The organism is Enterococcus sp. DIV1767 (assembly GCF_050542585.1).
Lineage (GTDB): Bacteria > Bacillota > Bacilli > Lactobacillales > Enterococcaceae > Enterococcus_D > Enterococcus_D innesii.
Window position 1 is genome coordinate 3,142,501 of sequence record NZ_CP172936.1, and the last position, 115,343, is coordinate 3,257,843.

Below are 115,343 nucleotides of genomic sequence, written 5' to 3' on the forward strand. Positions count from 1 at the left end.
GTGTTATCCAAATTTCGCCTACGGGGTTTTTACCCTCTTTGACATACTTTCCCAAGTATTTCGACTATCTGAATAGACTACCATATCGGAGTCCTACAACCCCAACAAGCAAGCTTGTTGGTTTGGGCTTTTCCCGTTTCGCTCGCCGCTACTCAGGGAATCGAATTTTCTTTCTCTTCCTGCAGGTACTTAGATGTTTCAGTTCTCTGCGTCTACCTCGACTGCGCTATGTATTCACGCAGACGTAACATCCTATAAAAGATGCTGGGTTCCCCCATTCGGAAATCTCTGGATCATAGCTTACTTACAGCTCCCCAAAGCATATCGGTGTTAGTCCCGTCCTTCATCGGCTCCTAGTGCCAAGGCATCCACCGTGCGCCCTTATTCACTTAACCTTTGACCTTACGGTCGGTTTTGAGTACTTCTTCTAGCGATAGAAGGTTGCTCAAGAAAATAAGCGTTGAACTTATTAAAAAACTCTTTTAACATTTCAACTCGGTGTGTGTTACTTGTTTTGATTATTTCTTCGATATCCAGTTTTCAATGAACAAAGCTTAACGACCATTGTCGTTAATGGAGCCTAGCGGGATCGAACCGCTGACCTCCTGCGTGCAAAGCAGGCGCTCTCCCAGCTGAGCTAAGGCCCCGGGTATTTACTTGAGAGTAGACCTCTCAAAACTGAACAAAGGCAAACGATGTGTAGTCTTCCGAAATATTCCTTAGAAAGGAGGTGATCCAGCCGCACCTTCCGATACGGCTACCTTGTTACGACTTCACCCCAATCATCTATCCCACCTTAGGCGGCTGGCTCCAAAAGGTTACCTCACCGACTTCGGGTGTTACAAACTCTCGTGGTGTGACGGGCGGTGTGTACAAGGCCCGGGAACGTATTCACCGCGGCGTGCTGATCCGCGATTACTAGCGATTCCGGCTTCATGTAGGCGAGTTGCAGCCTACAATCCGAACTGAGAGAAGCTTTAAGAGATTAGCTTAGCCTCGCGACTTCGCAACTCGTTGTACTTCCCATTGTAGCACGTGTGTAGCCCAGGTCATAAGGGGCATGATGATTTGACGTCATCCCCACCTTCCTCCGGTTTGTCACCGGCAGTCTCGCTAGAGTGCCCAACTAAATGATGGCAACTAACAATAAGGGTTGCGCTCGTTGCGGGACTTAACCCAACATCTCACGACACGAGCTGACGACAACCATGCACCACCTGTCACTTTGCCCCCGAAGGGGAAGCTCTATCTCTAGAGTGGTCAAAGGATGTCAAGACCTGGTAAGGTTCTTCGCGTTGCTTCGAATTAAACCACATGCTCCACCGCTTGTGCGGGCCCCCGTCAATTCCTTTGAGTTTCAACCTTGCGGTCGTACTCCCCAGGCGGAGTGCTTAATGCGTTTGCTGCAGCACTGAAGGGCGGAAACCCTCCAACACTTAGCACTCATCGTTTACGGCGTGGACTACCAGGGTATCTAATCCTGTTCGCTCCCCACGCTTTCGAGCCTCAGCGTCAGTTACAGACCAGAGAGCCGCCTTCGCCACTGGTGTTCCTCCATATATCTACGCATTTCACCGCTACACATGGAATTCCACTCTCCTCTTCTGCACTCAAGTCTCCCAGTTTCCAATGACCCTCCCCGGTTGAGCCGGGGGCTTTCACATCAGACTTAAGAAACCGCCTGCGCTCGCTTTACGCCCAATAAATCCGGACAACGCTTGCCACCTACGTATTACCGCGGCTGCTGGCACGTAGTTAGCCGTGGCTTTCTGGTTAGATACCGTCAAGGGATGAACATTTCACTCTCATCCTTGTTCTTCTCTAACAACAGAGTTTTACGATCCGAAAACCTTCTTCACTCACGCGGCGTTGCTCGGTCAGACTTTCGTCCATTGCCGAAGATTCCCTACTGCTGCCTCCCGTAGGAGTCTGGGCCGTGTCTCAGTCCCAGTGTGGCCGATCACCCTCTCAGGTCGGCTATGCATCGTTGCCTTGGTGAGCCGTTACCTCACCAACTAGCTAATGCACCGCGGGTCCATCCATCAGTGACGCAAAAGCGCCTTTCAACTTTCTTCCATGCGGAAAATAGTGTTATACGGTATTAGCACCTGTTTCCAAGTGTTATCCCCTTCTGATGGGCAGGTTACCCACGTGTTACTCACCCGTTCGCCACTCTTTTTCTTTCGATGGAGCAAGCTCCGGTGAAAGAAAAAGCGTTCGACTTGCATGTATTAGGCACGCCGCCAGCGTTCGTCCTGAGCCAGGATCAAACTCTCATAATGATTTGTTTGAATGACCATACGGTCATTAAGCTCATAAAAATTAACTTTGCTAGCTATTGCTTGCATGTATTTGTTTCAATAAATTGAAACGTCCTACACATTGGTTCGTTTGCTTGCTTTGTTCAGTTTTCAAAGGTCTACCGTGCTGCGTTAGCAACTTTTATATCATATCAGAGCAACGTTTGATTGTCAACTCTTTTTTAAAAAGTTTTTTTCGCTCGTTGTTTTTCAACTTCGTAGCGGCTGTCTCAGCGACTTTATTAGAATAACAAATGATTTGTTATTTGTCAACAACTTTTTCAATTAATTTTGTTGATGTATCAACATCAATTAACTTTTTTAAAATTGCGACTTCGTTATAATATCATCTGTCGAGCTGTGCGTCAACTACTTTTTTCAATTCTTTTTAGGAATTCATTTAGTCATTTGGCACATGTAATAATATACCAACTAAATCCCTTGCGGTCAATCATTTTCTATGGCTTTTTTCAATTTTTACAAACCCGTCTAATCGCATTGGATCCAGCTTTTATCGTTCGCATTTAATCCGTTTTCTAGCATCTGCCCTAACGTATTTCCCTCTATTTCCTCGCAGTTTTTCTCTCTGGTTCAGTAGACAATAAAAACTCCACCCATCTCTTGCGAGTGGACGGAGTTTTTTTTATCTCATTGTTGGGAATAATAAAACGTCGCGAATCGATTGCGCATCGGTCAACAACATCACTAAGCGATCGATCCCGATCCCTAATCCACCAGTTGGCGGCATACCGTATTCAAGTGCTTCTAAGAAATCTTCATCCACCCCATGGGCTTCATCATTTCCTGCTTCGCGCTCTTTTTCTTGCCCTTCAAAACGTTCTCTTTGATCGATTGGGTCATTCAATTCCGTGAAGGCATTCGCAAATTCACGACCAACGATAAATAATTCAAAGCGGTCGGTAAAGCGTTCATCTTCTGGATTCTTTTTCGCTAATGGCGAAACTTCCACTGGATGACCAAAGACAAAAGTTGGCTGCTGTAACGTTTCTTCAACAAATGTCTCAAAGAATTCATTGATGATATGGCCAACAGTCATGGCATCAGTGATTTCAACATGATGTTCTTTCGCTAAGCTGCGGGCTTCTTCAACGGACATTGGTTGCCAGAAATCCACACCTGTTTGATTTTTGATTGCATCGACCATATGGATTCGTGCAAAGTCGCTAGCTAGATCGACTTCTTGTCCATCGTATTGGATCGTTGCTGTATGCAAGACTTTTTCAGCAGCATTACGGATAATGCCTTCGGTTAGATCCATCACATCTTTAAAATCTGTATATGCCGTATACGCTTCTAGCATCGTAAACTCAGGGTTATGGGTCGTATCGATTCCTTCATTTCGGAAAACGCGGCCGATCTCATAGACTTTTTCCATGCCGCCCACGATCAATCGTTTTAAGTGAAGCTCAAGAGCGATCCGCAAATACAGATCCATATCTAAAGCATTATGGTGGGTAATGAAGGGACGAGCCGCTGCACCACCTGCTTGATTATGCAATACTGGCGTTTCGACTTCGATATACCCATGACCGTCAAGGTAACGACGAATTTCGCTGATGATTTGGCTTCGTTTCATGAAACGATCAAAGCTTTCTTTATTACTGATCAAATCCAAGTATCGTTGACGGTAGCGTTGTTCTACGTTCGTCAAGCCATGGTATTTGTCAGGCAATGGACGCAATGCTTTTGATAAAATCACGATTTCTTTGGCTTTGATGGTCACTTCGCCGGTATCGGTCTTCATGATCTCGCCAGATACGCCGAAGAAATCACCTAAGTCTGCGTGTTTGAATACTTCGTAAGGTTCGTCCCCTACTTGGTCTTTACGTACATATATTTGAATACGGCCTTCGCGGTCTTGTAAATGCGCAAAACCAGCCTTTCCTTTTCCACGTTTTGTAACGATTCTTCCTGCAATGCTTGCTGAAAGATTCATTTCGGCTAATTCTTCTTTGGTTCTTTGATCAAATAACTCATGTAACTCGGCAGAATTATGGGTGCGTTCGAATCGCTTGCCAAAAGGATCAATGCCTTCTTCCCGTAGTTTTTCCATCTTTTCACGGCGAACCAACATTTGATCATTCAATTCTTCTTGTGTTTGTCGTTCCTCTGTCACGAGTTTTCCTCCATTCTTAACTTGGGTTTCCTTCTTATAATGCCAATGATGACGCAAAAAATCAAGCCGAACTTTCGAATCGACTTGATTTGTTTCTTATTCCTTAAGAGTTGCTACCGGCTGTTTTTCGGTCTTTTCCACAAATGCATCTAATAAATCAAAAATCGTCTGCTTATCTTCTGCTTGATTGATAGCTGCCTTCACTTTGGCTGCCCGCGAAATACCTTTTAAGTAGTACGCAGCATGTTGGCGGAATTCTCGCGAAGCGATTTTTTCCCCTTTTAGATCAGCCAACCGTTCTAAATGAAGTTTCGCTGTCGAAATTTTTTCTCGTGGTGTTGGTTCCGGCAATAACTCGCCTGTCTCTAAGTATTGCTTGGTGCGGTGGATCATCCACGGATTGCCTAAGGCTGCCCGTCCGATCATCACTGCATCGGCGCCGACTTCTTCCAACATTCGTTTCGCATCTTCAGGGGTTTTGACATCGCCGTTGCCCATAAAGGGAATCGTGATACTTTGCTTCACTTGTTTCAAAACGTCCCAATCAGCCGATCCTTCATACATCTGTACACGGGTTCTGCCATGCATACCGATTGCTGCGGCACCCGCTGCTTCTGCGGCCTGGGCATTCTCAACCGCAAAGACGTGCTGCTCATCCCAGCCGATCCGCATTTTGACGGTAACGGGCTTGTCGATCGCACTGGAAACAGCATGAACCATTTCATAAACCTTGTCGGGATCTAAGAGCCACTTCGCACCAGCTTCTGCTTTGATGATTTTGTTTACAGGACACCCCATATTGATATCAATGATATCGGCAGTTGTGTTCTCTGCGACAAATTGCGCTGCTTCTACTAAGGATGCTTTATTCCCACCAAAAATCTGAATACTAAGAGGATGCTCCGTCTCGTCAATAAACAGCATCTCAAGGGTCTTCTTGTTACGCAGTTGAATCCCTCGATCACTGATCATCTCACAGACGACTAAACCCGCACCAAATTCTTTGACTGTCACACGAAACGCAGAATTGGTGATCCCCGCCATTGGCGCAACGACGACGCGGTTAGGAATCTCAACCGAGCCGATCTGCCATGTCTGTCTATCTTTCACTTACGCTTCCGCCTCTTTCTTCAACGCCGCCAGTTCCGTTTCATCAAAATGATACTTGTTGCCACAAAACGAGCAGACTGCCTCTGCCCCGTGGTCTTCATCGATCATCGCTTGGATCTCGTCAGCCCCTAAGGTAATGATCGCTGTCGCAAATTTTTCTTTCGTGCAATCACAATGGAACTGAACTGGCATTTTTTCTAGTACTTCGATCGTCGTGTCTGGCAACAATGTCGCTAAGATCTCTTCTGGTGATTGGCCTTCATCGATCAAGGTTGATACTCGAGGCAATTCTCCCAAACGTTTTTCGATGGCATCAATGATCTCTTCACTGGCACCAGGCATGATCTGTAGCATAAAGCCACCGGCTGCCCGTATCGAATCATCGGTTTCTACTAATACACTCAGACCAACAGCAGAAGGAATCTGTTCTGACACTGCTAAATAATAAGTAAAGTCTTCCCCAAGCTCCCCCGAGACGATCGGTGTTTGTCCAGAGAAGGGTTCTTTTAGCCCTAAGTCTTTGATTACGGTAAAGATCCCTTGGTCACCCACTGCGCCCCGAACATCCAATTTCCCTTGAGGGTTCAACGGTAGACTGATCTGCGGATTTTTTATGTATCCTTTTACGTCCCCACGGCCATTGCTGTCTACGACGATTGCCCCAGCAGGACCATTTCCTTGAATTTTGACGGTCAATTTGTCTTCCCCTTTTAAGGTACTGCCTAATAACAAACTTCCCACCATCGCTCGCCCTAAAGCAGCGGATGCCGTATTCCATGTTTCATGGCGTCGTTGTGCTTCGGCGATCGTTTCTGTTGCCGATACTGCATATGCCCGGACGAAGCCGTCATATGCTAGTGCTTTTACTAAATAATCCTTCATCTTGATTCTCCTTTTTATTCATTAATGAATCATACTAGGAAGCGCCGCTTTTTTCAACTGAATGTGTTTGAATTTAAGGAAAGTCTTCTTAAATAGAAACAAAAAGGCACCGAGTTTCCTCGGCGCCTTGATATGTCTTGTTTTAGGCGTTATCATCTTTGTTTTCTTGATCAGTCGGTTGGCTTTCGCTATTGCGGCGAACGTCTTCCAATTGTTGATCAAAATCGTTTGATGGTGCATCTTCACTGTGTTTTTCTGCAGCTTGCTTCTCTGCATCTTTTTCTTCCAGCGCACGTTTCGCTTCTTCAAACGTTTGGGCTTTTTCACTAGGATACTCAGAGCTTTCGGTTCCTTCAGGCATTTTGCCTTCTTCAAACAAGGATTTGATTGCTTTGGCATCTAATGTTTCATGTTCAAGCAGTTTTTCAGCGATCAATTTGTGCTGTGCACGGTGTTCTTCAATGATTTCATGGGCTTTTTGATGGGCATCCATTAAAATCTTGCGAACTTCTTGATCGATTTCAAAGGCAACTTGTTCAGAGTACGCTTTTGTTTGACCATAATCACGACCGACAAAGACTTGATGGTTTCCTTCATATTGAACTGGACCTAATTTGTCGCTCATTCCATATTCTGTCACCATGCTTCTTGCAAGCGCAGTTGCTTGTTCAAAGTCATTAGAAGCACCCGTTGATTGTACACCGAAGATGATTTCTTCTGCCGTACGTCCACCAAGCAACCCAACGATTTGTTCAAACATATCTTCTTTGGTCATCAAAAATTGATCTTCTTTCGGTAAGGCGATCATGTAACCACCTGCACGTCCCCGAGGAATGATCGTTACTTTGTGTACCACACGGGCACGACTCAAGACTAACCCAACGATGGTATGTCCTGCTTCATGGTAAGCAACCATTTCACGTTCGCGTTTGTTGATGACCCGATCTTTCTTCGCTGGACCAGCGATCACGCGGTCTTCCGCTTCATCGATATCTGAAGCATCGATTTTTTTCTTGTTACGACGAGCAGCAACTAATGCCGCTTCGTTCAAGACGTTTTCCAGATCCGCACCGGCAAACCCTGGTGTTTGTTGGGCAACGACTTTCAAATCAACATCATCTGATAAAGGTTTGTTGCGGGCATGGACACGGAGGATCGCTTCGCGACCTTTCACGTCTGGACGACCAACTAAAATCTGACGGTCAAAACGACCTGGACGTAGCAACGCTGGATCTAGAACATCCGAACGGTTCGTTGCGGCAATGACGATCACGCCTTCGTTTCCATCAAAACCATCCATTTCAACCAATAACTGGTTCAATGTTTGTTCCCGCTCATCATGTCCGCCACCCATACCAGCACCACGTTGGCGACCGACAGCATCGATTTCATCGATAAAGATGATGGCTGGTGCATTTTTCTTCGCTGTTTCAAATAAGTCACGCACCCGGCTTGCACCGACACCGACAAACATTTCAACGAAATCTGAACCAGAGATCGAGTAAAATGGTACGCCAGCTTCACCAGCAACGGCCTTGGCTAGTAACGTTTTCCCGGTTCCCGGAGGTCCCTCAAGTAAGACACCTGCTGGGATACGAGCACCTAATTCAACGAAACGTCGAGGATCTTTCAAGAATTCCACGACTTCGACAAGCTCTTGTTTTTCTTCTTCTGCACCGGCTACGTCTGAAAAACGTACGCGGTTGGCTTTTTTGTCCGCTTCTTTGGCTTTTGATTTGCCAAAGTTCATTACACGGCCGCCACCGCCACCGCCGCCGCCTTGTTGGCTCATCATCATGTAGAAGAAGAAAATGATGATCACAAGTGGTAAGAAGCTAACCAAAAGCGATAACCAAATACCACTGTTGGATTCTTCTTCGATGGTAGTTTTGACCCCTTGTGCTGAGGCCAGACTGGTGACTTCGCTCAGCGTAGAATCATTTGGTAAAATGATCGTTGAAAAGCGGGTCGAACTTGCCTGTGTATTGCCTAAAACAGACAAGCTGTTGTCATTGCTGACAGTTTGTTCTTCATTGTATTCACCCACGATTCGATACACACCGTTAGCGGGTTGGACAGTAAATTGTTTGACCTTCCCGTCTTTCAGTTGTTCTGTAAACGTGGAGTACTCGATCGTTGGGGTCTGCTGATTGCCATTTCCAAAGATGAAATAAACGACCATGACCATTGCCAACAAGACAAGTACATAATATAAGGTATTTTTTACCATACCGTTATTTTTCTTATTCATGCGTACCTCCCTGGCTATTTTGTTTTATCAATCCTGACCATTTAATTGTATCACAATTGATTTAGAACAGTCACTAATTTGACTGATAAACACTAGGTTTTAAGACGCCAACGTAAGGTAAGTTTCGATATTGCTCTGCATAGTCCAGTCCATATCCAACAACAAACTCATTTGGCACATCGAAGCCGACGTAATCAGCATCGATCTCAACAACACGGCCTTCCGGCTTATCTAATAACGTCACGATTTTCACTGATTTCGCTTTACGGTATTTGAATAGATCTACCAGATAAGCCAACGTGCGACCGCTGTCAATGATGTCTTCAACGATCAAAAGATCGCGGCCCTCAACATTTGTATCTAAATCTTTGATGATTTTGACTTCTCCAGATGAAATCATGGCATTGCCATAACTCGAGACATCCATGAAGTCTAACTCCAAGTAACAATCCATCTCACGAACGATGTCTGCCATGAAAGGAACGGCACCTTTCAGTACACCTACGACTAGAGGATTTTTATCCGCATAAGCCGCCGTTAATTCTTGACCAAGTTCCACACAACGATTTTTGATTTCGTCACGGGAAATCAAAATTTTCTCAATATCTTTATCTAGCATAAAGTTCTCCTTCCAACTCTTACTTCTGATATTTATAAAGAAGTATGTAGTGTATTTTATCAGTTTCTGGCGCAATACTCAAATAGGAAAATGCATGAGGTAGTAAGGCAATCACCTGTTTATCAAGGTTTGTGACGACCCAACTTTTTTCTCGCTCTTCATTAGGAATTTTTGAATCGATAAAAAAACGACTGATCTTTTTGGTCAGGCCACGCGCCAAGCGGATTCGGTCTCCTGGCTGACGCTTACGTACGATCAGCTCAGAGGAATAGTTTAGCGGTAAATCTTGGGAAAACTCTGACCAATTTGTGATTTTTTTGGGAATATGCTGTTCATTTATCGGAAAATACCCAATCCATTCCTTTTCAGAAAGATAGATCCCCTCCCCTAAAACCAGACGCTGACTGACTTCTGTCAACGGCGTTGCAGGCTTTTGGGAAACAGCTACAGATTCCAATAATAATTGGTCATAACTGCGCCGCAACTGCCACTGTTTGTGCAATGCCAATTGCCATTGCCCTTTCTTTTCGTCTAGCAGACGCAATAACTGTGGCAGCTGTTTTTGATTGAGTGGCTGCTTTGTAAAAGCTTCTGCTTGCTGCAAAAACCCAGCATAGAAAAAATAGCGCTGCGCCGGCGAAAACGTCGGTAGCTGTTGCAGATCGATCACTAAGCGAGCAGCTTGCTGTTGAACGAACGCAGACAACCATTGCTGCTGCTCTTGCTGGATCAACTGATTGGCTAACTGCATTTCTACAGAAAGCTGTTGAAAATGTGGCAGCAGTTGCGGATTTTCCGCTTTTAATGCCGGCACTACTTGCTGGCGTAGTCGATTTCGCAAATACAACGGTTCGTGATTGCTTTCATCTTCAAAGTAGGGAATCTGCTGTGCTTGCGCATAGTCGTAAATCGCTGCCTTACTGACACTAAGCAGCGGCCGCAACAGGACTCCTGTGTGAAAAGGCTGCTGCTGCTGCATCCCGCCAGCCGATTGCAAGCGGCCTTCTCGCATCATCTTCATCAGCATCGTTTCTACTTGGTCATCACTGTGATGGGCAGTCAGCAAAACATCATAGCCTTCTTGGGACATGACATCGGCAAAAAACGTATAGCGAAAGTCGCGAGCGCTAGCTTCTACGCCGGTTTCTGGCGGATTTTCCCAACACCGCTCATAAAAAGGAATGCCGCGTTCCTGGCAGTACTGCCGTAAAAAAGCCGCTTCCTCAGCAGATGCTGGACGCAATTGATGGTTCACATGTGCCACGCCAAAACATGGCTCTTTTTGCATTTCGGGAAACAACTGACAAAAGACCTGCAACAAGACCATCGAGTCGACGCCCGTCGATACCGCCAGCAAAAAGCGGCGTTTTTTTTCCGGATCGATAGCAGCGATTTGCCCTCGAACGGTTTGAATGACCATCTTATGACCTCCTTTTCCTTCGGTAGACCCACAAGAAAGAAAGCTGAAACAAAACGAACCAACAGTTTTGTTCCAGCTTTTTCCAACTTGCTATTCATGTTTAGTTACGGCGTCCGCCGCGGCCACCGCGTTTTCCTTCTGTATTTCGACGTAATGACGAAAGACGATCATCACTATCTTTTAGAAAAGAACTCATCAATGAATCGAAGTCTTGTTTATTTACATTCGTAGTTTGATTGCGTGAAAAAGATTTTTTCGGATTTGGTCGATTGAATTCTTTTTTCGGGTATTCACGTTTTTCTTCCGGTTTATCTTCTGCTTTGCGGATCGATAGGCCGATTTTTCCATCGTTGCCGATTGCCGTAACAAGTACTGTCACTTCATCCCCAACAGACAACACGTCGTGAATGTCTTTGACGAATCCGTTTGATACTTCACTGATATGCACCAAACCAGTTTTCCCTTCACCAAGATCAATGAACGCACCAAAATTTGTAATACCAGACACTTTGCCCTTTAGTTTCGCTCCAACTTCGATTGACATATAAAAAATGTTCCTCCTAATTTTTACCCATTTAAAATAATTCAAACTACTGCGCTGAGTAGGTATGACATTGCTTAATCTTGTGACTCTGTGGATGATGATTCTTGCTCGCTTTGTGAAGAGCCTTCATTCGTGCTCTGAGAATCCGTTCCGTCCGGCAAGACCGGATAGATCTTTTCGCCATCTTTTGAATAGAAGAATCGGCTCCGGGCCAATTTCGCTACATATTCATCGTCTTTCAGTAAGGCAACATCCCGCTCCAACGAAGCCACTTTTTGTTCAGCTTCTTTTTGTTCAGCGACTGTTTCCGCCTTATATTCCTTTAGCTTTTGCAGGCGCATTTGATCGTTGAACATCTGAATGCCTACGATCGCAAATATCGCTAATGCCGCTACGAAAAACGCCACCAGCCGACGTCGACGAAACACGACTTGCCGCCGCTCTTTTTCAAACTTGGCAAATTGCTCTTTCGCATAATCGGTCTGCAATAGTTCTATTTTTTTATTTGATTCTTTTGCCACCTGAACTCGCTCCCGTCGCTGTCTTTGTTTTTTACATTATACCAACATCCGCAAAGCTTGTCTAACTGAAAATGCCGTAAAAATCAAGCATTTTCTGAGATTCTTTCCTCTGAAACGATCTCATACATTTTTGCAGCGTCTTCTTTTTTCGTCGATTCATGCAATTCATTAACTTTTACTTCCAAGACCTTATTCCCGAACTGAATGCGCATGGTATCGCCTACTTTGACGTCACTGCTTGACTTGGCTAATTTGCCGTTGATCTGAATACGTCCCTTGTCTGCCACTTCTTTGGCCACAGAGCGACGCTTGATGATGCGGGAGATTTTAAGAAATTTATCTAATCTCATGTTTTTCACCTCTTCTTAATAGTTTCTTTCCAAATGGAACTAACAGCCATTCGCGAATCGTTAACAATTTGATTTTGATCGCTGCCCCGATAAAGGCTGCGCCTCCCAGACCGACACCGCCTAGGCAAAAAAGCAGCGCCTGTAGTCGATGGGTCAAAGGACCGTTCAATAAGATCGCCACGAAGCTATAATATAAGAATAGCACGCTTGCCATGATCCCTAAACAAATAAATAATTTTTTTCCATAATTTCCTTCATACCAAAAGCGATTGATGCTACTTTGTGCTCGACGCTGTTCGGAAACCACAAAACAGCATAAGGTCGCGCCTAACCCCAACAGCGTACTGATACTTGCTCCTGCAGTCCCATAAGAAGCAGTCAGCGGCCACATTGATAGACATTTAACCAAAAGACCGATCCCCGCAGCAATCAAGCCGAAGGTATAGGTACTGCGGCTTTGTTGAATGCTTTGATAAGCTTGAATTGTCGCCATCAGAGCGATGGAAAAGACAAACAATACTAGCGCCGCATTGCCAGATCCGTCTTTGAATAAGGCAAAGTTGATATAAGGCAGCAAAATCGCTAAGCCTACGGCGGAAGCCGAAGCAATCCCGATTGTTAGGCGTAAATACATTTTTGCCGACTTTTCAAACAGCTGCTGATTTTTTACCGTCAAATACTTGGTCAATGTTGGCAAAAACGTCGAACTTAACGCCATCGCCACCACAAGACCTAGTTGGACGAGGGGTTGTCCTCGATCATAGATCCCTTTCGAAATCCGAGCTGCTTGTGCCGTCAACCCACCTGCTTCCAGTGCATTGGTCAACAAAAACGAATCCGCTAACTGGAACAAGATCAAATAGCCGCTATAAATCGTCAACAGACCGCCTTCTAAGAAGAACCGTTTTTTCAAAGAGGCTGATAAAACAGCAGTGTTTTCTCCTATACTAGTGACTGGTTTATGCCATAACGATAAGCGTTTGCCGTTGATTTGTCGGCTATAGTAACTTAAAATCCACCACGCCGCAAGCCCCCCGACTAAGGCACCCATCATGGCGACAGTCCCCGTTTGATAAACCGTCCAACCCAATTGCTGGAAAGCTGCCGCAGCACCTAAAATCACCCCGACTCTAAGGAGCTGCTCTACGACTTGGGAAACTGCGGTTGGCACCATTTGTAAATTCCCTTGAAACATTCCTCGATAAAAGGTCAAAGGTGGGACAAACAAGAAGGTAAAGGAAACGACTCGAATCAAGCCTGACAGTTGGTAGTCCCCCATCACTTGCGCGATTGGACCGGCAAATAAAAAGGTCATAGCCCATAAGCCGATCGCCGACCAAAGCACATAAGGCGTCAAAGCTTGTAGCCGTTCCTTGCTTTTCAAAGGATCGGGTTCTTCAGCGACAATGCGGGAGATAAACTGTGGCAAACCTGACAACGCCAAAGTCATTGCCAATCCATAAATCGGATAGACTTGTTGATACACATAAAACCCTTCGTCCCCTACCAGGTTCTGAAAAGGGACCCGATAAACGGCACTTAAGATTTTTGCGATAAAGGAAGCGATCGTTAAAATAAACGCCCCTTCCATCGTACGCTTCAATTGTGATTTCGGCATCCCTCTGGTTCCTTTCTAGCCTTGACTGGCGTATTTTTGTTCCCGTAATGCTTTGACAAAATCTTGGATTTCTAATAGCCAGGTGCTTTCTTTCATCACTGGCGGAATCTGTAATTTGATGGTCATTTGCTCATGATCGACACCCATCGTGGCTTTTAATTTAGTGGCTTTTAATGCCTCAAACAGCTGCTCCACCGAATAATTTTTCGTGCCGACTTTACTCAAAGTAAACGACACCGTCTGTTGCTGCTTGCGGATAGTTTCTAACAAGGCACGATCCCCGTTCATTTTGATCTCGCCCACCGTTAAGAGGTGCGCCACTTCAACAGGGTATTCTCCAAAACGGTCTAACAAATCATCTTGAAGTTCATCGACTGCTTCTTGTGATTCCAGCTCACGAATTCGTTTGTAGATCTCGATTTTTTGCCGTTCATCTTCAATATACGAAGTCGGCAAGTAGGCATCGATCCCCAGATCAATCTCAACGGTCGTTTTCTCTGTTTGGGTATTTTTCCCTTGCTTACGGGTAACTGCTTCCGACAGCATTTGCGAGTACATGTCAAACCCGACTGCATCGATAAAGCCGTGCTGTTGCGCCCCCAATAGATTTCCCGCTCCACGAATCGAAAGATCGCGCATCGCGATTTTGAATCCTGAACCTAACTCCGTAAAGTCCTTAATGGCTTGTAGTCGTTTTTCACTGACTTCGTTCAACACTTTTTGCTGTTCATACATGAAATACGCATAGGCGACTCGATTGCTCCGTCCGACACGGCCGCGCAACTGATACAACGTCGAAAGCCCCATGTAATCGGCATTTTCTACAAACAACGTATTGGCATTGGGAATATCCACACCGGTTTCAATGATCGTCGTTGTCACCAACACATCGTATTGGCCTTCAATAAAGTCAAACAACGTATTTTCCAATTGGATCTCAGTCATTTGCCCGTGGGCATAAGCGATTCGTGCATCAGGCACTAACGCCTGCAGTTCTTCGACTTTTCGCTCGATCGTATCGACACGATTATAGAGATAAAACACTTGGCCTCCCCGGGCCATCTCCCGTTGGATCGCTTCTCGCACCGCTCCTGGATTCATCTCCATCACATAGGTTTGGATCGGGTAACGATTTTCCGGTGGTGTTTCGATCACAGATAGGTCCCGCACCCCCAGCATCGACATATGCAACGTTCGTGGGATCGGCGTTGCCGTCAACGTCAACACATCGACTTGCGAACGCAGTTGTTTCAAGCGCTCTTTGTGTTTGACCCCAAACCGTTGTTCTTCATCGATCACCAACAAGCCCAAATCAGCAAACTCAACATCTTTTGACAATAATCGGTGGGTCCCCACCAAAATATCGACTTGCCCTTTGCGCACTTGCTCGATCGTTTCATTCTGCTGTTTTTTCGTCCGAAAACGACTCAGCACCCCAACATTGACGGGGAATCCTTCAAAACGATCGACCATCGTTTCATAGTGCTGCTGCGCCAAGATCGTTGTCGGCACTAAGAAAGCCACTTGTTTGCTTTCTTTGATCGCTTTAAAAGCAGCCCGCAGCGCCACTTCTGTTTTCCCAAAACCAACATCTCCGACTAACAAGCGGTCCATCGGTTTTTCTTTTTCCATATCCCGCTTGATCTCTGCCGTACTGCGCAGTTGATCATCGGTTTCCGAATACGGAAAAGCATCTTCAAATTCTTTTTGATAGGCATCGTCTGGTTGAAAGGCATAGCCTTTTTCCGATTCGCGTTTGGCATACAATAAAATCAAATCATCCGCGATGTCTTCAATTTTAGCCGTCACTTTGCGCTTGGTCTTCGCCCACTCACTGCCGCCTAATTTATTGATTTTCGGTGTTTTCGACTCGGAAGCCACATATTTCTGAATCAAATTCAATTGGGTGACTGGAATAAAGAGCTTGTCTTCGTTTTGGTACAAGATCGTCATGTAATCTTGGTGGACGCCATCGACTTCTAAGGTTTCCATGCCGATGTACTTCCCGATCCCATGATTCGCATGGACGACATAATCGCCGGCTTTTAACTCATTGTAGCTTTTGAGACGTTCCGCATTGGTGACATTTTGCCGGCGGGCTCTTTTTTTGTTCATCTTTTGGAAAATTTCTTTTTCCGTAACCACCACTAGCTTGTCTTGCGGCATTTCAAAGCCGCTTTGCAAACGTTCCACCACGATTTGGGTGCGTCCCGTAAACAGGCGGTCTTGTTGCGTCTGCACCGCATAGATATCATGATCTCGCAGATCTTGCTCTAACTTCTTAGCCCGTTCTTGGTCACTGACCAGAAAAATCACCGTTTGCTGTTGCTTCTCCCAGCGATCGATCTCAACTTTCAAGAGACCCATTTGGCTGAAAAACTGCTGCATCGGCCGGTATTGGAATTGATGGATCGCTTGGAAGCGAATGTTCCCCATTCCTTTTTGGAATAATGAAAAGAAGCTAGTCACAAAGGTTTCTTTTTGTAGTAGCTGATGGACATCGATCCCGAATTGCTGTTCAGAAAAGACCCGCAGTTCCGCTAATTTTTGGGTATGCCACTCCGCCTCTTCCCGTTCGATCTCACGATTGGTCTCCATGATCCGAGCGTAATCATCGATCATCAAAAAGGCATCTTCAGAAAAATAATCTAAGACACTTGTTTGCTGACGATACAGCAAATCCGTGTAATAACGGGCACTTTCACCAGGAATCCCCGCTTGCCATTGAGAAGCCAACTGGCCAAAATAATCTTCTAAAAAGGCACGATCGGTTGCTTCTTTGGTGACTGCCAACCGCTTGTTCAATAATTCTTGCAGCTGCTTTTGCCCCGCCGCTAAATCTTCCGCTGAGAAAACCAATTCGGTAGTGGGTAAAATAGCCACTTGTTGCAGCGTTTCCACTGAGCGTTGCGTTTCCACGTTGAAAGAACGCATCGAGTCGATTTCTACATCAAACAACTCGATCCGTACGGGGTATTCGGCATTTAATGGGTATATATCGAGGATGCTTCCACGAATACTGAATTCGCCGGGTTTGCCAATCATTGACTGCCGTTCGTAACCCATCAAGATCAATTGTTGCGGCAAACGCTCTAAATCGATCTCATCGCCAATCTGCCATTGAAATTGGTTGGCTAACCAGGTTTTCTTTTCAGGCAAATACTTTCGCAAAGCCGCCACCGGCAACACATAGATCCCGGTTTTCCCTTGAGAAACAGCATTCAGCGCTGCCACTCGTTCTTCTCGTGCTTCTGGTGAAGAAAAAGCCATTTCGGCTGACAACACTTCATCCACTGGAAAAACATAGACATCTTCCGTCACATTACGCAGATCTTCGGCTAGTTGATTTGTATAATAGAGATTTGGTGTCACCACGATCACTTGCTTTTGAAATGCCTGATACACACCGGTGATCGCTAATGTTTTTGCCGATCCAGCTAGACCGGTCAGTAATTGCCGGGGGGCCTGTTCACGTAAACCTGCATGCCAAGCCGCCACTGTCGGCACTTTATTTATTAATTCAATTAAATCCATCTCGGCCCTCCTTAGTTAAATCGATTCATTGTGGCAAGAAAGTCGCCGTTGGTCAAGTAATCACTACTTGCCTCGACCGCTTTATCAATACTTTGTAAAACGATCGGCAGATCGTCTTTTGCAAAAGGACTCAGTACATGATTGACCACGGTTTGTCCCGGACGCGGACGATCGATCCCGATTTTGATCCGGTCAAAGACTGTCGAATCCAAGTGAGCGATCAAACTCTTGATCCCATTGTGGCCACCTGCACTGCCTTTTTGGCGCAAGCGGATTTTCCCTAATGCTAAATCAAGGTCATCATAGACCACCACTAATTCTTCTTGGTAGATGCCAAAATAGGTCATCAACGGACCTACCGCACGACCCGATTCATTCATGAAGGTTTGCGGTTTGACCAAAAGGATTTTTTCACCCTTCAAGAAAAACTCTGCCACCTCTGCTTCAAAAGCCGACTTTTTAAAGGTTGCTTGGTACTTTTGTGCCAACGCATCCACTACCATAAAGCCAACATTATGTTTGGTTTTTTCATATTTTTTGCCGGGATTTCCCAAGCCTACAATCATTTTCATTTTTTAGTTACGCTCCATTATTTCTAGTTTCAAGCTGATTCTTCATCTATTTTATCGGTTTTCTTATCCAAACACAAAATACTGGGCACACAAATGCGCCCAGTTCTTTTGCTTAGGTAATTATAACACGAAATGGACTGTTATGGTGGCGTCCTCTTGCTCAGTTTTTATCTTTCTTAACTAATCTTAATAAAACGTTGGTATATCTTCTTTTTGAAGTAATAACAAAGAAAGCATTTACAACTGAAACAGTGATATTTTGTGTAATATTGTTGTGCAAATCACATGACAAATATACTTGAAAATGGTAGGATGATAGCGAGTAAAACAATTATGCGGAAGGAATGATACACAGATGACTGCAAAAACGAACAAAAAAGATCACCAAAAGGTAATTCTTGTTGGAGACGGTGCGGTTGGTTCTAGTTACGCGTTTGCGTTGGTGACCCAAAACATTGCGCAAGAAGTCGGAATCATTGATATAAATACAGCAAAAACAGAAGGCGACGCAATTGATTTGTCCCATGCCTTGGCCTTTACTTCCCCTAAGAAAATCTATGCCGCTTCTTATGAAGACGCACATGATGCTGATTTAGTTGTTATTACTGCTGGTGCGCCTCAAAAACCAGGCGAAACCCGCTTAGATTTGGTTCATAAAAACTTAAAAATCAACCGGGAAGTAGTTACCCAAATCGTTGATTCAGGGTTTAACGGAATCTTCTTGGTAGCAGCAAACCCAGTCGATATTTTGACTTATTCGACTTGGAAATTCTCAGGCTTCCCGAAAGAACGCGTCATCGGTTCAGGTACTTCATTAGATTCTGCCCGTTTCCGTCAAGCATTGGCTGAATTGGTCGATGTTGATGCCCGTAACGTCCATGCCTATATCTTAGGTGAACACGGGGATTCAGAATTCCCTGTTTGGTCTCATGCCAACGTAGCCGGCCTACAAATCTATGAATGGGTCAAAAATAACCCAGACATCGATGAAGAAGCCATGGTCAACATTTTCTTCAGCGTTCGTGATGCAGCCTACACCATCATCGAGAAAAAAGGTGCGACTTTCTATGGGATCGCAGTAGCTTTAGCACGGATCACTCGTGCGATCTTAGACGATGAAAATGCTGTTTTACCATTATCTGTGTACATGAACGGCGAATATGGTTTAAACGACTTGTACATCGGTGCGCCTGCAGTCATCAATGCCCAAGGGATCCAAAAAGTAATTGAGATTCCATTGACGGATGGGGAAAAAGACCGGATGGCCGCTTCTGCAAAACAATTAAAAGATATTCTTGATGAAGCTTTTGCGAAACTAGATGCAGAAGACAATCAATAATTTCTCTCACTTCGTTTAGCTAATCAACCATGCAATTGAACGAACCTTACAGCTTACTCTTTTTCAGAACAATTTGATCAAGATGACCTGCTGCCGGTTCGTTCAGTTTTTTTATGCAATGAAATGCTTTTCTACAGCTTAGCTAAAGATAGTTTAAGAATTTTCTATTTTTCATGGAAGTTTCATTTGCCATATTCGCTTTCCTGGGGGAATATGGTATGATTTAAGCGTTATTATCTATTATGCCATTAGAAAAAAGGAGTAGTTGAATGACTCGTTCAAACAAACATACTGACGCCAAGAACAATACCAAGAAAATTGTTCTGATCGTTGTGGCTGCTTTATTAGTAGTGATCGCTGGCGGCTATACCTACCGAAGTACATATTATGCGAACCGTTTTTTACCAAAGACTGAAATTGAGGGCATCGATATCAGCAACAAAACCGTCGCTGAGGCCAATGCCCTGCTGCATGACCGCTATTCGCAAGAAGATTTCACCATCAAAGAAGGCGATAGCGAATGGAAGACAATCAACCTTGCTCAATTTGGTTTACAGACGGATTTCACCGATGAGCTACAATCGTTAAAAGATGAACAGAACCAGTGGAGTTGGGGAATGGCTTACGTTTCTGCTGCAGAAGAAAAAACACTGGATAATCTCTCGGTAGATCAAGATACGCTAAACAGCGAAACAGACACGATTCAAAAGGAACTAGAAACTTTAAATGAGGATCGTACCAAGTCTGCCGATGCAACATTGGAAAAAGGCGAAGACGGTTTTTCTATCAAACCAGAAGTTGACGGCGATGCCATTGATGTGGACAAAGCAGTGGCTGACTTACAAGAAGCCATCGTCAGTGGCGAAAAGGAACTAAATCTCGGCGATTACATCACAAAACCAAGTGTGACCGCTGATGATCCTGATCTAACCAAAGAAATGGATTCGTTGAATAAAATCGCCAAAGTAACCGGCAATTATACGATCAACGGAAACACGTTTCAAATTCCAAGAGAATCGATCATGGATTGGCTCTCTTACAAAGATGGCAACACCACGATCGACGAAGACAAAGTAAGAAGCTATGTCGCTTCGATCGGTGAGCAATACAACACCAGCACCAATTCTTCGACCTTCAAGAGTACCAAACAAGGCGAAGTAACAGTTCCAGCCGGCACCCTCAGCTGGACGATCCAAACCGATGCGGAAACAGAAGCCTTGATCGAGGCGTTAAAAGCCGGCGAAGACTTCACCCGCACACCGATTGCTCAAGGAAGCACCGATGCTGGCAGCCCGTTATTTGGCAACACGTATATTGAAGTTGATTTGAAAAACCAACACATGTGGTATTACAAAGATGGCGAGCTGGTGCTAGATACGAAAATCATCTCTGGGAAACCAGCTACACCAACGCCAACTGGTGTCTTCTATGTCTGGAACAAAGAAGAAGATGCAACCTTGACCGGTGAAGATTATGCGTCCCCTGTTGATTACTGGATGCCGATTGATTGGACCGGTGTCGGAATCCATGATTCTGATTGGCAAACGGAATACGGTGGTGATCTTTGGAAAACCCGCGGCTCTCACGGCTGTATCAATACTCCGCCAGGCGTCATGAAAGAATTGTACAGCAAAGCCGAAGTCGGGACACCCGTGATCGTGATTTAACCGAAAAAAGAGTCAGACCTTTTTATAGATGAACCAAAAGCTGCAAAAGAAAATTCTTTTGCGGCTTTTTTGCTATCTCCCCCATGTTCCTATTTACAAAGCGTCATTTAATTAATATACTTAATTAACTATATTAATTAATAAGGAGAATCATTTTGGAAAAAGTCGTCTTCATCGATCGTTCTACTTTGGCTGGAAGTTTGATTAAAATTTTTGCCCGCAACATCCAAATGCTTTCTGAGGATCAAATCAGCGTGACGGTTCTGACACCGGAACGACTAGCAAGTTATCGTTTTTCGCAAGAAAAAATCGTTTTGGTCGACCCCTTGCTTTCTTTAACAGATCCAATGATCCAACAAGCTATCCCACCGCGCATCAAACGCCTGTCGTTTCCTGTCAATCATTACAGCGGCATGAATACTGAAGGCATTCTAGAATTGATCCAACAAGCATAACCTAAAAAGGCCGACGGAAACCAATGGTTTCTGCCGGCCTTTTCTCATGCCACTTGCCCTTTGCTAGACCATCGCTTCTTCTTGTTCTAACAAAGTAACTTGCTCTCCTTTGTCTTGCAGCGCGGCGACGTGCATCGTCCCCCACTGGCAAAGGGTATCCAATAAGCCGCCTAACGTTTCTCCATATTCACTCAAGGAATACTCAACTTTGGGTGGTACTTGATTATAGGACTTACGGGTAACGATATCAGACTCTTCTAATTCCCGCAATTGCTGCGTCAACATTTTTTGACTGATGCCAGGAATTTTCCGCCGTAAATCACTAGGACGCAATGCCCCATGGCGTAAATTACAAAGAATGATTGGTTTCCATTTCCCGCCGATGACATCCATTGTTGCTTCTACACCAATATTATAAATTTTTTCTTCCATTTTTTTCACCTCATCATGTTTGCTAACATACAAAAGTTACCAAAAGGTGTGTATCAAACAAAAAAGTACGTACTATACAACCTTACCTCCTCATTATATGATGATTACAGAAAAAAATAAAGGAGATGTTTTTATGATCGAAAAATTATCGGATACCGTTACACTGAACAATGGCAGTAAAATCCCCGGTTTGGGGTTAGGTGTCTTTCAAATCCCTGAAGCTGAAACAGCAGAGGTCGTGAAACAGGCCATCGTCAATGGGTATCGCCTGATTGATACGGCGGCTATTTACGGCAACGAAACAGGAACAGGGGAAGGAATCAAACAAGGCTTACAAGAAACGGGGTTGGCTCGTGAAGAACTCTTTGTCACTTCCAAACTTTGGAACGATCATTTAACTTATGATGAAACGATCCACGCCTTCAATGAGAGTTTGGCCCGCTTAAACCTCGAGTATCTCGACTTGTACTTGATCCATTGGCCGGGAAATCAGGCATTTCAAGAGTCATGGCGCGCATTGGAAGACTTGTATGCTGCAGGAAAAATCAAAGCAATCGGGGTCAGCAACTTCCAGATTCATCACTTGGAGCAATTATTGGCCGTTGCTAAGGTCGTTCCTGTCGTCAATCAGATCGAACTGCATCCCAAACTGACGCAGCAAGACCTGCGGGACTTTTGTGCTGAAAAGGGTATTGCGATCCAAGCCTGGTCACCTTTGATGCAAGGTAAACTGCTGACAGATGACACCGTCTTGGCAATCGCCGATGCACAGCAAAAATCAGCGGCACAAGTGCTTTTACGCTGGGCTATCCAACAAGGAATCTTAGTCAATGTCAAATCGACACACCCTGAGCGAATGATCGCCAATGCAGCGATTTTTGATTTCCGTTTATCAGAAGAGGAAATGGCCCGCTTGAACACATTAAATGAGGACCTGCGAGTGGGTCCAGATCCAGACACATTCGATTTTCATTAATCACACTATATACTAAACAAAACCTTAGGAGGAAGTAGAATGACAAACACAAACACAGGCTTTTCAATGGTGAACCACGTGGGAATCACCGTCAGCAATCTCGAACGTTCCATCCAATTTTATGAAGCATTAACTGGAAAGAAAATCGCCAATCAAGATACGATCGGTGGCAAACGAATGGCGCAAACGCAAGGTTTAGAGGATACATTGATCAAATACGCCAATCTTCATTTAGACAATCTCAACATCGACCTTTTAGAATACGTCGAACCAAAATCCAACAAAGCTAGCTATTCCAATGAGCAAATCAGTGCCATGCATCTTTGTTTTGAAGTCGAAAATATTGATGAAGCCGTTGCTCGTCTAAAAGCCATCGGGGTTGAACCTGACGGTACCCCAATCGTTTTTGAAGAACAAGATGGTTTAAAAAGCGGCTTCGGGACAGGAGTTGCCTACTTTACAGATCCAGACGGTACCAATCTTGAACTGATTGCACCAAAAGGCCCTTTTCAACGGGGATAATTGAAAAAGGGATGGCGACTTATAGCGCCCTCCCTTTTTATTTACGCAAAACTATCTATTTTTTCAATAGTTCCCCTTCATAGAACCCTTTACAGCGAGTACAATAAATAGATAATCCTCTTTATTCGCTGATTTTCCCAACAAATCGCACGTGAAAGGTAGTGATCTCGATCGATATTGGACTTTTTTTGTTGATTTTTACAGGTATTTTTTTCATCGTCTTCCGGTTCTTTTACCGAGAAGAACCCAATTATATCTTCGGCTTTCGCACCAAGCGCAGTACAGCCAGTATCAGCAATTGGCGTTTTTCCCAGCAGTGGTTCTCCCTGTTGGCGATGCTCTTTCTAGGTGGGGTCATTGTGCTGCAGCGCAACGAGCTGATTGAAGAGAAATTTTACCAGCTAGCCGTCCTTGGCAGCTACCTTCTAGCAGCACTGCTGGTAGAAATAGCGCTTTATCTCAAAGATTCACGCTCGAGCACCAAAAAGTAAGACAAAAAAGACATTCCGGGGAATGTCTTTTTTCTATTCTTTATTTTGACTGTGGATCGTGATTCCCAACACCAAGGCTAAAATTCCTGAAACCACCCAGATGGTCCGGTGGAATAAGAAAATTCCTAGCAAGCTGCTTAAGACTGCACCAAAAAAGAAGCCGCCGATGATCAAGGAAATAGAAATAATCTTGGGCGTCACTGATCGGTCCTTTTTAAACCAGCGCATGTACACATAATCAGCCAGTGAACGTAAGTTGCCGGTGGTCATCGTGGTGGCATAGGGCATCCCTGCCAAGCGACGATAGGCGGCATATTGAATCGCTGCAAAAAAAGATAACCCCGAATCGATCATGACATTGGGTAATGATCGAGCAAAAAAGCCCAGAACCAAAATACCGATCGCTTCAAAGATCAATGCGGCATTTTGCCAAACGATCCAGCCCCCTGTCGGAAAATGATGCTGCAGATAATTCGTCACTACGATCCCCACTAAAAACATGAAGATTGGTGGCAGATATCGAAAGGCTTGTTCAAACTGCCCCGTTGAAAGATTGATCCCTAACAAAATGACATTCCCCGACTGCATGCTCGCAAACACTTCACCGTGAAAGAGATAGGTATAGGCATCTAAAAAGCCGCCAGCCATCGCGAGAAGAACCCCCACCGGCAAACTTTCATGCACGAGAAACTCGGTTTTGCCTTTGACACTACTCAAACTTTTTTCCATTGGTTTCGCCTCTTGTTTTTTTATACTTTCTGACAGCTTAACGCTTAAAAACGCCGACAACTCGTTATGTTTTGCGGCGTTTAGGTGACTTTTTCGATAGCTGACAAATCAACCACCCCAAAAGAACGGCGGTCAGTGCTCCAGCTGAATCCAGCATGACATCTTGAAAAAGCGGCGTCCGTCCTCCCGTCAGCATTTGATGGTATTCATCGATCCCTGCATAGCCAGTGGCTGCCAACCAAGCAAAAAAAGCGGCTAGCCAATACGGCATACGGCGATAAACGAGCACGAAAAACAAACTGCCCCCTAGGACAAAATAGGTAAAGAAATGTGCGCCTTTACGGATGAAAAATTCCACAAAGGAGAAATAGCCTTTTTCCGCAATACTGATCTCCGAACCAGCATAGGAAAAAGAAATCTTCTCTAGCCACTCTTTCAATGGTTCATTTTTTAAGATTCGTGAAAGCAACCCAATTTGCGATTGCTGCTCATAGGTTTGTGAAGAACTGATAAAGAGGATAACCATGACCGCAACTGCGATACAAAAGTAAAAATTCGGTTCTTTCAGTAATTTTTTCATAATTTTCACTCCTCATTTTCCTATCTTACCATTTTCATTTGGTGATGCAACTGTTTTTCAAAAAGAGCGTTCTATTGATCTTTCAGCGTTTCGATGAAAAACGATCTTCCTTTAGAGTCTCTCTTTCAAAGCGATTCCTCAAAAAACATAAAAAAGTATCTGAAACAGCTTTTCATGCCATTCAGATACTTTTCTCATTTCTCAGACCATAACCTAGAAGGAAACGAATTATTCAAACCCAACGATTCGATGAGGAACATAAGGCTCCTCGAGATATGCAATATCAGCGGGATCCAAAGCAATGCCTGTCGCCTTAACTGCTGTTTCAACATGAGACATTTTCGTCGCGCCAATCACTGGTGCTGCCAGAGTTGGTTTGCTGAATAACCAAGCTAAAGAGATTTCTACTCGACTGACACCATAGCGACTAGCCAATTCTCCAACGCGGTCAATAATCAGTTGGTCTTTATCTGCGGTTTCGTCATATTTGGAGCGAGCAACCTCATCAGTCACTAACCGTTTTGATGACTCATTGTTGCTTCTGGCCAAACGACCAGAGGCTAATGGACTGTACGGTGTAAGAGCGATACCTTCTGATTCACAATAAGGAATCATTTCTCTTTCTTCTTCACGATAGATCAAGTTTAAATGATTCTGCATAGAAACGAATTTGGTCCAACCATTTTTCTCAGCAATATAATTGGCTTTTTGAAATTGGTAAGCATGCATCGCTGATGCGCCAATATAGCGAGCTTTTCCTGATTTGACCACATCATGTAAGGCTGCCATCGTTTCTTCGATCGGTGTGTTGTAATCCCATCGATGAATGATGTATAGATCAACATAGTCTGTTTGCAAACGTTTCAAGCTTTGATCTATTTGGGACATGATATGTTTCCGAGAAAGTCCACCGCCATTAGGGCCATCAAACATTTTCTGATGTACTTTTGTTGCCAGCACGATTTCATCCCGTTTAGCATAGTCTTTCAATGCTGCACCTAGAATCTCTTCACTACGCCCGATTGAATAAACATTCGCCGTATCAAAAAAATTGATTCCCAAGTCAAGTGCCCCTTTAATGATTGGACGGCTGTCAGCTTCTTCCAAAACCCATTTGTGTATCCAATTGACTGGGTCACCGAAACTCATCGCACCTAAACAGATTTTGGAAACATCCAAACCCGTATTGCCTAATTTGGTATACTCCATTTTACTGATCACTCCCCACTATTTTCTTTGTTAGCTGAATTTTAATTCAAACAAAAAGCGATGTCTATTGCTTAAAAAACGCCTTCCTATGCTTTTTAGGCATAGACTTTCTGGCGATTAGGTGATCACTTGATCTTTCCTAAGATAAGTGATGTATCCACTTAATAAATAGTCTGCTCAAAATTACGCAGCTAGAAACAATGCTTATCCATTTTTTAAGGGTTCAATATGGCTTTTGTGGTCACAAAAAAACAAGGCTTGTTCCCCTTGACTTCAAGTACACTCAAACAGCTACAATAGTAAAAAAGGAGTAATGATTATGAAGCGGTTATACTTAATGCGCCACGGAGAAACTCTTTTCAACAAACTTGGCAAAGTACAAGGATGGTGTGATTCTCCCCTAACGGAGACCGGCAAAGAGCAAGCCCATAAGGCAAAAGCTTACTTTGCAAGAAACCAACTAACTTTCGGCCATGCAGTAGCATCGACTCAAGAAAGGGCCTGTGACACACTAGAAATAATTTGCGGGACAACCGACTATGAGCGCCGAAAAGGATTGAAAGAAATGAATTTTGGTCTATTCGAGGGAGAAAGTACCCACTTGCAGCCGAAAGGACCAAAAGCTTACGAACATTTTTATCAATCCTTCGGCGGAGAATCTGCTGCTGAAGTTCGCCAACGAATGTTTGCCGAGCTTGTAGATATCATGACCACTACCAAAGCTGACAATACCTTAGTTGTCTCCCACAACGGAGCAATCTTTTATTTTTTCAAACACTTATTTCCAAATGAAGTTCCCCCTTTACGATTGGCTAATTGCGGTTTTATGGTCTTTACTTATGAAAATGGCCACTTTTTTTATCTCGAGACCGTTGATCCTACAAGATCAGTGACCAACTGATTCAATAATACCGTCTCCTTTCAGCACTCTCCCATAATAACCAACTGCTGTCGTGACCTTCCTGCTTAACCATGTTCTACCTATAAAAAAAGTGCGTCGAACCTATCTCTGTTCGACGCACGGATTTTTTCATCATTCACTAGTCAGTAAAAACAGCTTTGTTCATCCTTATAGAGCTGACATACTTCTTTTGAAACAACTTAAGCGACACATCGCTGCCTACCTGCAAGTTTTTGCTTATTTTCAGACCTGTGGTTCATCCTTGAAGAGGCTTGTACCCATCTCATAGCCCTCGACATAATGATTTAAGCGGCGAACGACGGCTTCAGCAGCAGATTTTGAAGGGGTAATGATCAATAGGATATCAAAACCTGCGATGGTACCGGCGATCTCCGGTAGCTCCATCTCATCTAGGTAGTTGGCGATGACATCTGCTCCATTTCCCGCAGTATGCACCACCACCATAAACTCGACTTGCGTGATCGCTTTTAAATATTCATACATAGAAAAAGCAATTTTGTCCTCCAAATTGCGCTCTTTTGATTCAAAAATCGAATAATAAGGACGACCATTTTTCGCATAGGTTTTGGCAATATTCATTTCTCGCATATCACGGGAAATCGTCGCTTGGGTTGCTGTAACGTTTTCTTGTTTTAATAAGTTCATCAATTCTTCTTGAGATTCGATACGGTGTTCCGCAAAAAGACGTTTGATGATCACTTGACGCTCTTTTTTCTTCATTTGTTCAATCAGCTCCTCTCAGATCTTATTAAATAAGCAGAACCTCTCACTCAGTGGGGGAGCAGCAAGACAGATTGCCTATCAAAGGAAGAGCATCGAGAAGATCAAGATCAGCAGATTCGAAACCCCAATCACAAGTAACGGTTTGCGCATAAAGCGGGTCCAAGTGGAATAGTTGACCCGAGCCAGCTCCAATCCCCCCATCACGACGCCAGAAGTTGGTGTGATCAAATTCACTAATCCGCAACCAGCAGTAAAGATCATTACCATGACGTTCGGATTGAGTCCGATGCTTTGCGCCAAGGCCCCCATGATTGGGATCGATACATACGCTAGTCCGGAAGTTGATGGAATCAAGAACGATAAGAGCAAATACAAAATGTAGGCGCCAATCACAAACAGGACAGGTGATAGACCTTCTAAAAGCTGGGAAGCCCGATCCAAAATAAACAGATCCAAGTACGTCGTTTGCATAATGTAGGAAGCACCCCGTGCCACAACGATGATCAAGACAACGGATAAAATGTCTTTGACCCCATCGATAAAGTTGGTCACGATTTCTTTTTCTGAGAATCCTTGAATCAACGCAATGATGATACTGATGTAGAAGAACCACATGGCCAAATCACCAAAATACCATTCACCGAAGCTATTGCCGGTCAAAAAGGCGGTCCAACCGTCAAACACATGGATATCAAAGTCGCCCCAAGGAATCAAGGAAACCACCATGATCACAAAGGATAAGCCAAAAATCGTCAAAATCAGGCGATGTTTTTGCGTAAACACCAAGGCTTCGTTCGTGTCTTTGACAAAATGTTCTTCCATTTCTTTTTGCTCTTGCAGCGATAAGATCGTCGACCCTTTGTCAGCTTTGACTTTTTTGGCATAAGACATCACTACAAAGATACAGTATGCGGTCGTGACTAACCAAAGCATTGCCCCGACTACTAAAATCGTGCCGTTGTTTGGGGCAATATCGATGCTTCGCAAGGCATCCATCGCAACGCCGGTCGCAAAGGGATTGACGGTGGAGCCAATCACGCCAGCACCCGCACCCAGCATAACGGTTCCTGCTGCGACGATCGTATCAAAACCTGATGCCACCATCGTGATTGCTAATAAGGAATAAAAAGGAATCGTTTCTTCCGCCATTCCATAAGTGGAGCCGCCGATCGAAAACAGGATCATTAAAATCGGAATCAAAATCAACTCATTGCCTTTGAGTTTTTTGACCAAATGTTGAATCCCGGCTTCCAAAGCGCCTGTTCGCGTGACGATATTCAAAAAACCACCTAAACAGAGAATAAACACACAGATCTCGATCGCATCACGAAATCCGTTAAAAGGCGCCATAAAGAAATCAGAAAACTTGGCACCTACCACTTGGCTGACCATCTCTTCTTGGCCTGCTGGTAAAGAAGGCGCAAAAGGCTGCCCTGCTAAAAGCCAGGAAGCGACCGTCAAGGCGATAATGATCAGAAATAAGATACTGAACGATGTCAGCGACTTTTTTTCTTTTTGCTTTTTTTTCATCTGTGTTCCCCCTTTATTGAATCAATCCTATTTGCTGCCTACATTAATTGACAACATGAGAAAAATAATCTTGGTCATAAATAATGAGTTCTTTGTAGCGATAATAAATCTTTCTTTTATGCACGAGCGCCTTGAGCGTTTGACTGACTGTCTCTCGCGTCGTTCCACTGTACTTGGCTATATCATTGATAAAAACGGGAAAAGGGATGCGAATCTGCTCACCTTGTGTCTGCCCATGCTCGATCATCAAAAGACCAATCGTATTGACGACTCTTGTTTGCGCACTGGAGGTGACACAATACTCGACACGGCGTCTTTGTTTTTCCAATTGACGGCTCATTTGCTGATTGAGCCACAGCAACTGACTTGTAGACGAAACAACTAGCGGTTCAAACAGCGACATCGCTGCAAACTGCACGACAATGTCTGTTGCAGCGAATGCCGATACATCATAGTTGTCTCTTTCAAACAAGCCAATCAAAGGAAATAACTGATCAGGCCCAACAAAATCTACATAACAATAGGAATCAGTTCCGTCGGTTTTTTCGATCCGCACAAGTCCTTCTATCACGAGGAATATCCGATCTCTTACGTCGCCTTCATAAAAAAGTACCTGGCCTTTTTTGTACGTACGGCAGTAAATATGCTCTTTCAAACGCTGCTGATTTTCTTCTTCCAGCCATTGAAAGCTGTTCACTCTTGTTGATGGATCTTTTATTTGGTGGTCGATCATTTTTCTCACTCCAATGTTTTGGGTCTTGCTTTGCTGCTTCGCTTATTTCCAGGTGATCTGCGTACCAGCGTCTTCGATGTCCGCCAGCTTGTCTAAAGAAGTAATCACTGCCTGTTTTTCCGCCCCCATTTTGACAAAATTCAAAGCGGCTTGCACTTTCGGCAACATACTGCCTGGTGAAAAATGGCCTTCATCGACATAGGTTTCCAATTCAGCGGCGGTCACATGATCCAACCACTGCTCATTTTCCTTGCCAAAGTTCAAAGCGATTTTTTCTACTCCCGTTAAAATGATCAGCTGATCCGCATCGACTAATCGAGCCAATTTTTCAGAAGCAAAATCTTTATCGATCACGGCTTCAACACCCAGGCCATTGTCTAACACGGGAATGCCGCCGCCGCCTGCACAAATGACGATCGTGTTTTGTTCAATCAGCGCTTTGATGCTGGCAACTTCTTGGATCGCTTGTGGTGCAGGACTGGCTACGACTTTCCGCCAACCACGACCAGCATCTTCACGATAGATGGCATCTGTTGCCGCCATGGCTTCTTTGGCAGCCGTTTCCGTTAAGAAAGGCCCGATTGGTTTTGTCGGATGGGCAAATGCTGGATCTTGGGCATCGACTGTAATTTCCGTGACCACAGTCACCACCGGCTTCGCTATTTGAGCTGCTTTCAACTGAGTTCTCAGCTCATTTTGCAACCAATAACCAATACTGCCTTGGGTCATAGCAACACAGGTATCTAAAGGCATCGCTGGATTTTTACTAGAATCGCTCGCTTGCTGCTGCAAAACCAGGTTTCCCACTTGGGGCCCATTCCCATGGGTAATGATCAAATGAACGTCTTTTTGGATCAGGGGAATTAAATACTCGACCGTCTGTTTAAGCCGCTCTTTTTGCCCTTTGGCACTGGCATCTTCTGCTAAGATGGCGTTGCCGCCAAGGGCGACAACGATCGTTGGTTTCTTTTCACTCATCTGCTCACTGCTCCTTCTTACACTCTAGGAATAAATAGATCGCCTAAGGTTACTGCCATGATCGCTTTGATTGAGTGCATCCGGTTTTCAGCCTCTTCAAATTGACGACCCCAGTGACTACGGAAAATATCGTCTGTGATCTCCATTTCAGAAATGCCGAATTTTTCTTCGATCATTTTTCCATACGTCGTATTCGTATCATGGAACGCTGGCAAGCAATGAAGCACGATCAAGCCATCGTCTTGTTTTCCGGTAGCCATCACCATTTCGCGGTTGATCTGGTAATCTTTCAACAGCTTCACCCGCTCTTCGAACTGATCTTCTTCCCCCATTGACACCCAAACATCGGTATACAAGACGTCTGCATCTTTGACGCCTTTTTGAATATCGTCTGTTACCATCAACTGACTGCCAGATTCTTTAGCAAATTCGTTGGCATAATCTGTCACTTCTTGCGCTGGGAAAAGTTCTTTTGGTGCACAGATACGAACGTTGACCCCTAAAATCGCCCCCGTCACTAACAAACTATTCGCCATATTGTTCCGACCGTCACCCACATAAACTAGCGTAATGTTTTCCAAGGTACCGAAGTTTTCTTTGATGGTCATAAAGTCAGCGATCATTTGGGTTGGGTGCCATTCATCGGTTAAGCCATTCCAAACAGGAACACCGGAGAATTTGGCTAAATCTTCAACGACTTGTTGGCTGAATCCACGAAACTCAATACCGTCAAACATGCTACCTAAAACTTTTGCTGTATCTTCGACGGATTCTTTTTTGCCTAGCTGAATATCATTCGCGCCTAAAAATTCTGGATGGGCACCAAGATCGATGGCAGCTGTCGTAAAGGCCGCCCGTGTCCGAGTCGACGTTTTTTCGAACAAAAGGGCAATGTTCTTGCCTTCCAAATAGCGATGAGAAATATTTTGTTTTTTCAACTGTTTCAAATAGATTGAAAAATCAATGAGGTATTCTAACTCGGCTTTCGTAAAATCTTTTTCTGCTAAAAAACTTCTTCCTTTAAATACTTGTTCCATCGATGATTCCTCCTCTGATTTAAATATCTTCTCTAACAAATGGCATGCTCATGCAACGAGGGCCACCACGACCGCGAACCAATTCACTGCCAGAGATTTTGTGCAATTTGATGCCGGCTTCTGCCAACTTCTGATTGGTGATGGTATTGCGGTCATATACGACGACTTCGCCAGGTGCGATCGTTAAAGTATTCGAACCGTCATTCCACTGTTCCCGAGCCGCTGCAATCAAATCGCTGCCGCCGCAACGAATCAATTCAACCGCATTTAGTTCTAGATAGCGACATAAAATATTTTCCAACGTGTCCTTTTCTTCTTTGATCGTCACCCCATCACCTGCTCGTGAGATTGAATAAACCGTCAGCTCTCCTTCAATTTCTGGATGGATCGTAAACTTGTCATGATCGACCATTGTAAATACCGTATCTAAATGCATGAATTTGCGCTCTTGACCAATGTCAAACGCTAGGACATATTCAAAGCTTGGCTCATTTTCGAACACTTTGCGGGCCAGCTGCTCAATCGAAGCGGCATCCGTTCGTTGCGAGATACCAATCGCCAGCACATGTTTTGACAGAACTAATTCGTCGCCACCTTCGATGCGGGTTGGTTGGGCGCGATCATAAAGCATATGAGGCGGATTTTGCTGAAACATTGGATGATGAGCAAAAATATATTTGCCGTATAACGTTTCGCGCCGTCTTGTTTCTGAATACATGCGATTCAACGAAACGCCGTTTCCAATCGTCGCAAAGGGATCGCGCGTAAAATACAAATTCGGCATTGGATCGATCAGAAATGGGTATTGATCATCCACGGTCCCAGCGAGGCTCTGGGTGTTTGGCAGCTCCAGTTCATTTTTGGCTAAACCAGCCATGGTTTTGTCGATCAGTTCCCGATCATTGTCGCAAGACAGAAAATAATCCGTGACTTCTTTGATGATCTCGGGACTTTGGATCGTTGTTTCCGCTAAATAATCCTTGAGAAATTGCTGTTTGATTTCTGGTGACGTGAGCGATTCAGCAGCTAAATCTTCTAGGTACAACACCTCCACATCATTTTGACGTAGGACTTCCGCAAACCGATCATGTTCTACTCTGGCTTGTTCCAAAAAAGGAATATCATCAAATAGCAGGCGGTTCAAATGATCAGGAACAAGGTTCTCCAATTCCCGACCAGGGCGGTGAAGCATGACTTGCTTCAAGCGTCCAATCTCTGAAAAAACATGAATAGCATTTGGCATTTTTCTTCCTCCTTCTTCTGTTTACGCCTCTATGCTACCTAATTGTATACGCTTTCGTAGTGGTATATTTCGTGTTCTTTTCGCAAAGGATTTGGCATTATGCATGAAAAAGCGAATATCGCTCTTCAGACGTTTTTTTACTCGCTGTTTTTTTTCATATGTAATATTTATCCATCGTTTTTTTTCTAAGAATTTGATGAGGATGTAATAGTTTTTTTATTTTTGACGTTTTTCCGCCCTATCAATAGATCAAGGAGATATACATTCCATTTTTTGCTTTTGATACAGTTTCATCAAAAACCCTTATTTCATAAGGATTCTGATGGTTGCGACCAAATTTCGTTATGCTATACTTAATAAGATCGAAGGAAAAGAAAGGGGTTTGATAGGAATGACCTATTCAATCAATTGGGATCTAGAAACAATCTTTCCGGGAGGCAGCGATTCTGTTCAATTAAAAGAACGCATGAGCCAACTGGAAGAACAAATTGCAAATTACCGAACAACAGTCGATGCATGGTCGCCCAACAGCGAAGACGATGCAGCAAAATTAGGAGAGTTACTTGATTTATCCGCAACTATCAGTCAAGGATTTTCACAATGTGGTAGCTTTATCAATGCCTTGCTTTCAGCCAATGTCAATGACAGCAAAGCCAAAATCCTGACGGGTGACCTCTATGCAAAATTGCCAGCACTGCAAGCAGCACAAACCGTTTTTTCAAAAAAATTGACAGAAATTTCTGAGGATGATTGGACAGCACTAGTTAAAGCAGAAAACTTAGCATCTGTCGCTTTTCGTTTAAGCGAGATTCGCCGCGACGGCAAAGAATTGTTATCCGAGGCAGAAGAAACCATCATCAACACTTTAAATTTAGATGGCTTGAATGCTTGGAGCCAACATTACGATACAATCGTTGCCTCAATCGAAATTCCTTTCCAGCAAGAAGACGGCACGACGATCAAGTTGTCAGCTGGTCAAGCCTTCAATAAAATGATGGGCGATCCTGATCCGGAAGTTCGTGCGCGTTTATTCGATACTTGGGAAAAGACGTGGGCAGAAAAAGAAGACCTCTTTGCGGATACCTTGAACCACTTAGACGGCTTCCGCCTCTCTACCTTCAAACTTCACGGTGTCACTGATTACTTGAAGGAACCATTAGAATACAATCGTCTGCAAAAAGCGACATTGGATGCTATGTGGGGCACGATCCAAAAAAACAAACAGCCGATCGTTGATTTCTTGACCCGCAAAGCCCAGCTTTTCGGCAAAGAAAAAATGGAATGGCAAGACCAAGATGCGCCAATCATTCTTGGGGACATGGAAGAAAGAACCTACACCTTTGATGAAGCAGCTGACTTTATTTTGACCAACTTCCGTAAGTTCAGTCCGAAAATGGCTGACTTTGCCCAAGTCGCTTTTGAAAAAAGCTGGATCGAAGCAGAAGATCGTCCAGGCAAACGTCCTGGCGGCTATTGCACCAGCTTGCCAGAAACCAAAGAGTCACGTATTTTCATGACCTACAGCAATTCAGTCAACGAAGTAGCGACGCTCGCCCATGAGCTCGGTCACGCGTTTCACAGCAGCGTTCTTTGGGAGCTGCCGGAATTAAATCGCAACTATGCCATGAACGTTGCCGAAACAGCAAGTACCTTTGCTGAATTGATCGTTGCGGATGCAACCCTTAAAGAAGCAACAACAAAAGAAGAAAAAATCAATCTATTGGATGCCAAAATGCAAAATGCGATCGCGATGTTCATGAACATCCACGCACGTTTTATTTTTGAAAACAGCTTCTATCAAGCTCGTCAAAAGGGCTTAGTTTCAGCGGAACAAATCACGGAAATGATGACAGCGGCGCAAAAAGAAAGCTATGCGGATGGGTTAGCGACTTATCACCCGCATTTCTGGGCAGCCAAATTGCACTTCTTTATTGACGATGTGCCGTTCTACAACTTCCCGTACACCTTTGGTTACCTCTTTAGTATGGGGATCTACGCGTATGCCAATGAAAAAGGGTCTAGCTTTGAAGAAGAATACATTGCTTTATTGCAAGATACTGCTTCAATGACCACCGAAGAATTGGCACAAAAACACCTTGGTGTTGATTTAACAAAACCAGACTTCTGGCAAGCAGGGATCGACATGGTCCTAAAAGATGTTGCCAGCTTTATGGAATTGACTGAAGACTATATCTAAAAGAAAAAACCCTCTTCCAACACGACGCTTGGAAGAGGGTTTTTCTATCAGGCATTCAATAAAGTTAAGCCAATCGTTAAGTAGCCTGCGTATAAACACCAAATCAAATAAGGAATAAACAAGTACATTGCTTTTTTGTCGATACGGGCAAAGAGGATCATACAGATAATTACTGATAACACTAACAAGACAATAATGATGGTTCCGGCCCAGTAAGCATTCCAGCCAAAGAAAACAATACTCCACAAGAAGTTTAATACTTGCTGAATCGCAAAAAAGATATAGGCATTTTTTTTAAGTGCTGGATTGACTTTGGCTACGATCAGTAGATACAACGCCGTTCCCATAAAAGCATACAAAATCGTCCAAACGATCCCAATGATCCCGCCAGGAGGGGCCAAAAAGGGTTTTTCCATTTGCGCATACGTTCCGGCAATGTCCCCTGCAAACAAACTCGAGATGATTCCTGTTGCTTCAATGCCGATCACACAGACCAGCCAAATTAAAAACTTCATGTTCTCCACTCCTTCTTTTTTTCATGACTCTCTCGTTTCATCGTACCATCGAATCGAAAAAAAGCAGAATAGAACGCTTAAAAAAAGAAACGCCCGTGTGGACGTTTTTTTCAAGGTAATTTTGATTATATTCAATGACAGCTACTTTGATTGTTCCTCTTCAAACTTCCGCCGTTCATTTTCTACATATTTGTATAACGAACCGTAGCGGCTGCGATAGCCTTTCTTCCACGGCTTCTCTTTGCCGCAAAAATGCAACAGAACGGTATGTTCGATGACCCAATCCAAACTCCATTCCCCTAGGCTGATCGTCTCATACGTACGGTTTTTCCGTACATCATAGTTATAGAGCTGATCAGGAATCGCCAGCACCCGATCACCATATAACCCATTCAAAATATCTTGATCCGGCAAAAAGAGGTTCAAATGATTTTTCTCAATGAAGGCTGCGATTTCTGTTTCTTTGACCTCTTGCCGTAGCTGGTGCACATTCATCAGCAAAACGCCTGAATTATAGTAGCCTTCCGACTCATAATTGCGTAACCGAACTTTATTGATGACTGTTGTCACTTCTGTCAGTTTAGAATGGCTGGCGGCGGCATACAGAAAATCCCCTAACGTCAGCTCATACAAGGGGCGCAAATCATTGATGCACAAAATATCCGCATCTAGATACAGGATTTTTTCCACCTGCTGCGGCAAGTAATTTTGTGCCAACAATCGATAGTAGATCGACTCTGGGTAGCGGTCACTAACTGGTGCCGTTTTAAAGATCGAACCAGAACCGATGACGACGGGATGATAGGTCATCGCCAATTTTTGACAAAAGACCTCTAGCTCTGCACCTTGTCTCAATTCTTTTTCTTGTAGGACATAGACATCGAAAGATGCTGCTGTCGTATGACGTTTGATTGAATATAACGTTGTTTTTAATTGTTCACTGAATCGATCATCAATCGCAAAAAGTAGATTCATGCTCTTGTTCACTCCTCTGTTACTGGTTGCGTGCTCGTTTTTGGAAAAATCGAACGCAGTTGCCCGCATCTTCTGCTCTTCTAGTATACCCGATTTTTAGTCATTCTTTCAGTGAAATAGCCTTTCCAGTGAAAACCATCCCTTGGAAACGCAAAAAAATGCTGTTCCATCCAATGAATGAAACAGCAAATGATCGATGATAAATGGTGACATCCTAAACAGATCAGCGAATCGTGGCAAAAGCCGTTGACCACAACAACAATTCATCTAGCATGTCATTGACACCTGCAGCCATGTGCGCACCTGGTTTGAAGGTACTGAAATTTTCAAAATCAGTGAAGAGATTGAAGGCTGGGTTAGTCCGCACGGTGGCTACTTTTTGTTCAGCTAATACGTTGCGCAATTGTTCAGCGGCCCGAATCCCACCGCCAGAACCATAACTGACGATCCCAGCTGCTTTATCAAACCATTCTTCCCGAGCAGAATCTACGGCGTTTTTTAAGGAAGCTGCAAAACCGTGGTTGTATTCTTGCACGATGAAGATATAGCCATCTAACTCAGCGATTTTTTTGTTCCATGCCATGTTTGGCTCAGCCGTTCCCATAAACGGTAAATCAAATGCCTTTACATCAACGATCTCAAACTGATGCTCTGACCGTTGATTAGCAATTTCTTGAATATATGCTCCGACTTGCGGACTTACGCGTCCTTCTCTTGTACTTCCTAAAATAATGCCAAATTTCATGATAGGTTCCTCCTAAGGTTGTCTTATTTTGTTTTCTTAACGATTGGCAAATGTGTCTGCCCAGTCCAGCAATTCCGTCAACATGTCGTTCATTCCTGCCGTCATATGTTCGCCAGGAGTAAAGGTGGCAAAGTTTTCAAAATCCGTGAACAAGTTGAAGGCCGGATTGGTGCGCACCGTGGCTACTTTTTGTTCCGCCAAAATCAAGCGAACTTGCTCAGCGGCCCGAATCCCTCCTGCTGAACCATAGCTGACGATTGCTGCTGCTTTGTTGAACCATTCCTCGCGGGCGCTGTCCAACGCATTTTTCAAGGAAGCCGAGACCCCATGATTGTATTCTTGCACGATGAAGATGTAGCCATCTAATTCAGCGATTTTTTCGTTCCACGCTTGGTTCGCTTCGCCTGTACCCATAAAGGGTAAGTCGTAGTCTTTGATATCAATGATTTCAAACGAGCGGTCGCTATGTGCTCGTGCTGTTTGTAACACGTAATTGGCTACTTGCGGACTCACGCGGCCTTCTCTCGTACTGCCAACGATGATTCCGATTTTTTGCGCTTTTTTCTTTTCCGGGGTGTGATACACCTCTTTAATCACTTCTTTTTCAATTATTTGTTCTTTTTTTCCAAATCCAAAGACCATTCTTTTGTACTCCTTTTATTGTGTTTTCTTAAACGATGGACTCAGCATACCAAACTTACTTTTAGTAAGTCAATCCTTTTGCTTACTTTTTGTTAGAAAAAAACAAACTATTTTCTCTTGACATTCGTTCGTCACCGAACTATAATCAATCCATCGATATCGTTAGGTACCGAACAATAATCCAAAAGGAGTGTTTTCAATGAGTACAATGACCGATCACTTAATGAAACAGCTTCGTTTTATCAGCGAAGCCAGCAATGCCTTTATGAGCCAAAACAACCAACGCCTTTCTGGACAGCAACGCGTCCTTGCCGTTTTAAACTTAGAAGATGGCTTGGTGCAAAATTACCTCGCAGAAGTTTTAGATTTACGGCCAAGTTCCTTGGCAGAACTATTGAAGAAAATGGAAAACAGTGGGGATATCCAGCGTAAAGAAGATGCAGCCGACAAACGGATCAAACGAATCTATCTGACAGAGACTGGACGAAAAAAAGCAGAAAAATTACTGGCACAAAAAGAAGCCACCAGCAGTCAAACGTTTTTTGCTGGGTTAACAGAGGAAGAACAAACCGAATTTGCCCGTCTGCTTGAAAACATTGCTGCTGGATGGGAGGCTGACTTTCAGCAACAGACGCAACGCTTTGTTGATCCCATGGATCGTTTGCAAGTCATGCAAGAGATTCGTGAAGAAATGATGAAGCAATGGGGCGGAAATTGGCAGGAAATGACGAATGACGAACGCCGAAAAATGAGGCAACAAATGAAAGATACTTGGCAAGACATGGGCACTAACGAGCGACGCCAAATGAAAAAACAAATCAAAGAAGCTATGCGGCAAATGCCGTTTCCTGGACATCGCGGCATGCCATTTGGTCGCCATCGCCAAGATGAGGGATGGCAAGCATGGGCACCAAAAGATTTCTTTGACCCTTTCAGCAGACAAGACCACAAACCAAACCCTACTTCAACTTCTAAAGACGAAACAGCCGAGGATGATTGGCAGGATTTCTAATAACACCTAATTAAAAAGAAAAAGCGGTAAGCCCTCTTGCTTGCTGCGGAGGAAAACGAATGGAAACAACGACACCAACAGTGAACAAAAACAAATTTAAAATGAAAGACTTTATCCACCTGATCGTCAGTGTCAATCCTAAGAAAGGCTTGTTTCTTTTAGGGATGCTCTTTAGCCTGATCACAAGTGCCGCCAGTTTGGTCGTGCCGCAGCTGACGAAAACGCTGGTCGATGCCAGTGGCACGCCCACGTTCAGCACCTCCATGCTGGTCGTTTTGATCCTAGCCTTTGTGCTGCAATTAGGCGTAGGGACTTTAGGCGGCTTTCTCTTGCGCTATGTGGGAGAAAGTGCCGTGAAAACATTGCGGGAACGTCTTTGGAAACATCTGCTGCATTTGCCAGTCAGCTATTTTGATGACCACAAGTCGGGGGAAAGCAGTTCGCGACTTGTCAACGATACTTCCGTGATCAAAGAACTAGTCACCTCGCAATTTCCCAGCTTTGTCACTGGCTTGATCCAATTGGTTGGTTCGATGATCATCTTGTTTTTGATGGATTGGCAGATGGCGGCGATCATGTTCAGTGCGGTGCCTTTGATCACCTTGATCATGTGGCCAATCGGCAAGATCATGTCGAAACTAGGACGCCAGCTGCAAGCAGCGACCGCCGATTTCAATGCGGATGCCAGCGAAAAGCTCTCAGAGATCCGTTTGATCAAAGCCAGCAATGGAGAAGCTAGTGAACAAGAAAACGGTCGGCGCAACATTGGGGCAATTTTTACCCTCGGGGTCAAGGATGCGAAAGTTAGTGCGATTTTGCAGCCAATCATGACGACGGCCATGCTGGGCTTACTCGTAGGAATCCTCGGTTATGGCGCGATCCGCGTCCAAGCCGGCACCTTGACGAGTGGTGCATTGATCGCTTTTCTACTGTATCTCTTTAATATTATTGCGCCTGTGACGACGTTTGCGATGTTCTTTTCGCAAGTTCAAAAAGCGATGGGTGCTACGGAACGGATCCAAGAAATTTTGGATACGCCGCTGGAGCCGATCCAGGCAGCACCCAAAGCCGCCATCGATGGCGCTGTCTTACGGGCAGAACAGATCGATTTCAGTTACGATCCCAAACGGCCGATTTTGCAAAACATTTCTTTTGAAGCCAAGCCCAACACCGTGATTGCTTTTGCGGGACCAAGCGGCGGTGGAAAATCCACGATTTTTGCTTTACTAGAACGCTTTTATGAACCCACTAACGGGCGCTTGCTGATTGGTGAACAGCCGATAGCTGACATTGATCTGCAGAACTGGCGGGCACAAATCGGCTATGTTTCCCAAGACAGTGCGGTCTTTGCCGGTACGATTCGGGAAAACTTGCAATACGGATTAAGTCGAACACTGTCAGAGGAGGAATTGTGGCAAGGACTGGCATTGGCTTATGCCGATCAGTTCGTCCAAGAGTTCCCCGAAAAACTAGAAACACAAATCGGCGAACGCGGCGTCAAACTATCTGGCGGGCAAAAACAACGGATCGCCATCGCACGAGCATTCTTGCGAGACCCCAAGCTGCTGATGCTGGATGAAGCGACCGCCAGCCTAGATTCTCAGTCGGAAGAAAAGGTCCAGCGGGCGTTGGATCATTTGATGGAAGGGCGCACGACATTAGTGATTGCTCATCGCTTATCGACCATCGTGGATGCCGATCAAATTTACTTTATAGAAAAAGGTACCATTACCGGTCAAGGTACCCATGCAGAATTGATCAGCAATCACCCACTTTATGCTGCCTATGTCAATGAACAAATGATCAATTAAAGAATAAAAACTGCTTATTGATGGATAAGCAGTTTTTTTCTATTAGTCAACGGCTGAATGTTGCTTCTCTTCACGCGTCCCAGGCACTTGATTTACTCGCTGCAATTCTTTCAGCACCTGATTTTCTGCCCGCAAAAAATCCCGTTCGCTTTGGGCAGTAGCAAGCTTTCCTTGATAGACCAAGACTTCTTCTTGGTAGGTTTTGGCGGTCTTTTGGACTTCTTCTTCTAACTGGTCGATTTTATGGGTCAATTCTTGATTGATCTGTTCATATTTCAGGTAAAGCTTTTGGGCATTTTCGATATTTGTTTGTTCCAAATTCGCTTTGCTGGATACTCGGGTAGCCAAATAAGTAAGTACACCGGTAATGAGTGACGGCAAGACAACTGTTACGATCGATGTATCCATGATCCTCCCCCATTCTTTTTGATACGATTCATATCATCTGTTTCCAGTATAAAAGATACGATTCGTATCGTCAACTGATGTGATATTTTTTATATCAAATAATACAAAAATAGATACAAATTATATCCAACGTGCTATACTACAAAAAAGGAGGCGATCACTCATGCTTGGCGAACGGCTAAGAACACTCAGACTACGAACCAATCAAACCCAACAGCAGATCGCAGATCAGCTGGGAATCACCCGCGCAGCGTATTCGCATTTCGAAAATGATCGTAACGAACCCGATGGCGAGACCATCGTCAAACTCGCGGAGATTTTTCAAGTATCCACCGATTTTTTATTAGGCAGACAAGTCCCGGCAGGCTTTACTCCGCCCTCTGCAAAAGTTCAAACCGTTGCGGCCCATATTGATGATGACGTCACCGATGAGCAGATGGAAGATATCCTCAGCTATATTGAATTTATAAAACAGCGGCACGCCCAAAAGGAATGATGGAAATGGATAAAGTAGAAGAACTGATGGCCGCCTACCCAGACTTGCACTTTATTTTCGATAAAAATATGCCTGATGGTCAGCAAGGATTGTACATCGATCACCATATTTACTTGAACCCTGACCAATCACAAGAAGACCTCTTGAGCACCATCGGTGAAGAAATCGGTCATTATTTGACCAGTGCTGGCGACATTACCGCCCAAGACACCAACGAAAAACGCAAACAAGAACGCAAAGCCCGCGACATTGGTTCTGCGATCGTGGTCACGCCCTATGATATCATCGCTTGTTTTGAAGAAGGCTGCAAAACATTGGCGGCATGCGCTGATTTTTTAGGGGTTCCCCCACAAACCTTCAAAGATGCGGTCACGTATTATGCTCGCCGCTTTGACGGTATCAAAACCGAAGAAAACTATACCTTGTTTTTCCATATCGACGGCACGATTGAAGTTGTCAAAACCTTTGGCAATCAAGGTTAAGCCTTTTTTACACAAAAACAGACGTTCCTTTTCTGCTGCTAAAGGCAGCGTTGACGGAACGTCTATTTTTTATCCTTGCATGTTGACCCGCATCAATACACGGTTCGGTCGATAGTTTTCTGAGGATTGATGAACCAGCGCACCTTCCTCAAAACGATACAAATTGTATCCATAGCGTTCTTCAAAACGGACCATCCCATCGCCTTCATCTTCACCGACAAACGACATACTTGCCACAGTATAGTAAGGAATCCCTGTGATCGTTCCCGTAAACGCATGATGGGTATGTCCACTGAGAATACAAGAGATTTGATACTGCTGCAATAATGCCACCAAACGATTGGCACCGGCCCATGCCGGCGTGCTTGCTTGGTCGGGCAACAAATGATGATGCGTCACAAAAACGATCTTTTTCTCTTTGAGCTGCGCCAGCGTGGCTTGCAGCCATTCAAACTGTCGCTCATCTACGATACCGTCGGCATAGCCATAGCAGGAATTATCGAAAGTCACGATCGCCAATGTCTCCGTTTCATAGACTTGATTAAAAGGTGTATCACTGGCGGTTTCTACTGACTTGCCTTGCCAGCCTTGGCGAAAATGCCGTTTGATATCATGATTACCTAGCGTTACTACGATGGGCACTGAGCCAAAGGCTTTTTCTAAATATTGCTTCAAAGAGGCATAATCGGCAGGCGCGCCATCTTCGGTCAAATCGCCGCTGATCACCACCAAATCGATCGCTGCTCGCGCCTTGGCATCTTGGATACACTCTTCCAGAGGAATCAAGGGATTTTGCATGGCTGCCAGCATTCCTTGATACCCTTCTTCACAAGGCAGGTAACTTTCTCGAAAATGGATATCTGATATATGCAATACATTCATAGGTTTATCTCAATTTCTTTCTGATGATTCCAGTCAACTGGTCTAATAAGAAGACGGTCACAACGACGCCCAACAAAATAATACTTACCTTGCTCCAGGTTCTGGTTTGAATAGCAAAAATCAATGGTGCACCGATCCCGCCAGCACCGACTAATCCTAATGTTGCCGCACTGCGGACCGCAATTTCAAAATGATTCAATGCAAAGGAACTATAGATGGGTGCTAAGTAAGGGACCCGCACGAAAAACATCGTCTGCCAAAAGTTGGCACCAACTGCTTGCATCTCTTCCGTCAAGCGCTCATCCATGGCTTCCATTTCTTCGGTAAACAACTTGCCCAGCATACCGATCTGGTGGACACCGATCGCCATAACCCCAGCGAAAGGTCCCGGACCTACCACACGGACAAAAATAATCGCATAAACTAGCTCTGGAAATGCCCGCAAGATATTGCAGATCATTTTGCCGACCTTCGCGACCCACGGCGCAGAAGCCCATAGGTTGGCGGCACTCAGCAAAGTCACCGGTATCGCACAGACCGTTGCGATCATCGTTCCTAGACAAGCGATGCCGATCGTCAGTAACAATAAGCTCCACAGATCCTCCCCGCTACCGTCGTAAAAGAAAGACCAGTCTGGCTGACTCAACCCTTGCAGGACATCTCTTCCCATCGCTAAGGAAAAAGTACTCAATCCGGAATAATCCAGCGTCGCTGCGGATAATACCAGTAAGATAGCAAAGAGTCCCCATAATAGCCAAGTCGTTTTCTTCACTTCTCTGATCATCATAGGAATGACCTCCTTACCCGCTCACTGAGAAAATCAACGATCGCTACCGTCAGCAAAATCGTCAAGATAATGATTGAGACCCGTTCATAATTCAATAATGCCAATGAGGCGTTCAGGATGACCCCGATCCCGCCGGCACCCACATATCCTAACACCGTCGAAGCTCGAACATTGACTTCAAAGGCATAAAAAGTATAGCTGGCAAACTGGCTGATGACTTGAGGTATGATCGCCCAAACAGTCACTTGAAATTTATTTGCCCCTACCGCCGCTGCTGCTTCGATTGGCGCAAAATCAATGGTTTCGATCGCTTGGAACATCAGCTGTGAAACCATACCAAAGGTAAAGACCGCGATGGTCAAAACACCAGTGGCTTCACCGATCCCAAAAATCGCTACGAACAATGCCGCCAACAATAGGTTGGGAATCGTCCGCACCAGCCCTAAGAGAAAACGCATCGGCACAGAGACCCAACGGCTTTCTGTCACGACTGTCGTCGCCAACAGACTCACCGGTATCGCTGCGACTACTCCTAAAACGGTACCTAAAAAGGACATCTGCAATGTCTTGATCAAGGGCATCATCAGTTGCGGTAAATAACTAAAATCCGGATGCAAAAACCGAGCCATGAAAGCCGTCATCTGGCTGCGATTCGACCACACTTGGGCAAAATCAGCCCCCGTGATCCAGGCACTGCTTTGAAAAAAGAGCAGCAATAAAAGAACCAGCAGCAGGTGCTTGTACCAATTAAAATGAACTGTTTCTTTCAGTTTCATCGATTTCTCCTGCCTTTTCTTCAAAAATTGCTTTGCCATAGATTTGTTCTAAACGCTGATCTGTCAAAGCGGCTGCGTTGCCGTCAAAAACGATCGCACCTGCTTTTAAGGCAATGATCCTTGTCGCATACTGACGAGCCAAGGGAATCGAATGCAGATTGATGACAATCGTTTTGCCCATTTCTTGATTGATCTTCTTCAGATCCTCCATCACTTTCTCTGTCGTGATGGGATCTAGTGATGCCACGGGTTCATCAGCTAAAATCACCGGCGCTTGTTGAACCAAGGCACGGGCGATGGATACTCGCTGCTGTTGACCACCACTCAACTGGTCGCTTCTCGTTTGCAGTTTGTCTGACAAGCCGACAGTCGCTAGCGCTTCTTTCGTTCTTTCGTAGTCTTCTTTCGTAAACAACCCTAAAATACTTTTCCATGTCCCGTAATACCCCAAACGACCAGATAGCACATTCTTTTGGACAGTACTACGTTTGACCAAATTGAAGCTTTGGGAGATCAATCCGATTTGTCGACGAATCAAGCGCAATTCTTTTTTATTGGCTTTCGTGACTGATTTGCCGTCTACCCGAATATCTCCTTCAGTGATTGGCACTAAGCGATTGATCGAGCGTAAAAAGGTACTCTTACCAGCACCACTCAAACCAATGATTGCCACAAATTCTCCTTGTTCAATCGTTACATCTATGTTCTGTAATCCTTTGACCCCATTTGGGTAGACTTTGGATACATTCTCAAAAGTTATCATCTGTTTTCTCCATTATGTAGGGACCGCGGCAAAGTTTCCCCAATCGGTCACGGTCTATCTCACTAAAAAATGCACTGATATTGCGTATTCCACCTATTCCCCTAGTAAATCGCTGCACATCTCCGTGTCCCGTTATCCTTCTACCGCAATCCCTGATTTTTTACTCTGCTGCTCGTTGTGTATAATCGCGAATGGTATCGTAAGCAGAATCTGCTGCTTCTTCATACCCTTGGTGTCCCCACAAGCTCATTGCTTCGGCGCCTTCTTCATCGTCTGCCATATTCAAGAACACTTCTTTGATCTGCTCTTTAAGTTCAGCATCCATCGTCGGTTGAACGGCAATGGCGTCATTTGGAATATCCCCTTCAGTCAAGTAAAGGACTTTTAGGTCTTTGAATAAATCGTTGTCTGGAAAGCTTGATGCAAAGACATTTCGTGCCCCTTGAAACACAAAGGCGGCATCCATCTGACCATTCAAGACTGCAGTGATCTCACTTGGAATATCGTTCACCGTCGTTAATGTAGCATCCGTCGTTGGATCAACTCCTGCATCTTTCAACTCGGCAACTGGGTAAATATAGCCGCTGGCAGAGTTCGGACTCAATGTGGCGATTTTTTTCCCTTTTAAGTCCGTCAATTCTGTCATGTCGCTATCCGCACGGACCAAGATTTCCCCTTTGAAGGTATTGGTTTTTTCCCCTTCTAATGGCAAGCCCGTCTCTGGATCATAAGCACCTAATTGAGAAGTCAAAATCGCTTCAGCTGCATCCATGTCTTTGGCTTGAACATAAGCGGCTGGCGGCATGATCCCTAAATCAACTTGTCCAGAAGCCATCGCTTCTACGATCGTCGAATAATCCGTTGCTAACGTTACTTCTACTTCACGGTCTAATTTTTTTGATAAATACTCAGCAAACGGTTTTGCTTTGGCTTGCATCGAGCCGTCATTATTGGTCGGTACGAATTGTACCACCAGCTTTTCTTTTTCGGCTGCGGCACTGCTGTCGCTGCTGCTGCTCCCATTCCCACAGCCGGTCAATGCTGCAACTAACGCAATTCCTAACATTCCTTTAACAATTCGTTTCAATGGCATTTTTTCTCCTCCTAATGGTTTGAAGCTTTCTTACATTCAAATCATACCAAGTATCCCTTCAAAATGAAGTGACACATGTCCTATTTTACCTTATTTTTACATACAATTTACATTAGATTTTATTTATCGTTCGTGTTGAGTCAAAAGGGGAACTAAGCTATACTTAAAGAAAACCATTCAGGAGTGGCTGATTTCCATGAAAAAAATCGATGATACCGCACGCCTCAGTAATTACATTGACACATACGATCTGCAATCTTATATGGACAATGATTTGTTAGCGATGGCCACTTTGCATTCCTTTGAAAAAGAAGAGCACCTGATTCGAACAGGCACGCCTTCTGAATACTTGTATTTTCTCGTAGAAGGAACCGTGATGGTCTATTCCTTCTCTTCGGATACCCAAACGATTTGTATTGATTACGCCAAGCCAGCTGCACCATTAGGAGAAGCTTCCTCTTTATGGGAACTCTTGCCGAAAAGCAGTGTCAAAGCCGCTTCTGCTTGCGTCTGTGTCTGTATCCCTTTGAATCGCTACCGCAACACCTTGCAACAAGACGTCCGCTTTTTGCAAACCATCTGTCAGTTGCTCAGTTCCCGCTTGAATTCGGGGATCAACTTAGCGAATTCATTGACGGAACCTGTAGAGACACGGTTGGCCAAATTTATTCTTGCGCATCAAGAAAATCAACACTTTTCCTTTCAGTTGACCACCTGTGCCGCAATCTTGAATGTCAGCTATCGCCACCTGCTGCGAACCTTTACCAGCTTTCGGGAAGACAAGCTGATCGAAAAACAAAAACAGGGCTATGCGATTCTCGATTTCCCCGCTTTAGAGTCGCTTGCCGAAAATTTAAGCCATGTGTAAGGAGCAGTCCCCAAGAATGTTCGGGTTTTCCCTGAGTAGGCGTTCCTGATGTTGGTCTTGCCCTTAACTCGCGCTGTGACAAGCGTTTGCTACCATGTCAGGCAAGCGAGAAGGGCAACTGCGCCTTATTTTCTTACAAAAAACCCGATCCTTGCTGATATTCAGTCGAGGATCGGGTTTCTTTTGCTTATTTTACGATGGCTAAGAAGTCTTCTCCTTGCAAGACATCGGTTTGGTTCATATCCATCACATCTAAATATTGCGGGGTGTTCGTCACAACGATCGGTGTGATCGTGGATAAGCCAGCTGCTTTGATCGTATCTAGATCAAACTTCACTAACAAATCGCCACGTTTGACTTGATCGTCTTGTTTAACAAAGACCTCAAAGCCTTTGCCATCTAGTTCCACGGTATCCATACCAATATGCATCAGAACTTCTGCTCCATCCGTGGTGGTCAAACCAACGGCATGGCCGGTAGGAAAGAGCGTCGTGATGGTGCCATCTGCCGGCGCATATAAAGCCCCGATGGTCGGTTCGATGGCGATGCCTTTTCCTAATGCACCAGAAGAAAAGACTTGGTCTTTGACTTCTGCTAAGGGAACCACTTTGCCTTCTAACGGACTGCTGAGGATCACTCGTTCTTTAGACGAACTCTCTGTGGGTGCTGCTGGCTCTTTTGCTGGTGCTGCACTGGCATCAGTTGCTGGCTGATCTTCAAAACGTAAGAAGAAGGTCAAGACAAACGCTGCCCCAAAAGCGATAGCCGTGCCGATGGAAGCTGCGATCAGACCACTTAGATCTTTCGTATCTTGTGGGATAAAGGACGGCAGACTTAGTAAGCTAACTAACCCAAAGGTATAGTTTTCGACTTGGCTGAAGCCGATGAAGGCTCCACCGATGGCACCACTGATACACGCGGCAATAAATGGTTTTTTCAATGGCAAGGTTACCCCATACACCGTCGGTTCTGTGATCCCAAAAATTGAGGTGATCGTTGAAGAAAGGGCCAAGCCTTTCAATTTCACATTTTTTGTCATAAAGAACACTGCTAGCGCTGCACCACCTTGAGAAAGGACAGCTGGCAACAGCATTGGCACCATGGTATCGACACCGGTTTGACTGAGATTCAACATCATGATCGGTACAAAGCCCCAGTGCATGCCAAACATCACAAAGACTTGCCATAAACCACCCATGACAGCGCCAGCGATCAGTGGGCTAAAGTGGTAAATGCTGTCGTAAGCACTACCTAACAAGTTTCCTAAAATCGTTCCTAGTGGACCGACGACAATAAAGGTCAATGGCGCCATGATCAAGAAGACCGCTAAAGGTACACAGATGATCTGTAAGAAGCTAGGAATGACTTTTTTAAAGAAACGCTCCACATAGCTTTGTAAAAAGACCGCTAAAATAATCGGAATGACGGAAGACGTATAAGCACTCGCACCAATAATGACCGGTAAGCCTAGGAAACTCAACGTTTGTCCAGCCAAAGCGGTAATATTTGGATGAACCAATGCCATCGCTAAGGAAACCGCTAGAAATTCATTGGTACGAAACTTCTTCGCTGCAGTAAAAGCCAACATCACTGGTAAATAGGTAAATAACCCATCGGCAATCGCATACAATACAGTGTAGACCCCAGAATCAGCTGCCAGCCAATTCAAGGTGACTGCCAGCGTCAAGAATCCTTTTAAGACCCCGGCACCTGCCATTGCGCCTAAAAACGGCGTGAAGATCGACGAAATAATATCCACCAGTTGATTCAACAGGTTGCCTTTGTCGCCTTTGCTGTCTGCTTCACCATCGAAGTTCGCTACTCCATTCAATTCACGGTAAACGTCGCTGACATGACTGCCGATCACCACTTGGTATTGTCCGCCGCTTTGAACGACTTGGATCACGTCGTCGTCTTGATTCAAGCGTGCCGTATCCGCTTTGTTCTCATCTTTTAATTTGAAACGCAAGCGGGTCGCACAATGCACCACGCTGTTGACATTTTCTTTGCCGCCCACTGCATCGAGGACGCGAACGGCAATTTCTTTATTTGAACTCATTTTTTCAACACTCCTTTTTTAATAAAAAAACCCAGATTGAAAAAACGACCGTCCAACGAGTCTTTTCCTCGCTGACTGTTGTCTTTTCAATCTGGGTATTGCCTGCCTGACAGTAACAATCCGTTAATGATTGAATGTTAATTGGTTTGATCATTGACGACACGTTCGATATGGATCGTTAAGTAGATCATTTCTGATTCACCGATCGATTTGTCGTAGGTTTTGATCAAGTACTCGTTGATCCGTTGGACCGTTTGAAACGCTTTAGGGTACTTCGATTGCACAAGGGCAAATAAAAACTCATCTTTTTCCCCTGAAAGTTCATCGCTTAAATAACGCTGCGCAAAATACTGCAAATGCGTGGTGATCCGTTGATAATTCAAGGAATCTGGGTTAAAGACTCGTCCATAAAAACGACTGATGATCGCCAGTACGTCACGTACGATCTCTACCGCTTGCATCGTGGTTTCCATCGTACCATTGGCTTGTTCGCTATTGACGATATGAAAGGCGATAAAGCCAATTTCCGATTCCGGCAATGAAATCCCGAAGACTTTTTCAAAATAAGCAACGGCATCTGCTGCAACCGCATACTCTTTCGGATAAAATTTGCGGGTCTCAAACAACAATGGATTCGGCAGCTCAATGCCTTCACGTGCCCGAACCAGCGCATAATGGATATGATCGGTCAGTGTCAAATAAATATTTGGCGACAGCTCGATCCCCAAGGATGCTTCCGCATCATCCACCACCTGCTTGACGGCTTCGACTTCTTCCACAGGAATGTCTGAAAACAATTGCTGAAACTGATTTGCGGTAAAGGTATCCTTTAACACAAATTCTTTTTCGACAAAGGCTTCATCCACTGGATCGCCGACCTTCTTCTTAAACGCAATGCCACGACCCATATAGATCACTTCCTGACCGGCATCATTGGTCGAGATGACGACATTATTATTTAAAATTTTCCCAATAACCATCGTTTTCCCTCACTCCAAAATAAAAAAACCTAGAATCTCCCCATTAGCGCGCTACGGTCAATTCTGGTTTTGCCTGCCGAACAGTAACAATCCTTGTAACTGAAAGAATAATAACACACCCCTGTGGCAGATGCAACCCTTTTCAATCAGAATTTCTGCAACGTGCTTTTCCTTTGTTATACCATTGAACAATTCTCCTTGCAACATCCTTCACTATCTAAATTGAGTTGTTTTTTAATCAAAAAAGGAACGGCCCAGCTGCAGCCATTCCTGATCTATCAGAGTTGCTTTCTTTGCTGTCCCATGCGCCGCTCTTTCATGGCCGTCCCTAACGAACCATAGGTGAAGACCGCGATCCCCAGCCAAATAAACGCAAAGGCGGAAAATTGGGCCAGTGAATAGGTTTCGTGAAACAAAAAGATGGCTAACAAAAGCATGATCGTCGGGTTGACGTATTGAATAAACCCAAGCGTAATGTAAGAAACATTTTTCGCTGCTTCCGCAAACAGCAACAACGGAATAGCCGTCACGATCCCGGCACCCATCAATAAGAGATTGGTTTGCAAGGGATAATTCATAAAGCCGACGGTTGAAAACCCTAAAATATACACGAGGGAAAAGGGAAAAATCACCATCGTCTCGATCGTTAACCCAGTAACCGAACTAATGGGGATCCTTTTTTTGATCAAGCCATACGTACTAAAGGAAAAGGCCATGATCAGTGAGGCATAAGGAATCGTTCCTGTTTGGATCGATAATAAGATTACCCCGATACTTGCCAGCAGACACGCCAGCATGCCAGTACGACTAAGACGTTCCTTCAAAAAAACGGTTGCTAACAAGACATTGACTAGCGGATTGATGTAATAGCCTAAGCTGGCTTGCATCACGTGGCCCGCACTCACCGCGAAGATAAAAGTGAACCAGTTGATGGAAATCAGCACAGACGCTAAAACGATCAGTCCAGCAAATGCTTTGTTCTTCCACAGCAGACGCGCTTCTTGTAAAAATTGCGTTTTCTTCCCGGAAAGCACGATAAACAACACCATAAAAACAAAGGACCACACGATTCGGTAGCACATCGTTGCTAACGGGGAAACCCCAACGATTATTTTCCAATATAGTGTGACCAAGCCCCACAAGACATAGGCAGACAACCCAAAATAAACGCCTTTATTCTTCATTTTCTCCCTGATTTTTTTCCATGAAAGCAAGTCTTTCCTGAAAAAAAATACTCCTCCTAAACCATAAGTTATCTTATTATATCGAATTTTTTGGTTTTTCATAGAGTTTCATGAAATAAATCAAGAAAAGCACCCTTCAAAGAAAGGTGCCCCTCTTTATTCCAGCGGTTCTTCCGCACCTTCCAGCCACACGGCTTCCGGTTTCTGATCACGAATCAAAAATAGCCCCGTTGCAAACAGCAGACCAGAAGCGATCGTCATCAATAAGAAAGAAACATTCATCCCATGAAGCAGTGCACTCGTCCCCGTTAAGGTCGTGCTGTTTTGCGCCACACTATTCATGATCCCGACAAATAATGCTGTTCCGATGGCGCCTGCCACCGTCCGCAAAGAAGTCAATAACGCTGTTCCATGCGCCGTCAGCTGCGGCGGAATATTTTTATTTCCCCACGTCACAAAGGGCATCAACAAACAGCCGGTGGCGGCACAGCGCAGCATGTTCAAAACCACTGCTACCCAAATCCCCGTGTGCATATGGATGAAATACATGCCGATGTTGCTCAAGACCAGTGAGCCGCCGCCGAAAATCGTCAACAGACGGATGCCGACTTTGTCATAGATTCGTCCAGCCACCGGACTTAAAAAAGCCGAGACCAAGGAACCTGGCAAAACGACTAACCCTGAGATCGTCGCTGTTTTGCCTAAAATCGACTGCACGTAAAGCGGCATCAGCATCGCCGAACCCATCAAGACCAAGTAAAGCATGATACTGCCAAAGACACTGATGGCATATTCTTTTGTTTTCAAGACCCGCAGATCCAAAAATGGGGTTTCCGCTCTTAACTGACGGAAGACAAAGAAGATCCCTGCTACCAAACCGATCCCTAAGGTTCCTAAAACTGGCAAGCTGAAAAAGCCATAGCTGCCGATATTGCCAAAGCCTAAAGTGATCCCACCAAAGGCGAAGGCACTCAAAACAAAAGAGGTCTGATCAAATTTGCTGTTGCTTACTGGTAACACATCATCAAAAACCTTTATGGCCCAAATCAACGAGATCAAAACGATCACGGCAACGATATAAAAAATCGCATGCCAGTTCAAGCGATCCACGATCAGCCCAGCGATCGTCGGTGCAATCACGGGTGCCGCGGTAATTGAGAGTCCATACCAGCCCATCACCACACCGATGCGATTGATCGGATAGATCGATAAGAGGATCACTTGCGCCATTGCGGTCAAGATTCCATTGCCTACGGCCTGCAAAATACGAGCAAGCATCATGACTAGAAAATTGGGCGCTGCAGCACAAAGCAGCAAGCCCACCAACGCAATTCCTAAGGCAGCTAGATAGAGCTTTTTGGTTGGTACACGATTCATAAGATATGCCGTCAAGGGCATAACGATCGCCATCGCCAAGGAATAACCGCTTGTCAGCCATTGTCCCGTAGTGACGGAAATCTGCAGGTCAGTGACGATGGCGGGTAAAGCCGTCGTCAAGGCGGTCGCCAACATGGATACGGCAATACATGTAATCATTAAATTAATAAAAATCAGCGTCCGCTGACGTTCCGTTCGTTGGACTGTTTCACTCAATCAACGTCCGCCTCCTTCTCAAGATAAAACTGTTCGATTTTTGCTAAGGCTTGACCAAAGGCTTGTTTTTCTTCTGCCGTCAAATAGGTCAGCATTTCTTGGTGCGCCTTGCTACGTTTTTCTTTCATTCGCTGTGCCTCTTCCTTGCCTGCTTCTGTCAACGAAATCAAATGGCTGCGTTTATCTTTCGGATCGACTTCTTTTTGGATCAGCCCTTTTTCAGCCAGTTTCTTTAGTAGTTCGCCAGTGGATGTCGAACGAATCGCTAAATACGCGGCGAGATCTTTTTGGGTCAACGTCCCTTTTTCGTCCAATACCAGTAGGCAATTGAACTGTCCCCGACCTGGCATAAAGCGCCCATATTTTTGTTCCGCATACCGCCGATTTAATTTATACACTTCAAACAATCGTTCCACGATTTCTTGTTCGGAAACCATCGACCTTCAGCTCCTTTCGCCTCTTCACTATTTAGATAGGTACCTAGTTAAAAGTCCGCTCTCCATTTTACATAGGTACCTATCTATTGTCAAGAAAGGATTGACAATGAGAGCGGGTACAGCAACCAAAAACAAAAAAGCATTGAAACTTACGCTTCAATACTTTCCTCGTGGTTCTTTTTCTCAGCAAACTCTGCCAGCAGTTGCCGAACTTCATCCGTTGATTTGGTATTCATCAATTTTGCCCGCAAATCACTGGCTCCTGGGAAGCCTTTGACATAGATTTTAAAGAAACGATGAAGTCCTGCGATCGAGCGTGGCACCATTTTGGCGTAATGGTCCTGCAAGTCTAATTGCAGCTGTAGCAAGCCTAATAGCTCTTCTGAGGTATGCTCTTTTGGTTCTTTTTCAAAGGCATAGGGATTCTTGAAAATACCACGACCGATCATGATTCCGTCTACGCCATATTTTTCTGCTAGCTCTAAACCTTTGGTACGATCAGGGATATCGCCGTTGATCGTCAGCTTCGTTTGTGGGGCGATTCTATCCCGCAAGGCAACCACTTCAGGAATCAATTCCCAATGGGCATCGACCTTGCTCATTTCTTTGCGGGTTCGCAAATGGATCGAAAGGTTGGCGATATCTTGTTGCAGGACATGGGTCAGCCAGGCTTCCATTTCCCCTAGTTCGGTATAGCCCAAACGCGTCTTGACACTGACCGGCAGACCGCCAGCTTTGGCTGCTTGGATCAGCTCAGCCGCAACGTCCGGTCGCAAGATCAAGCCGCTGCCTTTGCCTCGTCCGGCAACGTTTGGCACTGGGCAACCCATATTTAAGTCGATCCCTTTAAAGCCCATCTCCGCTAAGCCGATACTCATCTCACGGAAATACTCTGGCTTGTCACCCCAAATGTGTGCCACCATCGGCTGCTCATCTTCGGTGAAGACTAAACGTCCCCGCACACTGTCGCGTCCTTCTGGATGGCAGTAACTATCGGAGTTGGTGAATTCCGTAAAGAAAACATCTGGTGCGCCGGCAGCTTGAACGACATGCCGAAAAACGACATCGGTGACATCTTCCATTGGTGCTAGGATAAAAAAAGGCTTCGGCAATTCAGCCCAAAAATTTGTTGTCATGATTTACGCTCCATTTCTTTGTCCAAGGATCTTATTTTATGACCCCACTTGCAAAACAAACCCCATTATACTAAGAATGCGTCAAAGAAGCAAAAGAGCAAGACGACACCCGCCGGTGCTTCGTCTTACTCTTTTGCAACAGACGCTTAATACTGCCGAATAACTGGTGGTTCGTAGGCTTGAATAAAGGCTTCAAGCTCCTTCGTCGTTTGCGCAAAGCCGATTTTTTCGCGATCGGCCTGCGTCAAGAACTCATTTTCCACCATGTTGTCATACAAGGCTCTCGTTGCGCGGTAAAAGTTGTTCACATCATAAAAAGCACAAGGATTCGGGTTTTGACCGATTCTTGACCACGAGATCATCTCCGTGATTTCTTCCAGCGTCCCGGGACCACCTGGCAGTGCGACAAACGCCTGCGACAATTCGAACATTTTTCGTTTTCTTTCTGACATCGTCTCGACGACATGGAGTTCGGTCAATCCAGGATGTGCTAGTTCCCGATCCTTTAAAAAGGTTGGGATCACCCCGATCACCTGACCGCCATTTTCTAAGACAGCATCTGCCAGCACGCCCATCAAGCCGGCTTTTCCGCCGCCATAAACTAGCGTATTTTTTCTTGAAGCGATCCACTGCCCCAATTCTTGGGCGGCTGTTGCAAAACTAGGTTCATTACCGACACTGGCACCACAATAGACTGCAATTTTCATAAAACTCTTCATCATCCTTCTCAATCATTTTGAAATAGTATATCATGATTCTGATAAAGGTTCTGGGAAAGGATGAGAAAAAATTTATGAACATTGAGGAATATCAACGATTTATCAGTGACTTCTACAAAGCCCGCAACTGGTATCAGTACGATCCGTTTATTCGGGCGAATTTTTTAGCAGAGGAAGTCGGGGAAGTGAGCCGTGCCATTCGGACATTGGAGATCGGTCGTGACCGTCCCGATGAACAAGAAGGCTTGCCAGAAGAAAAACTGGCAAACCTGACGGAAGAATTGGGCGATGTACTGGATAACTTATTTATTCTCGCCGATAAATACGATATTTCTCTAGAGACGATCATGCAAAAACACAAAGAGAAGCTATTGTCTCGCTATCAAATGGACCACGTGACAGAAAAAAACAGCTAACCGGCTACTTGTTGCGGAACGGGCAGCGGCAAAGGTTGCTTTTCCCAAATACAAAAAACCAACGTTTCTGTGGTCGATCGGCCAGTGAAACGTTGGTTTTCTTCTATTAAATAAAAAGTTGGTTCTCCTTTTTATGCAACAGGAGGTGTTTATTGTGCCATTTGCTCTACCAGTTCTTCCAAACCAGTCAAGGCTTGGTAGCCGTAGCCAAAGAGATAATTGTAGTCCATGCTGTAGACTTGTTTGTTTTTGATGGCTTTCATGCTGGAGAGTTTGTCATTTTTGTACAAGCCTTCAATGATTTCTTGACCAGAAACACTGCCTTCGATTGTTGACCAGTCGCCGACGATCAAGACATCGGGATCCGTTTCGATCAAGGTTTCGACACTGACTTCTCCTGAATAGTCTTGAAACACATTGTTCAGTTTGATCATGTCAAAGTTGCTATTGAAAAAAGACTCGTCTTGAGCGGCATAGACACTGACCACACTTGGATCAGACATAAAGAGATGGGCAAAGGTTTGCTCTTCTTTGTCTGCTACTTTTTCTTCCAAGGCACTCTGGCGATCCTTTAATTCTTTTTCAAAAGCAGCGGCTGCCTCAGGGACATTGAAGAGCTTACCGAGGTTTTCAATGTCTTGATAAACGGAATCAAATGTTGCACCAGTGACAGAGGTTTCTTGGACGTAAGTCGGAATGCCCATCTCGTTCAAGGAATCAACGGTGCCGACGCCCCAATCTTGGTTATCGAAAAGTCCCCCGCGACCAAAAATCAAATCTGGATCCACACTTAGCGCCGTTTCTTTACTGATATAGTCACTGCCCAGGTCGTTGAGTTCTGCATAATCAGCAGCAACTTCCTCATCGGCGGCACCAAAGGTTGCACCGACACCCGCAATCTGATCCTTGAGGCCGAGATGCAGCAGCAATTCCGCTGCTGGTCGTGTGTTGGCTACGACTTTTTTCGGTGCCTCATTAAAGGTTTGGTCCTTGGCGGTCCATTGCGTACCGCCTTCTGCTTTGGTGTAGTTGCTGATGGTTAAGGGATACGTACTTTCTGCCTGTGAGGAAGAAGCCGAAGTTCCTTCATCCTTCGTATTGCCGCAAGCGCTTAATGTAAAAACTGCCAATCCTACCCCAATCATTTTTCCCCATTTATTCATCTGTTTGCTCCTTTTCAAAATAATAATGAAACCCTAATCCGCCTGTGATCGGATGATGGTAAATACTGCATTTCACGCCATAGATTTCTTCGATCAGTTCCTCTGTCAGCAGCGTTTCTGGTTCGCCATACCCTACGACCCGACCATCTTTTAAGGCATAGATGATGTCGCAATAGTTGGCTGCTTGTTCCAAATTATGCAGCGCCGCCAACAAGCCAATCTTCAGATGCTTGACGGTCTCTAAGATTTCCAGCTGGTAACGGATATCCAAATGATTGGTCGGCTCATCGAGAATCATAAATTTCGGTTCTTGGGTGATGGCACGAGCAAGGACGACCCGCTGTTTTTCGCCTCCTGATAATGAGAGGTAACTGCGTTTTCTATAGGCACTTAGCCCTGTTTTGGCTAAGGCTTCAGTGACCAGCTCATGATCGGCTTTGGTGTCTTGTTCCAATAGACCCTTGTGGGGCGTGCGGCCTAAAAGTACCATCTGTTCTACTGTTAAATCAAAGCTCAACTCATTGAACTGACTGACGACGCTGACTTGCTGGGCGACTTTTTTTTCGGAACTTTTCAAAATATTCATCTCACCCAAATAAATGTCGCCGCTGTCAGGTTTCAACGTTTTGTAGATAGCTTTTAACAATGTAGATTTGCCGCTGCCGTTGGACCCAATCAAGCCGACAAATTGCCCTTGTGCGGTTTGGACGGAGATATCTTTTAGTATCTGCTGATCCCCGATCGTCAGATTGAGCTTTTCAACTGCTAGTTTCATTCCGTCACCCCCCAAAATTGTATTGCCGTTTGACAATGATATAGATAAAGATCGGTGCGCCAATCAGCGCTGTAATGATCCCGATCGGCAGTTCGACTCCTTGCAGAGTCGAGCGGGCGATCACATCCGCCCAAATCAAAAACAACGCGCCTGTCAAAGCGGTCAAAGGCATCAACAGGCGATGATCCGACCCACTGACTCCACGTACGATATGAGGAATGATCAAGCCGACAAAGCCGATCATCCCAGAATTCGCAACGATGATACTGGTTAATAGTGCTGCTAGCAGCATGTAAAAACGACGATAGAAGGTCAGCTTGACCCCTAAGGTGGAGGCAACTTCATCTCCCAGCAAAAGCGTATTCAAAACACGGTATTGCGTCAGGAAGAACAGCGTGATCAAAGAAACCAGAACCACGATAAAGCCCAATTTGTTCCAAGAAGCCGAGGCTAGGCTGCCCATCGACCAAAACGCCACAGTCTTCATCCCTTCTGCATTGCTAGCCAGATAGATGATCAAGTTTGAAACAGAGCTACATAAGGCACTGACGATCGTCCCCGACAGCACAAGTTTTGTGGAAGTCATTTTCCCACCGATACTGGCAAGCAGCAGCACCAAAATGGTGGCAATCCCCGCTCCTGCAAAGGCACCAAACGATAAGCCCAGCTGCAAGACTAGCGCCGAGCCGCCAAACCCGACTAAGATGGCGAAGGTCGCCCCTAAGGATGCGCCAGAAGAGATTCCTAAGATATAGGGATCTGCCAGCGGATTTTGGACCACCGCCTGCATCACTGCCCCGCTGATCGCTAACCCCATCCCCACAAAAATAGAAAGCAAGACCCGCGGTGCCCGAACAAACCAGACGATATTGATGTTTGCGTCTGAAATGCCTGAAAGATCACCAACCAACCCATGGCTGATTTTATAGAAGAGAATTTGGTAAACTTCGCCAAGGGTGATATTGGCTTGGCCGTTTGCCAAAGCAACTCCTACAGATAAGAGAATGGCGACAACTAAAACACAGCAAATGATTGTCGAAACCATCCAACGATTTGATTTAATCAACCCTACCGACATGTGATTCTCCTTTATTCAGCACGATCCTCTCCTGATTTCACAGCAAAAACAACCTTGACTGTTGCCTCGCCGCCATCATAAAAGAAGCATCTGTGCGTTTTTTCGCTTATAACAGTTCTTCTCATGAAAAGCGCCAAAGCCATGTGCTGCTTTGACATCTATTTGCAAATGAGAATCACTCTCAATGAATAGAGTCATTATAAGGAACCTTTTGTGAAATGTAAATAATTTTCTGAAAATTTCCTTAAATAAGAGTTATTCTAATGTTCGTGATTGATGGGCGTTTTCCTCTCCATTGACCTATCGAAAACACGGTACCCGTGAAGAAGCGAATCCTTTGGCAAAATGATCCATTTTTTTTAATGATGAAAAAAAGACAGACTTCATTTTGTACGAAGTCTGTCTCCAGTCTAATGCCTATGCTTAGGCAGGCTTTTTCTTGCTAGCTTCCCTTTGTTCGAACGTGAAACCTATGCGTTGCCAAGGATTTGCTGATTCAACGAAATCATCTCCAAAAGACCTTGAGCGGCTTCACTGCCTTTGTTGCCGGCTTTGGTTCCCGCCCGTTCAATGGCTTGTTCGATCGTTTCAGTCGTCAACACACCAAACATGATCGGAATATCGGCATTCAGACCAATTTGGGCTACGCCTTTCGCCACTTCATTTGAGATCAATTCATAGTGGGTCGTTGCTCCGCGAATCAAGGCACCTAATGTCATGATCCCATCGTATTGTTTGTGGTCAACGATTTTTTTGGTAATATACGGAATCTCATAAGCACCTGGAACCCAATATACATCGATGTTTTCTGCTTTGACTCCATGACGCACCAAATTGTCTTTGGCGCCTTCCACTAACTTGGAAGTGATAAACTCGTTGAATCGTGAGACCACGATCCCTACTTTGACTGCCTCTCCCTGAAACGTTCCTTCAAATACTGTCATCGCTCATTCTCCTTTGGTTGATTAAATAGATAGGTAATGGTGAAACTTTTCTTTCTTCGTTTTCAAGTAGCTGCTGTTTTCTTTATGCGCGGGCATCTCCAGCGGAACCCGTTCTGCTACCTTGATCCCTAAGCTTTCTAATTCCTTCACTTTGTCAGGGTTATTGGTCATCAGTTGAATCTCCTGCACTTCTAAGGAACGTAAAACATCGGCAGCAAACGTGTAATGACGAGCATCTGCTGCAAAACCCAATGCAATATTTGCTTCATACGTATCCAATCCTTGTTCCTGCAACTGGTAGGCACGGAGCTTGTTCCGCAAGCCAATACCGCGGCCTTCTTGGCGTAGATACAAAATCGCACCACGGCCTTTTGCTTCGATCTGCCGCATCGCTTCTTGCAGCTGTTCGCCACAATCACAGCGATGAGAGCCGAAGACATCGCCTGTTAAACACTCTGAATGGATCCGTAGTAACAGCGGCTCGGTAGTATGTTGAATCTCGCCTTTGGCTAGTAAAAGGTGTTCATTGCCGAATTCATCTTCAAATAAGGTCAATTGGAACGCCCCATAAGCCGTTGGCAGATCCACCGTTATAGGTGCAGTTCCTCGTAGATATTCCGCCAACTCATCAATGGTCAAAAACGGCAGCTGCCATTTTTCTGCTAATTTTTTCAATTCTGGGACCCGAGCCATCGTGCCATCTTCATTTAAAATCTCACAAATGTAGGCTGCTTCCACGCTGCCAGCAAGCTTCGCTAAATCCACAGCCGCTTCTGTATGTCCTCTGCGTTCCAACACGCCGCCAGGTTGAGCGGTCAATGGGAAGATATGTCCAGGGCGATAAAAATCCGCAGCCTGTGACGCAGGATCAGCCAACTTTTCAATCGTCACTGCCCGGTCTTTCGCAGAAATTCCCGTACTCGTCATCACGTGATCGACACTGATGGTAAACGCGGTACCAAAGGCATCCGTATTATTGGCGGTCATCTCAGGCAATGCCAGCTTTTCAGCGATCGCTTGTGAGATGGGTGCACAGATCAAGCCGCGGCCATAAGTCGCCATAAAATTGACGGCTTCTGGCGTTGCGTATTCAGCGATCCCAATCAAATCTCCTTCTGATTCCCGATTTTCATCATCGGCGACAATCACTAAGCCGCCTTTTTTTAACCATTCCACTGCTTGTTCTACTTTATGCATCGTCTGCCTTCTTTCATTTTCGTTGGTATTTGACATATTTCCCAATCATATCCGTCTCGATATTGACCCACTCCCCTTGTTTCAACTGCCCCAGCGTCGTCTGGTCTTTGGAATGGGGGATCAAGCTAACGGAAAAGGCCTGTGCCGTCGTCTGGGTGACCGTCAAACTGACGCCATTGATCGCAATCGACCCTTGCGGAATGATTTCCCCTTGCACACTGGTGGGGTAAGCAAATGTCAAGATCAAGGCATTTTCCAACTGCTTTTTCTGGATCAAACGGGTCGTTACATCGATGTGGCCAGCGACAAAGTGGCCTTCAAAACGCTGCGTTGCTGCCATCGCTCGTTCCAAATTGACTTCGGCACCCACCGAGAGTTGTTTAAAGGTCGTACGTTGAAAGGTTTCTGGCATGATATCCACCGTAAACGTCGTCGCTTGTTTGGCGATCGCCGTCAAACACGTCCCGTTGATCGCCATACTGTCTCCGATCTGGTAATCCGCCAGTAATCCTTCGGACGCACTGCAGGTTAGCTGGATCGTGCGGCTTTGCTTGCGGATCTCTTTGATGCGGCCTTTTTCCTGAATCAATCCTGTGAACATTCCTCTAGTCTCCTTCCTCGGATGCAAACATCTTCCCCAACTGCCGTCACCATCACCTCTGTTAGCTGCTGCAGCTGTTTCGGGGTACGTTCGCTGGCAAAACTAGCGAGACTATTGCCCCCAAGAAACTTTGGTGCCACATAGGTAATGCTTTCTTGCCACAGTCCGCTGGCTAAAAAGGCATCATGGATCGCAGCGCCTCCTTCTACGTAAAGCGATTGGACCTGTCGTGTGGCAAGCTCCTTCAACAATGCAGCGATCGTCAACTCTTCCAGCTGGATCACTGACACATGCGCTGGCAAGTCGCTGACAACTGTCTGCTGCGTAAAAATCCACACAGGTGCCGAATCATCGGCAAACAATGCCAAATCGGGTTGCGACAGCGTTCGCCCCCGACGGTCTAACACGATGCGAATCGGCGGAAAGCTGGTTTCAACCGTGGTCAATAAGGTGGGATCATCCGTCAACACCGTCTGACTGCCCACTAAGATCCCTTGATAGTCCCCACGTTCTTGATGGACGTTTTGCCAAACCGCTGAACCAGTGATGGCAATGCGGGTTAACGCATCATGAGCGATCCGACCATCTAAAGTGATCGCTTGCTTCAATGCCACGTATGGTCGCTGATGCTGATGGTAAAAATTATAGTGTGGATTCAAACGGCGCACCGCTGTTTCTTCGATGCCCACCAACACGTCGATGCCCCGTTCTTCTAAAAATTGCTTGCCTTGTCCAGCCACGATCGGGTTAGGGTCTAACTGGCCGACGACTACTTTTTTGATGCCGCTGTCAATGATCAGCTGGGTGCAAGGCGGCTGTTTTCCTTGATGGTTGCAAGGTTCTAATGTCACGTATAAAGTCGAATTGATTAGGTCTTCGGAGGAATGGCATTGTTCGATGGCGTTTCGTTCCGCATGGGGCTGCCCATAGACTAAGTGAGCCCCTTTGGCAATGACCCGTTGCTCTTTGACGATCACAGCGCCCACTAGCGGATTGGTAAAGGTTTGGTAACGCCCTTTTTTGGCTTCTGCGATCGCCAAACGCATGTATTCGTTATGCATCTTCCTTCCTCCTTTCAATAAAAAAATGCCTCGTGAGAATCTCACGAGGCATAGACAAACAAGACCGGCAAAAAATCAATTTTAGACGCACTGCGCCCCTTGAAATTTTGTGGTTTTTCTTCTCCCATCCAGACTTTCACTGTCGGTGCCAGATTCACACTGGCTCCACCGCATAGCTATGCGGGTCACGGACTTCAAGCATTGTACTTGTCACCGTCGGTCGGGAATTACACCCTGCCCCGAAGAATACTATTCAATTCATGTGCATTTTAGCCCGACCATTTTTGTTTGTCAATAGGCCTGATCACGAGCCGATAGGAATTCCTCTTGGCTTTTTCTTTTGGCAACTCCAAAACAACGACAGCAGAAATCCCTTGTCGTTCCGCCATTTTCCTAAGCTGCAGCAAGGTGATTTTGCCTGTAAAAAAATACGAGAAAACCTAGGTTAAATATTTTTTCTCGAACGAAGCCATTTATCGAACTCCGTCACGAGTAAGACGACCATCCCAGAAGCTGCTGAGATGACCCAGCCAATCAAGGACATGTCCTCAGTATGAAAGGCGCTTTGCATAAATGGAACATAGGTCAATAACAGTTGTAGAACCAGCATCACACCAATGATCACGAACGCTTTTGGATTGGTGAAGGAAGCTTTAGAAAATGCTGGTGCACTGGTACGGATGTTGAACAAATAGAAAATCTTACTCAAGACCACGATATTGACCATCATGGTACTGGCAACGGCTTCGCTGACGCCTTGCAGCAAGAGCCAGTCATGGGCGATCAAACTGATGACTGCCATCAAGATCGATACATACGCCATCTGCCAAATATCGTGGCGATTCAACAATTTATTGCCTGTCTTTCGCGGTTTGCGGTTCATGATCCCAGACTCTGCTGGTTCAAAGATAAACGCAAACTGGATCGTAATAGCAGAAACCATGTTGATCCACAGCAGTTGTGTCGCCTGCAGTGGCAATTCTTTTTGCATCATGATCGTAAAGGCAATGATCAGCCCTTCGGCAAAAGATGTCGGCAACAGAAACAGAATACTCTTTTTGATGTTGTCATAGATCCTGCGTCCTTCGCGAATCGCTAAGGACATTGTACCGAAATTGTCATCGGTCAAGATCATATCAGCAGAGTCTTTGGCTACATCCGTGCCGCTGATCCCCATCGCTACACCGATATCCGCCCGCTTCAACGCAGGGGCATCGTTGACCCCGTCCCCTGTCATCGCCGTGACTTTACCTTTGGCTTGTAGCGCTCTGATAATGTCCAATTTATTTTTCGGCGTGGTTCGTGCAAAGACTTGATTCGTCAAGGCAGCATCCTGAAATTCGGCTTCACTCATCTGATCCAACTCGGCACCAGTCACGACGTGAATCTCATCAGCTAAACCAAGCTTTTCCCCAATCGCTTTGGCAGTCAGAGGGTGATCCCCCGTGATCATTTTTACTTGAACACCGGCTTGGTTCATTTCCTTCAGGGAAGCGATCACTTCTTCTCGCGGCGGATCGATGATCCCGGCGATCCCTAGTAATTGCAGCCCTTGCTCAAAAATCGTTTCATCAATGTGATCAATCGAAACTTTCTGATAGCCCACCGCTACCACCCGTTTGCCTTCTGCCGACAAGCGGCGGACATGGCCTGTCCAATAGGCTTCATCAAAAGGCGCCGCTTGTTTTTGCACCATTTCAAACAATTTATCTGGGGAGCCTTTAACAAATAGCAAGCGTTCCCCCGCAGGGTTTACCACTAGTTTCGCCATGTAGCGGTTGTCCGAATCAAAGGGCAGCATATCCAGCTCTTGGTAAGCAGGTGCTTGCGGATAGGCAAATTGCTTATGATACAGCGTCAAAAAGGAGCCGTCTGTTGGTTCCCCATTGATCGTCCAGTGATTTCCTTCTGGGACCAGTACCGTATCGTTGGCTTCGTAACCAGCTTCCAAAAACAACTGCAAGATGTCTTGCGTGTAGACGCCCTCTTGCTTTGGACGAATCACGCCCACAGGCGCATAGCCGTCACCCGACACTTCGTATTCCTGCTCAGCCAATACGATGTCTTTAACTGTCATTTCATTTTTGGTCAGGGTACCGGTCTTATCCGTCGCGATCACATCCACTGAGCCTAGCGTTTCAACCGCCGGCAGTGTTTTGATGATGGTGTGCTTGTTTTTTGCCATATCACTGACACCCATCGCCAAAACCACCGAGGTCGTTGCGGGCAATCCTTCTGGGATCGAGCCGACGATCATGGTGACGACGGCTAAGGACAGGACAGAGATCGCATAGGTTTGCTGGAACAAACTGACGATAAACAGCGAGACCGCCACGCCCATGATCACATAGGTGATGCCTTTCCCCAGTCCATCGATCTCTTTCATTAACGGCGTTTTTCGTTCTTCTGTTTGATTGACTTCAGCTGAGATTTTCCCGATCTCAGTATTCGCGCCAGTAGCGATCACGATCCCTTTCCCACTTCCTGACGTCACGGACGTCGAAGCAAATGCCAAATTCCGTTGTTCCGCTAATGGGGTTGCTTCATCCACTAAGGCATCTGTTATTTTTTCCACCGAATCGGCTTCACCAGTCAAGGCGGATTCTTGGATACGCAAGTTGTCCGCTTCGATGATCCGCAGATCCGCAGGCACATTGTCGCCAGCTTCTAAAAATACGACATCCCCCGGAACGACTTCGGCAGCTGGAATATCTTGCCGAATCCCATTCCGGTAGACCGTGGCTTCTGCTGATAGCATCTCTTTAATCCGTTCTAACGCATCGGAAGCATTGGCTTCTTGGTAATAACCGATCAACGCATTGACCAGTACGACGATGCCAATGATCACGGCATCAGAGAAATGCCCCATCAGCAGCGTTAAGATGGCGGAGAAAATCAAAATGTAGATGATCGTGTTATGGAATTGCCGCAGCAGCAAACGCCACTTGGCGATTTTTTTGACCGCTAATTGATTCAATCCGTAGGTTTCTAACCGCTCGGTTACTTGCGCCTCATCTAATCCTTGTTCGATTGAGGGCACCTGATACTGTTCGATTGTTTCTGACACTGATAATTGAAACTCTTTTTTATTCATTTATTCTTCTTCCTTTTCTTTTTTCATTGATGGATAACACAAATAAGCCCCTTATTTAGAAACTGCTCCTAAATAACGCGCTGTTGTTGGTCTCCTATTCAATTAAAAAGTAAGGTAAGTCAAAATAGTGTTTCTGCTCACCGTCACTCGAGTCGCTTGACATTCGTTTACCACCCCCTCTAAAGTTAGCAATAAGCGTAACAAACTATTTTTCCAAAGTCAAGAGTCATCGCTTTCATAGCAATGAAGGGGCATCTCAAAGTTTTTACGAAAAAAAGCCGCACGACAACGATTCATTGCCGTACAGCTCCTTCAGTACATTCTCTTCAAGCTCCCAAAGGCTCGCCTTAAAGCTGATCCAGTGCCTCGCTGATCGGTGTTTCCCCAGCTTGGACTTTGATGACTTTTTGATAGGTTGCTGGACGTTCCAGCATTTCACCTAACAAGACGGCGACATCCTCGATCGGGATCGCACCAGAGGTCGTTTCACTGATCTCAATCAAACTAGATCCTGGAGTTTCTTTCAACGCACCCGGCTGCAAAATCGTATAGTCTAGTGCGGTGTTGTCGATCAGCCAGCGATCAGAGAAAAACTTGGCGATCGTGTAATCCATCAATGACGCCATGCCTTCCCTTTGCCACTGTTCAGGTTCTAAGGCATAGGCTGAGCTAAGGTGGATGTAGCGTTTGATTCCTTTTGATTCGGCGGCTTGCATAACTTTGACGGCACCATACAGATCGGATTGCAACAAGTCTTTGCCTCGGGAACCCGCCACGAAGTATACCGCTTCCGCATCTGCGAATTTGGCCGCCATCTCTGCCGGTTCCGTGTGTAAATCAAAGAACACGGGCTTGATCGTCTCCGTTTCTGTGATTTTCTCACTGCTGCGCGCACCAGCATAAACGATGTGTCCTTGTTTTTCTAGAAAGTCGATCAATTTTTGACCTACTCGTCCAGTAGCACCAACGACAAAAATTTTCATTTTCTTTGCTCCTCTCGATTCTTTTTCCAACTCTTGCTAGTATCATCGTAGGACAAAAACCAAAATCCAACAACTATTCTGTTCCTAAACGAAAGGGAAAAAGGCACAGCACAAACCAATTCTTGCTGTTTTTCCCCATAGAAACCCATGTTTTTAAAAAAACACCAAAAAAAATGAAAAAAATTTTCTCAAACGATTGACAAAGCCTTGACTCTTTTGTAGACTAGATAGAAATAATTTAAATATTTAGAAAATTCCAAATAAAGAAAAGGACGGTGGCGTATATGACCCGCACCAATGTTAGCAAACGAATTATTTTATTATTATAGTCGGGACTGTTTGATTTTATACATTCAAAGAGTCCCTATTCACATTGCATCCAAAAAGAAGAACAGCTTCTTGAGATGGAGTGTTTTTTTATACCCATTTTCAAGAAAGCGGCCTTTTGCAAGCTGACACATTGATGTCAGATAGATCCCAAACGCTCATTGAACAACTGCTGCCGATTCCCCGCGGTTATGCACTGCACTTATTCTAAAGACCCCTTCTGTTTGAACACTTGATTGGTCAAGCAGAAAAAGGAAGGATGATTTTTTCTTATGAAAACCGTCAACACGATCGCTGCTTTTGTAAACAAGTATTTGATCTATATCATGATTTTATTGATGATCGTCTCTTATTTCTTCCCGCAACCCTTCTTATGGATTCCGCCTCGTACAACGATTCTTCTGAGCATCATCATGTTTTGTATGGGGATGACTTTAAATGTTGCTGCTTTTAAAATGGTCGTCTTACAGCCCAAAGCATTCATCTTAGGAGTGCTTTTCCAGTTCACCATCAGTCCTTTGGTGGCTTACGGCTTAGCGCAGCTGTTTGGTCTTTCTTCCGGTTTGATCATCGGGTTTGTCCTACTAGGTTGCGTTTCTGGTGGAACCGCCAGCAATGTCATGACCTTTATCGGCAAAGGCGATGTCGCCCTCACCGTTTCTATGACCACGGTATCGACCTTGTTAGCGACCGTCGTTACCCCCTTTTTGGTTTACGTCTTGGCTGGTCAGTATACTGAGATCTCCTTCTGGGAAATGCTCTTGTCTGTCTTGCAGATGGTGCTTTTGCCGATCATTTTAGGGGTGATCGTCCACAAACTCATTGCCAAGCACATCGAGCGATTTCTGCAATCATTTGTGTTGATTTCTTCCGTTAGTATCTTATTGATCGTTGCCGGAACTGTCGCTCGCAACGGTGCCGTCATCGTCCAATCTGGCTTGATCGTGATTTTCTTAGTCTTGCTCCATAACTTGATTGGCTACGGTGCAGGCTATGGTCTGAGCCGTGTGATGGGCGTCAGTGCCACCCAAGCCAAATCCATCATGTTTCAATTAGGAATGAAAAATACCGGCCTAGCGATCTCGTTAGCCAATGCCCACTTTGCCGCCATTGCTGCAGCCGTTACCCCTGCCGCAGTCGGCATGGTGATCCATCAAATTACCGGACCAATTTTAGCCAATCTCGTGGCCAAGAAAGAAGGAAAACAGTATGAGTCAAAGTATCTTTTTGCCAAACTACACAATCGGGGCGGACGCCTACGAAAAAGTAAATGACATCGTAAAACCATACGGCACCAATGCCGTGATCATCGGCGGAAAAACCGCCCTTGAAAAAGCCGAAGACAAGATCAAAGCCGGTTTAACGTCAGAAGTCAAAGTGACGGATACCTTGTGGTACGGCGGCAACTCGACCTATGAAAACGTCGATCAGCTGTTAGCCAATCCAAGCGTCCAAGCCGCCGATGTTCTATTCGCCGTTGGCGGCGGCCGCGTTTGCGATACCGTCAAAGTGGTTGGAGAAAAAGCAGGCAAACCAGTCTTCACCTTTCCAACGATCGGCTCCAACTGCTCACCAGTCACCGCGGTCTGTGTCATCTATAAAGAAAACGGCGAGATGCAAGGGCTGTTTTTCCCTTCGCAACCGCCGACCCATGCCTTTATCGACAGTGAGATCATCGCCCAGGCCCCCGATAAGTACTTATGGGCAGGAATCGGCGATGCCCTCTCCAAAGAGATCGAATCGACGTTTTCAGCGCGGGGCGATCAGTTAGACTACACCGATGGGTTAGGCATCCAAATCGGCAAAATGTGCACGGAACGCTTATTGCAATACGGCACACAAGCCTTGAAGGACAGTGCCGCCAATCAGCCATCTTATGCCATTGAGCAAGTCGTCTTGGATATCATCGTGACTACCGGCTTAGTTTCCGTCTTAGTCATCAATGATTACAACTCCGCCCTTGCCCATTCCTTTTACTACGGAACGACCGTTTTGGAAAAAATGGAAGACTATTTACATGGTGCTTCCGTTAGTTACGGCGTTTTGGCCTTGTTGCAGCTCGATCAGCAAGAAGCCCTCTTCCAGCGCATCTACGCCTTTATGAAGGAAAACAAACTGCCGGTTTGCTTAGCTGATATGGGTCTTAACACCACCAGCGACCTTGAGGCAATCTTAGACAAAGCAATGACCACCAATGACATCGTCCACGTGCCTTATGAGATCACGCGAGAAATGTTCAAACAAGCAATCTTAGACGTGGAAGCCTATCATGCCAAACAAAACCAAGCAGCATTGGCAGCTGCCAATTAAATGAAACCCTCCAGCAATTCGTTGCTGGAGGGTTTTTGTATGGCCTTTTTTTCGCTTCTTCGTACTTGTCCTCCTTCTTCTTTCTTACATGTTAAAAAACATGCAATCGTTTACTTTGATTTATTTTTAAAAACTTATTACTATTTTAGTATAACAAAGGAGGAGATTGGTTTGGAATTGGTTTATTTATCTGGGTTGTTTTTGGTCATTTTCTTGTTGTATTTCCTGGCAAAGAAAAATAATCGCATCAAACAGCTGTTTTCGAAGATCACGATTGCTTTTCTGCTTATTTACTTGGTTTGGCGTTTATTTTTCACGATCCCGATTGATAGTTCTGCTTCACTAGTATTTGGGATCATTCTCTATATTGCGGAAGTCATTGGTTTATTTGTCTATGGCTTTTTTGTTTACCTTTTTTCCAATAAGCTCTCAAAAGAATACCGCTACGAGGGGGATGAAGCAGAAGAATTCTTGCCAAGTGTCGCCGCTTTTATCTGCACTTACAATGAAGACATCAAGCTGGTGATCGCCACAGCATTAGCTGTCAAAGCCTTGAAATACCCCAATAAAAAAATCTATATCTGCGATGATGGCCATCGAGAGGAACTAAAAGAAATGGCCGAGCGAATGAATCTCGGCTATTTGACCCGCGAAGGAAATGCCAATGCCAAAGCTGGGAATATCAACTATGCCTTGTCCCAAACCAGCAGTGACTTGATTTTGCTTCTGGATGCTGACTTTATCGTCAAAAAGAACATTATTTTTGAAGCTGTCGACTATTTCCGCAATCCTAAAGTCGCATTGGTGCAATATCCACAAACATTTTATAACAAAGATCCCTTTCAATTACTGCGCAAATCCATGTACAACGAACAGGAATTATTCATGCGCTTTCTAGAACCAGCACTTTCTCGTGAGAATGCTTTGATCCATATCGGTACCAATGCCATCATTCGTCGCAGTGCCCTTGAAGAGATCGGCGGCGTTCCTACCAGCAGTATCACCGAAGATATGGCGACCGGGATGCTTTTACAAGACGCCGGCTATGAAACGATTTTTATCAATAAAGCCTATGCCTTGGGGATCACTCCTTACACTGCCAAAGAGCTGACCTCACAACGGACTCGGTGGGCGCAAGGAACGAAACAAATTTTTGACCACTTCAAACCGCGCCGGTTAAAAGGGTTGTCTTTTATGCAAAAACTTTGTTATTACAACTCCTATTTGTATTGGTTTACCTCTTTCCAAAAAATCATCTTTTTATTGGCACCAACCTTATTTATGGTTTTTGATATCTTTATCGTCAGAAGCAACAATCACCAATTACTGTTGTTCTTTTTACCGCCTTTCATTATGATTTCCCTGTCGTTTCGGCTGTATGTCCCTAAGATCAGGAACCTGACAAGTTCCCACATCTATGATTGCTTTGTCGCTCCTATCCACACTGGGGCATTGATCAAAGAATTTATGAAATCACAGAAAAAATTCAACGTGACCAAAAAAGAGATCGTCGGCAGCAACGCCTTTGATTGGCGAACCGTCTTGCCCCACATCATCCTCTTTACTTGGATTTCCTTTGCCTGTCTGGTAGCTGGGTATCGTTTGTACCGAGGAGAAGGCTATGAATTCGGCTATATCGTGACCTTGATTTGGTCGATCTATAACCTCTATGGCTTGTTTTATGCCATTTTGATCGGGAAAAACCGTTTTATCGAAAGTGATAGTGAAGCCTTGAGTATCGCCATCAATCGTCAGCTTTCTTATGATGCCAAGACGTTCGAAATGTATCAAATGAGTTTCAATGGCTTCCGTGTCCGGACTCATCCCGAGCAAATCTTCGTACCAGGTGAAAGTTACGTCTTTTACGATGATAAGCGTCGCTTCACTATCAATTCGATTTGTCTAGAGGATCATGGCTCCTATGTGACTTTTGCCTTCAACAATCTAACACCGCAATCTGCTGAAGAGCTTGCCAGCTACTATAGCGACCAGCTCAATGCTGCCAAACAGTTAGAATTTGATATGGAGGAAGAAGTCGCAGAAATGAATAGTTAGCCCCGCCCCCTTTGTCGCAAGAGACAAGGGGGCTTTATTGATTCCAGAAAGCTCCTCGAAGGGTTGTTCCCCATCTTATGATGCTTGTCTTCCTTTAGATAACACTCTGGCATTTGCTACACTCTTTTCCAATGATCATTGATTGAAAGAGCCAGAACAGAATCTAGACGATTTCTCGATAGCAATACTTTTAAAGCCTTTAGAAAATATTAAAAAGTCTGCTTTCCCTATGACCTGATTGAGCTGATGCGGTTGCCACTGCTCACACATTTGTGAATAAAAGCGCATGAAAAAGCAATCCTTGTTATACTTATAAATAACATGAAGTCCATAGTAAAAAGGAGGAATCCTCATGATCCGTTACAAACGATTTCGCTTTGCTCGTTTAGGCGCTCTTTTGGTGTTGGGCTTACTCCTCACTGGCTGCAGTGCGGATACGACACCGATTGAAGAACAACCGACTACCGACACGGTCACTCCTTTTGAACCAGCGGTTTCCTATGAAACTTTTCCATTGCCGCAACCGATCTTAGACGGGGAAAACAGCGTGGCAGAAGCTCTCTTCAATCGGCGCTCGCAACGGGATTTTCAAGACACTGAGCTAACACAAGAACAGCTGGCACAGCTTTTATGGGCCGCTGCCGGTGTCACTACAGAAGATGGTCGCCGGACAGCGCCTTCGGCTGGTGCCTTGTATCCCTTAGATCTCTATGTCGTGGTCACACAGGTAACGGGGCTTGAGCCAGGGCTTTATCTGTATCAACCTGAGCAACATACCTTAGCAAAAGTTCTTGCCGGCGATTTTCGGACCGCATTGGCGGAAGGATCGTTGGATCAGCAAGCGATCCAACAGGCACCTGCCACATTGCTTTATACAGTGGTTTATGAACGACTGATCGAGCGCTATGGGGACCGAGGAATCGAACGCTATGCCTATATCGAAGTCGGTCATTCCGCCCAAAACGTCCTTTTGCAAGCCCAAGCGTTAGGCTTAGGTGCTGTGCCGATCGGCGCCTTCACGGATCATGAACTCAAAGAATTATTACAACTGCCGACGGAAAATGAACCTCGCTATTTGATTCCAGTGGGGGTTATTGAGTAGCGCTACTGAATAACAGAGCCCATTTTCGTGGATTGTCAGTCTTTCATTAGAGAATGGCAACTGGCAAGGTTGATTTTCCCAGCAAAACTAGTACAATCGAAAAACCACCTGCAAAAACAGCAGGTGGTTTTTCTCTTTGCTTACAGTTTGTATGCCCGGACTTCTTTTGGTATTTCTTCTAGCGGTAGCTCTTTTACTACCGCTTCGGTGCCTGCTGCCATCGCTGTATCGTAGTACCAGCATTTGTATTTGATCGTATTCATGGTTTCTTGCAAGGCTGCCATTTGCTTTGTGACTTCTTCCAGACGTTCATGAAACAGCTGCTGCCGTTTCTGCAAAGACGCATCGCCTTCCTCGCCCCAATCCAAGAAATTCTTGATGTCTTTGATGGGCATGCCAGTATTCTTCAAACAATCGATCACTTTGATCGTCGCTACTTCTTTTTCGGAAAACACCCGAATGCCGCCATTACTGCGGGCCAGCTTCGGAAACATCCCTTCTCGATCGTAATAACGCAGAGTCGAGATGGGGATATTAGTCGTTTGTGATACTTCGCCAATCGAGTAACTCACTTGCATCGCTCCTAAAAAATTTAGTTTCTCCCTTGACCTAAACCTAACTTCAGGTTCTACAATTAAAATACACCGCAAGCACTGTACTGTCAATCACCTATCGTGTCACAGGTTTGGCATTGGCAGTAGCAGGATTCGATGAAAAAAATCATTCACTGGAGGAAATACAAATGTCAGAAATCAAAGAGAAAGTTATCGTAATTATGGGAGCCTCTTCAGGAATTGGGGAAGCAACCGCCGTTAAACTAGCCGAGCAAGGGGCAAAAGTAGTAATCGCCGCCCGCCGTGAAGAGCGCATCAAAGCACTGGCTGAAAAACTAGGAGAAAATGTCTTGTATCAAACAGCCGATGTCACCAATCGCGGACAAGTCCAACAAGTCATCGATTTAGCTATGACCTCCTTTGGTCGGATTGATGTCCTTTTCAATAATGCTGGCATCATGCCTCAAGGAAACTTGGCAGAGTTGAACTATGACAGCTGGCAACAAATGCTGGATATCAATATCATGGGGGTATTGAACGGGATCGGCACTGTGCTGCCCATCATGCAAAAACAACAAGACGGCTTGATCATCGCCACTGACTCAGTTGCCGGACATGTCATTTACCCAGGTTCTGCCGTGTACAACGGGACAAAGTTTGCAGTTCGTGCAATTATGGAAGGCTTGCGCCAAGAAGAACGTGAACATGGCATTCGCTCCACCATCGTCTCTCCAGGAATGGTCTCCACGGAATTGTTTGAAACCGTCGGCAATGCTCAACTAGAAGCAGCCTTGAAAGAAACCTCTCGCGTAGAAGGCAACAGCCTAACGCCAGAAGACGTAGCAAATGCAGTGGTTTATGCCATTCAGCAGCCCCAACATGTGGCGATCAGCGAAGTCTTGCTGCGCCCAGCAAAACAAACCGTTTAAGTTATTTCTACTAGCCCATGAAACCTGCTTCCGCTTGATGCGGCCGCAGGTTTTTTTGTCGTCAAATCCGCCGTTTCTCTGGAAAAAATTGCTTGGTTTTCTTGTGACACCCACTTGTCCGAGTAATGTAAACCAATCGTTGCTTTATGTAAACGACTAGGTTCTGTTACTACGGGGGAAATTTTTTTATACTTAGTACAAAGCTTCCGTATAAAACGACCAATCAGAAACGAACCTGCCGTTTTTCTCTTTTTATGAATAGCCGAGCATGATTGATATCCTGCCTTCACCGTTGACTTGCAAGTATTATTAGCTGTCCTCTTTTAGTACTTGCTTTTTATATAAGAATGGAGTGAGTGTATGAATGTGAAACAGCTGCTCGTCATTGCCGAGCAACGAAGAAACATTACGAATCAAAAATTGACCTATGCAGAAAACTTCTTGGCGGCCGGCTACTCCGCGGCCGAATTGCTGGCAGACGAAACCTTTCTCGAATTAGAGCGAAGGGAAACCCAACTAATTGCAGAACGCAACGCTATTTTTTACGAAGAAGTCACCCAAAATTAATCCCCCATTCCCCGATCCAATTCCGGGTGACAAAAAGCGAAGGCCCAGTTGGGCCTTCGCTTTTTCTGTAAAAAAATGAATTTTCGATTATCTTAATTAACTCCTTCACCATTTGATTGAATCACTTTTTTGTACCAATAAAAGGACTTTTTCTTATAGCGAGCCAACGAGCCAGTCCCATTGTCGTGCTTGTCTACATAAATAAACCCATAGCGTTTTGCCATTTGTCCAGTTCCTGCTGAAACAAGGTCGATGGGCCCCCAAGAAGTATATCCGATAAGATCGACGCCATCTGCAATAGCATCAGCCATTGCCTTAATATGTCTTCGTAAATAGTCGATACGATAATCATCCTCGACTGTATATTCACCATTTTTTTCAATGAGGGTATCTATTGCACCTAACCCATTTTCGACCACCATCAAGGGAATTTCATAGCGTTCATAAATTTGATTTAACGCGATGCGCAATCCTAATGGATCGATTTCCCAGCCCCATTCACTCGCTGTAAGATGCGGATTTTTAACTCCATTGAAAAAATTCCCCGTTTGCTTTTCGGCTTGATCATTTACTTTAGTCACAGTAGAAGATTGGTAGTAAGAAAACGTATAGAAATCAACAGTGCCCTCTTTCAGTACTTCTAAATCTCCTGCTTCGATAGTAAGATCGATCCCTCTATCTTGCCAAAACTTTTTAGCAAAATATGGATAGCGACCTTTCACTTGAACATCACCACAGTAAAAATTACTGATATTAGTCATCTCTTGTGCGAAACGAATATCCTCTGGATGAGAAGACAACGGATAAATCATTCGATAGGCAATCATACAGCCCATGTGCAAATTTTTGTGTAGACTTTTTGCGTACTTGATCACTCGGGCACTTGCAACGAATTGGTGGTGGAGCGCCTGAAACCGCTGTTGGCTGTTATCGATATTTTTAGTATTCAAAAAATCATCAATATCCTTTGGATACATTCCTCCTCCTAAATACGTACCCACCCCTACATCTCTGGATAAAATATTGATTTCATTGAACGTCAGCCAATATCTCACATCATCTTGATAGCGATCAATGACCGTCTTGGCGAATCTTTCATATGCTTCAATCATTTCTCTGCTTTCCCAGCCATTAAACTGCTTTGTCATTTCTATCGGTGATTCATAATGAGACAATGAGACCATCGGTTCTATCTCGTACTTCTTTAGTTCTGCGATAAGACCATCGTAAAACTTTAACCCTTCTTCATTTGGTACTTTCTCTAAACCGGTCGGAAAAATACGAGTCCATGCGATAGAAAAGCGATACAGCTTAAATCCCATTTCTGCAAATAAAGCAATATCCTCTTTGTATCGATGAAAATGATCAATCGCCTCATGACTTGGATAAAAAGCACCTTCTTCAATTTCTGTGGTGATTCGCCGAGGCGTGTTCACATCGCCTCCCAGAAGCAGATCACTGATTGACATTCCTTTGCCGTCCGCTTGATACGCTCCTTCTAATTGATTGGCAGCTGTCGCCCCACCCCAATAAAATCCATCTGGAAATTTTGCTTTCATTTTTTCCTCTTCTTTCTTCTAAATAATTGTTACTAATTTATTCGAGTAATCAATCAATTCATCGTGCTCAAAAAATACCGGTTCATTCTGATTGTTCATAAAAATCAAAACAGAAGTTGGATCGTAGCCTTTAGACTTGATAAAATCAATATCAACACGGGCTAGCAAATCACCCGCCTTTACTCGCTGACCTTCCTCAATAAAAAGTTCAAATCCCTCTCCATCCAGTTTCACTGTATCTAATCCAATATGCAGTAACATTTCTAATCCATTATCATGTCGCAACCCGATGGCATGTTTTGTTGGAAAGACAGTTGTTATCGTGCCTTCAATCGGTGAATGGAATTCTCCTGACACAGGATCGATCGCTAGCCCTGGTCCCATTTGTTCGGTGGCAAAAACCTCGTCAGCTACTTCACTCAGCGGCAAAATGCTGCCACGGACGAAGCCTTGAATCAATGCTTCTTCAGCCGCTGTTCGTTTTTCTGAAGCAATCGGTGAAGGCTTCTCCAACGCTTTCATATCTTCTTCAATACTCTCTTCAAAACCAAAAATGACTGTCAAAACAAATGATATCGAAAAAGCTAACGCCAATGTTATGGCTGCTTTTACAATATTAGAGGCATCCTCTCCGAAAAATACCGGCAAGGTCAAAAGCCCTGGCGATCCGAATGAATAGCGGACTAGTCCGCTGATACCCGCATAAAAACCAGCAATTCCACCTGAGATCATCACATAAATCAGTGGTTTTTTCAGTTTCAAGTTAACCCCGTACAGCGCAGGTTCCGTGATACCAGACAGCGCCGTGATGCCGCTGGAAAAAGCAATTTGTTTCATCTGTTTATCTTTGGTTTTAACAAATACCCCAAAGGCGGCACCCGCTTGCGAAATGTTGCTTGCTAACATACCTGGTCCTTGGACGATTTCAAAGCCTACGGTTGAAAAGGAGACTTGCGCAATCGGAGTCAAAGCCGTGTGCATACCAACCATTACTAATAAAGGCGTGAAGATGCCCATCAGTGTCGGCACGAGCCATGGAACAGTCACTCGCAGATAATCCACAACAAAGAACAATCCATCTCCAAAAATCGCGCCGATGGGTCCTAAGATCATCAGTGCGAGCGGAGCCATGATGATCACGATAAAAAGCGGCTTCAACATGGTTTTTAAAACACTTGGAATGATCTTTTCAGATAAACGATCAACATAACTCATAACCCAGACTATCAAGATGATTGGGATAACCGTTCCTGAATAAGCGGCTTCACGTATCGGAAGCCCAAACAGCTGCATAGAAACATCCGAGGCAACCAGACTCTGAAATGTTGGATGTAATAAGACGCCTGTGATCCCCAATGCTAAATAAAGATTGGTTTTAAATTGCCGTGCCGCACTAGCCGCAATTAAAAAAGGTAAAAAGTAAAAGGCGGCGTCTCCAATCATATTGATGATTTGATAATTTAAACTTTCTCTACTCAATCCCAAAAGGACCAGTAAAGCTAAAACCGCCCGAATTAAACCAAATCCGATCAATGCTGTAATGATTGGCGCCATTACACCAACAATATTTTCGACGATTCGTTTCACAAGTCCGTTTTTAGGTGTATCTACAGCTTCATCACTGTTTTTTTCCGTGATTTTATACTGATTGATTACAGTCGAATAGTAATTTCCTACTTCTCCGCCAATCACAAATTGTACTTCATCTCCAGTCAATTTGGTCCCTAGTACTCCTGGAATTTCCTTTGCCTGTGCTTGATTGAATTGCGTGGTATCTTTTAACTGGAAGCGAAGGCGAGTTGCACAATGATAGACCGCGTTAATATTTTTCTCTCCACCGATCGATTGAATGATTTTGTCTACTGATTCTTTCTTTTTATCAATCATTTGGTTCACTCCTCATTTTGTGATAGTAATAGTCTATTAATATGAATAGCTAAATATGCAATTTCTTCTTCAGTGATTGGTTTCTCATAGATTTCTTCTAAAGTCCGTTTTATTCGCTGACTATAGGCCATCGGTTCTTGATACAGCGTAGAGACTGTCTTTATTAAAACTGCATCATTGTTTAACATCGTGTTCGTTAAATAGCGTTCTGCAAAAAATTTGGCATGTGTAACCAGACGCTCATAGTGCAGACTGTGGCTATCCAATTTTTTCTTCACCAACATTTGTACAGATTTTAAAATATTTGTCACGATTTTTGTGATTTGGATAGCATTGGCATGAATTGCTGAGCGACTATTTCCGTTAATGATATGGAAAGTAATGTTCGCTGCTTCTTGTTCATTCAAAGAAACACCAAGTGCTTTTTCAATAATGGCAACACCTTTTTGAGCAGCCTGAAATTCTTCAGGATAAAATCGTTTGAACTCCCAATACATTGAAGAAGTCATAATGACATTGTCTCTGATCCTCTCGACAGTAAAATAAATATGATCGGTCAGTGAAAAGAGTGTATTAGCAGATAACTCCGTATCTAGATATTTCTCCGCTTCTTGGATGACTTCATACGCTAGCTCGATATACTTTACAGGTACATTGTTCATAAAAGTGATCAAGGACTCCATTCGATTATCTTCAATCGGAAGATAAAATTTAGAGATTTTCTCTTCCGAAATCAATTGACCTTTCTTTTGCTGATAACCGATACCCTTGCCAAAAGCAATAACATCTTTATTGTCTTTCTCAACAATAATAACGTTTACATTCAAAACCTTCTTAATCAAATACATGTATTCTTCTCCTTCCTCCTTTCTGAGCGTAAAAAAAGGCATAATAAAATCAAATCTGCGAACCTTCGCAAAATTGATTTTATTATGCCTTGCCTGCCGTACAGTCACATACACATAAAAAAAATCACTATTTATTTCTTAAATTAATCATAGCATCCAAAAAAAGAAAACGCAATCATTTTTTTTGTACAAAAAACCGCAAAATAGGTATTTACCTTCTTTTGCGGTCAGCTTCGAATCTTATATCTAGATGACAAACAGACTCTTTCAAACGAAATTAAATCGTAACACTGTCAAAAATTCCGTTATTTCTTCACGATCAGCTGAACGGCTTGATCGATTTTCTGCTTTTGGGTTTCCGTGTCGCTGTCTGGATTTTCCAAACAATTTTTCAAATTTTCAGCGACAATGATCCCCATAATACGGTTGACGCTGGAACTGACGGCGGACAATTGCGTGATGACATCGACGCATTCTTTCTCGTCTTCGATCATTTTTTGAATCCCCCGCAACTGGCCTTCGGTTCGTTTTAACCGATTCAAAATATCTTTGTTGCATGCGGTCATCGTTTGATTTCTCCTCTCCATGCTGACATGCCACCGAGGACATTGGTCACTTGAAACCCTTGCTGGTTCAAAAACTCAGACGCCATTTGCGAACGAGCCCCTGAATGACAGATGACATAGTAATTTTTATCCTTCTCTAAGTCGCTGATTTGTTCCGTAAGCTCGCTCAACGGTAGGTTTTGTGCTGTTTTGATGTGTCCTTGTGCAAACTCATCAACTTCTCTGACATCAAGGATCTCAAGCGCCTCACGTTTTTCTTTTTGGGTAAATTCGTCCATAGATATGGCTTTAATCATGAATAATCATCTCCGGCTTAATAGTATTATACAACGAAAAGGCACCATCGAGGTTTTGACAATTGATGCCCGCTTGTTTTAAGATGCGTTCGGCAATGTAGCTTCTCAATCCGCTATGACACGTAACGACATACGAAACGCTTGGATCCAATTCAGACAACCGATCCCTCAATTCATCTAACGGAATGTGGAGCGCTTGTTGAAAACGTCCATTATTGGCTAATTCCATTTCTGAACGAACATCCAACAACTGCTTACCGTTTTCTAAGGCCTCCGTCAATTCGTGCCATTGGATATTCGCACTGATTCCTTCCGCCAGATTGATCGCTGCATAGCCAATCATATTCACTGGATCTTTGGCTGAGCCAAAAGGCGGTGCATAGGTAAATTCCAGTTCAGGCAAGTCAAAGATCGTTAAGCCGCCTTTGATCGCTGTTGCTAAAATATCGATCCGTTTATCGACCCCTTTGGCACCGATGCCTTGCGCACCGTAGATTTTTCCAGTATCAGCATCAAAAATCAATTTCAAATAAATATCCGTCGCATCAGGATAATACCCAGCATGGTCTTTGCCTGAAAGATGAACCACCTGGGGATTTAGCCCCGCCAGTTTGGCGCTGCGCTCACTCAACCCAGTAGACGCTGCGGCAAGATCGAATACGCGCACGATCGCCGTCCCAATACTGCCTTTGTTTTTGCGAGTCAGTCCTCCCAATACATCCGCAACTTGCCGACCTTGGCGATTGGCTGGTGACGCCAAGGAGATCAGCGTGTCTTCGTTAGTGATTTGTTGTTTCACAACGATGGCATCTCCCACCGCGTAAATGTCTTTCTTGCTGGTTTGGTATTGCTCATCTACCAGGATACCCCCCCGGTGTCCCAATTCAATACCAGCACGTTTCGCCAAATTCGTTTCTGGTTGGATACCTACCGAAAGAATCGTGACGTCTGAAGCTAGGACCGTGCCATCCTCCAGAACGATTTCTTGCCCTGCTTTTTCAAAAGCGGTCGCTGACTGCGAGGTCAAAACTTTGACTCCTTGCTTGATCAATTCATTTTTGATATACGCAGCCATTTCTTCGTCCAAAGGTGGCAATACGTGGGGTGCTTTTTCTACGATCGTAACTTCGAGGCCTTTTTTATGTAAATTTTCAGCGACTTCTAACCCAATAAACCCAGCGCCAATGATCGTCGCTTTTTGAGGCTTTTTGTCTTCAAGATGCGCCATGATTTGGTCTAAGTCAGGAACATTGCGCAAAGAAAAGGCGTTGGTTGCTTCTTCTAGCCCTTTGATCGCTGGTACTAGCGGTTTTGCCCCCGGTGATAAAATCAACGCATCATAAGATTCCGTGAAGACCTGTTCGCCATGTTTGACCGTCACCGTTTTCTCCTGCGGATCGATCGCCAGTACCTCATGAAGAGGCCGCACATCTAGGTTAAACCGTTTTTTTAATGCCTCAGGTGTTTGGACCAATAAGGCGTCTCGCTCTTTGATCTCACCAGAAATAGCATACGGCAGCCCACAATTCGCAAAAGAGACAAAAGGACCTTTTTCAAAAACAATGATCTCCGCTGCTTCTTTAAGCCGACGTAAGCGCGTGGCTGCCGACATTCCCCCTGCTACCCCACCGACAATAACTATTTTTTCCATCATTACTTTCCTCCTTTGGTTGTTCCGCGCCATTGATTCATGCCACCACGAACGTTGACCACGTCAAAACCTTTTTTACTTAGGATTTTGGCTGCTTGTTTGCTTCGCATCCCTGATTGGCAAATGACTGCCAGTTTCTTGTCACCTTTTTGAGTAAATCCCGCAATCTTGTTTAACGGTACATTTTTCGCATAGGCAATATGCCCACTGCGGTACTCCGCCGGCGTGCGTACATCCAGAACCGTCCATTCTTTGGCTCCTTCTTTTTGTAAATCAGCTGTTGACATACTTGGTATGCGCTTAAATAGTGAAAACATTTCTTGCTCCTTTCGTATACCCCTCGGGGTATATTAAACAAGATGTTTCCCTATTTGTCAACTAAGTGAATTTCTTTAAGAAAAGAACCTTGCTGTTGCGTTGCTCCCCACTCGATAAACTGTCATGTATCGGACATGTACCAATCAAGCAAGAGGAAAAAAAGCCACATATTTCCTTCCCCTCAGCCTCAGTGCTATAATAAACAAAAAGATATGCAGTAAAAAATAACACACTACAAGATCACTTCGTCAAAGACGTTTTTCACGACCTCAGAATAAAAACGATGCTCCTCTCAAAAAAACAGCAGATAAAAAACGACGCAAGCACCACTTTCCCTTGATTTATCAAGAAGCAAGCCCTGCTTTCTTGGAATCAGCGTGGGTTTCGACTATGCTTAAGTCACATCAGCGAAAGGAAAAAAAGATGGAATTTGGCGAAAAAATCAAAGAAGTACGCACAAGAAATAACTTGACCCAAGAACAATTTGCCACTCAACTACACGTGACAAGACAAGCCGTTTCGAACTGGGAAAACAATCGCAATCTACCAGATTTAGAAATGTTGATTGCCATCGCCACAATTTTTCAACTCTCGCTTGATGAATTGATTTTAGGAGGAACTCAAGTGAACAAGATCACTGAAAAACTAATCAAAGACGGCAGCGAGACTCGACGCGCCAAACTCAATTTGATCACGACCTTGATCGGAACATTTTTACTACTATTCGGCTTTGCCTGCTTCTTCATCAAAGCAAGCGCCGTAGAATACATCGATCAATCCGGCATTTTACATGAAAATTTCTATCTAATCCCCGTAGGATTTTTGTTCCTATTGGCTAGTTTCGTAGTATTTGCAGGAACCGGGATCAATTATTTTCGAGCTGCTAGAAGAAAATAACGCAAAAAACTCGATTCCAGATGATGGAATCGAGTTTTTTCTTTTGTTCACTATCTTCCTTCAAAGAATCGGAACAAACAAGCCACTGATTTTTTCTTTTGTTTTCGTCAAAAGGCTTCTGGCTTGCCATTCTTCTTTTTCTACTAATTTTGCATGAGCTAAGTCTTCCATAAATTGCTGATTTAACTCTGTGATTATTTTAGACGGCCCATAGATGAACATCGATAACTCATGGTTAAGGTAAAAACTACGAATATCAAAATTTGTTGACCCGATCGTTGCAGCAAACTCATCGACGATCATATATTTACAGTGAATAAAAGCAGTCTCATCATAGGTGTAGACTTCGACGCCGGCAGATAATAGGTCATCAATAAACGAATTCGTGCCATGAAAAGAAATTCCTCGATCCCCTTTTCCCGGCACGATCAATTGCACGTTGATCCCGCACCGTGCTGCTCTTCTAAGCGCACCTAAACTTTCTTCATCAGGAATAAAGTAAGGCATGGCGATCTTAATCGAATCCGTTGCCTTTCCAATGAGATCATTAAAGGAATCCTTAATGATTCGCTCGCTATCATAGGGTCCGCCGTAGATTACCTGAACGATTTCCGAACCGCTTTGAACGTCGGTCTTCAACGGAAAATACGTAGCTGTCTGTGTCAAAAAATGAGTGACCGTTTCTTCCGTCTCATCAAGAAAGAGCCAATCATAAATAAAGCACTCTTGAACTTCTAGAACAGCAGGTCCTTCTATCCGGATGTTTGTGTCTCGCCAATAAGAAAACTTACTGCCTCGCCCACTATATTCATTTCCAATATTCATGCCTCCTGTATGTGCAATCCCCCCATCAATAACGACCATTTTACGGTGATTGCGCCAGTTCGCTTTATTACTTAGCCAAGGCGAGTTCAACAAATCATACGTGCGTACCTCTACCCCATTCTTTCGCATCATTAATAACAATTGATTAGGAAAGGCGATCGACCCCACGCTATCATACATAAACCGAACTTCCACCCCTTGTTTGGCCTTTTCGACCAAAATATTTGTCAGCTCCTCCCCTGTTTCATCCCCTTTAACGATATAAAAAAACACATGCACATGATGCTTGGCTTTTTTGATATCTTCTAACAAAGAAGCGAACGCCTCAGTGCCTTCGTTTAATAGGGTCAGATGATTATTAGTTGTGGGATACTTGCCCGAAAGATGAAAAATCTCATTGGAGAGATCATGTTTCTCATGAATGATCTCTGAATGTTCTTGCAGAATAGCCGAAACCGTTCGCTGTACTTCCCGTTCATTTTGTATCTGCTGTTTGGGCAATTTCCTTAATCGAGGTTCGCGGCCAATTAAATAATACAACATGACTCCTACAATCGGTAAAAACAATAAAGCTAAGATCCAAGCAATCTTCGAAGTTCCATCCCTTTGATCAAAAACCACTAAGTAGCCACAAAGAAGAATCGCCAAAATTTCAATGGCCTGCCAAGCATAAATCATTTGATTTAAAAAGAGAATTAATCCAACCGTCACAAGTATCAGTAAAATCGTTAAAATTTTATATTGCTGTAATTTGTTTTTGATCATCCTTCACTCCATCCAAATATGCGCTTATTAATAAATGCTAAAGCAAAAAGCCTCACTATATACTATGATTATATACGTTCTCGTTACGCAAATGTAACTCATTTCATCCCCTACTACTCATTTTTTACCTATTATTTATTAAGAAGAGACGATTTGCAGAAACGATACAGTAAATGACAAGCGCCTATTCAAATCGGCGCGCCAACTAAAGAAAAACCTGTAAGTCCCTCGACTTGTTGCAACAGCAGTTTTCTTTGCGTAATCGCCAAATTTGAATAAATCCCATCTTTCCATTACTATAAACGAAATCCGATCGTTTTTGCACGGTTATACTATCAAGGAGGTTTGTATGGCAATTCATGTGATGTGGTTTAGAAAGGATCTGCGCTTAGAGGACAACACGGCACTGACTGAGGCGCTTGCGTCTCTTCAAGCAAACGACCAATTGTTGTGTGTGTTTCATCTCAATGAAAAGCAGTTTCTCCCCGATGCACCAAGCCATGATTACTTTTTTAGCGCGGTTGCTCACTTTATCGAGGCTGCCAAAAAACAAAATCTGACGATCCACCTCTTGACGGGGACTTTGACAGAAGCCTTTGATCAGTTGTTCGCTTGCTATCCAGAATGGAGCCAACTGTACTTCAACTTTGATAACCGTGGATATGGTCGTAAACGCGACCTCTACATAAAAGAATTGGTCGAGAAAAAAGGCGTCACTGTCCATTCCTTTGAAGAACATCATCTGCACCAACCAACGGAAGTCACCAAAGAGGACGGGACGTATTACAAAAAATTTACGCCCTATTATAAGAAATGGATCCAGCTGCCCAAACCGGTCTATCAAAAGCAGGCCCTTGATTTTGAAAAAGCCGTTGATTTTGATGATGCATCTCACTTTAAAGCAGGGACAGCGTTGCTTGCTAAGCTGCTAAAAAATAGAAAGACCGATTTTTCAACGATCGTTGGGGAAGACTATGCGCATAAACAATTGCAGGCCTTTGTGCAAAAGCGTTTGGCCGCCTATGAAAAAGATCGAGATCTCCCTTCAATCAAAGGAACCAGCCGCCTGTCTCCTTTCTTGTCTTTTGGACAACTCTCTATTCGGAAGGTTTGGGCCGCTTGCCAAGGAATGCCACCCAGCACTGGCAAAGCGACCTTTTTAAAAGAACTGGCATGGCGAGATTTTTATCATATGATCTACTTCACTCATCCGGAGCAAAAAAACTATGAACTCATTGAGAAATATCGAAATATGGATTGGCAAAAGGATGAAGAGGCGCTAAACAAATGGCAAGCAGGGCAAACCGGCTATCCGATCATTGATGCCGCGATGCGGCAGCTGAATCAAACCGGTTGGATGCATAACCGTCTACGGATGATCGTCGCTTCCTTTCTAACCAAAGATCTACTGATCGATTGGCGGCAAGGAGAAGCCTATTTTGCTCGACAATTGATCGACTACGACGCTGCCAGCAATATCGGCGGCTGGCAGTGGGCAGCTTCGACTGGCACCGATGCGGTTCCTTACTTTCGAATTTTCAACCCCATCACTCAGGGGAAAAAATTCGACAAAGAGGGGACGTTTATCAAACAATTTGTTCCCGAACTCGCCCAGTTGCCGCTAAAATTCATCCACGAACCTTACCTGATGACTGACGAAGAACAAGCCGACCTAAAGGTAGTTTTAGGCACCAACTATCCGTTGCCTATAGTTGATCACAACGAAGCCAGAAAAAGAGCCCTCGATTTGTATAGTAAAATCGAGCCATAAAAAGCTGCCATGGACTGCTCTCAAGCATTTTCGGTAGAAAAAACCAGCAAAGACGGTCTCTTACGGAGCGCCTTTGCTGGTTTTTTATGAAACTGGTGCGCCCTCTTTCGCCTTTCTATAGTGAAAAAACAAACGGCACGTCTCATCAAATAGTCTGCTGGTGAGCATACAAAAAAGAAACATTTTCCATGCTGTGTTTTTTTATTAAGGTCTTTTCGCCTGATTCCGCACTTATTTCTAGTCACTCTAAGCAACAATCCCCTGACGATTTATAGATAGAACCCATTATTAGCGACGTTCCCCACCTTTCCTAGACTGGCTAGTAACGTTTCTCCTTGCAAAACTGTTCGTTTGATGAAAGGTCATCTATAGAACCATTCTGTTATAATAGCTCCATATTTGAGGATAAGGATGGTTTATATGAAAAAAATAATCGGATTCGTCTTAGTCGTACTTTTAGGGTTTGCCGGATACAAAGGCTATGAATATTATCAATCCACCTACTCAGGACAAACAGCTTACGCGTATGTCCCATCTGAGATTCCGCCTAAGGTAGAGCATGAAAGTAAAAGTGGCATCGGCGACCAGTCGCCTTGGTATTCTTACGATTACACGTTAAACTTTGTAAAAGAAGATGGTAGCACACAAACACTCGAGGTTTCATTATCAGAAGATAACGCAAAACCACTAACACCAAATTCATATGTAAAAGCGGTGATCAGTGAAAAGCGGACAATAAAAGGCCCGAATGGCGTTGAAAAAGACGCAATTCCCAAAAAGATTCTAGAAAAATTAGAAAATCAGAACTAATGAGCTTTTGTTAATAAGGACTAATGAGTTGCACAATATCAAATCTGGGTCAGAAAAAATCACATTCTGGCTCAGATTTTTTTGCTAATGACTTTCATCTTTTTTTGAGTCTACTGGACATGGATGGCACTTATCTAGCTGGTACAAAACCACTCGCAGATAGTTACTGGCAAGTGCAGCGAACCACAAGCCGAGTACAGTAATGACAAGGTGCAGGAAGTGGTGTCGCACAACTTTGAGTCTACGAACAGAAACTCAATTAAACGAAATAGCGGATAAGGTTGCTGAACCAACCAAAGTCCCAAAGTGAAACGTAAAACAAAAATAGCAAATCTTTTGAGATCCGCTATCGATCGAATGCATTTTCTATCTCTTTGTACAATTTTTCAACATTAAGCATCCCGTAATCTTTTTTTGAAATAGCTATGACTGGTGTTGTAGGAAAATTCTGTTCAATTTCGTTTTTCGCATACCCGAAAGATGGAGTCAGCAAAATAAGATCGGCTTCACCGCCATATTGATTTACCTGATTCGAATTATAGGTCTCAATTAAAACTTTATGTCCTCTTTTCTGCATAAGCATCTCCAGTTTCCTACTTAAAGCCTGCGTTTGTAAAAGCCCTTGGTCCGCAATGAAGCTAAAGACGATATCAAAAATAACAACTTTTTTCCACTTCTTTTCTTCTTCTGAATCTTTTGTTTTAATTAAATCTCCTGTTTTTTCCATGTTCTGGTATCCTTTCATTTTAGAAAAAAGAGTCTCAAAAAAAGTAGGTCTTTTCCTTCCTAAAATCTCGTCAACAGAAACATTGAAGTAGTTACTCAAAGATATAAGCGTCTGAATGTCTGGATTGCTCTCATTTCTTTCCCACTTTGATACAGCTTGTGGCGTAACGTTCAAAATTCTTGCTAAACTTTTTTGGGTCATTTTTTTCGATTGTCTTAATTCTTTGATATTTTTTCCTAAATCTAACATTAATATAATTCCCTTCAGATTATCTTTTCAATGAACGGATCGTTGAATAGAGGGAATGAGGACTAAACTATTGGTTGAGTTCTATCTCAGCGCTTATTAGAACGCTTTCATTAGTTCCTTAATAAAAAATTATCGTTCAGAATTTCTGTTAAGCTTTTTTGAGTCATCATTTTAGATTGCCTTAATTGTTTGATTTTTTCTTCTCTCGAACATTAATATAACTTCCTTGAGATTAACTTTTTGATGAACGGAGTGCGGAATAGAGAAAATCAGAACTAAACTATTAGTTGAATTCTATTTTATCACACTTCCGTTTTTGGAAAAATATAGCTAGTCGGTTTGTTGATATTGATAGAGCCAACTAACGACTGCAGACTCACATCATTATGTGGGTCTTTTTTTACATCTTTCCAAAATCAGTATTTTGAATCCCTTCTGTTATTTTCACGCTTGATGTCTTCTGCTCTGTTGCGATACGTTATACAAGGATACTGGACACATTTATCTAGCAGAAAGCTGCTTGACTGACTCTGTTTTCATCTCGGCATCAATGACAAGAGCAATTCAAGTGCCGTTTCCTTTCCCTACTTCGCAGATAATTGAAAAAGTAGCGAATCACCTATCCGTTGACTCGCTGCTTTTCAACTAAAAAATGACTGCTCACACCACAAAAGAATGATACTTAGAATAAGCAATTTGATCGACGATCGCAGAAACCTGATTGACGTCTAAATCGGCACCAATGGCGGTCACTTGATAAAATTGGTCATAATTGTTCCCTAATTGGGGGAGATTGGCATTGGAAATCAACAAATCAAACGTCTCGTCCGGAGTATAGGGTAAAACAACAACATTTTGCTTGCCTTTTAGTTCATTTTTTAACAAGTAAATCGAAGCATCCGCCAAAAGACTGGAGCACATATTTAAGACCCCGATCCGTACCCGATACTCTTCTTTAGGTGATAACATATAAATTAAAAAGACTAGGCGTTTCTTGAGATAGTTGAGTTTCGTGGGCGTAAACAAGTTGGTCGGTGCAATAATGTGTTCAAGAATGTCTGAGATCACTTGATCCCGCAAAGAATTGTGAAACATTTTGTGGTAATAATTTAGCGTGACTCGATCGATGGAATAATTCACTCCATGAAAGTAATAAACTTGTGCGATTAAGGAAAAGACATTGGCTTTGATATCGATCGTCGTATGCGAGGCATCAAGACGATAAATGGACTGGATTGCTGCCATGACTTCATCGGTGATCTCAAAGACGGGATTTTTATTAGTGTACAGTCCTAAGCGAAGTTCCTCGTAAGGAATCCCGCCCACCGTAATGAGGAAGAGACAGATAAAGAATGGCACGATCTTCGCTTCATCTACTGAGCAGATACATTTTTTAGAAGCATAGATCTGTCGAATAAAGTGACAGAGGGGCATCTCTTGGCAACGCTCGATTTTGGTTTGTTCTTCCGGACTTAAACTTCCCAAGGTCGTGTGAGACGTGACTTTTTTCATAATTACATACAACCAGATCTTCAGCTGCTTTTGTTGGGCAATCGATAAGGTTATTTTTTTCGCTAACTCCGCAACCAGGTCATCGATCAAAACAGAATCGATCGTTGTTGCACCCATTTTGAAAAAATTATAGTAAAAATAAATGCGTTGTGTCATCGTTCCAACTAGTTTTTTGTTTCTGATCTTTAATTCAAAATGCTGCAACAACTGATTGCACTCAGCGATCAATCGATTGAGGGTCCCCACACTTATGTTTAATTCATCAGCCAAGACGAAGGCATCATAGCCTGCATGTTGAAACAAATAATGGATGATTTGATATTTAGCAGATTTTTTCAATAGCGTGTCGGTCAAATCATCCAGTGAAACACTATCGGTTACTTGCAGTTCCAACGTATAACGGTTGATGATAAAAGAGACCTTCTCATTTTTTAGTTGCCGTTGAAGGCTCTCTGATAATTTCGTCAAGGTCGGCATCGTAATATCTAATTCCCGACACGCATCACTTTTTTTGATATGACCGGTCGATAAATACAAAAATTTGAGCAAGATATACTCTAATTTCAAGTCCTTATCCAGTAAGTCTTCTTTATACATGACTGTTTTTCCTCCAGTGTAAATCTATATTCATTCAGAATAGTTACAACCAATTTACAGAAAAAGATAGCAGTACGTTACTCATGAAACAAACAAGCGCAGTAAAAACAGGCCCTTTCTACACATACTTTCCCTTCACTTACTCCCCAACAAACCATGACTGACAAACAAAAACCCTCGATGCAAGACGAATTTTCCTAAGAATTCCCTCACGACAACGTTCTAAGATTTCCTTTTCGTTTATGTAAAACGTTCTTCTCTAAAAAAATATATTTAGACCATAATAATTAATACTATCACAAGTCAGAAATGTCAATAAATGAAATTATCAAGCACTGTTTTTTTACTTTCTCTTAAAAAACGACACTATCAAGTGCTTACCCGTTCTTACAAACAAAAAAATCAAAGGCAGTCGATGCAACCGCCTTTGATTTTTCTATAAACCAATGTTCATTCAGTCTTGCAAAAAACGTTTCATAAAGGGACTTTTTATTCATTGAAAAAAGCAATGAAAGGGTTTCTAGCGATACCGTTTCTTAATGTGAAAAGCCATAGGTTTGATCGGATGAAACATGACGGCTTGGTCGCTTGTTCAAGCGCTCGATTCCTTCTTTCATGTCTTGCACCAGATCCATTGCCATTTGCATACTTAAATCTGCCCGACAGACAAAGCGTTGGATATTGATATGTGATAGATTATCAGGTAATGGATAGGTAGGGACTTGCCAGCCTTTCATCGCAAATTCATCCGTCAAATCATACAGATTCCAAGAAATATCGGCATCTTCTTTTAATTTGTAGCAGACGATCGGCAACCGTGAACCATCATTATAAATATCGAAGTAACCCATGTTTTCAATCTCTTTTGCTAAATATTGGGCAACATCACTGGTCTTTTTGTGGATCAAGCGGTAGCCTTCAAACCCATTGCGGATAAAGGTGTAATATTGGCCGATGATTTGGCTGGCACTTCTTGAAAAGTTGATGGCCATCGTTGGCATTTCACCGCCAAGATAACTTACTTTAAAGACCAGCTCTTCTGGTAAGAAATCTTTTTCTTTCCAAAGCACCCAACCGATACCAGGATAGACTAACCCATATTTGTGTCCAGACGTACTGATGGAACGAACGTTTTTCAAACGGAAATCCCATTCAAGTTCTGGTTCCATAAATGGTGTGTACAATCCACCACTAGCCGCATCCACGTGGATGTAGACTTTGTAGTCGGTGTGTTTGTTGTATTCCTCTAATTTCTTATCTAGTGCTTTGATATCATCGTATCGTCCAGTGTAAGTGATCCCTAAAATACCGACGACTCCGATCGTATATTCATCTAAATAGTCCGTGACCTTTTCGACATTGATGCTGCCATGTTCTTCATCGATAGGGATCGTCCGCATTTCAATGTCCCAGTAGACACAGAATTTTTCCCAAACGACTTGATAGGCAGAAGAAATCACTAAGTTTGGTTTTTGTTTATTGATATCTAAGCCAAGTTTTTTTGCCCGATTGCGCCAAGCAAATTTTAAGGCCAATCCACCTAGCATACACGCTTCACTTGAGCCTACCGTTGATGTACCGATAAAATCTGATGCTTCTGGGGCATGCCATAAATCAGCGATCATGTTGACACAGCGGTTCTCAATTTCTGCTGTCCGTGGGTACTCGGTTTTATCGATGGCGTTTTTATCAAGGGTTTCACTCATGATTTTGACTGCTTCTGGTTCCATGTAGGTTTGACAAAACGTCGCCAAATTTTGTCTTGAGACCCCTTCATCGATCAATTGATCCTTGACTAATTCATAGGCATCCCGCGGTACCAAGGACTCTTTTGGTAATTTGTACATAGGGATCGCTTGATCCATTGCCTCATTCCCATAGATAGGCTCCAAATATTGGGCTTCTTTTCGATTTTTTTTACTAAATAACATGCAGCTCTCCTCCTCATAGGTTGTGCTTTTTATTTTTTATCGCTTGCTTTTTCACCTACATATTTATAGATGACAAACGGTATCACGACAATAATCAGCCAACTGATGATCAAGATGGCTAAATAGGTTCCGCCCTTTCCGGAGCCGATATCGCTCGGTGGAAAGAAGGAAATAAAGAAAGAAAAAATAGAAACAAGCAAACCAACCATCGCAACACCAATTTTCACATTTTTCCCACCAGGAATATGATACGTTCTTGTTAAGTCGTCTTTTTCTTTGACTAATTTAATATAGGAAAGAAACAAGAGGACATAAGCCACCAGATAGATGCAGACCGTCAAAGCCATCGCAACGAAGAAGGATAGATTGGCGCCTCCACCGCCTAATGTCAAGACAACCGCCCAAATGGAAACAATGATGCCTTGTACCAAAACGATATTGATTGGGACATTGTGTTGATTGACTTTGGCCATTTGTTTTGGCAGCAAGCCATTTTCAGCTGCTTCAAGCATCGCCGTCGATGGGCCGACTACCCAAGCAGCAATTTCTGCAATGACACCTAAACAGATGACCACGGCAATCAAACGAACCAGCCATTCTCCGCCGCCAAAATGATGGATCAAATAAGAATAGGCTTGAATCACGCCAGTATCAAGAGACAATTGATTTTGGGGAATCGTGGCAGCCACCGTTGCCCCACCTAACGTATCCAAAAGAATCGTTGCTACAACTAAAATCAAAATAGCTTTCGGGTAATGCTTTCCAGGATTGTCCATATCTTTTACGTGACTGGCAGAAGATTCAACCCCTGCATAGGCCAAAATAAAGGAAACAAAAACGACCAGCGTATTGATTTTCGTGAAATCAGGAATCCAAGCGCCTGATCCAAAAGAAACTTTGACGGGATTCCCTTGAGCAATGTAGACAATTCCTAAGATAAAAAGAATGATCCCTGTTGCGACGATCCCCACAAAGAACCCTACTTTGGCAATCTTCGCAGTATTTTTTGTTCCGCCAAATTGTGAGATCGTAATCAGCCAAAAGATCACTAAAGTGGCAATCAGCTTCAGCCAAACATTCGTATTAAGAGCCGGCCAATTTAGGGCATAGGAAAGCGCCCCGACAATAAAGTAAATCATCGTAATAAAGCCTACCGTGATTTGGAACCATTGGAAGAAAATGGCAGCAAAGCCCCATTTTCTCCCTAATGTTTTTGAGACCCAGGTATAGAGTCCCCCTTTTTCCCATCCCTTTACAGTAGCCATCTCCGCAGAGCAAAGGGCTACAGGGATAAACCAGAGGAAACCGCCGACGAGTAAATAAAAAACTAAATTCATCTTCGATGTCGCAAAGGTTGGATACTCATATACCGTCATCACCATTGAAGCAGTTATTGCAAAAAAACTCAACAATGATAGTTTTTTCTTGCTAGTATCCATTTTTTTTACCTCCTATCGTTAGATACTATTTTTCAGCAGCGGAAGATAGATCAATATGGTACGTATGTGTCAAATCTCCATCTGCTTTAAATTCGATTTCGACCGCTTTGATCGCTGGCAAACTTTGTTCTTGCGCCACTTTAAAATGAATAAAGCCATCTTTGTGTTTGTCATGGGTCAAAATCTCATCATCTAAGTAGTCCACAAACACTTCCGCTTCTACTTTTTTGCCATCATTCAACACCAAATAGGCTTTGTCAGGTTTGATTTTTTTGTCTTTCGAATCTTCATTAAACAATTGATATTTCAGTGAGAGCAATGTTTTGTATTCTTTGTCTTTGTCTTTGAATTCTTCTACATTCACGATTTTTACATGATTCACTAAAAAGCGAATGTGATCCCAACCAGCATTTTCATAATTCGTTTCATACCAAACGACGTCTTTGATTTTCGGATCGATTCCCTTAGTTACGATTTCTTCAAAATACCCGTCATCACTCAATTTTTCACTTCCCACAACTACTTCATCTGACGAATCGCTGATCAACGTTTCCGTTCCAGACCCAGAGACCACTTCCCCTGATTCTTCCACTGTTGAGCATGCACCTAGAGTAAACAAAACGCCTACACCTAAAACGAAACCTGCAACTAATGATGTTTTCTTCATTGTAAATCCTGTCCTTTCTTTTATTATTTTTATTCCATCTCAGGTATACCATTTAACCCAAAAAAGCGAATACCTAATTTTTTATTTTAAAAACAAAAAAACGCGAAAAATAATTCGCGTTTCGGTGCTATCATGAAGTGCAGATAAGAACAATGACCATTGAAAAGAAAGGACTGAGTTTTTTTGAGAGCGCTTGTGGTCGTCCTAACTGCCGTTTTGTTAAGTATCAGCCCTCTTTCAGCTGACTTTTATCTGGAAAGGACGGACAGACATACTTCTAACGCAATGTTTTCTCGGATAGAAGTTGCCCAAAATGAGTGGGCGCCTACTAGGTCACAAAGATTCGTCGGAACGCTGATGCTTCCTGATGCAAAAGACAGCTTGCTTACAGCTGACGGGCATTTTCTGAGAAGACCTTCCAAGCTTGCGACGAATAGGCGAGGAGCAATAGCAGCTTGTAGGGTTCAAAAAACACCCAAAACCGCACGGGGCAGTCATCTTTCTCAGCGCTGTAGCTCTTTAGCCCCTACGACTTTGCGGTTAGAAAAAGCATGTCAGGCACAGGCAATCAAACGTCTTTAGCTCTCATCCGAGTATCTGGTGTCGTACATGACGCCTTCATCCACAGGGTTTCCGCAGTGATGGCACATAGGTAAGTCAAAAACAAATGATCCTCAAAACGTTTATCCTCACGTGTATCCTAGACAAATCTACTTCCCCATCCTGAACACAAAAAATAGCCACTACCTACTTTCCACTTACTTGTGCCATCCTCTGCTTGATAAAATGATCAAAATTTTTTGATTGAAAAGAAAAAATTGCCTATTCTGTTTTGATCATTTTTTAGTGATCGATCATTACTTAGCTAGCTAAGCCCCCAAACCCAAAGCAGCCTCCGAAACTGTTTTTCGGGGGGCTGCTTTGGGTTTACACCTTGTTTGACTCCTTATAATTTTTAGTACAGCAGCTAAGTCTCTCTTTGAATATCATTGAACTCTATTAATGATCTATCAAATTACCTATATAAATCCATTTCAACTAAATATTCTCATGCTCCTTCATTCGTTTCCCTCAAAATCTAAATTTTGCTTTTTGTTTTATAAGGTTCAATAGTGACTATTACATGCGTCAATACATTGCAAAAAAGAGCTTAAATACCTTTAAAATTGTATCTTTCTCTCATTTTTAGTAGCCGTACCATCCACAAATTATTAATTATACATTTTTTTAATTTGTGATATAGTTTTTACATAGGAGGGAGAGAATGAAAAAAATATTAAAAAGAAACCAACCACTTTTCTTTTTGCATGTGATTTTATGCGCAATTGCAGCGCTCATTCAAGTTGGGGTTGCTTTGGTGTATAGACAAATCACTGAGGTTGCTATGTCAGGAGATGTAAAAAGACTTTTATTTATTGGTATATTCGCCTTCTTTTACATCTTATTGAACACGATGAGCGATTTTATTCCAAGAAGAAGTAAATCCGTCTTAGTTCAATCAATAATGAATCAACTGAGAGAGAGTCTCTCGCAGAAAATCGTTCGAATGAATCCGGTACTATTTCTTAAAAATGAGAAAAACGAGTATCTCTCAAAGTTGGCAAATGAAATGAAAGTCGTTGAATTAGAATTTTTAAAGCCCGGATTTGGACTGATTTTAAGCATTTTTACCTTTCTATTCTCTCTTTTATTCACACTAAAATTAAACACTTCTTTTTCATTGATTATGCTGCTCTTAGCTTTTAGTCCTTTGCTAGCCCCTTATTTCGCTAAGCGAATCCTTAGTGATCGTCGCAAGTCCGTTGTTCTGGAGCAAGATCGTACTCTTAGTTTATTTGACCAACTTCTCTCAGGATACATGACCTTACGTGTCGGCAAAGGTTTTCCAACATATACGAAAATTTTTACTAACAGTAGTGAACGATTAAAAAAGGAAAGTATCACTTTTGAAACCTTACAAGGACTGACTTATGCAATTTCTTTTGGACTTGGGGATCTTGCTTATTCAGGGACATGGATCGTTGGTGGCTTCTTTGTTGCTGCCAAAATAATCACCATTCCCGATCTTATTGCGATGACTACACTAATGAGTACGATTGCCGGTCCGTTAGAGTATTTCAGTACTTCAGTTACAGATATTTTAGCGAGCAAGAAGGTCGCGGACGATCTTATAGCTTTCATTGATGGCACCGATGATGATGAGCCCAATCGCTCACTTGAACTTGCAGAACCAATAACTACTTTATCGATTGAAAATCTGCATTTCCATCATGGAAATCGCTTGATTTTTAATGGTTTTACTCAAACATTTGAGCGTGGAAAAAAATATGCTATCACTGGCGCAAGCGGTAGTGGGAAGTCGACACTATTGAATATTTTAGCGGGAATTTACCCTATCGACGATCGTCAAGTATTGGTTGACCAGCAAGAGATGAATCAGCTATCTAGAGACTCCCTTTATGAGAAAGTCGCACTTGTCCAACAAAAAACTGCTATCTTCCAGACGAGTATTGCTTACAACGTTTCTATTTTTAGTGAATACGAACTTGAAAAAATCGTTGATGTTTTAAAACGAAGTGGATTAGATGATCGTTTTGATAACAATGATTTAACCGATACGCAAGATAATACATGGATAAACTTTCTTTCTGGCGGCGAGCTTAGACGGCTTGAGATTGCTCGGGCAATCTTTAAAGATTCCGATGTTATTCTTTTTGACGAACCAACATCTGGTCTAGACAGTATAAACGAGATGATTATCAGTGACTTAATCTGCTCACTTACAGATAAAATAGTCATTGTCGTTACTCACTCAACAAATCAGGAATTTCTAGGTTCATTTGATGAGCTAATTCAGTTAAATAGATCATGAATTTAGATGATATAGGCCTACCTTATGTCATCTGGAAATATAAAAGAAAGGAGAGGTATACAATGAAAGTAATCTCTGAAGCTTCAAAAGAACAAATCATCACCATGTGTGGAAGTAATCAGCATTCCCATCATCCACCAATCATCTTACCTGAAGAGACTGATACACCATTTTCAAATCAGAAAAAAGAAGAGATAAAAAAAGAAGAGAAAGCTAGTTAAGAGAAAATCATTTGATCCTTACTTTACTTATTAATAAGAATAATAGCAATCAAAGAAGGGGTCGTGACTAGCTATATATGTCTCGACCCCTTCTTACATATTTCCCGCAAACGCAAATAATTTTTTTAACAGCTATTTGTTATCAACTTTCTTCATATACAGAATTGGATAAGGGTTTCCTTGTTCGTCTAACTCGCTTCTTCTGTATACCTCAAATCCCATATGCTCATAAAATCCTTTCGCCTGAGGATTCTGTTCATTTACTCCCAGTTCATTTACAGCATAGTTTTCCATCCCGTATGCCAAGAGTTTCTTTCCTAGGCCCTTGTCTCTTTGTTCATTTGCTATAAACAGCATTTCAAGATTTCGATCCGAGATCCCCATGAAACCAGCTGGCTCTCCATGCTCACTTTCTACGACAATCAAATGCGGCACATGATGCAATGCCTCTGGAATGTATTGCTTAATGGCTTGGATTTCAGACTCTGACAAAAAGGTGTGCGTCGCCTTAACAGAACTCTCCCAAACTTCAATTAATTGTTGCTCTAACTTTTGATTCATATTATTTACTTCTTTTATATTCATGGATAGTCACACTCTCATCAGCTTTTTTTCGTTTTTCATAACAAGAACCGATTATTTCCTTGATCCAAGTTAAGAATTTTCATCATCATCATACCATGAGATGGATTTATTTAAAATCTATGGATAAAAAATGCCTCGCTCAAATAGATAACGAAACAATCAATTCTAAGAGAGTATGACTTGCTTTGAAACACACTAAAAAAGGAGCTTTCAATATTGATAATTTCTCAAATCATTCTGTTGAAATAAAAATACTTGTAGCTTTTTCTTCCCGAATAGTCGCCATAACGAACAAAATATATTCTTTTAAACAAACGATTTTAAACCACTTGCCCTAGAGTCCACTTTAGGGTTTATGATTACTTATAGAAAAAGATAAGGAGAACCAACGATGAATATAAAAAAAGCAGCGGAAATGTTTGATTTGAGCGTAGACACATTGCGCTATTATGAACGAGTCGGTGTGATTCCACCTGTCCAACGCAATGAGAGTGGCTATCGGGTGTACACAACAAATGATCTAAACTGGATCTATTTAGCAAAACATTTACGAAATGCAGGACTGTCCATCGAATCGCTAATTGAATTTGCTCAATTGGCACAAGTGCGTGAAAGTCAAAATGTCGAAAAAGCTCAGAAACAGATTTTAGCCGATCAACTCGAAGAATTAGAGAAAAAGTTAGCAGAAATGCAGGAAGTGCGAGACCTGCTTATTTATAAGATAGAAACGTATGATGAGCATATCGCAAAATTCAAAGCAGGAAATATGACCCCTGATAAAGTGGAAAAATTATGGGAACGAAAAAAGTAACATCTTTTACTTGCTATGGACTTAACTCCAAGGTTTAGGATAGAACATGCAATGAAAATTAGAGGAGGAAACATTATGCAAACAATCACACTCAATAATGGTGTCACCATGCCGCAACTAGGATTTGGGGTTTATCAAATTCCTTTGGAAGAAACAGCAGAAGCTGTTTACCAAGCAATCAAAGCTGGGTATCGACTGATCGACACCGCTTCTATTTATGGAAATGAAGCAGAAACAGGCGAGGGAATCAAGCGCGCCATCACTGAAGGTCTAGTCACTCGAGAAGAACTTTTTGTTACTTCTAAATTATTTATTCTCCAAACTTCCGAAGATAAAGCGAAAGAAACGATTGAACTTTCGCTTGAAACAATGGGATTAACTTACCTCGATCTTTACCTTATTCACCAACCATATGGAGATATTTATGGTGCTTGGCGCTCCATGGTTGCTGCTCAAAAAACAGGGAAATTACGTGCAATTGGCGTTTCAAATTTCAAATCAGCTAAGATGATCGAGTTTGTCGGCTTGAATGAGGTGAAACCTCAAATCAATCAAATCGAAGTGAACCCTTGGAATCAACGAGTGGAAGATCAGGAATGGCATGATAAATATGACGTCCAAGTTGAAGCTTGGGCACCTTTTGCAGAAGGACGCCATGACCTATTTACCAATCCGACATTAGCAGAAATTGGCAAGCAATATGGCAAAACGGTTGGCCAAGTTGTTCTTCGCTGGTTGATGCAAAGAGGGATTGTCGCTTTAGCAAAAACAGTTCGTCCAGAACGGATGGCTGAAAACATTGCTATTTTTGACTTTGAGCTTTCCCAGGAAGACATTGAAAAAATAGCCGCTTTAGATAAAAAAGAGTCCGCATTCTTTGACCACGATGCTCCCCAACAAGTGGAATGGTTTATGAATCGGATGTTAGATACTGAAAGCTAATAAGGAAAACACTATAAGTCCGCTCCCCTTGCAAAAGGAGGCGGACTTATAGTGTTTCTTACTGAATGGTAGGTCGTCACTTTTCTTTGTAAAAATGAAACTGTTTTTGAAACTCCGGCTAGTGAATCTGCACGGATCAAATAACTGGCTTTCATACTTAATCGTGGGTCCTAAATGATGACCTACAAAGTGACGAAGGACGTACATTCGTAGAACTGTGCAAAGCAACAAGCCTAAGACGCTTATCTGGCCTCTCAAATTTCCTTTCACCAAATATGTTTTAGAGATTCTATACGTACCTATAGATAAATTGCCCCCAATTCTTCTACTCTTAAGGGGAAACAATAAAAGAAATCTTTAAATCAAGATAGCTGCTGCCATCACAACGAAATTATAGAAGCTATGTGCAAAAATGGATTCCAAAATATTTCCCCTACGTAAATAGGTGATCGTCAAATAAAACCCTATGACAAAGTAGGGAAAAAGAGCAAAAAGATTCCCGTTCGCATTTACAATATGACTCTGAGTAAAAAGCAAGAGGCTTCCGACAGCAGTGATGATTCTCAGCCATCGTTTTTCTCCAACATAAATCAGTGTGTAGCGATAAAGTATTTCCTCAAAAACAGGTGCTAGCAAAAGGGCATCAAATACAAAGGGAAGGGTTCTTTGATCTGAGGGATAAACAAAAATCAACGCATTGAGATCACGAAATAAAAGAACATTAATTAAACCGATAGTGAGGATAATACTCGTAGGTACGATGAGACCGATTTTTATTAGCGCAATTTTATTTAGCTTTTGATAACTCTCTACTAAATAATTACGAAAGAGTATAGTACCGAATAAAATGAATAGTAATTTTATTCCAATATAATTATAACTCATCAAATATCTTGCATAAGAAGAAGGAATGCCACGTATTGCTAGCCCCTTCCATATGACATAAAACAATAAAAATAACCCTCTTTTCAACTTATCCCTCCTATTGAACGAAAGCTGTATACTCCAGATAGTTTTACTCTTCTTTCAGTTCTTCCTATCTCTAAAATAACAATAAACCAAATAACCACTCGAGCATACTAACAAAGGAAGTCCGACATAGAGCATACCAATTCCTAACGGATAATTAATAGCAAGGTCAAGTTGGATATCCTTAAGTTCTTCTTGACTGATTGTGTCAAAATCTTGAATAGGGATCAAAATCGTTTGTAAAAAAAAGCCAACGACCGTGATAAAAAGACTGAAACAAAAAACGCCGAATGCAAATTTTTTCATAAGAGACCTCTTTTCAGCATACACTTTATTGCTTTATGATCTTATTATACACACCATTCATCAAAAAAAGAATCTTAAAATATTTTTACACATTATACTTGCAACAATTAACAAGGAAATCATCCTATAGAAGTCATTCCTTAGCTGGATAAAGGAGTCTCCTCACTAATAATCCTTCCATCAAACAACATAGGAAGTGTTTAATTTCCTTCATTCGACTTACTTGAAATCTGCCTCTATGAAGACTAGAAACACGTATCCAAATCACCGCTATCCACCGTATTTAGAGTATCGATGTGCTTTTTTAAGACAGTGCCGAAATGGCAGACCTTTTCTCCGAAAAAATCAGAGGGGATGCTAACAAAAATACCGCTAGCAGTAAACGAATCATCGTCCTTACCAACGGCATTTTATGAAAGATTCTGTCCTAGCTTCTCTAAAAATTCCACTTCATATTTTTAGTCAGGCACTGTTTTTATTGCAAAAAAATTTTCTTTTCTTTAGCTTAGCAAAGGTGGATTGCCATTCTTTTCTAGGACATGTTTTGTGGTCCGTAGTAAAAAGATTCAGTACTTTTTAAACGGTTCTTTGTCTCGTAAATGAAGATTCTCATGATTGTCTTCGATCATTTCAATCACTCTTGGTTCACTCGTAGCGTATGCTTCCTTCAACGCAGCGTCTAAAGCTTCTTTGGAACGTACACGGACTGCTTTAATACCGTAGCTTTCAGCCATTTCTTTATACCCAATATAATCGATATCGACCCCTTCTTTTTGTCCGTTATAGTCTAGTTCTTGTTGGAATTCAACCATGTTGTATTCTTTATCCACCCAGATTACTTGCACAATATTCAAATTGTAATGGACTACTGTAGCTAATTCTTGTGAGGAAAACATAAAGCTGCCATCCCCACCTGAAGACAAAATCTTTTCCTCAGGACGCAACAATGCTGCTGAAATCGCCCAAGGAAGACCGACGCCTAAGGTTTGTTCCCCATCAGACATTAAGAAATGTTTTGGCCGATACACCTTTAGGTACGAACCCAACCACACTTCATGACTTCCTCCATCCATAACAACGGTCGTATTTGGATGAGCATCAATTATTTTTTGCAAAGAATCAACAATTTCCAATGGATGTAGTGCATCCTCAGTTGTTTGGCTGGGTACTTTTTTCTTCGCTGTCAATTTTTCTTGCAAGTCATGGACAACCATTTTCCACTCATCCGTAATGGCTTGATCCGTTATGCTATTGGTAATATTTTTTAGATTTTTTGCGATATTGCCTAAGAGTATGGTGTCAGGGAGATAAGTTTCATCTAAATGATCCACTACAGTATCAATATCAATAATGCGCTTGTTATCGCTATTCCAAACAGAAGCCCAGTATTCAACCAAATTTAATCCCAATGTAATCACTAAATCACTGTTAAAAACTAGTTCATCCCCAGGCAGGTTATTAAACAGCCCCACTCGACCCACATAGTTTTGAGAAAACTCGTCCGTCAATAGACCTGTAGCTTCGAACGTCTCCACGACCGGAATTCCCGTTTTTTTAACGAACGCTTGAATGGCAGCCGCCGCATTATCGTCGGCTGCCCGAGCACCAACGATAATAACTGGGCGTTTGGCCGCTTTGATTTTTTCAACTGCACTAAGAATGGCAGTTTCGTCACTGATCGTATTGTCCAATTGATTCACTAAGGTCGAAAAAGCCAAACCAGATTTAGTGGTCTCTGCTAACAGAATATTACCTGGAATATCCATAAAAACGGCCCCGGGATTGCCATTGATACTTGAGACATACGCATTCGCTACTTCATCTGCAAGAGCATCGGTATGCTGAATTTCCTTGGCATATTTAGTAATCGTTGAATCATTCATTACGCCAGAAATATTAGGATTTTGAGGATACGGTGTTACTAACTTCGCTTGTGGAACTTGTCCGGCAATAGCCAATACCGGGTCACCATCAGAAGTCGCCGTAGCTAAAGGTGTGACCAAATTCAAAGCCCCCGGTCCTGACGTAGTCATCACTACACCAGGTTTACCAGTCATGCGCCCAATTCCTTGTGCCATGAAACCCGCATTTTGTTCATGTCTTACCGTAACAACTTTAATCTCTTCACGTTTCTTCAAAGCCATTAATAGCGGACCCAACTTGCCGCCTGGCAATTGAAAGACATATTCCACGCCATTTTTAATCAATGTATCTATAATCAAGTCTGCACCGTTCTTATTCATAATAAATCTCTCCTAAATGTTTTTTGCAAGTTGTTTATTAGGATTACTTGAGATAGCTGTAAAGGTAATAAATTTGCTTACTCGTGTACTATAGATTCAAAAGAAAGAATTGTACATTAGGGAATTTTTTTATACGTCTATTTCTTATTGCCTTCTTACGATTAGGAGATGAATTGTTTTACAAATAGTAAGTAAATCCTTATGATACTCTCAGACATACGGAAAAGGAGACAACGGAAGATGACAAGAAAAATATACAATTGCGAAAATGGCTGCGCGGTCGAATCGACTTTACAAATGATTTCAGGTCGTTGGAAAAGCGTTATCTTATATCATTTGATGTTTGATGGGTCGCTTCGCTATAACGAACTACAAAAGCTGATTCCCGGCATCACTAGAAGAATGGTCTCTTTGCAGTTGAAAGATTTAGAAAAGGATGGATTGATCTATCGTAAGGTCGTTCAGGAAAAACCATTACAGGTTGTGTATGGAATGACCGATTATGGCTACTCTTTAAAAGAGATCATTGAATTATTGTATCGCTGGGGCGAAGATTTTAATCACAAAAACGCGGGATTACTTGAAGAAGAATGTTTAACTTGCAATTGATCGCGACTGCTAGTAAAAATGAGGTTTTTAACGTGAAAAAGATTGAAAATATTGAAGAATTATATGAAGCATTAAGCACATCAATGGAACATTCAACGTGGTGGGATACAGAAAATCCATGGGAAATCGTTGTCGGATCAATTTTGGTTCAAAATACCAATTGGAAAAATGCGGCCTATTCCTTAGCAAACATCAGAAGAGAGATTGGATTTTCTCCGAAAAGATTGGCAGAAATTGATCAGTTCCTTCTTCAGGATCTGATTCGGCCCAGTGGTTTCTACAAAAATAAATCCCGCGCGATAAAAGAAATCTTTTCTTGGTTTCAGCGCTACAACTATGATATCGGTATTATACAGAAAAAAGAACAGGCTGAGTTACGAAAAGAGTTGCTAGCTATCTATGGTGTTGGCTATGAAACGGCAGATGTACTAATGGTTTTTGTGTTTAATAAGGTCGTGTTTATCGCTGATAAATACGCACAACGAATTTTTAGTCGCTTAGGCCTAAATGAGCCGCTTACTTACCTCACTCTTCAAAATATGATCGAATTACCGGATACATTTACCAATGAACAAGCACAAAATTTTCATGGTTGGCTAGTTGATTACGGTCAAGTCCATTTGAGATCGGATAAAGACTGGCAAGCAGGCTTCTTAAGTCAGTTTACACTCGTTCACCTCTAATTGTGGTATAAAAAAATTCCCTAATTTACATTTCATTGACCGAGGATTACGCTGTCCTTGTTACAAAAACACGTTTCAAGGAGGAGATAGTATGAACGATCCATTTTTAGGATTACAAGACGTGCCAGCGTTTCACGTGACCAGTAAGGACATTGTTGACGGGAAACTTATGGATAAGAAATTTATGTCTGGCGATTTTGGGATTGAGGATGGACAAGACATTTCACCAGAGCTTCATTGGACCGGTGCACCAAGCAATACGAAAAGCTATGCGGTTACCTTATACGACCCTGATGCACCAACTGGATCCGGATTCTGGCATTGGGCAGTCATGAATATCCCCGCTTCTGTAGAGGAATTATCACAAGGAGCCGGCAGTAGCGATAACGCAAAGCTGCCACAAGGAGCCGTTCAATTACCAAATGATGCCCGCATGAAAAAATATATTGGTGCTGCACCGCCCAAAGGTCATGGTGTTCATCACTACTTCTTAACGGTTTGGGCATTGGCTATTGAGAAAGTTGAAATTCCTGAGGATTCTACCCCAGCCTTTTTCATTTTTAATACCTTTGGACATGTCCTAGCTCGTGGTGTTGTGAACTTTGAAGTCGAAGTGAAATAGGGAAAGCTCAGAGAGGAAGATACGTAATGAATGCTGCAAAAGAAAACTATTTTGGCAAACTAGAACAAGTCCATGAATTTTATGATGCGATGCCTACCGGTGTTAGCTTATCGGAAACCGGGAGAATCTTTATTAATTTTCCTGAATGGGGAGACCAAGTAACCGCGACAGTCGTTGAACGAGTAGACGGCAAATTAATTCCTTATCCTAGCCAAGAAGCGAATACATTTGATCCTCAAAATCCGGAAAACGGATTTCTAAGTGTACAAAGTATCGTTGCTGATGGTGCTGGTACTTTGTGGGTATTGGATACCGCTGCACCCAAATTCACCGTTCCTGTTAAGGGTGGTGCAAAACTGGTTGCTGTGGATTTAAGTACCAATCAAATTCGCAAAGTCTATACTTTTTCATCAGATGTCGTCCTAGACTCTACGTATTTGAATGATGTTCGAATTGATTTACGCCGCGGTTCTGAAGGGGTAGCCTATATAACCGATTCTTCTATTACCGGTCCTGGTGCGTTGATCGTACTCGATTTAGGTACTGGCGATGCGTTCCGTATTTTAGATGGCGCCCCCTCCACCGCGGTTGATCCAGCCTTCATTCCTAAAGTTGAAGGCGAGATTTTGTTAAATCGCTCGGCTGATGGAACAACTTCGCCTTGGCAAGTGGCAGCTGACGGCCTAGCGATTTCTCCCGATGGAAAAACCTTGTTTTTTAGTCCTTTATCCAGTCGACATTTATACTCAATTGAAACTGATAAAATTTTCAACAAAGAAATTGACGATCATGCGTTAGAAGCACATGTTAAAGATTGGGGCGAAAAAGGCGCCTCCGATGGCATGATTACGGCAGAAGATGGAACGATCTATGCTGGCGACTATGAAAACAACAGCATTCGTGTGATTCACACGGATGGTACAATGGAGACTTTGGCTCACGATCCGCGTATTTTATGGCCAGATACTTTATCTATTGGACCAGATCAATACTTATATTTTAACGCCAACCAGCTGCAACGGCAGGCTAGTTTTCACAAAGGAGAAGACCTGAGAGAGAAGCCTTACAGTCTGTTCCGCATTTTTATCGGAAAAAATCCTGCGAAAGCAAACTAACCGGTCTTGATCCAAATGGAGGGCAATACGTAAAAGAACTAATGCGATTTTCTATCCAGAAAAGGAGGAATTAAGATGTCAGAACAGAAAACGATGAATGTAATAGGCTTTTTCGAAGGCCTGCCAATTGAAGCTACGCATAGTTTTATTGACCAAAAAGAAGGAATCCCTGTTCCAGGTCCTCGTGATTTATTAGTAAAAATCAAAGCCGTTTCGGTCAATCCAGTCGACACCAAATTACGGCAAACGACTCGCAAGCGAAATGCCCTGCGTATCTTAGGTTTTGATGCGGTCGGAGAAGTGGTCGCTGTCGGAAAAGATGTCATAAAATTTACTGTTGGTGATCGGGTCTTTTATGCAGGAACCACCACTCGATCAGGAAGCAATCAAGAATATCAAGCAGTCGATGAACGGATCGTTGCCCTAGCCCCTAAAAATTTAACAGATGAAGAGGCTGCTGCATTCCCATTGACTGCATTAACCGCTTATGAATTGCTGTTTGAAAAATTCGGCTTGACTCCTAAAGAAAACGCCAATCAAGGGAAAAGTATTCTCGTTATCAATGGTGCGGGTGGCGTCGGATCGATACTGAATCAGTTGGCTCATTGGGCAGGTCTAGAAGTGTATGCTACCGCTAGTTCAAAAAATTTTGACTGGCTTAAAAAAACCGGGGTTGACCACCCTTTAGACTACCATCACGACCTAAGGGACAGCTTTCGAGAATTAGGCGTTCCGAATGTCGATTATATCGCTGTCTTGTTTGACATCACCCAATACTTTGATCAAATCAGCCATTTGGTAAAACCTTATGGTCATGTGGGCACGATCGTTGGCATTCACGAGCCCCTTGATTTAAGTGTATGGAAAAACCTTTCTGTTAGCTTTGATTGGGAGTATATGTTTGCTAAAACAGACCACGACTATCAAATCGAGACACAAGGACAAGCGCTAAAAGTGATTGCTGATTTAGCAAATGAAGGGACACTAAAAACAACCTTAAGCAAAGTCTATTCGGATGGAATCAACGCGGTAAATTTGAAGCGTGCAACGAGAGATGTCGAAAGTGGCCATATGTTGGGAAAAGTCGTCGTAAGTGGTCCTTTTAATGGAAACCTTACAGGGAATTAATCGCCCGAGCCATTTAATGAATGCTCCCTTCAACAGAATTCATCATATATTCTAATACACTATCACTGATTTTTCGTAACAGCCGGATTCTCAAAGAATGATTTGTAGATGAAAAAAGCATTCAGAAAACAATGGGTATCTGGATGCTTCATTCATCAATATAATAATCTAATGGATAACATAGTTAAAACTGAAATCAAGGTAAATCCATATTCGTTTTTCATAAAATCATCATCCATTCATAACTTAAAAAATAGTCATTCTTAGTAAGTGTTTATTTTCAAGAAAATTCATTCTCTTTACTTAGTAAGATAGAAAAAGACAACAACCATTATGACAACAAGTACCCAAAAATACCATTTTTCAGAGTTTTTTTTCTTCATATCTATTCTCCCTTTCTATTCATCTCAATTTTGAAAAAAACATAATAAGCAAAATATCGCCTTCTTGAAGGGCAATCGCTATCTGACTCCCTATCCGATTAATTCTCGGTTAACTCATCCCTAAATTTCAGGAATAGGTCTTTCGCTTGTCCTGTACTCATGTTTGTCAGGACTTTAATTTTCTTGACCATGCCAATATCATTTTCGTTTTTTGAAAGCATTTGTCGCGCCATTTCTTCTTTGATCTCTGCTTCTTCTTCCTTCGTTAAATTTCTGACTTCTTTCTTTTTACCAAATAATCCCATCCTGTTCTCCCCTTCTTATAAAATTTATGCGCTTTTCACACTAGCCAGACTGAGCATTCTTTTTATCTAAAATGCGTTTTTCTATCCATCACTTGATTCCTATACTCTAATCTACCATTTCTGTCGAAACCGAGGAAATGGTTAGTTCTCTTTTTTATTTTTAGGGAAGATATAAAAATAAAACACGGAGCCAATGATGATCGCTGGCGGCACCGAGATGCTCAATAATTTTAAAGCAGTGTTTAAAAGTACACCAAATTTTTCTTGAATAGAAAGATTCATAATCGTGCTGAAGTCTTGATTGAACGAAGTAACGATCATCGTGGCAAAAAAGATCAAGCAAAAACTAATCACCCCATACTTGATACTTACTTTTAAATCATCATTGTCTTTCTTAGTTTCTTCCAAAAGTAATATTTCTAATGAGATATCTAATTCTTCGGCTATTTTGATCATATTTTTTTTGCTAGGGTACGTAGCACCTAGCTCCCATTTAGAGATCGTCTTATCACTTACTTCTAATAATTCTGCTAGCATACTTTGTGTTAGCTTGTTTTTTTCTCTATATTCTTTCAGCTTCATTGCTAATATTGTTTCCTTCATTTCAACAACTCCTCATCGATTTCTATCTTTCATTTTGACATAAAACCTACCATTTAACAGGAATTCTTGAAAAAGAGAGTAGAATAGAGGGGATTTTTTTAGCTACTTCTGGTGATTTGCCTGAAACATACTACCGAATCCTTCCTTACAACAATAGTTGCTGTGCATTCTGATATCTTCTAAATAATGTCAAACCAGAAATTATAAGCATCTGTAAATAATTAAAGGAGGAGCAAAAAATTTCCGGTTTTTGCCCCCTCATTTCTCAAGAAAATTTGATAATAGAATATTTTCTATCTATCATTCTTATTAGAAGAAACCAAAGTATTTTTTCACTTCAATATACACTAAAGGAAAAATGGATAAGCCGATTACCCATAGCCAGTCAACTGCACGAAGAGAGACAAAGCCAAAACTGGTTTGCGTGAATGGAATCGTTACTAACAAGATAATGATCAATGCACCTATGAAGGTTGTCATTACTAACAACGGATTGCTCAAAAAACGCAGCTTCAGAATAGATTCTTTACTTCTACAATTAAACATATGCACAATAGTTGATAATCCCAATACAATAAATGTCATTGTCTGCGAAACCTCTATCGATTCTAGACGTCCAATTAGAATCGCGCCTAATGTGACGCCTGTAAAAACAATTGAAATTTCTACAATTTTTACCAATAATCCTTGCGCAAAAATGCTCGTGTATTTAGCGATCGGGGCTTCCATCATTGCTTTTTTATCGACTGGTTCAATACTAAGACTCATTCCTGGGATTCCATCTGCAACTACTTTTATGATTAACAATTGAACCGCTGTAACAGGTGCTCCCCACCCAACGAGCAAGGAAATTAAAACGATCGTCAGTGCAGAAATATTGCAACCAAGCATCGCGTATAATGATTTTCTGATATTGCTGTATACCCGTCGTCCTTCTTCAACCGCCTGAACAATCGTCGCAAAATTATCGTCTACTAAAACCATATCAGAAGCTTCCTTTGCTACTTCTGTGCCACCTCCCATTGCGATCCCTACATCAGCTGCTTTTAATGCAGGTGCATCATTGACACCATCGCCAGTCATAGCGACAATCTCATCGTTTTTTTGGAATGCTTTTACGATTCGAATTTTATCTTCTGGGGAAGTACGAGCAAAGACTCGATAGTCATCAATCACACGAGCTAATTTTTCATCGCTCATTTCATGTAAATCCGCTCCGGTCATTGCTTTTTTCCCATCGGTGAGAATTCCTACATCCTCTGCGATTTTCTTTGCTGTCAGTAAGTGGTCCCCTGTGATCATTACGGTTTGAATCCCTGCTTGTTTTGCAATAGAAACAGCCGTATAGCTTTCGGGCCGAGCTGGGTCGATAATCCCAACAAATCCTGCAAATTCTAACTGACTTTCAAGAATTTCTTCAGTAAAACGTGTAGGTTTTTCATCGTATCTTTTATAAGCAACGCCCAAAACACGATAGGCTTGGTTGGCCAACTCATCATGCTTACTCAAGTAGGCAGGGTTGTTCGCATCAATGAGATCCAAGCGATCAAAAGCCCCTTTTGTGACAGAAACATACTGGTTGTTTACTTTATATAAGACAGTCATTCTTTTTCGTTTTGAATCAAAGGGAACTTCATGAATCTGTTTAAAACTTGACGTAAATTTTTCTAGTTCCTCTTTAGTGAAGAGCGATGCCAGTTTTTTTCTGATCCCCAACTCTGTTGGATTACTAGTTACTGTTGTATTTTCTTCCATCGAACTAGCAATATAGAAGAGAAATAAGAGATTTTTTCCCTTCTCTTCTGTTATTTCTAAGCAGGAAGTCAGTCTATCCTTCATCATAATAACTTCTTTCACGATCATCTTATTTTCCGTAATCGTTCCAGTTTTGTCTGAGCAGATGATTGAAACACCCCCAACGGTTTCTACTGTTGAAGGAGTCCTAACGATGGTTTTCTTCAGTGCCATATTCCTCATCCCAACAGCTAGAGAGATTGTTACTACGACTGGCAAAACCTCTGGAATAGCAGCAACAGCCATTGATATTGCAGTCATGATACTGGTCTCTAAAGACAATCCTTTGCTGATTCCTATAGCAATCGCTAGAAAGCCAGAGAGAATAGCGATTAGGCCTAGAACTTTCCCCAGTTTTTGCATTTTTATTTGTAAAGGTGCTATGGTTGTTTCTTCCTTGCTTAATAAGCTCGATATTTTACCAATTTCCGTATTCATTCCTGTCTTTTCAACTCGAACGTTTGCTTTTCCTGTGACTACCAATGAGCCAGAAAAAACCCAGTCTTTTCTGTCCCCTAAAGAATCTTCCCTAGAAGAAATATAGGTGGGATCTTTTTCACTTGGTTCACTTTCACCAGTTAGAAACGATTCATCAACAAAGAAATTACTACTAGTTAAAAGCTTAGCATCTGCTGGAATACGGTCCCCTAATGCCAACTGAACAATATCACCAGGAACAATGTTCAAACTTTCAATCTCTTTTAACGCCCCATCTCTGAATACTTTACTTACGGGAACACTCATCTTATTTAATTCACTCATTGATTTTTCCGCATGTTTTTGCTGTCGAATCGACAAATATAGATTAAGAATGACAATTGAAAAGATGACTATTGGTTCCGTAAAATCATCAGGATGATTTTGAAAAGCAACATAACTAGATAAGAGCGTTGCAACGATTAAAATCAAGATGGTAATATCCTTCATCGACTCTTTCAAATAGTCATAAAAATGCTTCTCATCTTTGCTTTCTATGGAATTAAACCCATATTTTTCTAGCCTCATTTCTGCTTCTTTACTGGAAAGTCCCGACTGGTTAGGACTCTTTCCGTTTTCTTTCAATTGTTCTTTTACCATCTGCCTATACCTCCTAAAACAAAAAAGAAGTCAGACAAACTAACCATAAAAGCCTAAGGTTAGTTTTTCTGACTTCAATAAGATTTATTCCGGCGAACAAATCTAATGTCATTATTTAAATTCCACCTAATTATTGCACATCCGAATATTTGGGTCAAGATTTTCACGATGACCGATCAATCAAAATGAGAGAATCGTATGCAAAATCGAGAAAAAGTACGTGTACATCCTGATCCTAAAGATAAGAAGCACGCCTCTACAAAATGATTTCAGGATTTTCTTTACTTAGCACATAATCATTACCTGTTACGTTAAAATATTCTTGAATCAACAGACTTAACTCTTTGATTGCTTCATTCGCCCGAGCCCGTTGCGTTTCATTGATCGACTCAATGAATAAAACAGCATGGGTGGTCTCTTCTGTTAACATCGTACGTTGGGCTTCCCGCCAATTTAAGCATCGACAGATTGCACCTTTCTCATCATAGTAAATGACTTCCTTTTCCAAAGCTGGGGAATCAGTATCTGCACCTAAAGGGAAGAAGGATTCGCCACCTTTTGCAACGCCTAAATGAAGGTCGCCAACGATTGTATCGAGATCTTCTCCGCCTAAAGGGACGCCATATTTCAAGGAAATACTATTATAGATATCTACTAAGGGATTGATGGGAGAAAATTTTCTGTCTTGATTCACCCGTTTCAACAGTGCTTCGATGGAAGAGCGTACCCCTTTTTTCGTTTTAAATTGCTGAAAAGCACTTCGCCATTCTTGGATCACTTGGTTTTCACTGAAGGTGTCGGTCGTTAAGTAGCGCTTTGCTTGTTCTTTACTACTTTTTAGCAAGTCAGTAAAAAACGTTTCGTGTGCAGCATCGGCAACATTGTTTATATTTTTTACAACAAGGCAGTTGATTTGTGCTTCTGGAAATAGTGCCCAAAATTCTTGATCGATCATTATTTTCTTCACTTTCTCTACACTCCTATTTAGTTTATTTGAACAAATTCATGTCCTTTATTTTTCAGGCTCTCTGTTTTTTCAGGAGCCAGCCGAGCTATATCCTTTTTAACAAAATATCAGCTACCTGTGCTTCCTCCCCTAGGTAGCATGAATGTACATTCAATCAGATCCAATCTCCCCAGCGGCGTTATTCGTTTAATAGTCTCTTTTGATCCCATTCTTGACGTTGACCCAATCAACTTCTACCGAAGATTTTATTTTTGCCAGCATTTCCGCAAGATTTTTTCTTTCTAAAGCAGATAACTGTTGAATCGCTACTTTATTTGAATAGTTATTTTCTCTTATGATTAATTGAACCGCCTGTTTTCCTTTGGCGGTTGTGTACAAGTGTTTGATTTTTTTATTTTCTTTGTCCGGCTCTTTTAGAATAAACCCATTTTCCTCTAACTTTTTTACCGCCCGGGACAAAGTCGTGCGATCAACTTTGATCAGTTCGGCTAGTCGTTCAGGAATAATTCCTTCATTTTCAAATATACGAACTAAGTAAATGTATTGTCCTTTACTGAGTTGAACCTCTTTAAATTCAATATTAGCAATGGATTCCAACATTCTACTGATTGAACCTATCTCACGAAGTATATCCTCCACGAACTATCCCCTCCCTATCTAGGACTATAATAGCCCACCATTGTTGCATATGCAACAATAATGGGCTTGATTTACTTTTTTACTCACTCTTAGAAAATGGGTGCATGGCATAAGCTTGTTGTTTCTGTTCTCAAAAAAAGCAGGAGAATACCGAGAAAAACTTCTCTGTACTCTCCTTTTACAATCATTCCAAGTAGAAATACTATTCGAATTTCTCCTAATTTCAAAACCAAATTCATGAAGGTGATTGCTTAGACCAACAGGGAAAGCAAGGAGATTCGGCGTCCGACTGGTTCAATTTGCCAGCCCCATTCTGTCATCGGTAAGTAGGGATTTTTCACCCCTGTCGCAATGTTGCCACTGACTTTTTCTAAAAACTTTGACAAATGAACACAACGAGTCATAAAAAATAAAAACATGTTATTAATAAAAAAGAGAAAAAGAGTGTTTTCTCTTTTCCTCTTCCTATTCTACATAGTATTTAGTATAAGTTCTTTTCTTTAATAAGATACTTCGAAAGTAAGAAAAGAGCTATAGACAAGATAACTAAATAAAGCGATCCCACAATCCAAGTAGTATCATTCATAAAACCTTTCGATTGTGATATTACTGAAAATGAATCTAAATAGCTTAGTGGAATATATTGAATATACTCTTTTACCAAAGGATGATCTTGAATCAATGAAAATCCGTAGTAAACAAGTACACTACTACCTATTACAATAATGTTCTTTTTTATCAATATTCCCAATGCTATTAGCAACATTGATATAAAAGCAAATACAACTAGACTATAGGTGATGTAAGAAAGCAAAAATAAAGAAACAGGAGTAATGGATAGATTATTAGGATCATTTCCAATAACTATTGGCGAAAGTGGTGAGCCAAATCCATTCATCAACCCTTGGATAATAAAGTTCATCAATGATAAACCTATAACTATACTAAACATACCCATCAATGAAACAACAAATTTCGATAAAAGAATATTTGCTTTCTTTTTGACCGTTAATGAATAAAGAAACCGACTTTTGTTTTCATAATCTCCGCTAGTTAAATCCCCAAAAAACACTAAAAGTAATAAAATGAAAATAACCGAAGACAAAAAGCTACTAGTTATTTCTCCTAAAGAACTCCAAGCTTTCACTGGAATATCCAGATCAGTATCTACTTCTATCTGATTATCGAAAATATATTGCAATTTCATTATTCTAGGCTTGGACGAAACGTTCATAGGGTCTACGTCGGGATGCTGATAGCCATCATCCATTTCATCTGTAAACTCTAAAATTGTTTTTTCTAAGGACCAATATTGATTCATATTTGATTGCTCTAATGCTGTTCTTTGCTGATAGATAATATTTAATATTTTATCAGTTTTCTCAATATACTCGCTAAGAAACTTTTTGTCTTCTTCGTCAATGCCTGAGTCTTCCATCTCAAGCTTTGCATTATCTTGTTCAGAAGAAATCATAGAAATACGATCCTCTAACTCAGGTAGTGTAGTATCAATAAAGCGATTGCTTAATTGATTGGTTGAGTATAACTGTACTCCAATTAGTAATACTGCAAATACGAGCATTGCTTGATTTTTTTTATTATTTATGAGTTTTAAAAATTCCAAGTAAATAATTTTTTTCATATAGCTTCACCAATATTAAAAACATGTTGTTCTAGATACTCTATAGAAATCTCTTCTTTACTATACTCGACGATTTTTTGATGAGTAAAAATCAAAATTTTGTCAGAGAGCTCAGTGACATCTATTAATTGGTGAGACGAGAAAAAGATAAGTTTATTTCCTTTTAGTTTATTCAATAACCGAATGGTTAATTTCCGATTTTTTGGATCTAATCCATTAAGAACTTCATCCAGTAACAAAATATCTGTGTCGAGACTTAGTGTCATTATCAATAAAAGCAATTGTCTCATCCCTAAAGAATACTTCTTTACTTTTTTCTTTAAAGCATCTGAAAAAGAAAAATAGGCGACATACTCTTTTACTAATTCTGGA

Annotated in this window: 106 protein-coding genes, 1 tRNA gene, 2 rRNA genes and 1 riboswitch (2 of these 110 only partly in view); of the genes, 32 read left to right on the forward strand and 77 right to left on the reverse strand. The window is 42.9% G+C overall.

Annotated elements, in window-relative coordinates; translation table 11 throughout:
• The 15 genes from IGI78_RS14910 to pth form a co-directional block, all read right to left on the reverse strand.
• Positions 1 to 395, reverse strand: a 23S ribosomal RNA gene (locus IGI78_RS14910); it reaches 2,520 nt to the left of the window's first position.
• A gap of 179 nt (positions 396 to 574) precedes the next feature.
• A tRNA-Ala gene (locus tag IGI78_RS14915) sits at positions 575 to 647 on the reverse strand.
• A gap of 76 nt (positions 648 to 723) precedes the next feature.
• Positions 724 to 2,282 (reverse strand): 16S ribosomal RNA (locus IGI78_RS14920).
• Together the 16S and 23S rRNA genes with 1 tRNA gene alongside form the textbook arrangement of a ribosomal RNA operon.
• Before the next feature lie 661 nt (positions 2,283 to 2,943).
• A complete protein-coding gene (gene lysS, locus IGI78_RS14925; protein WP_005230758.1) occupies positions 2,944 to 4,437 on the reverse strand; it encodes a lysine--tRNA ligase in 1,494 nt (497 codons plus the stop codon).
• Between the two features lie 96 nt (positions 4,438 to 4,533).
• Entirely contained in the window at positions 4,534 to 5,547 is a 1,014-nt protein-coding gene (dusB, locus tag IGI78_RS14930; protein WP_077452381.1) for a tRNA dihydrouridine synthase DusB, read from the reverse strand.
• Positions 5,548 to 6,429, reverse strand: a complete 882-nt coding sequence (gene hslO, locus IGI78_RS14935; RefSeq protein WP_005230756.1) for an Hsp33 family molecular chaperone HslO — start codon at positions 6,427 to 6,429, stop codon at positions 5,548 to 5,550. It abuts the gene before it with no gap.
• 142 nt (positions 6,430 to 6,571) lie between these two features.
• On the reverse strand, positions 6,572 to 8,680 hold the full coding sequence (ftsH, locus tag IGI78_RS14940; protein ID WP_081119268.1) for an ATP-dependent zinc metalloprotease FtsH: 2,109 nt from the start codon (positions 8,678 to 8,680) through the stop codon (positions 6,572 to 6,574).
• Positions 8,681 to 8,753: 73 nt separating this feature from the next.
• On the reverse strand, positions 8,754 to 9,299 hold the full coding sequence (gene hpt, locus IGI78_RS14945; RefSeq protein WP_005230750.1) for a hypoxanthine phosphoribosyltransferase: 546 nt from the start codon (positions 9,297 to 9,299) through the stop codon (positions 8,754 to 8,756).
• A gap of 19 nt (positions 9,300 to 9,318) precedes the next feature.
• Positions 9,319 to 10,719 (reverse strand): tRNA lysidine(34) synthetase TilS, encoded by a 1,401-nt coding sequence (gene tilS / locus IGI78_RS14950; RefSeq protein ID WP_430618118.1) that lies wholly within the window; start codon positions 10,717 to 10,719, stop codon positions 9,319 to 9,321.
• A 100-nt stretch (positions 10,720 to 10,819) separates the two neighbouring features.
• On the reverse strand, positions 10,820 to 11,263 hold the full coding sequence (locus tag IGI78_RS14955) for a S1 domain-containing RNA-binding protein (RefSeq protein WP_005233352.1): 444 nt from the start codon (positions 11,261 to 11,263) through the stop codon (positions 10,820 to 10,822).
• 74 nt (positions 11,264 to 11,337) lie between these two features.
• Complete coding sequence (locus IGI78_RS14960) at positions 11,338 to 11,784, reverse strand: FtsB family cell division protein (RefSeq protein WP_086291578.1); 447 nt, start codon at positions 11,782 to 11,784, stop codon at positions 11,338 to 11,340.
• An 83-nt stretch (positions 11,785 to 11,867) separates the two neighbouring features.
• A complete protein-coding gene (locus tag IGI78_RS14965) occupies positions 11,868 to 12,134 on the reverse strand; it encodes an RNA-binding S4 domain-containing protein (RefSeq protein ID WP_005230745.1) in 267 nt (88 codons plus the stop codon).
• A complete protein-coding gene (locus IGI78_RS14970) occupies positions 12,121 to 13,752 on the reverse strand; it encodes a putative polysaccharide biosynthesis protein (RefSeq protein WP_200126645.1) in 1,632 nt (543 codons plus the stop codon). The genes IGI78_RS14965 and IGI78_RS14970 overlap by 14 nt, the downstream gene beginning before the upstream one ends.
• Before the next feature lie 15 nt (positions 13,753 to 13,767).
• Positions 13,768 to 17,286 (reverse strand): transcription-repair coupling factor, encoded by a 3,519-nt coding sequence (gene mfd / locus IGI78_RS14975; RefSeq protein ID WP_077452387.1) that lies wholly within the window; start codon positions 17,284 to 17,286, stop codon positions 13,768 to 13,770.
• An 11-nt stretch (positions 17,287 to 17,297) separates the two neighbouring features.
• On the reverse strand, positions 17,298 to 17,858 hold the full coding sequence (gene pth / locus IGI78_RS14980) for an aminoacyl-tRNA hydrolase (protein ID WP_015510502.1): 561 nt from the start codon (positions 17,856 to 17,858) through the stop codon (positions 17,298 to 17,300).
• A 355-nt stretch (positions 17,859 to 18,213) separates the two neighbouring features.
• Here pth and IGI78_RS14985 point away from each other — a divergent pair, with 355 nt between their 5' ends.
• From IGI78_RS14985 to IGI78_RS14995, 3 genes are all read left to right on the forward strand, one after another.
• Entirely contained in the window at positions 18,214 to 19,197 is a 984-nt protein-coding gene (locus IGI78_RS14985; protein ID WP_005230720.1) for an L-lactate dehydrogenase, read from the forward strand.
• A 269-nt stretch (positions 19,198 to 19,466) separates the two neighbouring features.
• Positions 19,467 to 20,864, forward strand: a complete 1,398-nt coding sequence (locus IGI78_RS14990; protein ID WP_086291575.1) for a L,D-transpeptidase family protein — start codon at positions 19,467 to 19,469, stop codon at positions 20,862 to 20,864.
• Between the two features lie 155 nt (positions 20,865 to 21,019).
• On the forward strand, positions 21,020 to 21,319 hold the full coding sequence (locus IGI78_RS14995) for a hypothetical protein (protein WP_194195615.1): 300 nt from the start codon (positions 21,020 to 21,022) through the stop codon (positions 21,317 to 21,319).
• Between the two features lie 63 nt (positions 21,320 to 21,382).
• Here the strand turns inward: IGI78_RS14995 and IGI78_RS15000 are convergent, their stop codons facing one another.
• Positions 21,383 to 21,751 (reverse strand): winged helix-turn-helix transcriptional regulator, encoded by a 369-nt coding sequence (locus tag IGI78_RS15000; RefSeq protein ID WP_077452389.1) that lies wholly within the window; start codon positions 21,749 to 21,751, stop codon positions 21,383 to 21,385.
• A gap of 97 nt (positions 21,752 to 21,848) precedes the next feature.
• Between IGI78_RS15000 and IGI78_RS15005 the strand changes: the two genes are divergently transcribed.
• The 3 genes from IGI78_RS15005 (at position 21,849) to IGI78_RS15015 (ending at position 23,740) form a co-directional block, all read left to right on the forward strand.
• A complete protein-coding gene (locus IGI78_RS15005) occupies positions 21,849 to 22,727 on the forward strand; it encodes an aldo/keto reductase (RefSeq protein WP_325811578.1) in 879 nt (292 codons plus the stop codon).
• Between the two features lie 39 nt (positions 22,728 to 22,766).
• Positions 22,767 to 23,249, forward strand: coding sequence for a VOC family protein (locus IGI78_RS15010; RefSeq protein WP_005233337.1), 483 nt, complete (start codon positions 22,767 to 22,769; stop codon positions 23,247 to 23,249).
• 188 nt (positions 23,250 to 23,437) lie between these two features.
• Positions 23,438 to 23,740: an SdpI family protein gene (locus IGI78_RS15015; RefSeq protein WP_430618119.1), complete on the forward strand. Its 303-nt coding sequence runs from the start codon at positions 23,438 to 23,440 to the stop codon at positions 23,738 to 23,740.
• Positions 23,741 to 23,773: 33 nt separating this feature from the next.
• On the opposite strand, the gene IGI78_RS15020 is transcribed toward IGI78_RS15015, so the two are convergent.
• The 3 genes from IGI78_RS15020 to IGI78_RS15030 form a co-directional block, all read right to left on the reverse strand.
• Positions 23,774 to 24,469, reverse strand: a complete 696-nt coding sequence (locus IGI78_RS15020; RefSeq protein WP_430618120.1) for a YoaK family protein — start codon at positions 24,467 to 24,469, stop codon at positions 23,774 to 23,776.
• A 64-nt stretch (positions 24,470 to 24,533) separates the two neighbouring features.
• Positions 24,534 to 25,049, reverse strand: a complete 516-nt coding sequence (locus IGI78_RS15025; protein ID WP_081119254.1) for a VanZ family protein — start codon at positions 25,047 to 25,049, stop codon at positions 24,534 to 24,536.
• Positions 25,050 to 25,277: 228 nt separating this feature from the next.
• On the reverse strand, positions 25,278 to 26,258 hold the full coding sequence (locus IGI78_RS15030; RefSeq protein ID WP_086291569.1) for an aldo/keto reductase: 981 nt from the start codon (positions 26,256 to 26,258) through the stop codon (positions 25,278 to 25,280).
• Positions 26,259 to 26,577: 319 nt separating this feature from the next.
• On the opposite strand from IGI78_RS15030, the gene IGI78_RS15035 reads away from it, so the two are divergent.
• The gene (locus IGI78_RS15035) at positions 26,578 to 27,159 is read left to right on the forward strand and encodes a histidine phosphatase family protein (RefSeq protein WP_081119252.1); all 582 of its coding nucleotides are present in this window, start codon (positions 26,578 to 26,580) and stop codon (positions 27,157 to 27,159) included.
• Positions 27,160 to 27,402: 243 nt separating this feature from the next.
• Here IGI78_RS15035 and IGI78_RS15040 read toward each other — a convergent pair whose 3' ends face one another.
• From IGI78_RS15040 to arcA, 6 genes are all read right to left on the reverse strand, one after another.
• Complete coding sequence (locus IGI78_RS15040) at positions 27,403 to 27,900, reverse strand: arginine repressor (protein WP_313263960.1); 498 nt, start codon at positions 27,898 to 27,900, stop codon at positions 27,403 to 27,405.
• A gap of 81 nt (positions 27,901 to 27,981) precedes the next feature.
• Positions 27,982 to 29,433, reverse strand: coding sequence for a YfcC family protein (locus tag IGI78_RS15045; protein WP_368255728.1), 1,452 nt, complete (start codon positions 29,431 to 29,433; stop codon positions 27,982 to 27,984).
• A 43-nt stretch (positions 29,434 to 29,476) separates the two neighbouring features.
• Positions 29,477 to 30,166, reverse strand: coding sequence for a Crp/Fnr family transcriptional regulator (locus IGI78_RS15050; protein ID WP_077452399.1), 690 nt, complete (start codon positions 30,164 to 30,166; stop codon positions 29,477 to 29,479).
• A 42-nt stretch (positions 30,167 to 30,208) separates the two neighbouring features.
• Positions 30,209 to 31,144, reverse strand: coding sequence for a carbamate kinase (gene arcC, locus IGI78_RS15055; protein ID WP_081119248.1), 936 nt, complete (start codon positions 31,142 to 31,144; stop codon positions 30,209 to 30,211).
• 17 nt (positions 31,145 to 31,161) lie between these two features.
• Positions 31,162 to 32,181 (reverse strand): ornithine carbamoyltransferase, encoded by a 1,020-nt coding sequence (gene argF, locus IGI78_RS15060; RefSeq protein ID WP_081119247.1) that lies wholly within the window; start codon positions 32,179 to 32,181, stop codon positions 31,162 to 31,164.
• A 19-nt stretch (positions 32,182 to 32,200) separates the two neighbouring features.
• Complete coding sequence (arcA, locus tag IGI78_RS15065; protein ID WP_368255725.1) at positions 32,201 to 33,424, reverse strand: arginine deiminase; 1,224 nt, start codon at positions 33,422 to 33,424, stop codon at positions 32,201 to 32,203.
• Between the two features lie 391 nt (positions 33,425 to 33,815).
• Here arcA and IGI78_RS15070 point away from each other — a divergent pair, with 391 nt between their 5' ends.
• Positions 33,816 to 35,621: a M3 family oligoendopeptidase gene (locus IGI78_RS15070; RefSeq protein ID WP_081119245.1), complete on the forward strand. Its 1,806-nt coding sequence runs from the start codon at positions 33,816 to 33,818 to the stop codon at positions 35,619 to 35,621.
• A gap of 47 nt (positions 35,622 to 35,668) precedes the next feature.
• Here IGI78_RS15070 and IGI78_RS15075 read toward each other — a convergent pair whose 3' ends face one another.
• The 4 genes from IGI78_RS15075 to IGI78_RS15090 all read right to left on the reverse strand — a co-directional run bounded on the left by IGI78_RS15075 (position 35,669) and on the right by IGI78_RS15090 (position 38,498).
• Positions 35,669 to 36,136: a TspO/MBR family protein gene (locus tag IGI78_RS15075; protein ID WP_081119244.1), complete on the reverse strand. Its 468-nt coding sequence runs from the start codon at positions 36,134 to 36,136 to the stop codon at positions 35,669 to 35,671.
• Between the two features lie 141 nt (positions 36,137 to 36,277).
• Complete coding sequence (locus IGI78_RS15080; protein ID WP_368255723.1) at positions 36,278 to 37,111, reverse strand: glycosyltransferase family 8 protein; 834 nt, start codon at positions 37,109 to 37,111, stop codon at positions 36,278 to 36,280.
• Between the two features lie 223 nt (positions 37,112 to 37,334).
• Positions 37,335 to 37,856, reverse strand: a complete 522-nt coding sequence (locus tag IGI78_RS15085; RefSeq protein ID WP_144771767.1) for an NADPH-dependent FMN reductase — start codon at positions 37,854 to 37,856, stop codon at positions 37,335 to 37,337.
• Between the two features lie 36 nt (positions 37,857 to 37,892).
• Positions 37,893 to 38,498, reverse strand: a complete 606-nt coding sequence (locus IGI78_RS15090; RefSeq protein WP_430618122.1) for an NADPH-dependent FMN reductase — start codon at positions 38,496 to 38,498, stop codon at positions 37,893 to 37,895.
• 199 nt (positions 38,499 to 38,697) lie between these two features.
• Between IGI78_RS15090 and IGI78_RS15095 the strand changes: the two genes are divergently transcribed.
• Both IGI78_RS15095 and IGI78_RS15100 read left to right on the forward strand, forming a co-directional pair.
• On the forward strand, positions 38,698 to 39,510 hold the full coding sequence (locus IGI78_RS15095; RefSeq protein WP_368255722.1) for a MarR family transcriptional regulator: 813 nt from the start codon (positions 38,698 to 38,700) through the stop codon (positions 39,508 to 39,510).
• A gap of 59 nt (positions 39,511 to 39,569) precedes the next feature.
• Positions 39,570 to 41,321 carry an ABC transporter ATP-binding protein gene (locus tag IGI78_RS15100; RefSeq protein WP_220426991.1) on the forward strand — a complete coding sequence of 584 codons (1,752 nt, stop codon included), beginning with the start codon at positions 39,570 to 39,572 and terminating at the stop codon, positions 41,319 to 41,321.
• 42 nt (positions 41,322 to 41,363) lie between these two features.
• Here IGI78_RS15100 and IGI78_RS15105 read toward each other — a convergent pair whose 3' ends face one another.
• Positions 41,364 to 41,729: a hypothetical protein gene (locus IGI78_RS15105; protein ID WP_216682039.1), complete on the reverse strand. Its 366-nt coding sequence runs from the start codon at positions 41,727 to 41,729 to the stop codon at positions 41,364 to 41,366.
• 163 nt (positions 41,730 to 41,892) lie between these two features.
• On the opposite strand from IGI78_RS15105, the gene IGI78_RS15110 reads away from it, so the two are divergent.
• Entirely contained in the window at positions 41,893 to 42,225 is a 333-nt protein-coding gene (locus tag IGI78_RS15110; protein WP_005230670.1) for a helix-turn-helix domain-containing protein, read from the forward strand.
• A 5-nt stretch (positions 42,226 to 42,230) separates the two neighbouring features.
• Positions 42,231 to 42,707 (forward strand): ImmA/IrrE family metallo-endopeptidase, encoded by a 477-nt coding sequence (locus IGI78_RS15115; RefSeq protein ID WP_034858679.1) that lies wholly within the window; start codon positions 42,231 to 42,233, stop codon positions 42,705 to 42,707.
• A 69-nt stretch (positions 42,708 to 42,776) separates the two neighbouring features.
• Here the strand turns inward: IGI78_RS15115 and IGI78_RS15120 are convergent, their stop codons facing one another.
• The 5 genes from IGI78_RS15120 to IGI78_RS15140 all read right to left on the reverse strand — a co-directional run bounded on the left by IGI78_RS15120 (position 42,777) and on the right by IGI78_RS15140 (position 47,008).
• Entirely contained in the window at positions 42,777 to 43,589 is an 813-nt protein-coding gene (locus tag IGI78_RS15120) for a metallophosphoesterase family protein (RefSeq protein ID WP_325811539.1), read from the reverse strand.
• A gap of 4 nt (positions 43,590 to 43,593) precedes the next feature.
• Positions 43,594 to 44,376, reverse strand: a complete 783-nt coding sequence (phnE, locus tag IGI78_RS15125) for a phosphonate ABC transporter, permease protein PhnE (protein ID WP_077452412.1) — start codon at positions 44,374 to 44,376, stop codon at positions 43,594 to 43,596.
• A complete protein-coding gene (gene phnE / locus IGI78_RS15130) occupies positions 44,373 to 45,152 on the reverse strand; it encodes a phosphonate ABC transporter, permease protein PhnE (protein WP_010748971.1) in 780 nt (259 codons plus the stop codon). The genes phnE (IGI78_RS15125) and phnE (IGI78_RS15130) overlap by 4 nt, the downstream gene beginning before the upstream one ends.
• The gene (phnC, locus tag IGI78_RS15135; RefSeq protein WP_005230661.1) at positions 45,124 to 45,915 is read right to left on the reverse strand and encodes a phosphonate ABC transporter ATP-binding protein; all 792 of its coding nucleotides are present in this window, start codon (positions 45,913 to 45,915) and stop codon (positions 45,124 to 45,126) included. The genes phnE (IGI78_RS15130) and phnC overlap by 29 nt, the downstream gene beginning before the upstream one ends.
• 160 nt (positions 45,916 to 46,075) lie before the next feature.
• On the reverse strand, positions 46,076 to 47,008 hold the full coding sequence (locus tag IGI78_RS15140; RefSeq protein WP_430618124.1) for a phosphate/phosphite/phosphonate ABC transporter substrate-binding protein: 933 nt from the start codon (positions 47,006 to 47,008) through the stop codon (positions 46,076 to 46,078).
• Positions 47,009 to 47,204: 196 nt separating this feature from the next.
• Here IGI78_RS15140 and IGI78_RS15145 point away from each other — a divergent pair, with 196 nt between their 5' ends.
• Positions 47,205 to 47,876: a cyclic nucleotide-binding domain-containing protein gene (locus tag IGI78_RS15145; protein ID WP_005230657.1), complete on the forward strand. Its 672-nt coding sequence runs from the start codon at positions 47,205 to 47,207 to the stop codon at positions 47,874 to 47,876.
• Positions 47,877 to 48,063: 187 nt separating this feature from the next.
• On the opposite strand, the gene IGI78_RS15150 is transcribed toward IGI78_RS15145, so the two are convergent.
• The 7 genes from IGI78_RS15150 to IGI78_RS15180 form a co-directional block, all read right to left on the reverse strand.
• Positions 48,064 to 49,935 carry a beta-glucoside-specific PTS transporter subunit IIABC gene (locus tag IGI78_RS15150; RefSeq protein ID WP_201705462.1) on the reverse strand — a complete coding sequence of 624 codons (1,872 nt, stop codon included), beginning with the start codon at positions 49,933 to 49,935 and terminating at the stop codon, positions 48,064 to 48,066.
• A 137-nt stretch (positions 49,936 to 50,072) separates the two neighbouring features.
• On the reverse strand, positions 50,073 to 50,915 hold the full coding sequence (gene licT / locus IGI78_RS15155; protein ID WP_005233287.1) for a BglG family transcription antiterminator LicT: 843 nt from the start codon (positions 50,913 to 50,915) through the stop codon (positions 50,073 to 50,075).
• A gap of 278 nt (positions 50,916 to 51,193) precedes the next feature.
• Entirely contained in the window at positions 51,194 to 52,099 is a 906-nt protein-coding gene (rarD, locus tag IGI78_RS15160) for an EamA family transporter RarD (protein ID WP_430618126.1), read from the reverse strand.
• 156 nt (positions 52,100 to 52,255) lie between these two features.
• Positions 52,256 to 53,692, reverse strand: coding sequence for an MDR family MFS transporter (locus IGI78_RS15165; RefSeq protein ID WP_430618127.1), 1,437 nt, complete (start codon positions 53,690 to 53,692; stop codon positions 52,256 to 52,258).
• A complete protein-coding gene (locus IGI78_RS15170; RefSeq protein WP_005230651.1) occupies positions 53,689 to 54,129 on the reverse strand; it encodes a MarR family winged helix-turn-helix transcriptional regulator in 441 nt (146 codons plus the stop codon). Before IGI78_RS15170 ends, IGI78_RS15165 begins: the two co-directional genes overlap by 4 nt.
• A gap of 149 nt (positions 54,130 to 54,278) precedes the next feature.
• Positions 54,279 to 55,265, reverse strand: coding sequence for a tRNA dihydrouridine synthase (locus IGI78_RS15175; protein WP_015510528.1), 987 nt, complete (start codon positions 55,263 to 55,265; stop codon positions 54,279 to 54,281).
• Between the two features lie 146 nt (positions 55,266 to 55,411).
• Positions 55,412 to 55,972 carry a TIGR00730 family Rossman fold protein gene (locus IGI78_RS15180; RefSeq protein ID WP_074934167.1) on the reverse strand — a complete coding sequence of 187 codons (561 nt, stop codon included), beginning with the start codon at positions 55,970 to 55,972 and terminating at the stop codon, positions 55,412 to 55,414.
• 86 nt (positions 55,973 to 56,058) lie between these two features.
• Between IGI78_RS15180 and IGI78_RS15185 the strand changes: the two genes are divergently transcribed.
• Positions 56,059 to 56,400, forward strand: coding sequence for a MazG nucleotide pyrophosphohydrolase domain-containing protein (locus tag IGI78_RS15185; protein WP_015510530.1), 342 nt, complete (start codon positions 56,059 to 56,061; stop codon positions 56,398 to 56,400).
• A gap of 149 nt (positions 56,401 to 56,549) precedes the next feature.
• Here IGI78_RS15185 and IGI78_RS15190 read toward each other — a convergent pair whose 3' ends face one another.
• The 9 genes from IGI78_RS15190 to IGI78_RS15230 all read right to left on the reverse strand — a co-directional run bounded on the left by IGI78_RS15190 (position 56,550) and on the right by IGI78_RS15230 (position 67,296).
• Positions 56,550 to 57,563, reverse strand: a complete 1,014-nt coding sequence (locus IGI78_RS15190; protein WP_005233274.1) for an ABC transporter substrate-binding protein — start codon at positions 57,561 to 57,563, stop codon at positions 56,550 to 56,552.
• A complete protein-coding gene (locus IGI78_RS15195) occupies positions 57,556 to 58,338 on the reverse strand; it encodes an ABC transporter ATP-binding protein (protein ID WP_010748955.1) in 783 nt (260 codons plus the stop codon). The genes IGI78_RS15190 and IGI78_RS15195 overlap by 8 nt, the downstream gene beginning before the upstream one ends.
• A 4-nt stretch (positions 58,339 to 58,342) precedes the next feature.
• On the reverse strand, positions 58,343 to 59,416 hold the full coding sequence (locus IGI78_RS15200) for a FecCD family ABC transporter permease (RefSeq protein WP_061053392.1): 1,074 nt from the start codon (positions 59,414 to 59,416) through the stop codon (positions 58,343 to 58,345).
• 470 nt (positions 59,417 to 59,886) lie between these two features.
• Positions 59,887 to 60,360 (reverse strand): 6,7-dimethyl-8-ribityllumazine synthase, encoded by a 474-nt coding sequence (gene ribH / locus IGI78_RS15205; protein ID WP_200126677.1) that lies wholly within the window; start codon positions 60,358 to 60,360, stop codon positions 59,887 to 59,889.
• Positions 60,361 to 60,381: 21 nt separating this feature from the next.
• Positions 60,382 to 61,593: a 3,4-dihydroxy-2-butanone-4-phosphate synthase gene (gene ribB, locus IGI78_RS15210; protein ID WP_086332740.1), complete on the reverse strand. Its 1,212-nt coding sequence runs from the start codon at positions 61,591 to 61,593 to the stop codon at positions 60,382 to 60,384.
• Complete coding sequence (locus tag IGI78_RS15215) at positions 61,571 to 62,158, reverse strand: riboflavin synthase (protein WP_086291552.1); 588 nt, start codon at positions 62,156 to 62,158, stop codon at positions 61,571 to 61,573. Before IGI78_RS15215 ends, ribB begins: the two co-directional genes overlap by 23 nt.
• Positions 62,143 to 63,219, reverse strand: coding sequence for a bifunctional diaminohydroxyphosphoribosylaminopyrimidine deaminase/5-amino-6-(5-phosphoribosylamino)uracil reductase RibD (gene ribD, locus IGI78_RS15220; protein ID WP_430618128.1), 1,077 nt, complete (start codon positions 63,217 to 63,219; stop codon positions 62,143 to 62,145). The genes IGI78_RS15215 and ribD overlap by 16 nt, the downstream gene beginning before the upstream one ends.
• 112 nt (positions 63,220 to 63,331) lie before the next feature.
• Positions 63,332 to 63,470: riboswitch (FMN riboswitch) on the reverse strand.
• A 194-nt stretch (positions 63,471 to 63,664) separates the two neighbouring features.
• The gene (locus tag IGI78_RS15225; protein WP_430618129.1) at positions 63,665 to 66,313 is read right to left on the reverse strand and encodes an HAD-IC family P-type ATPase; all 2,649 of its coding nucleotides are present in this window, start codon (positions 66,311 to 66,313) and stop codon (positions 63,665 to 63,667) included.
• Between the two features lie 347 nt (positions 66,314 to 66,660).
• Positions 66,661 to 67,296, reverse strand: coding sequence for an NAD(P)H-binding protein (locus tag IGI78_RS15230; RefSeq protein ID WP_368255697.1), 636 nt, complete (start codon positions 67,294 to 67,296; stop codon positions 66,661 to 66,663).
• 599 nt (positions 67,297 to 67,895) lie between these two features.
• Between IGI78_RS15230 and IGI78_RS15235 the strand changes: the two genes are divergently transcribed.
• The 4 genes from IGI78_RS15235 (at position 67,896) to IGI78_RS15250 (ending at position 73,090) form a co-directional block, all read left to right on the forward strand.
• Complete coding sequence (locus IGI78_RS15235) at positions 67,896 to 68,897, forward strand: bile acid:sodium symporter family protein (protein ID WP_008380241.1); 1,002 nt, start codon at positions 67,896 to 67,898, stop codon at positions 68,895 to 68,897.
• Entirely contained in the window at positions 68,833 to 69,933 is a 1,101-nt protein-coding gene (locus IGI78_RS15240) for an iron-containing alcohol dehydrogenase family protein (protein ID WP_368255694.1), read from the forward strand. Before IGI78_RS15235 ends, IGI78_RS15240 begins: the two co-directional genes overlap by 65 nt.
• Positions 69,934 to 70,104: 171 nt before the next feature.
• Positions 70,105 to 71,988: a glycosyltransferase family 2 protein gene (locus IGI78_RS15245; RefSeq protein ID WP_077454110.1), complete on the forward strand. Its 1,884-nt coding sequence runs from the start codon at positions 70,105 to 70,107 to the stop codon at positions 71,986 to 71,988.
• 352 nt (positions 71,989 to 72,340) lie between these two features.
• Positions 72,341 to 73,090 (forward strand): SagB/ThcOx family dehydrogenase, encoded by a 750-nt coding sequence (locus IGI78_RS15250; protein WP_368255692.1) that lies wholly within the window; start codon positions 72,341 to 72,343, stop codon positions 73,088 to 73,090.
• 140 nt (positions 73,091 to 73,230) lie between these two features.
• Here IGI78_RS15250 and IGI78_RS15255 read toward each other — a convergent pair whose 3' ends face one another.
• On the reverse strand, positions 73,231 to 73,668 hold the full coding sequence (locus IGI78_RS15255; RefSeq protein ID WP_368255690.1) for a MerR family transcriptional regulator: 438 nt from the start codon (positions 73,666 to 73,668) through the stop codon (positions 73,231 to 73,233).
• 164 nt (positions 73,669 to 73,832) lie between these two features.
• Between IGI78_RS15255 and IGI78_RS15260 the strand changes: the two genes are divergently transcribed.
• Positions 73,833 to 74,573 carry an SDR family oxidoreductase gene (locus tag IGI78_RS15260; RefSeq protein WP_368255688.1) on the forward strand — a complete coding sequence of 247 codons (741 nt, stop codon included), beginning with the start codon at positions 73,833 to 73,835 and terminating at the stop codon, positions 74,571 to 74,573.
• 360 nt (positions 74,574 to 74,933) lie between these two features.
• Positions 74,934 to 75,140 carry a hypothetical protein gene (locus IGI78_RS15265; protein WP_016620287.1) on the forward strand — a complete coding sequence of 69 codons (207 nt, stop codon included), beginning with the start codon at positions 74,934 to 74,936 and terminating at the stop codon, positions 75,138 to 75,140.
• Positions 75,141 to 75,232: 92 nt separating this feature from the next.
• On the opposite strand, the gene IGI78_RS15270 is transcribed toward IGI78_RS15265, so the two are convergent.
• From IGI78_RS15270 to IGI78_RS15300, 7 genes are all read right to left on the reverse strand, one after another.
• Complete coding sequence (locus tag IGI78_RS15270; RefSeq protein ID WP_195266281.1) at positions 75,233 to 76,699, reverse strand: glycoside hydrolase family 1 protein; 1,467 nt, start codon at positions 76,697 to 76,699, stop codon at positions 75,233 to 75,235.
• 18 nt (positions 76,700 to 76,717) lie between these two features.
• A complete protein-coding gene (locus IGI78_RS15275; protein WP_077454104.1) occupies positions 76,718 to 78,586 on the reverse strand; it encodes a beta-glucoside-specific PTS transporter subunit IIABC in 1,869 nt (622 codons plus the stop codon).
• Between the two features lie 5 nt (positions 78,587 to 78,591).
• Complete coding sequence (locus IGI78_RS15280) at positions 78,592 to 79,434, reverse strand: PRD domain-containing protein (protein WP_042890884.1); 843 nt, start codon at positions 79,432 to 79,434, stop codon at positions 78,592 to 78,594.
• A 305-nt stretch (positions 79,435 to 79,739) separates the two neighbouring features.
• Positions 79,740 to 80,000, reverse strand: a complete 261-nt coding sequence (locus IGI78_RS15285; RefSeq protein ID WP_005230585.1) for a metal-sensitive transcriptional regulator — start codon at positions 79,998 to 80,000, stop codon at positions 79,740 to 79,742.
• Positions 79,997 to 80,296, reverse strand: a complete 300-nt coding sequence (locus tag IGI78_RS15290; RefSeq protein WP_077454103.1) for a rhodanese-like domain-containing protein — start codon at positions 80,294 to 80,296, stop codon at positions 79,997 to 79,999. Before IGI78_RS15290 ends, IGI78_RS15285 begins: the two co-directional genes overlap by 4 nt.
• Entirely contained in the window at positions 80,289 to 81,947 is a 1,659-nt protein-coding gene (locus IGI78_RS15295) for an FAD-dependent oxidoreductase (RefSeq protein WP_077454113.1), read from the reverse strand. The genes IGI78_RS15290 and IGI78_RS15295 overlap by 8 nt, the downstream gene beginning before the upstream one ends.
• A gap of 2 nt (positions 81,948 to 81,949) precedes the next feature.
• The gene (locus IGI78_RS15300) at positions 81,950 to 82,264 is read right to left on the reverse strand and encodes a rhodanese-like domain-containing protein (RefSeq protein ID WP_005230579.1); all 315 of its coding nucleotides are present in this window, start codon (positions 82,262 to 82,264) and stop codon (positions 81,950 to 81,952) included.
• Between the two features lie 424 nt (positions 82,265 to 82,688).
• Between IGI78_RS15300 and IGI78_RS15305 the strand changes: the two genes are divergently transcribed.
• A complete protein-coding gene (locus IGI78_RS15305; protein WP_077454102.1) occupies positions 82,689 to 83,162 on the forward strand; it encodes a DUF3955 domain-containing protein in 474 nt (157 codons plus the stop codon).
• 60 nt (positions 83,163 to 83,222) lie between these two features.
• On the opposite strand, the gene cls is transcribed toward IGI78_RS15305, so the two are convergent.
• The gene (gene cls / locus IGI78_RS15310) at positions 83,223 to 84,752 is read right to left on the reverse strand and encodes a cardiolipin synthase (protein WP_195266282.1); all 1,530 of its coding nucleotides are present in this window, start codon (positions 84,750 to 84,752) and stop codon (positions 83,223 to 83,225) included.
• 349 nt (positions 84,753 to 85,101) lie between these two features.
• On the opposite strand from cls, the gene IGI78_RS15315 reads away from it, so the two are divergent.
• Entirely contained in the window at positions 85,102 to 86,523 is a 1,422-nt protein-coding gene (locus tag IGI78_RS15315) for a cryptochrome/photolyase family protein (RefSeq protein ID WP_077454100.1), read from the forward strand.
• A 420-nt stretch (positions 86,524 to 86,943) separates the two neighbouring features.
• On the forward strand, positions 86,944 to 87,333 hold the full coding sequence (locus IGI78_RS15320; RefSeq protein WP_229045653.1) for a YxeA family protein: 390 nt from the start codon (positions 86,944 to 86,946) through the stop codon (positions 87,331 to 87,333).
• 346 nt (positions 87,334 to 87,679) lie between these two features.
• On the opposite strand, the gene IGI78_RS15325 is transcribed toward IGI78_RS15320, so the two are convergent.
• The 5 genes from IGI78_RS15325 to IGI78_RS15345 all read right to left on the reverse strand — a co-directional run bounded on the left by IGI78_RS15325 (position 87,680) and on the right by IGI78_RS15345 (position 94,455).
• Positions 87,680 to 88,309: a helix-turn-helix domain-containing protein gene (locus IGI78_RS15325; protein WP_195266283.1), complete on the reverse strand. Its 630-nt coding sequence runs from the start codon at positions 88,307 to 88,309 to the stop codon at positions 87,680 to 87,682.
• Between the two features lie 660 nt (positions 88,310 to 88,969).
• Positions 88,970 to 90,418, reverse strand: a complete 1,449-nt coding sequence (locus IGI78_RS15330) for a helix-turn-helix domain-containing protein (RefSeq protein ID WP_008380272.1) — start codon at positions 90,416 to 90,418, stop codon at positions 88,970 to 88,972.
• 536 nt (positions 90,419 to 90,954) lie between these two features.
• Complete coding sequence (locus IGI78_RS15335; protein WP_005233215.1) at positions 90,955 to 92,349, reverse strand: glutamate decarboxylase; 1,395 nt, start codon at positions 92,347 to 92,349, stop codon at positions 90,955 to 90,957.
• Between the two features lie 29 nt (positions 92,350 to 92,378).
• The gene (locus tag IGI78_RS15340; RefSeq protein ID WP_077454097.1) at positions 92,379 to 93,788 is read right to left on the reverse strand and encodes an amino acid permease; all 1,410 of its coding nucleotides are present in this window, start codon (positions 93,786 to 93,788) and stop codon (positions 92,379 to 92,381) included.
• Between the two features lie 25 nt (positions 93,789 to 93,813).
• Positions 93,814 to 94,455, reverse strand: a complete 642-nt coding sequence (locus IGI78_RS15345; RefSeq protein WP_005230557.1) for a hypothetical protein — start codon at positions 94,453 to 94,455, stop codon at positions 93,814 to 93,816.
• A 1,264-nt stretch (positions 94,456 to 95,719) separates the two neighbouring features.
• Between IGI78_RS15345 and IGI78_RS15350 the strand changes: the two genes are divergently transcribed.
• Both IGI78_RS15350 and IGI78_RS15355 read left to right on the forward strand, forming a co-directional pair.
• Positions 95,720 to 97,327 (forward strand): ATP-binding cassette domain-containing protein, encoded by a 1,608-nt coding sequence (locus IGI78_RS15350; RefSeq protein WP_077454095.1) that lies wholly within the window; start codon positions 95,720 to 95,722, stop codon positions 97,325 to 97,327.
• Positions 97,324 to 97,548, forward strand: coding sequence for a hypothetical protein (locus IGI78_RS15355; RefSeq protein WP_005230548.1), 225 nt, complete (start codon positions 97,324 to 97,326; stop codon positions 97,546 to 97,548). Before IGI78_RS15350 ends, IGI78_RS15355 begins: the two co-directional genes overlap by 4 nt.
• 132 nt (positions 97,549 to 97,680) lie before the next feature.
• Here the strand turns inward: IGI78_RS15355 and IGI78_RS15360 are convergent, their stop codons facing one another.
• Complete coding sequence (locus tag IGI78_RS15360; RefSeq protein WP_077454093.1) at positions 97,681 to 98,133, reverse strand: GNAT family N-acetyltransferase; 453 nt, start codon at positions 98,131 to 98,133, stop codon at positions 97,681 to 97,683.
• A 391-nt stretch (positions 98,134 to 98,524) separates the two neighbouring features.
• On the opposite strand from IGI78_RS15360, the gene IGI78_RS15365 reads away from it, so the two are divergent.
• Together IGI78_RS15365 and IGI78_RS15370 are read left to right on the forward strand one after the other, a co-directional pair.
• Positions 98,525 to 98,944 carry a MerR family transcriptional regulator gene (locus tag IGI78_RS15365; RefSeq protein WP_016608514.1) on the forward strand — a complete coding sequence of 140 codons (420 nt, stop codon included), beginning with the start codon at positions 98,525 to 98,527 and terminating at the stop codon, positions 98,942 to 98,944.
• Positions 98,945 to 99,019: 75 nt separating this feature from the next.
• Positions 99,020 to 99,886, forward strand: coding sequence for an aldo/keto reductase (locus IGI78_RS15370; protein ID WP_195266285.1), 867 nt, complete (start codon positions 99,020 to 99,022; stop codon positions 99,884 to 99,886).
• Between the two features lie 357 nt (positions 99,887 to 100,243).
• Here IGI78_RS15370 and IGI78_RS15375 read toward each other — a convergent pair whose 3' ends face one another.
• The 3 genes from IGI78_RS15375 to alsS all read right to left on the reverse strand — a co-directional run bounded on the left by IGI78_RS15375 (position 100,244) and on the right by alsS (position 103,404).
• Complete coding sequence (locus tag IGI78_RS15375) at positions 100,244 to 100,858, reverse strand: CPBP family intramembrane glutamic endopeptidase (protein WP_077454091.1); 615 nt, start codon at positions 100,856 to 100,858, stop codon at positions 100,244 to 100,246.
• Between the two features lie 54 nt (positions 100,859 to 100,912).
• Positions 100,913 to 101,161, reverse strand: a complete 249-nt coding sequence (locus IGI78_RS15380; protein WP_077454090.1) for a hypothetical protein — start codon at positions 101,159 to 101,161, stop codon at positions 100,913 to 100,915.
• A gap of 566 nt (positions 101,162 to 101,727) precedes the next feature.
• A complete protein-coding gene (gene alsS, locus IGI78_RS15385) occupies positions 101,728 to 103,404 on the reverse strand; it encodes an acetolactate synthase AlsS (RefSeq protein WP_077454089.1) in 1,677 nt (558 codons plus the stop codon).
• Positions 103,405 to 103,644: 240 nt separating this feature from the next.
• On the opposite strand from alsS, the gene IGI78_RS15390 reads away from it, so the two are divergent.
• The 5 genes from IGI78_RS15390 (at position 103,645) to IGI78_RS15410 (ending at position 107,561) form a co-directional block, all read left to right on the forward strand.
• Positions 103,645 to 104,013 (forward strand): winged helix-turn-helix transcriptional regulator, encoded by a 369-nt coding sequence (locus tag IGI78_RS15390; RefSeq protein ID WP_077454088.1) that lies wholly within the window; start codon positions 103,645 to 103,647, stop codon positions 104,011 to 104,013.
• A complete protein-coding gene (locus IGI78_RS15395; RefSeq protein WP_077454087.1) occupies positions 103,995 to 104,696 on the forward strand; it encodes an endonuclease III domain-containing protein in 702 nt (233 codons plus the stop codon). The genes IGI78_RS15390 and IGI78_RS15395 overlap by 19 nt, the downstream gene beginning before the upstream one ends.
• Positions 104,697 to 104,787: 91 nt before the next feature.
• Positions 104,788 to 105,318, forward strand: coding sequence for a YbhB/YbcL family Raf kinase inhibitor-like protein (locus IGI78_RS15400; protein ID WP_077454086.1), 531 nt, complete (start codon positions 104,788 to 104,790; stop codon positions 105,316 to 105,318).
• 26 nt (positions 105,319 to 105,344) lie between these two features.
• The gene (locus IGI78_RS15405; protein ID WP_195266286.1) at positions 105,345 to 106,433 is read left to right on the forward strand and encodes an L-dopachrome tautomerase-related protein; all 1,089 of its coding nucleotides are present in this window, start codon (positions 105,345 to 105,347) and stop codon (positions 106,431 to 106,433) included.
• A 75-nt stretch (positions 106,434 to 106,508) separates the two neighbouring features.
• Entirely contained in the window at positions 106,509 to 107,561 is a 1,053-nt protein-coding gene (locus IGI78_RS15410) for a zinc-binding alcohol dehydrogenase family protein (protein ID WP_077454084.1), read from the forward strand.
• Between the two features lie 481 nt (positions 107,562 to 108,042).
• On the opposite strand, the gene IGI78_RS15415 is transcribed toward IGI78_RS15410, so the two are convergent.
• From IGI78_RS15415 to IGI78_RS15450, 8 genes are all read right to left on the reverse strand, one after another.
• Positions 108,043 to 108,249 (reverse strand): hypothetical protein, encoded by a 207-nt coding sequence (locus IGI78_RS15415; protein WP_077454083.1) that lies wholly within the window; start codon positions 108,247 to 108,249, stop codon positions 108,043 to 108,045.
• A 141-nt stretch (positions 108,250 to 108,390) separates the two neighbouring features.
• A complete protein-coding gene (locus tag IGI78_RS15420; protein ID WP_077454082.1) occupies positions 108,391 to 108,852 on the reverse strand; it encodes a helix-turn-helix domain-containing protein in 462 nt (153 codons plus the stop codon).
• A 309-nt stretch (positions 108,853 to 109,161) separates the two neighbouring features.
• On the reverse strand, positions 109,162 to 111,723 hold the full coding sequence (locus IGI78_RS15425; protein WP_195266287.1) for a cation-translocating P-type ATPase: 2,562 nt from the start codon (positions 111,721 to 111,723) through the stop codon (positions 109,162 to 109,164).
• Positions 111,724 to 111,979: 256 nt separating this feature from the next.
• The gene (locus IGI78_RS15430) at positions 111,980 to 112,678 is read right to left on the reverse strand and encodes a B3/B4 domain-containing protein (RefSeq protein ID WP_195266444.1); all 699 of its coding nucleotides are present in this window, start codon (positions 112,676 to 112,678) and stop codon (positions 111,980 to 111,982) included.
• Positions 112,679 to 112,876: 198 nt separating this feature from the next.
• The gene (locus IGI78_RS15435; RefSeq protein WP_195266288.1) at positions 112,877 to 113,329 is read right to left on the reverse strand and encodes a MarR family winged helix-turn-helix transcriptional regulator; all 453 of its coding nucleotides are present in this window, start codon (positions 113,327 to 113,329) and stop codon (positions 112,877 to 112,879) included.
• Between the two features lie 251 nt (positions 113,330 to 113,580).
• Positions 113,581 to 113,748 carry a hypothetical protein gene (locus tag IGI78_RS15440; RefSeq protein WP_233619230.1) on the reverse strand — a complete coding sequence of 56 codons (168 nt, stop codon included), beginning with the start codon at positions 113,746 to 113,748 and terminating at the stop codon, positions 113,581 to 113,583.
• A gap of 62 nt (positions 113,749 to 113,810) precedes the next feature.
• On the reverse strand, positions 113,811 to 114,971 hold the full coding sequence (locus tag IGI78_RS15445; protein ID WP_081119384.1) for a hypothetical protein: 1,161 nt from the start codon (positions 114,969 to 114,971) through the stop codon (positions 113,811 to 113,813).
• Positions 114,968 to 115,343 carry the 3' portion of an ATP-binding cassette domain-containing protein gene (locus IGI78_RS15450; RefSeq protein WP_081119385.1) on the reverse strand. It continues 302 nt past the right edge of the window, so the window shows 376 of its 678 coding nt (coding positions 303-678); its start codon lies beyond the right edge, outside the window; the stop codon is at positions 114,968 to 114,970. The genes IGI78_RS15445 and IGI78_RS15450 overlap by 4 nt, the downstream gene beginning before the upstream one ends.

What these genes read in the sequence shown, in the direction of transcription:
- hslO (WP_005230756.1), bottom strand. Translation starts at nt 6,429, where the DNA reads ATGAAGGATTATTTAGTAAAAGCACTAGCATATGACGGCTTCGTCCGG.
- ftsH (WP_081119268.1), bottom strand. Translation starts at nt 8,680, where the DNA reads ATGAATAAGAAAAATAACGGTATGGTAAAAAATACCTTATATTATGTA.
- hpt (WP_005230750.1), bottom strand. Translation starts at nt 9,299, where the DNA reads ATGCTAGATAAAGATATTGAGAAAATTTTGATTTCCCGTGACGAAATC.
- tilS (WP_430618118.1), bottom strand. Translation starts at nt 10,719, where the DNA reads ATGGTCATTCAAACCGTTCGAGGGCAAATCGCTGCTATCGATCCGGAA.
- IGI78_RS14955 (WP_005233352.1), bottom strand. Translation starts at nt 11,263, where the DNA reads ATGTCAATCGAAGTTGGAGCGAAACTAAAGGGCAAAGTGTCTGGTATT.
- IGI78_RS14965 (WP_005230745.1), bottom strand. Translation starts at nt 12,134, where the DNA reads ATGAGATTAGATAAATTTCTTAAAATCTCCCGCATCATCAAGCGTCGC.
- IGI78_RS14970 (WP_200126645.1), bottom strand. Translation starts at nt 13,752, where the DNA reads ATGCCGAAATCACAATTGAAGCGTACGATGGAAGGGGCGTTTATTTTA.
- mfd (WP_077452387.1), bottom strand. Translation starts at nt 17,286, where the DNA reads ATGGATTTAATTGAATTAATAAATAAAGTGCCGACAGTGGCGGCTTGG.
- pth (WP_015510502.1), bottom strand. Translation starts at nt 17,858, where the DNA reads ATGAAAATGATTGTAGGCTTGGGAAATCCCGGCAAAAAATATGAAAAA.
- IGI78_RS14985 (WP_005230720.1), top strand. Translation starts at nt 18,214, where the DNA reads ATGACTGCAAAAACGAACAAAAAAGATCACCAAAAGGTAATTCTTGTT.
- IGI78_RS14990 (WP_086291575.1), top strand. Translation starts at nt 19,467, where the DNA reads ATGACTCGTTCAAACAAACATACTGACGCCAAGAACAATACCAAGAAA.
- IGI78_RS15000 (WP_077452389.1), bottom strand. Translation starts at nt 21,751, where the DNA reads ATGGAAGAAAAAATTTATAATATTGGTGTAGAAGCAACAATGGATGTC.
- IGI78_RS15005 (WP_325811578.1), top strand. Translation starts at nt 21,849, where the DNA reads ATGATGATTACAGAAAAAAATAAAGGAGATGTTTTTATGATCGAAAAA.
- IGI78_RS15010 (WP_005233337.1), top strand. Translation starts at nt 22,767, where the DNA reads ATGACAAACACAAACACAGGCTTTTCAATGGTGAACCACGTGGGAATC.
- IGI78_RS15020 (WP_430618120.1), bottom strand. Translation starts at nt 24,469, where the DNA reads ATGGAAAAAAGTTTGAGTAGTGTCAAAGGCAAAACCGAGTTTCTCGTG.
- IGI78_RS15025 (WP_081119254.1), bottom strand. Translation starts at nt 25,049, where the DNA reads ATGAAAAAATTACTGAAAGAACCGAATTTTTACTTTTGTATCGCAGTT.
- IGI78_RS15030 (WP_086291569.1), bottom strand. Translation starts at nt 26,258, where the DNA reads ATGGAGTATACCAAATTAGGCAATACGGGTTTGGATGTTTCCAAAATC.
- IGI78_RS15035 (WP_081119252.1), top strand. Translation starts at nt 26,578, where the DNA reads ATGAAGCGGTTATACTTAATGCGCCACGGAGAAACTCTTTTCAACAAA.
- IGI78_RS15040 (WP_313263960.1), bottom strand. Translation starts at nt 27,900, where the DNA reads ATGAAGAAAAAAGAGCGTCAAGTGATCATCAAACGTCTTTTTGCGGAA.
- IGI78_RS15045 (WP_368255728.1), bottom strand. Translation starts at nt 29,433, where the DNA reads ATGAAAAAAAAGCAAAAAGAAAAAAAGTCGCTGACATCGTTCAGTATC.
- IGI78_RS15050 (WP_077452399.1), bottom strand. Translation starts at nt 30,166, where the DNA reads ATGATCGACCACCAAATAAAAGATCCATCAACAAGAGTGAACAGCTTT.
- arcC (WP_081119248.1), bottom strand. Translation starts at nt 31,144, where the DNA reads ATGAGTGAAAAGAAACCAACGATCGTTGTCGCCCTTGGCGGCAACGCC.
- argF (WP_081119247.1), bottom strand. Translation starts at nt 32,181, where the DNA reads ATGGAACAAGTATTTAAAGGAAGAAGTTTTTTAGCAGAAAAAGATTTT.
- arcA (WP_368255725.1), bottom strand. Translation starts at nt 33,424, where the DNA reads ATGCCAAATGCTATTCATGTTTTTTCAGAGATTGGACGCTTGAAGCAA.
- IGI78_RS15070 (WP_081119245.1), top strand. Translation starts at nt 33,816, where the DNA reads ATGACCTATTCAATCAATTGGGATCTAGAAACAATCTTTCCGGGAGGC.
- IGI78_RS15075 (WP_081119244.1), bottom strand. Translation starts at nt 36,136, where the DNA reads ATGAAGTTTTTAATTTGGCTGGTCTGTGTGATCGGCATTGAAGCAACA.
- IGI78_RS15080 (WP_368255723.1), bottom strand. Translation starts at nt 37,111, where the DNA reads ATGAATCTACTTTTTGCGATTGATGATCGATTCAGTGAACAATTAAAA.
- IGI78_RS15085 (WP_144771767.1), bottom strand. Translation starts at nt 37,856, where the DNA reads ATGAAATTTGGCATTATTTTAGGAAGTACAAGAGAAGGACGCGTAAGT.
- IGI78_RS15090 (WP_430618122.1), bottom strand. Translation starts at nt 38,498, where the DNA reads ATGGTCTTTGGATTTGGAAAAAAAGAACAAATAATTGAAAAAGAAGTG.
- IGI78_RS15095 (WP_368255722.1), top strand. Translation starts at nt 38,698, where the DNA reads ATGAGTACAATGACCGATCACTTAATGAAACAGCTTCGTTTTATCAGC.
- IGI78_RS15100 (WP_220426991.1), top strand. Translation starts at nt 39,570, where the DNA reads ATGGAAACAACGACACCAACAGTGAACAAAAACAAATTTAAAATGAAA.
- IGI78_RS15105 (WP_216682039.1), bottom strand. Translation starts at nt 41,729, where the DNA reads ATGGATACATCGATCGTAACAGTTGTCTTGCCGTCACTCATTACCGGT.
- IGI78_RS15110 (WP_005230670.1), top strand. Translation starts at nt 41,893, where the DNA reads ATGCTTGGCGAACGGCTAAGAACACTCAGACTACGAACCAATCAAACC.
- IGI78_RS15115 (WP_034858679.1), top strand. Translation starts at nt 42,231, where the DNA reads ATGGATAAAGTAGAAGAACTGATGGCCGCCTACCCAGACTTGCACTTT.
- IGI78_RS15120 (WP_325811539.1), bottom strand. Translation starts at nt 43,589, where the DNA reads ATGAATGTATTGCATATATCAGATATCCATTTTCGAGAAAGTTACCTG.
- phnE (WP_077452412.1), bottom strand. Translation starts at nt 44,376, where the DNA reads ATGATGATCAGAGAAGTGAAGAAAACGACTTGGCTATTATGGGGACTC.
- phnE (WP_010748971.1), bottom strand. Translation starts at nt 45,152, where the DNA reads ATGAAACTGAAAGAAACAGTTCATTTTAATTGGTACAAGCACCTGCTG.
- phnC (WP_005230661.1), bottom strand. Translation starts at nt 45,915, where the DNA reads ATGATAACTTTTGAGAATGTATCCAAAGTCTACCCAAATGGGGTCAAA.
- IGI78_RS15140 (WP_430618124.1), bottom strand. Translation starts at nt 47,008, where the DNA reads ATGCCATTGAAACGAATTGTTAAAGGAATGTTAGGAATTGCGTTAGTT.
- IGI78_RS15145 (WP_005230657.1), top strand. Translation starts at nt 47,205, where the DNA reads ATGAAAAAAATCGATGATACCGCACGCCTCAGTAATTACATTGACACA.
- IGI78_RS15150 (WP_201705462.1), bottom strand. Translation starts at nt 49,935, where the DNA reads ATGAGTTCAAATAAAGAAATTGCCGTTCGCGTCCTCGATGCAGTGGGC.
- licT (WP_005233287.1), bottom strand. Translation starts at nt 50,915, where the DNA reads ATGGTTATTGGGAAAATTTTAAATAATAATGTCGTCATCTCGACCAAT.
- rarD (WP_430618126.1), bottom strand. Translation starts at nt 52,099, where the DNA reads ATGAAGAATAAAGGCGTTTATTTTGGGTTGTCTGCCTATGTCTTGTGG.
- IGI78_RS15170 (WP_005230651.1), bottom strand. Translation starts at nt 54,129, where the DNA reads ATGGTTTCCGAACAAGAAATCGTGGAACGATTGTTTGAAGTGTATAAA.
- IGI78_RS15175 (WP_015510528.1), bottom strand. Translation starts at nt 55,265, where the DNA reads ATGACAACAAATTTTTGGGCTGAATTGCCGAAGCCTTTTTTTATCCTA.
- IGI78_RS15180 (WP_074934167.1), bottom strand. Translation starts at nt 55,972, where the DNA reads ATGAAAATTGCAGTCTATTGTGGTGCCAGTGTCGGTAATGAACCTAGT.
- IGI78_RS15185 (WP_015510530.1), top strand. Translation starts at nt 56,059, where the DNA reads ATGAACATTGAGGAATATCAACGATTTATCAGTGACTTCTACAAAGCC.
- IGI78_RS15190 (WP_005233274.1), bottom strand. Translation starts at nt 57,563, where the DNA reads ATGAATAAATGGGGAAAAATGATTGGGGTAGGATTGGCAGTTTTTACA.
- IGI78_RS15195 (WP_010748955.1), bottom strand. Translation starts at nt 58,338, where the DNA reads ATGAAACTAGCAGTTGAAAAGCTCAATCTGACGATCGGGGATCAGCAG.
- IGI78_RS15200 (WP_061053392.1), bottom strand. Translation starts at nt 59,416, where the DNA reads ATGTCGGTAGGGTTGATTAAATCAAATCGTTGGATGGTTTCGACAATC.
- ribH (WP_200126677.1), bottom strand. Translation starts at nt 60,360, where the DNA reads ATGACAGTATTTGAAGGAACGTTTCAGGGAGAGGCAGTCAAAGTAGGG.
- ribB (WP_086332740.1), bottom strand. Translation starts at nt 61,593, where the DNA reads ATGTCAAATACCAACGAAAATGAAAGAAGGCAGACGATGCATAAAGTA.
- IGI78_RS15215 (WP_086291552.1), bottom strand. Translation starts at nt 62,158, where the DNA reads ATGTTCACAGGATTGATTCAGGAAAAAGGCCGCATCAAAGAGATCCGC.
- ribD (WP_430618128.1), bottom strand. Translation starts at nt 63,219, where the DNA reads ATGCATAACGAATACATGCGTTTGGCGATCGCAGAAGCCAAAAAAGGG.
- IGI78_RS15225 (WP_430618129.1), bottom strand. Translation starts at nt 66,313, where the DNA reads ATGAATAAAAAAGAGTTTCAATTATCAGTGTCAGAAACAATCGAACAG.
- IGI78_RS15230 (WP_368255697.1), bottom strand. Translation starts at nt 67,296, where the DNA reads ATGAAAATTTTTGTCGTTGGTGCTACTGGACGAGTAGGTCAAAAATTG.
- IGI78_RS15235 (WP_008380241.1), top strand. Translation starts at nt 67,896, where the DNA reads ATGAAAACCGTCAACACGATCGCTGCTTTTGTAAACAAGTATTTGATC.
- IGI78_RS15240 (WP_368255694.1), top strand. Translation starts at nt 68,833, where the DNA reads ATGAGTCAAAGTATCTTTTTGCCAAACTACACAATCGGGGCGGACGCC.
- IGI78_RS15250 (WP_368255692.1), top strand. Translation starts at nt 72,341, where the DNA reads ATGATCCGTTACAAACGATTTCGCTTTGCTCGTTTAGGCGCTCTTTTG.
- IGI78_RS15255 (WP_368255690.1), bottom strand. Translation starts at nt 73,668, where the DNA reads ATGCAAGTGAGTTACTCGATTGGCGAAGTATCACAAACGACTAATATC.
- IGI78_RS15260 (WP_368255688.1), top strand. Translation starts at nt 73,833, where the DNA reads ATGTCAGAAATCAAAGAGAAAGTTATCGTAATTATGGGAGCCTCTTCA.
- IGI78_RS15265 (WP_016620287.1), top strand. Translation starts at nt 74,934, where the DNA reads ATGAATGTGAAACAGCTGCTCGTCATTGCCGAGCAACGAAGAAACATT.
- IGI78_RS15270 (WP_195266281.1), bottom strand. Translation starts at nt 76,699, where the DNA reads ATGAAAGCAAAATTTCCAGATGGATTTTATTGGGGTGGGGCGACAGCT.
- IGI78_RS15275 (WP_077454104.1), bottom strand. Translation starts at nt 78,586, where the DNA reads ATGATTGATAAAAAGAAAGAATCAGTAGACAAAATCATTCAATCGATC.
- IGI78_RS15280 (WP_042890884.1), bottom strand. Translation starts at nt 79,434, where the DNA reads ATGTATTTGATTAAGAAGGTTTTGAATGTAAACGTTATTATTGTTGAG.
- IGI78_RS15285 (WP_005230585.1), bottom strand. Translation starts at nt 80,000, where the DNA reads ATGACCGCATGCAACAAAGATATTTTGAATCGGTTAAAACGAACCGAA.
- IGI78_RS15290 (WP_077454103.1), bottom strand. Translation starts at nt 80,296, where the DNA reads ATGATTAAAGCCATATCTATGGACGAATTTACCCAAAAAGAAAAACGT.
- IGI78_RS15295 (WP_077454113.1), bottom strand. Translation starts at nt 81,947, where the DNA reads ATGGAAAAAATAGTTATTGTCGGTGGGGTAGCAGGGGGAATGTCGGCA.
- IGI78_RS15300 (WP_005230579.1), bottom strand. Translation starts at nt 82,264, where the DNA reads ATGTTTTCACTATTTAAGCGCATACCAAGTATGTCAACAGCTGATTTA.
- IGI78_RS15305 (WP_077454102.1), top strand. Translation starts at nt 82,689, where the DNA reads ATGGAATTTGGCGAAAAAATCAAAGAAGTACGCACAAGAAATAACTTG.
- cls (WP_195266282.1), bottom strand. Translation starts at nt 84,752, where the DNA reads ATGATCAAAAACAAATTACAGCAATATAAAATTTTAACGATTTTACTG.
- IGI78_RS15315 (WP_077454100.1), top strand. Translation starts at nt 85,102, where the DNA reads ATGGCAATTCATGTGATGTGGTTTAGAAAGGATCTGCGCTTAGAGGAC.
- IGI78_RS15320 (WP_229045653.1), top strand. Translation starts at nt 86,944, where the DNA reads ATGAAAAAAATAATCGGATTCGTCTTAGTCGTACTTTTAGGGTTTGCC.
- IGI78_RS15325 (WP_195266283.1), bottom strand. Translation starts at nt 88,309, where the DNA reads ATGTTAGATTTAGGAAAAAATATCAAAGAATTAAGACAATCGAAAAAA.
- IGI78_RS15330 (WP_008380272.1), bottom strand. Translation starts at nt 90,418, where the DNA reads ATGTATAAAGAAGACTTACTGGATAAGGACTTGAAATTAGAGTATATC.
- IGI78_RS15335 (WP_005233215.1), bottom strand. Translation starts at nt 92,349, where the DNA reads ATGTTATTTAGTAAAAAAAATCGAAAAGAAGCCCAATATTTGGAGCCT.
- IGI78_RS15340 (WP_077454097.1), bottom strand. Translation starts at nt 93,788, where the DNA reads ATGGATACTAGCAAGAAAAAACTATCATTGTTGAGTTTTTTTGCAATA.
- IGI78_RS15345 (WP_005230557.1), bottom strand. Translation starts at nt 94,455, where the DNA reads ATGAAGAAAACATCATTAGTTGCAGGTTTCGTTTTAGGTGTAGGCGTT.
- IGI78_RS15350 (WP_077454095.1), top strand. Translation starts at nt 95,720, where the DNA reads ATGAAAAAAATATTAAAAAGAAACCAACCACTTTTCTTTTTGCATGTG.
- IGI78_RS15355 (WP_005230548.1), top strand. Translation starts at nt 97,324, where the DNA reads ATGAATTTAGATGATATAGGCCTACCTTATGTCATCTGGAAATATAAA.
- IGI78_RS15360 (WP_077454093.1), bottom strand. Translation starts at nt 98,133, where the DNA reads ATGAATATAAAAGAAGTAAATAATATGAATCAAAAGTTAGAGCAACAA.
- IGI78_RS15365 (WP_016608514.1), top strand. Translation starts at nt 98,525, where the DNA reads ATGAATATAAAAAAAGCAGCGGAAATGTTTGATTTGAGCGTAGACACA.
- IGI78_RS15370 (WP_195266285.1), top strand. Translation starts at nt 99,020, where the DNA reads ATGCAAACAATCACACTCAATAATGGTGTCACCATGCCGCAACTAGGA.
- IGI78_RS15380 (WP_077454090.1), bottom strand. Translation starts at nt 101,161, where the DNA reads ATGAAAAAATTTGCATTCGGCGTTTTTTGTTTCAGTCTTTTTATCACG.
- alsS (WP_077454089.1), bottom strand. Translation starts at nt 103,404, where the DNA reads ATGAATAAGAACGGTGCAGACTTGATTATAGATACATTGATTAAAAAT.
- IGI78_RS15390 (WP_077454088.1), top strand. Translation starts at nt 103,645, where the DNA reads ATGACAAGAAAAATATACAATTGCGAAAATGGCTGCGCGGTCGAATCG.
- IGI78_RS15395 (WP_077454087.1), top strand. Translation starts at nt 103,995, where the DNA reads ATGTTTAACTTGCAATTGATCGCGACTGCTAGTAAAAATGAGGTTTTT.
- IGI78_RS15400 (WP_077454086.1), top strand. Translation starts at nt 104,788, where the DNA reads ATGAACGATCCATTTTTAGGATTACAAGACGTGCCAGCGTTTCACGTG.
- IGI78_RS15405 (WP_195266286.1), top strand. Translation starts at nt 105,345, where the DNA reads ATGAATGCTGCAAAAGAAAACTATTTTGGCAAACTAGAACAAGTCCAT.
- IGI78_RS15410 (WP_077454084.1), top strand. Translation starts at nt 106,509, where the DNA reads ATGTCAGAACAGAAAACGATGAATGTAATAGGCTTTTTCGAAGGCCTG.
- IGI78_RS15415 (WP_077454083.1), bottom strand. Translation starts at nt 108,249, where the DNA reads ATGGGATTATTTGGTAAAAAGAAAGAAGTCAGAAATTTAACGAAGGAA.
- IGI78_RS15420 (WP_077454082.1), bottom strand. Translation starts at nt 108,852, where the DNA reads ATGAAGGAAACAATATTAGCAATGAAGCTGAAAGAATATAGAGAAAAA.
- IGI78_RS15425 (WP_195266287.1), bottom strand. Translation starts at nt 111,723, where the DNA reads ATGGTAAAAGAACAATTGAAAGAAAACGGAAAGAGTCCTAACCAGTCG.
- IGI78_RS15430 (WP_195266444.1), bottom strand. Translation starts at nt 112,678, where the DNA reads ATGATCGATCAAGAATTTTGGGCACTATTTCCAGAAGCACAAATCAAC.
- IGI78_RS15440 (WP_233619230.1), bottom strand. Translation starts at nt 113,748, where the DNA reads ATGTTTTTATTTTTTATGACTCGTTGTGTTCATTTGTCAAAGTTTTTA.
- IGI78_RS15445 (WP_081119384.1), bottom strand. Translation starts at nt 114,971, where the DNA reads ATGAAAAAAATTATTTACTTGGAATTTTTAAAACTCATAAATAATAAA.